Source organism: Fastidiosibacter lacustris (assembly GCF_003428155.1).
GTDB lineage: Bacteria > Pseudomonadota > Gammaproteobacteria > Francisellales > Francisellaceae > Caedibacter > Caedibacter lacustris.
This window is the reverse complement of sequence record NZ_QLIR01000009.1, coordinates 1-81,041: the sequence shown is the minus strand read 5'-3', so window position 1 is coordinate 81,041 and position 81,041 is coordinate 1. Positions and strand designations below refer to the sequence as shown.

The 81,041-nt window shown below is 35.8% G+C and carries 78 protein-coding genes and 2 tRNA genes; 54 read left to right on the top strand and 26 right to left on the bottom strand.

From position 1 onward, the window contains the following. Window positions 1-394 precede the first annotated feature (394 nt). From sdhC to mutY, 8 genes are all read left to right on the top strand, one after another. The gene (gene sdhC, locus DNJ77_RS05860) at window positions 395-784 is read left to right on the top strand and encodes a succinate dehydrogenase, cytochrome b556 subunit (protein ID WP_116964061.1); all 390 of its coding nucleotides are present in this window, start codon (window positions 395-397) and stop codon (window positions 782-784) included. After that, entirely contained in the window at window positions 772-1,113 is a 342-nt protein-coding gene (sdhD, locus tag DNJ77_RS05855; protein ID WP_116964060.1) for a succinate dehydrogenase, hydrophobic membrane anchor protein, read from the top strand. The genes sdhC and sdhD overlap by 13 nt, the downstream gene beginning before the upstream one ends. A gap of 12 nt (window positions 1,114-1,125) precedes the next feature. Beyond that, window positions 1,126-2,913 carry a succinate dehydrogenase flavoprotein subunit gene (gene sdhA / locus DNJ77_RS05850; protein ID WP_116964059.1) on the top strand — a complete coding sequence of 596 codons (1,788 nt, stop codon included), beginning with the start codon at window positions 1,126-1,128 and terminating at the stop codon, window positions 2,911-2,913. A 10-nt stretch (window positions 2,914-2,923) separates the two neighbouring features. Further along, entirely contained in the window at window positions 2,924-3,628 is a 705-nt protein-coding gene (locus tag DNJ77_RS05845; protein WP_116964058.1) for a succinate dehydrogenase iron-sulfur subunit, read from the top strand. A 68-nt stretch (window positions 3,629-3,696) separates the two neighbouring features. Further along, complete coding sequence (locus DNJ77_RS05840; RefSeq protein WP_116964057.1) at window positions 3,697-6,561, top strand: 2-oxoglutarate dehydrogenase E1 component; 2,865 nt, start codon at window positions 3,697-3,699, stop codon at window positions 6,559-6,561. A gap of 51 nt (window positions 6,562-6,612) precedes the next feature. Next, complete coding sequence (gene odhB / locus DNJ77_RS05835) at window positions 6,613-8,112, top strand: 2-oxoglutarate dehydrogenase complex dihydrolipoyllysine-residue succinyltransferase (protein ID WP_116964056.1); 1,500 nt, start codon at window positions 6,613-6,615, stop codon at window positions 8,110-8,112. A 253-nt stretch (window positions 8,113-8,365) separates the two neighbouring features. Continuing rightward, window positions 8,366-8,899: an adenine phosphoribosyltransferase gene (locus tag DNJ77_RS05830; protein ID WP_116964055.1), complete on the top strand. Its 534-nt coding sequence runs from the start codon at window positions 8,366-8,368 to the stop codon at window positions 8,897-8,899. Further along, window positions 8,892-9,935 carry an A/G-specific adenine glycosylase gene (mutY, locus tag DNJ77_RS05825; RefSeq protein WP_157966614.1) on the top strand — a complete coding sequence of 348 codons (1,044 nt, stop codon included), beginning with the start codon at window positions 8,892-8,894 and terminating at the stop codon, window positions 9,933-9,935. Before DNJ77_RS05830 ends, mutY begins: the two co-directional genes overlap by 8 nt. Here mutY and DNJ77_RS05820 read toward each other — a convergent pair. The 3 genes from DNJ77_RS05820 to DNJ77_RS05810 are packed head-to-tail and all read right to left on the bottom strand — an operon-like array spanning window position 9,901 to window position 13,812. Further along, the gene (locus DNJ77_RS05820) at window positions 9,901-10,488 is read right to left on the bottom strand and encodes an anthranilate synthase component II (RefSeq protein ID WP_116964053.1); all 588 of its coding nucleotides are present in this window, start codon (window positions 10,486-10,488) and stop codon (window positions 9,901-9,903) included. The two genes, mutY and DNJ77_RS05820, sit on opposite strands and share 35 nt — an antisense overlap. An 8-nt stretch (window positions 10,489-10,496) precedes the next feature. After that, on the bottom strand, window positions 10,497-12,326 hold the full coding sequence (locus DNJ77_RS05815) for a bifunctional chorismate-binding protein/class IV aminotransferase (RefSeq protein WP_116964052.1): 1,830 nt from the start codon (window positions 12,324-12,326) through the stop codon (window positions 10,497-10,499). Beyond that, window positions 12,295-13,812 (bottom strand): class I adenylate-forming enzyme family protein, encoded by a 1,518-nt coding sequence (locus DNJ77_RS05810; protein ID WP_116964051.1) that lies wholly within the window; start codon window positions 13,810-13,812, stop codon window positions 12,295-12,297. The genes DNJ77_RS05815 and DNJ77_RS05810 overlap by 32 nt, the downstream gene beginning before the upstream one ends. Before the next feature lie 478 nt (window positions 13,813-14,290). Between DNJ77_RS05810 and greA the strand changes: the two genes are divergently transcribed. Next, complete coding sequence (gene greA / locus DNJ77_RS05805; protein WP_116964050.1) at window positions 14,291-14,770, top strand: transcription elongation factor GreA; 480 nt, start codon at window positions 14,291-14,293, stop codon at window positions 14,768-14,770. Window positions 14,771-14,791: 21 nt separating this feature from the next. Beyond that, window positions 14,792-15,676: a DMT family transporter gene (locus DNJ77_RS05800; RefSeq protein ID WP_116964049.1), complete on the top strand. Its 885-nt coding sequence runs from the start codon at window positions 14,792-14,794 to the stop codon at window positions 15,674-15,676. A 122-nt stretch (window positions 15,677-15,798) separates the two neighbouring features. Here DNJ77_RS05800 and DNJ77_RS05795 read toward each other — a convergent pair whose 3' ends face one another. The 3 genes from DNJ77_RS05795 to DNJ77_RS05785 all read right to left on the bottom strand — a co-directional run bounded on the left by DNJ77_RS05795 (window position 15,799) and on the right by DNJ77_RS05785 (window position 17,576). Further along, entirely contained in the window at window positions 15,799-17,160 is a 1,362-nt protein-coding gene (locus DNJ77_RS05795; RefSeq protein WP_116964048.1) for an MBL fold metallo-hydrolase RNA specificity domain-containing protein, read from the bottom strand. A 257-nt stretch (window positions 17,161-17,417) separates the two neighbouring features. Beyond that, window positions 17,418-17,492, bottom strand: a tRNA-Gly gene (locus tag DNJ77_RS05790). A gap of 7 nt (window positions 17,493-17,499) precedes the next feature. Beyond that, window positions 17,500-17,576 (bottom strand) — tRNA-Arg (locus tag DNJ77_RS05785). Between the two features lie 290 nt (window positions 17,577-17,866). Between DNJ77_RS05785 and DNJ77_RS05780 the strand changes: the two genes are divergently transcribed. The 8 genes from DNJ77_RS05780 to DNJ77_RS05745 all read left to right on the top strand — a co-directional run bounded on the left by DNJ77_RS05780 (window position 17,867) and on the right by DNJ77_RS05745 (window position 21,646). Next, entirely contained in the window at window positions 17,867-18,214 is a 348-nt protein-coding gene (locus tag DNJ77_RS05780) for a hypothetical protein (protein ID WP_116964047.1), read from the top strand. Between the two features lie 165 nt (window positions 18,215-18,379). Then, complete coding sequence (hpf, locus tag DNJ77_RS05775; RefSeq protein ID WP_116964046.1) at window positions 18,380-18,736, top strand: ribosome hibernation-promoting factor, HPF/YfiA family; 357 nt, start codon at window positions 18,380-18,382, stop codon at window positions 18,734-18,736. A gap of 39 nt (window positions 18,737-18,775) precedes the next feature. Next, a complete protein-coding gene (locus tag DNJ77_RS05770; RefSeq protein WP_116964045.1) occupies window positions 18,776-19,237 on the top strand; it encodes a PTS sugar transporter subunit IIA in 462 nt (153 codons plus the stop codon). Beyond that, window positions 19,221-19,646, top strand: a complete 426-nt coding sequence (locus tag DNJ77_RS05765) for a phosphoenolpyruvate carboxykinase (ATP) (RefSeq protein ID WP_157966613.1) — start codon at window positions 19,221-19,223, stop codon at window positions 19,644-19,646. Before DNJ77_RS05770 ends, DNJ77_RS05765 begins: the two co-directional genes overlap by 17 nt. Before the next feature lie 58 nt (window positions 19,647-19,704). Then, on the top strand, window positions 19,705-20,571 hold the full coding sequence (gene rapZ, locus DNJ77_RS05760) for an RNase adapter RapZ (RefSeq protein WP_157966612.1): 867 nt from the start codon (window positions 19,705-19,707) through the stop codon (window positions 20,569-20,571). Next, window positions 20,568-20,969, top strand: coding sequence for a PTS sugar transporter subunit IIA (locus DNJ77_RS05755; protein WP_116964042.1), 402 nt, complete (start codon window positions 20,568-20,570; stop codon window positions 20,967-20,969). Before rapZ ends, DNJ77_RS05755 begins: the two co-directional genes overlap by 4 nt. After that, a complete protein-coding gene (locus DNJ77_RS05750; protein WP_116964041.1) occupies window positions 20,966-21,241 on the top strand; it encodes an HPr family phosphocarrier protein in 276 nt (91 codons plus the stop codon). The genes DNJ77_RS05755 and DNJ77_RS05750 overlap by 4 nt, the downstream gene beginning before the upstream one ends. 93 nt (window positions 21,242-21,334) lie before the next feature. Further along, a complete protein-coding gene (locus DNJ77_RS05745; RefSeq protein WP_116964040.1) occupies window positions 21,335-21,646 on the top strand; it encodes a hypothetical protein in 312 nt (103 codons plus the stop codon). 258 nt (window positions 21,647-21,904) lie between these two features. On the opposite strand, the gene DNJ77_RS05740 is transcribed toward DNJ77_RS05745, so the two are convergent. The 3 genes from DNJ77_RS05740 to rbsK form a co-directional block, all read right to left on the bottom strand. After that, complete coding sequence (locus DNJ77_RS05740) at window positions 21,905-22,366, bottom strand: polyhydroxyalkanoate synthesis regulator DNA-binding domain-containing protein (RefSeq protein ID WP_116964039.1); 462 nt, start codon at window positions 22,364-22,366, stop codon at window positions 21,905-21,907. 73 nt (window positions 22,367-22,439) lie between these two features. Beyond that, window positions 22,440-23,192 carry a Nif3-like dinuclear metal center hexameric protein gene (locus tag DNJ77_RS05735; protein WP_116964038.1) on the bottom strand — a complete coding sequence of 251 codons (753 nt, stop codon included), beginning with the start codon at window positions 23,190-23,192 and terminating at the stop codon, window positions 22,440-22,442. Window positions 23,193-23,197: 5 nt separating this feature from the next. Beyond that, a complete protein-coding gene (gene rbsK, locus DNJ77_RS05730) occupies window positions 23,198-24,103 on the bottom strand; it encodes a ribokinase (protein ID WP_116964037.1) in 906 nt (301 codons plus the stop codon). 126 nt (window positions 24,104-24,229) lie between these two features. On the opposite strand from rbsK, the gene trmL reads away from it, so the two are divergent. The 4 genes from trmL to pgi all read left to right on the top strand — a co-directional run bounded on the left by trmL (window position 24,230) and on the right by pgi (window position 29,118). Next, the gene (gene trmL / locus DNJ77_RS05725) at window positions 24,230-24,700 is read left to right on the top strand and encodes a tRNA (uridine(34)/cytosine(34)/5-carboxymethylaminomethyluridine(34)-2'-O)-methyltransferase TrmL (RefSeq protein ID WP_116964036.1); all 471 of its coding nucleotides are present in this window, start codon (window positions 24,230-24,232) and stop codon (window positions 24,698-24,700) included. A 532-nt stretch (window positions 24,701-25,232) separates the two neighbouring features. Further along, on the top strand, window positions 25,233-26,750 hold the full coding sequence (zwf, locus tag DNJ77_RS05720) for a glucose-6-phosphate dehydrogenase (protein ID WP_116964035.1): 1,518 nt from the start codon (window positions 25,233-25,235) through the stop codon (window positions 26,748-26,750). 21 nt (window positions 26,751-26,771) lie between these two features. Then, complete coding sequence (pgl, locus tag DNJ77_RS05715) at window positions 26,772-27,488, top strand: 6-phosphogluconolactonase (RefSeq protein ID WP_116964034.1); 717 nt, start codon at window positions 26,772-26,774, stop codon at window positions 27,486-27,488. A 4-nt stretch (window positions 27,489-27,492) separates the two neighbouring features. Further along, window positions 27,493-29,118 (top strand): glucose-6-phosphate isomerase, encoded by a 1,626-nt coding sequence (gene pgi, locus DNJ77_RS05710; RefSeq protein WP_116964065.1) that lies wholly within the window; start codon window positions 27,493-27,495, stop codon window positions 29,116-29,118. 13 nt (window positions 29,119-29,131) lie between these two features. On the opposite strand, the gene DNJ77_RS05705 is transcribed toward pgi, so the two are convergent. Further along, complete coding sequence (locus DNJ77_RS05705; protein WP_116964033.1) at window positions 29,132-29,848, bottom strand: Crp/Fnr family transcriptional regulator; 717 nt, start codon at window positions 29,846-29,848, stop codon at window positions 29,132-29,134. 219 nt (window positions 29,849-30,067) lie between these two features. Between DNJ77_RS05705 and DNJ77_RS05700 the strand changes: the two genes are divergently transcribed. From DNJ77_RS05700 to DNJ77_RS09935, 3 genes are read left to right on the top strand one after another with little or no spacing between them, the layout of a single operon-like run. Then, window positions 30,068-31,672, top strand: a complete 1,605-nt coding sequence (locus DNJ77_RS05700) for a cytochrome ubiquinol oxidase subunit I (RefSeq protein WP_116964032.1) — start codon at window positions 30,068-30,070, stop codon at window positions 31,670-31,672. A gap of 2 nt (window positions 31,673-31,674) precedes the next feature. Next, a complete protein-coding gene (gene cydB / locus DNJ77_RS05695; protein WP_116964031.1) occupies window positions 31,675-32,874 on the top strand; it encodes a cytochrome d ubiquinol oxidase subunit II in 1,200 nt (399 codons plus the stop codon). A 15-nt stretch (window positions 32,875-32,889) separates the two neighbouring features. Then, window positions 32,890-33,048: a hypothetical protein gene (locus DNJ77_RS09935; RefSeq protein ID WP_157966611.1), complete on the top strand. Its 159-nt coding sequence runs from the start codon at window positions 32,890-32,892 to the stop codon at window positions 33,046-33,048. An 81-nt stretch (window positions 33,049-33,129) separates the two neighbouring features. Here DNJ77_RS09935 and DNJ77_RS05690 read toward each other — a convergent pair whose 3' ends face one another. Then, a complete protein-coding gene (locus tag DNJ77_RS05690; RefSeq protein ID WP_116964030.1) occupies window positions 33,130-33,618 on the bottom strand; it encodes a hypothetical protein in 489 nt (162 codons plus the stop codon). A gap of 164 nt (window positions 33,619-33,782) precedes the next feature. On the opposite strand from DNJ77_RS05690, the gene DNJ77_RS05685 reads away from it, so the two are divergent. The 7 genes from DNJ77_RS05685 (at window position 33,783) to fba (ending at window position 43,608) form a co-directional block, all read left to right on the top strand. Then, window positions 33,783-34,874: an AI-2E family transporter gene (locus tag DNJ77_RS05685; RefSeq protein WP_116964029.1), complete on the top strand. Its 1,092-nt coding sequence runs from the start codon at window positions 33,783-33,785 to the stop codon at window positions 34,872-34,874. Further along, window positions 34,875-36,677: a single-stranded-DNA-specific exonuclease RecJ gene (locus DNJ77_RS05680; protein ID WP_420810618.1), complete on the top strand. Its 1,803-nt coding sequence runs from the start codon at window positions 34,875-34,877 to the stop codon at window positions 36,675-36,677. It begins immediately after the preceding gene. A 78-nt stretch (window positions 36,678-36,755) separates the two neighbouring features. Further along, window positions 36,756-38,780, top strand: coding sequence for a transketolase (gene tkt, locus DNJ77_RS05675; protein WP_420810619.1), 2,025 nt, complete (start codon window positions 36,756-36,758; stop codon window positions 38,778-38,780). 73 nt (window positions 38,781-38,853) lie between these two features. Continuing rightward, a complete protein-coding gene (gene gap / locus DNJ77_RS05670; RefSeq protein WP_116964027.1) occupies window positions 38,854-39,864 on the top strand; it encodes a type I glyceraldehyde-3-phosphate dehydrogenase in 1,011 nt (336 codons plus the stop codon). Between the two features lie 52 nt (window positions 39,865-39,916). Then, window positions 39,917-41,104 carry a phosphoglycerate kinase gene (locus tag DNJ77_RS05665; RefSeq protein WP_116964026.1) on the top strand — a complete coding sequence of 396 codons (1,188 nt, stop codon included), beginning with the start codon at window positions 39,917-39,919 and terminating at the stop codon, window positions 41,102-41,104. Continuing rightward, window positions 41,101-42,534: a pyruvate kinase gene (pyk, locus tag DNJ77_RS05660; RefSeq protein WP_116964025.1), complete on the top strand. Its 1,434-nt coding sequence runs from the start codon at window positions 41,101-41,103 to the stop codon at window positions 42,532-42,534. The genes DNJ77_RS05665 and pyk overlap by 4 nt, the downstream gene beginning before the upstream one ends. Before the next feature lie 9 nt (window positions 42,535-42,543). Continuing rightward, window positions 42,544-43,608: a class II fructose-bisphosphate aldolase gene (gene fba, locus DNJ77_RS05655; protein ID WP_116964024.1), complete on the top strand. Its 1,065-nt coding sequence runs from the start codon at window positions 42,544-42,546 to the stop codon at window positions 43,606-43,608. 138 nt (window positions 43,609-43,746) lie between these two features. Here fba and nagZ read toward each other — a convergent pair whose 3' ends face one another. Together nagZ and DNJ77_RS05645 are read right to left on the bottom strand one after the other, a co-directional pair. Continuing rightward, window positions 43,747-44,694: a beta-N-acetylhexosaminidase gene (gene nagZ / locus DNJ77_RS05650; RefSeq protein WP_116964023.1), complete on the bottom strand. Its 948-nt coding sequence runs from the start codon at window positions 44,692-44,694 to the stop codon at window positions 43,747-43,749. Window positions 44,695-44,697: 3 nt separating this feature from the next. Continuing rightward, window positions 44,698-45,231 (bottom strand): helix-turn-helix domain-containing protein, encoded by a 534-nt coding sequence (locus tag DNJ77_RS05645; RefSeq protein ID WP_116964022.1) that lies wholly within the window; start codon window positions 45,229-45,231, stop codon window positions 44,698-44,700. 289 nt (window positions 45,232-45,520) lie between these two features. On the opposite strand from DNJ77_RS05645, the gene DNJ77_RS05640 reads away from it, so the two are divergent. Next, window positions 45,521-45,832, top strand: coding sequence for a helix-turn-helix domain-containing protein (locus tag DNJ77_RS05640; protein ID WP_116964021.1), 312 nt, complete (start codon window positions 45,521-45,523; stop codon window positions 45,830-45,832). Between the two features lies 1 nt (window position 45,833). On the opposite strand, the gene DNJ77_RS05635 is transcribed toward DNJ77_RS05640, so the two are convergent. From DNJ77_RS05635 to DNJ77_RS05620, 4 genes are all read right to left on the bottom strand, one after another. Then, a complete protein-coding gene (locus DNJ77_RS05635; protein ID WP_116964020.1) occupies window positions 45,834-46,046 on the bottom strand; it encodes a hypothetical protein in 213 nt (70 codons plus the stop codon). 83 nt (window positions 46,047-46,129) lie between these two features. Beyond that, complete coding sequence (gene trmB, locus DNJ77_RS05630; RefSeq protein WP_116964019.1) at window positions 46,130-46,819, bottom strand: tRNA (guanosine(46)-N7)-methyltransferase TrmB; 690 nt, start codon at window positions 46,817-46,819, stop codon at window positions 46,130-46,132. A 186-nt stretch (window positions 46,820-47,005) separates the two neighbouring features. Continuing rightward, entirely contained in the window at window positions 47,006-48,517 is a 1,512-nt protein-coding gene (gene gshA, locus DNJ77_RS05625; protein WP_239986756.1) for a glutamate--cysteine ligase, read from the bottom strand. A 98-nt stretch (window positions 48,518-48,615) separates the two neighbouring features. Next, window positions 48,616-49,848: an MFS transporter gene (locus DNJ77_RS05620; RefSeq protein WP_116964017.1), complete on the bottom strand. Its 1,233-nt coding sequence runs from the start codon at window positions 49,846-49,848 to the stop codon at window positions 48,616-48,618. A 278-nt stretch (window positions 49,849-50,126) separates the two neighbouring features. On the opposite strand from DNJ77_RS05620, the gene DNJ77_RS05615 reads away from it, so the two are divergent. From DNJ77_RS05615 to rpmG, 6 genes are all read left to right on the top strand, one after another. Beyond that, window positions 50,127-50,786: a DedA family protein gene (locus DNJ77_RS05615; protein ID WP_116964016.1), complete on the top strand. Its 660-nt coding sequence runs from the start codon at window positions 50,127-50,129 to the stop codon at window positions 50,784-50,786. Between the two features lie 128 nt (window positions 50,787-50,914). Continuing rightward, window positions 50,915-52,027, top strand: coding sequence for a signal recognition particle-docking protein FtsY (gene ftsY / locus DNJ77_RS05610; RefSeq protein ID WP_116964015.1), 1,113 nt, complete (start codon window positions 50,915-50,917; stop codon window positions 52,025-52,027). 453 nt (window positions 52,028-52,480) lie between these two features. Beyond that, entirely contained in the window at window positions 52,481-53,143 is a 663-nt protein-coding gene (locus tag DNJ77_RS05605) for a hypothetical protein (RefSeq protein ID WP_116964014.1), read from the top strand. After that, complete coding sequence (locus DNJ77_RS05600; RefSeq protein WP_116964013.1) at window positions 53,143-53,379, top strand: hypothetical protein; 237 nt, start codon at window positions 53,143-53,145, stop codon at window positions 53,377-53,379. The genes DNJ77_RS05605 and DNJ77_RS05600 overlap by 1 nt, the downstream gene beginning before the upstream one ends. A gap of 231 nt (window positions 53,380-53,610) precedes the next feature. Beyond that, on the top strand, window positions 53,611-53,847 hold the full coding sequence (gene rpmB / locus DNJ77_RS05595) for a 50S ribosomal protein L28 (protein WP_116964012.1): 237 nt from the start codon (window positions 53,611-53,613) through the stop codon (window positions 53,845-53,847). 29 nt (window positions 53,848-53,876) lie between these two features. Next, on the top strand, window positions 53,877-54,032 hold the full coding sequence (rpmG, locus tag DNJ77_RS05590) for a 50S ribosomal protein L33 (RefSeq protein WP_116964011.1): 156 nt from the start codon (window positions 53,877-53,879) through the stop codon (window positions 54,030-54,032). 114 nt (window positions 54,033-54,146) lie between these two features. On the opposite strand, the gene DNJ77_RS05585 is transcribed toward rpmG, so the two are convergent. After that, complete coding sequence (locus DNJ77_RS05585) at window positions 54,147-54,434, bottom strand: helix-turn-helix domain-containing protein (protein WP_116964010.1); 288 nt, start codon at window positions 54,432-54,434, stop codon at window positions 54,147-54,149. A gap of 228 nt (window positions 54,435-54,662) precedes the next feature. Here DNJ77_RS05585 and DNJ77_RS05580 point away from each other — a divergent pair, with 228 nt between their 5' ends. Then, window positions 54,663-55,052: a hypothetical protein gene (locus DNJ77_RS05580; protein WP_116964009.1), complete on the top strand. Its 390-nt coding sequence runs from the start codon at window positions 54,663-54,665 to the stop codon at window positions 55,050-55,052. Window positions 55,053-55,063: 11 nt separating this feature from the next. Here DNJ77_RS05580 and rph read toward each other — a convergent pair whose 3' ends face one another. Continuing rightward, on the bottom strand, window positions 55,064-55,771 hold the full coding sequence (gene rph, locus DNJ77_RS05575) for a ribonuclease PH (protein ID WP_116964063.1): 708 nt from the start codon (window positions 55,769-55,771) through the stop codon (window positions 55,064-55,066). 184 nt (window positions 55,772-55,955) lie between these two features. On the opposite strand from rph, the gene holA reads away from it, so the two are divergent. Further along, on the top strand, window positions 55,956-56,945 hold the full coding sequence (holA, locus tag DNJ77_RS05570; protein WP_116964008.1) for a DNA polymerase III subunit delta: 990 nt from the start codon (window positions 55,956-55,958) through the stop codon (window positions 56,943-56,945). A gap of 30 nt (window positions 56,946-56,975) precedes the next feature. Here the strand turns inward: holA and ychF are convergent, their stop codons facing one another. From ychF to DNJ77_RS05555, 3 genes are all read right to left on the bottom strand, one after another. Next, a complete protein-coding gene (gene ychF / locus DNJ77_RS05565) occupies window positions 56,976-58,067 on the bottom strand; it encodes a redox-regulated ATPase YchF (RefSeq protein WP_116964007.1) in 1,092 nt (363 codons plus the stop codon). A gap of 39 nt (window positions 58,068-58,106) precedes the next feature. Next, window positions 58,107-58,682 (bottom strand): aminoacyl-tRNA hydrolase, encoded by a 576-nt coding sequence (gene pth / locus DNJ77_RS05560; protein ID WP_116964006.1) that lies wholly within the window; start codon window positions 58,680-58,682, stop codon window positions 58,107-58,109. A 128-nt stretch (window positions 58,683-58,810) separates the two neighbouring features. Then, the gene (locus tag DNJ77_RS05555; protein ID WP_116964005.1) at window positions 58,811-59,476 is read right to left on the bottom strand and encodes a phosphatase PAP2 family protein; all 666 of its coding nucleotides are present in this window, start codon (window positions 59,474-59,476) and stop codon (window positions 58,811-58,813) included. Between the two features lie 135 nt (window positions 59,477-59,611). On the opposite strand from DNJ77_RS05555, the gene ampD reads away from it, so the two are divergent. The 10 genes from ampD to DNJ77_RS05510 all read left to right on the top strand — a co-directional run bounded on the left by ampD (window position 59,612) and on the right by DNJ77_RS05510 (window position 74,768). Further along, window positions 59,612-60,187: a 1,6-anhydro-N-acetylmuramyl-L-alanine amidase AmpD gene (gene ampD, locus DNJ77_RS05550; RefSeq protein WP_420810617.1), complete on the top strand. Its 576-nt coding sequence runs from the start codon at window positions 59,612-59,614 to the stop codon at window positions 60,185-60,187. A 73-nt stretch (window positions 60,188-60,260) separates the two neighbouring features. Further along, window positions 60,261-62,432: an AMP-binding protein gene (locus tag DNJ77_RS05545; RefSeq protein ID WP_116964004.1), complete on the top strand. Its 2,172-nt coding sequence runs from the start codon at window positions 60,261-60,263 to the stop codon at window positions 62,430-62,432. A gap of 166 nt (window positions 62,433-62,598) precedes the next feature. Next, window positions 62,599-63,351: an orotidine-5'-phosphate decarboxylase gene (gene pyrF / locus DNJ77_RS05540; protein WP_116964003.1), complete on the top strand. Its 753-nt coding sequence runs from the start codon at window positions 62,599-62,601 to the stop codon at window positions 63,349-63,351. A gap of 302 nt (window positions 63,352-63,653) precedes the next feature. Continuing rightward, entirely contained in the window at window positions 63,654-64,904 is a 1,251-nt protein-coding gene (locus DNJ77_RS05535; RefSeq protein ID WP_116964002.1) for a scabin-related ADP-ribosyltransferase, read from the top strand. Window positions 64,905-65,003: 99 nt separating this feature from the next. Further along, window positions 65,004-67,172, top strand: a complete 2,169-nt coding sequence (locus tag DNJ77_RS05530; RefSeq protein WP_116964001.1) for a hypothetical protein — start codon at window positions 65,004-65,006, stop codon at window positions 67,170-67,172. A 53-nt stretch (window positions 67,173-67,225) separates the two neighbouring features. Further along, complete coding sequence (locus DNJ77_RS05525) at window positions 67,226-69,907, top strand: hypothetical protein (RefSeq protein ID WP_116964000.1); 2,682 nt, start codon at window positions 67,226-67,228, stop codon at window positions 69,905-69,907. Next, a complete protein-coding gene (locus tag DNJ77_RS05520) occupies window positions 69,904-72,246 on the top strand; it encodes an RHS repeat-associated core domain-containing protein (protein WP_116963999.1) in 2,343 nt (780 codons plus the stop codon). Before DNJ77_RS05525 ends, DNJ77_RS05520 begins: the two co-directional genes overlap by 4 nt. Window positions 72,247-72,252: 6 nt before the next feature. Beyond that, the gene (locus DNJ77_RS05515) at window positions 72,253-73,428 is read left to right on the top strand and encodes a polymorphic toxin-type HINT domain-containing protein (protein ID WP_116963998.1); all 1,176 of its coding nucleotides are present in this window, start codon (window positions 72,253-72,255) and stop codon (window positions 73,426-73,428) included. A gap of 44 nt (window positions 73,429-73,472) precedes the next feature. After that, the gene (locus DNJ77_RS10155; RefSeq protein ID WP_275667770.1) at window positions 73,473-73,604 is read left to right on the top strand and encodes a hypothetical protein; all 132 of its coding nucleotides are present in this window, start codon (window positions 73,473-73,475) and stop codon (window positions 73,602-73,604) included. Between the two features lie 6 nt (window positions 73,605-73,610). Continuing rightward, entirely contained in the window at window positions 73,611-74,768 is a 1,158-nt protein-coding gene (locus DNJ77_RS05510) for a polymorphic toxin-type HINT domain-containing protein (RefSeq protein WP_116963997.1), read from the top strand. On the opposite strand, the gene DNJ77_RS05505 is transcribed toward DNJ77_RS05510, so the two are convergent. Beyond that, a complete protein-coding gene (locus DNJ77_RS05505) occupies window positions 74,769-74,948 on the bottom strand; it encodes an IS66 family transposase (protein ID WP_338032301.1) in 180 nt (59 codons plus the stop codon). It lies immediately after the preceding gene. 462 nt (window positions 74,949-75,410) lie between these two features. Between DNJ77_RS05505 and DNJ77_RS05500 the strand changes: the two genes are divergently transcribed. Continuing rightward, the gene (locus DNJ77_RS05500; RefSeq protein ID WP_116963995.1) at window positions 75,411-76,097 is read left to right on the top strand and encodes a hypothetical protein; all 687 of its coding nucleotides are present in this window, start codon (window positions 75,411-75,413) and stop codon (window positions 76,095-76,097) included. A 35-nt stretch (window positions 76,098-76,132) separates the two neighbouring features. Continuing rightward, window positions 76,133-76,933, top strand: coding sequence for a ribonuclease T2 family protein (locus DNJ77_RS05495; protein WP_157966610.1), 801 nt, complete (start codon window positions 76,133-76,135; stop codon window positions 76,931-76,933). A 202-nt stretch (window positions 76,934-77,135) separates the two neighbouring features. Here DNJ77_RS05495 and DNJ77_RS05490 read toward each other — a convergent pair whose 3' ends face one another. Beyond that, window positions 77,136-77,588 carry an ATP-grasp domain-containing protein gene (locus DNJ77_RS05490; RefSeq protein WP_116963993.1) on the bottom strand — a complete coding sequence of 151 codons (453 nt, stop codon included), beginning with the start codon at window positions 77,586-77,588 and terminating at the stop codon, window positions 77,136-77,138. A 90-nt stretch (window positions 77,589-77,678) separates the two neighbouring features. Next, the gene (locus tag DNJ77_RS05485; protein ID WP_157966609.1) at window positions 77,679-78,023 is read right to left on the bottom strand and encodes a hypothetical protein; all 345 of its coding nucleotides are present in this window, start codon (window positions 78,021-78,023) and stop codon (window positions 77,679-77,681) included. Window positions 78,024-78,632: 609 nt separating this feature from the next. Here DNJ77_RS05485 and DNJ77_RS05480 point away from each other — a divergent pair. Further along, entirely contained in the window at window positions 78,633-79,997 is a 1,365-nt protein-coding gene (locus tag DNJ77_RS05480) for an L-serine ammonia-lyase (RefSeq protein ID WP_116963991.1), read from the top strand. On the opposite strand, the gene DNJ77_RS05475 is transcribed toward DNJ77_RS05480, so the two are convergent. Beyond that, on the bottom strand, window positions 79,978-80,754 hold the full coding sequence (locus DNJ77_RS05475; protein WP_116963990.1) for a TatD family hydrolase: 777 nt from the start codon (window positions 80,752-80,754) through the stop codon (window positions 79,978-79,980). The two genes, DNJ77_RS05480 and DNJ77_RS05475, sit on opposite strands and share 20 nt — an antisense overlap. Between the last annotated feature and the right edge of the window lie 287 nt (window positions 80,755-81,041).

Here is an 81,041-nt window from a genome sequence, read left to right as displayed (position 1 = left end):
GTTATCAAATTGAGCTAGCTAAAGCAAGCTTATTAAAACTTGCCGACAATGGTAAAAATAATGACAAAAGCGTTACTGACAATTCTGTAAATAGTTAAAATAGGGTATAAGGGGGTAGTTAAGTGTAGAATTAAAGCTTTTATTTTATCTTCATAGTTTTAAAGCGATTAATTTATTGTTCCTATTTGATGTAATATCAAAAAACCATCTTTAGTGTGCTGATTTAGGCTATACAATACACCATTTTTGTTTAGATGCGCGATTGAGTTTTCTTTTGTGTATGAGATTAATTTTATTTGCTTGCTTCTTCGCTGTGGCGCTTGATTTTATTTATGCTAGAATACACGATATTTTGTGATAACCACTTAGTTTTCTTGATATGCAGGAGATAAAAATGAAAGATCAAGGACCACGAAATATAGGACTTGGCTCAATTAAATCCTATTCTTTCCCTATTACGGCGATAAGCTCCATTTTACATCGTATTACAGGTGTGCTAATGGTTGTGTTATTGCCATTTTTATTGTGGGCATTTAGCTTGTCAATGAGATGTGGTGGAGATTTTTACTACGTTCAAAATCTATTGATCCATTCTCCTTGGAGTATTGTGGTATGGATTTTTTTGTCAGCTGTGTCTTACCACGTGATTGCGGGGATCCGTCATTTGATTATGGACCTAGGATTTGGTGAAGAAATGTGCTGTGCAAAAGTAACATCGATTATGGTACTTGTTTTAGGTTCGCTTGTAACAATTTTGTGGGGGATTTGGATATGGCTAATGTAACTTGTTGTACACGTTCAGGTTTAAAGGATTGGTTTTTACAACGTATTAGCGCGATTATTATCATGCTTTATGCAATTTTTATTGTAGTTGTTGTTTTATGCCTTTCAGGTGATGGTTCTTATCATACGTGGATGGCGATTTTCCAGAATACTTGGGTTAAAGTCTTTACATTACTTGCATTTTTAGCGCTGATTGCACATGCCTGGATTGGGATGTGGACAATCTTTACTGACTATGTAAAATGTGCTTGGTTTGCGGGTATTTTGCAAGTTGCAGCGATTGTAGGATATTTTACCTGCTTTATTTGGCTTATCTGTATTTTATTTTAAGGGGCATAAGTAATGAAAATAGCAGTACAACAATTTGATGCAATCGTTGTAGGTGCCGGAGGTGCTGGCATGCAAGCAGCGTTTCAATTATCACAATCTGGATTTAAAACCGCAGCGATATCAAAAGTATTTCCAACAAGATCGCATACGGTATCGGCTCAAGGCGGAATTGCCGCAGCTTTAGGAAACGTTGAATTTGATGATGATTTACCATCTGATGATTGGAAATGGCATACTTATGATACCGTTAAAGGTTCTGACTATATTGGTGATCAAGAAGCTATTGAGTTTATGTGTGAAAATGCGCCACAAGCTATTATCGAGCTTGAGCATATGGGGATGCCATTTTCACGTTTAGAAAATGGCAAGATTTACCAACGTGCCTTTGGTGGAATGTCGCGTAATTATAATGTGGGCAATATTGCAAAAAGAACCTGTGCGGCCTCTGATAGAACAGGGCATGCACTATTGCATACACTTTACCAAGGTAATTTAAAACATGAAACCAAGTTTTTTAATGAATGGTATGCGATTGATCTTGTTAAATCGTCTGAAAATGCGATAGCAGGTGTAATTGCGCTTAATATGGAAAATAGTGAAATTGTATTCTTCCAGTCTAAAGTGACGATTTTGGCAACAGGTGGTGCTGGGCGCATTTATGAATCAAGTACTAATGCTCACATCAATACGGGTGATGGGATTGGGATGGCACTTCGTGCTGGCTTCCCACTACAGGATATGGAGTTTTGGCAATTCCATCCAACGGGTATTGCAGGTGCCGGAGTTTTAGTAACTGAAGGCTGTCGTGGTGAAGGTGGAATTTTACGTAATAAAAATGGTGAGCGTTTTATGGAGCGTTATGCGCCTAATGCCAAGGATCTAGCATCGCGTGATGTAGTATCTCGTGCGTCTCAACAAGAAATTAATGAAGGTCGTGGTTTGAAATTCGCTGGTGTTGATTGCGTTAATTTAGATTTAACACATTTGGATGAAAATGTAATTAAAGAACGCTTGCCAGGCATTCGTGAATTGGCAATGACTTTTGCAGGCGTTGACCCATTAAAAGCACCCATTCCTGTTGTCCCGACTTGCCATTATATGATGGGTGGTATTCCGACCAACAAATATGGTCAGGCAATTACACAAAATAAAAATGGTGAGGATATTGTTATTGAAGGTTTATATGCAGTAGGTGAATGTGCATCTGTATCTGTGCATGGTGCAAACCGTTTGGGTTCAAACTCATTGCTTGATTTGGTTGTGTTTGGTCGAGCTGCTGGTATGCACGCGGAAGGAGTGTTGCGTGCAGGGATGCAGCAACGAGAGGTAACTGATAAAGCAATTGATACAGCGATAGCGCGTTATCAACGTTGGGAAAACAATAAAGGTGGTGAAAGTGTTGCTACTTTAAGAGCAGAGCTTCAAAAAGCAATGCAAATTGATTTCTCAGTATTCAGAACAGAACATCAAATGCAAGAAGGTTTAGAGCGTTTAAAATCATTGCGTGGGCGTGTACAAAAAGCATCTTTAGTGGATCATTCGCACGTTTTTAATACCGCTCGAATTGAAGCACTTGAACTGGATAATTTAATGGAAACTGCGATGGCAACGGCAGTGCTTGCATTACAGCGTAAAGAATCGCGTGGCGCACACTCGCGTGAAGACTATCCTAAGCGTGACGATGAGAGCTGGTTAAAACATAGCTTATATTTCCTAGAAGGGGATAGATTCTCTACACGTGATGTAAATATGCAGCCATTAAAATTAGACCCATTCCAACCAAAAGTCAGAAGCTACTAAGGAGATATCGGTGAAAGTTCAGTTTAAAGTTTATCGCTATAATCCTGAAGTGGATAAAAAACCTTACTATCAAGATTATACCGTTACAGTCGAAAATGAAGGTACAAAAGTTTTAACTGCTATTGAGCTGATTAAGCAGCAAGATCCAACGTTAGCGGTGCGTCGTTCTTGTCGTGAAGGCGTTTGTGGTTCAGATGGCATGAGTATTAATGGTAAAAACCGATTGGCTTGTATTACCTCAATTGGTGAATTAAGTCAGCCAATTAAGTTGCAGCCCTTACCTGGCTTACCTGTTATTCGTGACTTGATCGTTAATATGGATCAATTTTATAAGAACTATGAGAAGGTCAAACCTTATTTAATTCCAGTTGAAGGGGATAATCCTGTTAAAGAACGCTTACAGTCACCAGAAGATCGAGCTAAACTCGATGGACTATATGAGTGTATCTTATGTGCTTGTTGTACAACTTCTTGCCCATCTTTTTGGTGGAACCCTGATAAATTTATTGGACCATCTGGATTGTTACAGGCTTATCGTTTTGTGATTGATTCACGAGATGGTGCAACGAAAGAGCGCTTAGAAGCATTGCAAGATCCATTTAGTGTCTTTAGGTGTCGTACGATTATGAATTGTGTGAGTGTTTGTCCTAAAGGCTTAAATCCAACAAAAGCTATCGGTAAACTTAGATCAATGATGTTGAAAAATAGTTTATAAATTTAGTTGAGCGCTGAAATGAAGTAAGTGCTTTTTTATTTTGGTCAAAGAAGGTTAAGAGTAAAACTATGAGTGAAACACAAGACTCAATGTCTTTATGGTTGGAAAGTTCACAACTTTCAGGTAGTAGCAGTGCTTATCTAGATGCAATTTATGAAGACTATTTAAAAGATCCTAATTTAGTTGATAGCAGTTGGCGTCAATATTTTGATGGTATACGCAATAATCAACATGATGTATCGCATGCGCAGATTAGAGAAGATTTTATTGCGTTGAGCAAAAATCCATTTCGGTTTGCTGTTTCAACGCCACAAGGCATAATTGTCGACTCTAGCAATTATCCAGATGGTGGGGATAAAATTTCAGCCGTCATGGATTTGGTTTATATGTATCGTAGTGTTGGTCATAAGATTGCTAATCTTGATCCACTTGGCATTAAGTTACCTGAGGTTACACCAGAGCTTGACCTTGAATTTCATGGCTTAAATAAAGAGAATTTAAACGAAAGTTTTAACGTTGGGATTTTTTCTGATTATAAACCGATGTTGTTAAAAGACATTATCGCTAAACTTAAGCAAGTTTATGCCGATAGCGTTGGTTATGAATTTATGCACTTAAGCAACATGGCGGAAAAGATGTGGTTTCGTCAGCGGGTAGAAAAGGTAGCGCCAAATTTATCTAAAGAACGTAAAGAATGGCTTTTAGAGCGTTTAACAGCTGCTGAAGGATTAGAAAAATATCTTGGCATGAAATATGTTGGTCAAAAGCGCTTCTCACTTGAAGGTGGAGAGTCGATGATTCCTGCATTAAATGAGATTATCAATAAGGCAGGTGAGGCGAGTGTGGAAGAGGTAGGTATGGGAATGGCGCATCGTGGGCGCTTGAATGTACTTGTCAATATCATGGGTAAATCACCCGAAAATTTATTTAAAGAGTTTGAAGGTGAGCAAGATAAAAAATTCTTGTCAGGGGATGTAAAATATCACTTAGGCTTTGCTTCGTGGCATAAGACACCAAAAGAAACTGTGCGTTTAGCACTTGCCTTTAACCCATCACATTTAGAGACGGTTGATCCTGTTGTAGAAGGTGCTGTTAGAGCGAAACAAGATTGTTTTGAGCATGGTGAAGCACCTAGCAAAGTAGTTCCCATTTTAATTCATGGCGACTCTGCTTTCTGTGGTCAAGGAGTGATAATGGAAACTTTTTCTTTGTCACAAACAAGGTACTATGGAACCGGAGGTACTATTCATATTGTGATCAACAACCAAGTTGGTTTTACAACAGATAAAAAAGAAGATAATAGAAGTAGTTTATATTGTACTGATATTGCAAAAATGGTCGAAGCACCTGTGTTGCATGTTAATGCTGATGATCCTGAAGCAGTTGTTCGTGTAGCAGGGCTTGCTATGGATTATCGTATGATGTTTAACAAAGATATTGTGATTGATTTAGTGTGCTATCGTCGTCATGGTCACAATGAAGCCGATGAGCCGTCCGGTACGCAGCCAAAGATGTATAGTATCATTAAAAAGTTACCAACAACTCGTGCTATCTATGCTGAAAAGTTAGAAAAAGAAGGTGTAGTTTCTCAAGAACAAGCCGATGTAATGGCAAAAGCCTATAGAGATAAATTGCAAAATAAACAAGTTGTTGCCGATGTCATTACGACTCAACAACAACGCAGTACTAAGTGTATTGTAAATTGGCGTCCTTATCTTAATCAAAAATGGGATCAAAGGGTGGATACGCGTTTTGATAAGGAGAAGTTGATTGAATTGGCGAATAAACTCAATCATTTACCAGAAGGCTTAATCTTGCAGCCACAAGTAAAAAAGACAATTGAGGATCGAGTCAAAATGGCTGCTGGTGAAAGCACAGCAAATTGGGGATTCGCTGAAAATCTTGCCTATGCCACGTTGTTGGTAGAGGGTTATAGTATACGCTTATCAGGTGAGGATTGTGGACGTGGTACTTTCTCACATCGCCATGCTGTATTACATAACTATGATTATAATAATGTCAATTTACCTGATTACATACCGTTGCAGCACATTAACCCTGAAGTACAGTGTCATATTATTGATTCAGTACTATCTGAGTATGCGGTACTTGGTTTTGATTATGGCTATAGTTGTTCAGCACCAGAAAGTTTGGTAATTTGGGAAGCACAATTTGGTGATTTTGCCAATACGGCTCAGGTGGTGATTGATCAATTTATTGCGGCAGCAGAAGAAAAATGGGGTATTTTATCAGGACTTGTCATGTTATTACCACATGGTCAAGAAGGTCAAGGTGCGGAGCACTCATCTGCTAGACTAGAGCGTTTTTTACAGCTTTGTGCAAATGATAATATGCAAATTTGTGTGCCAACAACGCCTGCACAACTTTTTCATATGTTGCGTAGACAAATGCTAAGAGCTTATCGAAAACCACTTATTGTGATGTCACCTAAGAGTTTATTGCGCCATCCGCTTGTCTTTTCAAGTCTGGAAGATTTGGCAGATGGACATTTTTATAATGTGATTCATGAAACCGATGACATCAAAGCAGAAAAAATAACACGTGTGATTTTATGTTCTGGCAAAGTATATTATGATTTGTTATCTAAGCGTCGTGAAAAAGCGATTGAAGACATTGCTATTATTCGTATAGAACAACTTTACCCTTTCCCACAGCAAGATTTAGAGGCAGTGCTTGCTGCATATCAGCATGTTAGTGATATTGTTTGGGTACAAGAAGAGCCTGAAAATCAAGGTGCATGGTGGATGATTCAACATGAATTAAGAAGAGTGTTGGTCAAGGGGCAGAGCTTAAATTATGTTGGCAGAAAAGCAGCAGCAGCGCCTGCTGTTGGTTATCCAGCTTTGTTTCATATACAGCAGGATAAGCTGATTGGCAAAGCATTAAAACTTGATGAAAACAATAGTGCATAAGACAAGATTTTTATTTATAGATTTAGTAAAAAAGATAAAAGGGTAGAAAAAATGGCAGATATAAAAGTTCCTGTTTTTCCGGAGTCAATAGCAGAAGGTACTGTAGCAACTTGGCATAAAAAGCCAGGTGATCGTGTTGAAGAAGGTGATGTATTAGCTGAAATTGAAACCGATAAAGTCGTTATGGAAGTGCCAGCGATGAATGCAGGTATCATGGGGCAAGTGAAGAAGGGTGAAGGTGATAATGTTGTTTCTGAAGAAATCATTGGCACTATTTCCGAAAATGAAACACAACAAATGTCAACAGTAAAAGAACCTTCAATTGCAAAAGGAAATACAGCTTCAGCAGCAAGTACTCAACTGAAAGGTACTACTGAAATTATTCATGCTCCCACTTTTCCAGAATCAATAGCAGAAGGTACTGTAGCAACTTGGCATAAAAAGCCAGGTGATCGTGTTGAAGAAGGTGAAACAATTGTTGAAATTGAAACGGATAAAGTAATGATGGAAGTCCCTGCTTCTGCATCAGGTGTGTTAACTAAAAGGTTAAAAGCAGAGGGTGATGCAGTATTAAGTGCTGAAGCAGTTGCAGAGATTACAGCAGGTAGCGTTTCATCGAATGTAAGTTCTGCTTTAGTGGTAGATCAACAATCTGCTAACGTACAGCAAACCAACGATAATTTATCGCCCTCAGTACGCCGTGCGGTTAAGGTAAATGATGTTGATTTGGCAAATGTACAAGGTAGTGGTAAAAATGGTCGTATTACCAAGCAAGACGTAATCAATGTACCAGTATCAAAACCATTACAAGCTTCTATATCTTCTTTACCTTCAATTGAATTTACATCTGATCGACCTGATAAACGTGTACGGATGACTCGTCTTCGTCAAACGATTGCTAAACGTTTGGTTGATGTGCAGCATAGTAATGCAATTTTAACGACGTTTAATGAAGTAGATATGAAACCAGTGATGGATTTAAGGTCACAATACAAGGATTTGTTTCTAAAAACACATGATGCCAAGCTTGGATTTATGTCATTTTTCTTGAAAGCAGCAACGGAAGCTTTAAAGCGTTTTCCTGAGGTTAATGCTTCTATTGATGGCAGTGATATCGTTTACCATGGTTATTTTGATATTGGTGTCGCTGTCGGTTCAGAGCGCGGCTTGGTTGTTCCTGTTATTCGCAATACCAATCAGAAGTCTTTTGCTAAGATTGAAACCGAAATTGTTGAAAAAGCGATTAAAGCACGTGATGGTAAGCTTTCGTTAGAAGAAATGCAAGGAGGAACTTTCACTATTACCAATGGTGGCACCTATGGTTCAATGCTATCGACGCCAATTATCAATGCGCCACAAAGTGCGATTTTAGGTATGCATAATATTGTTGAGCGACCAGTTGTTATCAATGGTGAAATCGTTATCCGTCCTATTATGTATTTAGCACTTTCCTATGACCATAGGATTATTGATGGTAGTGTATCTGTTAAATTCTTAAAAACAATCAAAGAGTTGATCGAAGATCCAGCAAGGATGTTACTAGAAATCTAATTATTCACATTTAATGGAGCCTAGTATTAATTTTTCGATTGCGTCATCTACCAATCTATATCAAACTTACGCTTAAATGCGATTTCTAATCTAGCAAATTCCCCATACTATAAATGTGGGTTCATTTAAGTTTAACGTAGTATTTAATCAAAAGAACGATTTTACGGTAAGTTCTAAGAATGGTTCGCTAGAAAGTCATTGATCATCATGATACTATTAGTAACAATTTTTATTTGTAATAAATTCCTGATTCATGAGTGTGCAAATTTTACAATCGTTGATCCAATCTGTGCCAAACTTTCCAAAACCTGGGATTTTGTTTCGTGATATTACTCCCTTATTAGCTGATCCGAAAGGGTTACGTTTAACTGCTAAGCTTATGGCTGACCGTATAGAAAATTTACCTCATAGACCTACGCTAATTGCGGGACCTGAAAGCCGAGGCTTTATCTTTGGAGTGGGGTTAGCAAAGTATCTATCGATTGGTTTTATACCTATTCGTAAACAAGGTAAGTTGCCAAGAGCAGTGTATAAGTGTCAATATGAGCTTGAATATGGCTTTGACACACTTGAAGTGCATCAAGATGCTTTTAATAAAGAGGATCAAGTGTTACTAGTTGATGATTTATTGGCAACAGGAGGTACGGCTTCTGCTTGTGTTGAGTTGGTGAACAAAGCAGGTGCAAATGTTTTAGGTTCTATATTTGTTATTGAGCTATTGGGTTTAAATGGGCGAGCTAAAATGCCTAAAGATATTGCAGTTGAGTCACTTATTCAGTATGACTAATGAAATTAATGTTCACTTTAATATTTCTTATTATCAAAAATCACTCCTTACCTGGTATCAAAAATATGGTCGTCATAACCTTCCCTGGCAAGGAGATTTTAGCCCTTATCACGTTTGGTTATCTGAAATTATGCTTCAGCAAACCCAAGTTAAAACAGTTATTCCTTATTTTTTAAAATTTATTGAGGTTTTTCCCGATATTATAACACTTGCTAATGAGCAACAAGATAAGGTTATGCAGTATTGGGCAGGACTTGGTTACTATGCCAGAGCAAGGAATTTGCATAAGGCTGCACAAATCATGCGTGATTTCCATCAAGGGAAGCTACCACACGATGTAGATACATTAATGGCATTACCAGGGATTGGTCGTTCAACGGCACATGCGATATTATCAATCGCTTTTAGCAAGCCCACTCCAATTCTAGATGGAAACGTTAAGCGCGTGTTTGCAAGGCTATTTCAACTTGGCGTACATCCAAATGACAAAAGTATGGAAAGGTATTTATGGCAATTGGCAAATAAACTCATGCCAATAGAAAATACTCAAGCTTATACGCAAGTGCAAATGGATTTTGGTGCTGCACTTTGTACTAGAACAAGACCAAAATGTATTCAATGCCCATTAAATGATATGTGCCTGGCTTACAATAACCAAGTTGTTAAGAATTATCCTGTTAAAAAGCCACAAAAAGTAAAACCTGTAAGGTCTAAGCGTTTTTATTTGTATTGTTATCAAGATGAGTTGTTACTCATTAAAAAACCAAATAAAGGGATATGGGGAGGACTTTATGTATTGCCCGATGAAGATTTATATTTGGGAGAATATACCCATATGCTATGCCAAGATCAAAGGCATATCTTTACCCATTTTGAATTAAATTATGATATTAAAGTTCATGCGGTAAATGAAAAGACTTGTATAAATCATCAGGGCATTTGGGTGCATAAAAACGCAATTAAGCAGTATGCGCTACCGGCACCATTGGCAAGACATTTAATTATTTCTGATCAAAAGGGATATGATGAATGCTAAGAAAGTTTTGTAACAGCTTTAAACCGTATTCGGTCAGATATGCTTCAGGGTGGTATTGAATGCCATAAATTGGGTAAGACTTATGACAAAACGCCATAAGCTCATGATCTTGACTATAAGCAATGCCTTTGAGTGTGTGTGGTAAACTATTATGTGCAACGATAAGGGAATGATAGCGTGTAACCAATATTTTATTAGGTAGATTTCTATAGAGTTCATCGTTATCATGCGTAATTTCAGAGCATTGCCCGTGCATAATTTGTTTGGCGTGAATGACTTTAGCGCCAAAGTATTGAGCAAGAAGTTGATGCCCCAAACATACACCTAACAAAGGTATTTTCAAATTGATTGCTTCACGGATAATTGGGTATAAATGTAACAATTCATTAGGGTGACCAGGTCCTGGTCCAATCACAATGTATTTAAATGAGTTGATTTTAAATTTGGATGAAACTTCGTCTGTTTTGATATGCCTAATTTCTTGTCTAAGACGTTTAAAATAGTCCATTAGGATGTGTGAAAACGAATCGTAGTGATCAATAAACAATAACATATTAAACCTTACTTTTTGTGAGTATTAAGTAATATTGGTAGTTTGGTTTGCGCTAAAGTTACCGGTATTTTGCCGCGTATATCGTTAATTAAATAAATGGCCGTTGCTGTTGTTAGCTCATCTGGCGTTATGGATCGCTCAATAACACCATTATTAATAATCTTAGAGCGTGCGATACCAGGTAGTAAACCATCACTAAGCGATGGTGTAAAAAGTGTATGATTGATCTCAACAATAATGTTGTAAAAGCGAGCTTCTGTGATGTGACCTTTTTCATTTATGTAAATGAGCTCAGCAGCTTCTGCCCCATTTAAATATTTATTGTGCATAGTTTCATAAAAACCACGCGTACTTTTATCAGTGGTTTTATGTAACCATAATGGATGAGAGGATTCAATTTTTTCAGGGCAAATATAGATTGTTATAGCCGTGTTTTCGGTAGGTATGGTAATAGTTTGATGGCTAATTTTATAACCACCTTTATAATCTACTTCTACTCTTATCTTATAGGTTTTATTATTTTGATTTTTTAAATATTGTAAGGCATAGTTTAAAAGGTCAGATTCAATATCCATTGGGTTGAGGGTAAAGTGTAAGCACTGTGCTGAATATATAAGCCTTTGTAAATGTAAGTCTAAAGAAGTAAAGCCTTTTCTATCATACAACAGGGTTTCAATTAAGTTAAAGCTAGGTTGATAGCAGCGTTTTAAAAAGGTAAGTTTTGTAAGCATTTCTTGCCACTCGTCATCACAAGTAGATTGAATAGTAAAGCCACCACCTACGCCACATTCAAAGAGGTTATTTGGTTTTTGGCTTAAAGTACGAATCGCAACGTTAAAACACATATCATTATTTGGTAGGATATAACCAATACAACCAGTGTAAAGATTGCGAGCAGGTTCTAAATTTTTGATGAATTCCATTGTACGCTTTTTAGGAGCCCCAGTAATAGAGCCGCAAGGAAATAAGTTTTTCAGGATGTGAGAAAATGAAGTTTCAGGTGCAAGTTTTGCGGATAAGGTAGAGGTCATTTGATAAACGCTTTTATAAGTTTCAATATCAAAGGCATCAATGACCTCGATACTTCCTGTTTCACAAAAACGAGCTAAATCATTGCGAAGCAAATCAATAATGATTAAATTCTCTGCTTTATTTTTAGAGTCATTTTTTAAGAATGTATAGGAATTTTGATCTAACACGGGATCATCAAAACGAGCAGATGTGCCTTTCATTGGCTTAACTGTTATGAGGTTAGCTGTTTTTTTAAAAAATAATTCAGGTGAAAAAGATAAAACAGTCACAGGTGAAAAAGGTAAAAAAGCACTATATTGAACGGGTTGTTGTGCCTTTAATTGTTGATAAAGTTCAAAAACAGAAAGAGGACTTCTAAGCTGTACACGTTTGGTATAATTAATCTGATAACTTTCACCATCTAAGAGCGCTTTTTGAATGACTGCAAAGTCTTTCATGTATTGCTTATAAGATAAACAATCGTGAATCATATCAATTGCAGGAAATACTGAATATGTACTTTGCTTTTGAGATGATTGAAGTTGGCAATTTTTAAAAGCTACAAAATGTATTAAAGTGGTACAAAATGAAGCATCTTGGTCTTGCATAGATGTAAAGTCAGAATTGAGGTAGTAAGCTGCCTCATAACTGACATACCCAACAAGATATAAGCCTTGCTGCTGTAGGGACTCTAATTGATCCAATGCACTTTTGATGTTTATAGGGGTAATACATGAGATTTCATCAACGGGGCTGTCAAAGTAGAAGCTTGGCTTGCTTGAATCAAGTGTATTTTCAAGGCAGGCAAATTTTGGTAGTTGTTTCATTATTGATGTCTCGTACAAGGCGATAGCGATCGATTTTTCCGGTGATATTGATAGGTAGTTGTGAATAGTAAAAGAGTTTATCAATATGCTTGTATTGTGCAAGGTATTGGCTTAGAAATTGATTGACTTGTTCTAGCGTTAATATGGTATTTTCTTTTAAAACCAGGCAAGCGCAGATAAGCTCCCCCCAAATAGCGTTTTTCTGACCCACAACAGCGGCCTGCTTGATTTGAGGTATTTGATAGAGATAATGTTCTAACTCAAGTGGTGCAATATTCGAGCCGCCTTTGATAATAATATCTTTTATTCGACCAAGAAAATAAAGGTTATGTTCATTATCTACATAGCCATAATCTCCCGTGGGGAGCCATACTCCTTGATGAGAGATAGGCTGTATTGGTGTTTGAATATAAATCTCTCCAATTGGGAAAGGTGTATTTTTAAGCTCTAAAGGGTAAGCTTGCTGAGATTTAAGTGATTGAATTTTTATTTTTACGTCATCAAAAAGTTTAATTTTATTATGTTCATTCGTCTTGCTAATGTTTTGAGCATAACCATAGACTTCAGTCATTCCTAAGCCATTTAATAAAGGTTGATCAAATGTGTCTTTTACCAGTTGAAAGAGCATTGGATTGGGTTGATCGCCTGCAACGCTAAGGTGTCTTAAATGGTGATTGGTTAAGCTTTTCTGTTTGACTTGTTGACATAGTTGGTAATACATTGTAGGTAGTAGCGCTAAAGCCGATACTTCATAGTGTTTGATGTAGTGAAGTGCGGTTTTCGCATTAAAGCTTGGTGCCAAAATCATACTGTTACCAAGTGCTATATTTGGTAATAGTTGATAAGAAAAAGCATATGCGTGGTTAAATGATAGGTGTACCAGTGACAAATCACCTTTTTTAAGCCCATAATCAAATTGGCGTTGGTAGGCATAAGCTAAGATTTGTGAGGTGTAATGACCATGAAAATTATAATGTCCTCCTGTGCCTGAGCTTATGTGATAGGTAATACCTTCTTTTTTGTGTTGGATTGGGTTTACTGCTCTTTTTGTAGTTGGAGTGCCAGTAATTGTGTTTAAAAAATTCATTGGTGCATCAACGACATAGAGTTTAATACGTTCAGTTTGGCAATATGCGGTCAGGACATCTGAGTTTTGTTGCGATTCAATGATTAGTAAATTTGGTTTAGCACGTTTAACTAGTCCAAGAAGTTCATTTGAAATAAAGCGAGGATTAACTGGGAAGCATTCAATTGCATTTAACCAAGAAGCCAAAAATAATCCAACTGAAAAAGGTGAATTGCTAATTGAAAACATAAGCCTATGGCAGTTTTGTTGTATTAGCCAATTACTTATTTTAAGTGCATTATCATGCAGCATTTGATAGCGATAAGCTTCATTATTGTAGATAAAGGCATAGTGGTTTCCAATACGTTGTAAGTAGTCAAAAAAATGCTCAATACACTGTATTTCAGACTGTTCTAACATATACTCTTCCCAAAAGGGTATGGTTGGCGCTATTTTAAGTGAAAGTATAGGTAGTGACAATGTTACTTAATAATATTTATGACTATTTTGCTTTTCGTAACAGATCTCTTACGAATCATGTTTAAGTCTGTCTAATAAGTTATGCATAGCTAAATGAGATACGAGATATTTATATATTCAAAATTAGAATTGTTGTATCTAGGCAAAGAAAATTGCAAAAAAGCATAGCTTAGGTATAATCGTTGGTCTAGTAATATAAATGCCTGATGTTTTACATTGGGCGTTTTTATTTTGCTTTTCGTAATATACCATTTGCAAACCACTCCCTATGAAAGTCCGCTTTCATTTGCAATAACGACCAACTTTTGTGGTCATGGAAGTGTAAAGTGTATACTGGCAAGATGAGAAAGTTTAAAAATAGGTTGTGATAGATATTAAGTAGCGTTATGACAATTAAAATTAAGTATAAGGAAGCGTAATGTCTAAAAGAATTCCAATGACAGTAAATGGCGAAGCCGCTTTGAAACTTGAACTACAAAATTTAAAAGGTGTGCAAAGGCCAAATGTAATTGCAGCAATTGCTGAGGCACGTGAGCATGGTGATTTGAAAGAAAATGCCGAGTACCATGCTGCACGGGAACAACAAAGCTTTATTGAGGGGCGAATTCAAGAATTAGAAGCTAAGCTCAGTAATGCCCAAGTGATTGATGTTTTGAAGATGAATAATACAGGTAAAGTGATATTTGGTGCTACGGTAACCTTATTAAATCTTGAAAATGATGTAGAAACCACTTATCAAATTGTTGGCGAAGACGAAGCAGACATCAGACAAAATAAAATTTCCTTTAGTTCGCCACTTGCCAGGGCACTTATTGGTAAGGTAGAAGGTGATGAGGCAAACGTGACAACTCCAGCTGGCATGGTTGAGTACGAAATCCTTGCTGTTGAGTACCGCTAATCGTCAAAGCTTTTAAAAATTATGAATTATCTACTCTTATTCTTTATTGGGTTAATTTGGGGGGCACAATTTGTACTAATTGATTTTTCTTTATCAATTTATACTCCCGAACAGTTGGCATTGTTTAGAACACTCTATGCTGCCTTATTTTTAATTGTTTTTTGTGTGCTGACAAAACGAAAACGTCATACTCGATCCATGATAGTTTGGCTTAAGGTGATTGTGATTGGTGTGCTGGAAATCGTTATTCCTTTTACCTTAGTAATGTGGGGACAACAGTTTGTTTCTGGAAGTATGGCGTCTATTTTAATGGGAACAATTCCATTTTTTACGATTATCTTGATCCTCCTCACAGGAATCGAGCGTGCAACGGCGACTAAATTCATAGCCATGATGGTTGGGTTTATAGGTCTTATAGTATTATTTATTCCGGATTTAATCAAATATGGTATGTCTTTAGCAATATTGCCTGAGCTTGCAATTTTAGTGGGTGCTTTATCTTTTGCTAGTGCACTTATCATCATTAGGAGTCTGTCACATGAAGATTCCTTTTTACTTTCAAGAGATGCGTTTTTTATCGGCACGATAATCATGTTTGCGATCAACTTAGGCAATGGTTCCCTTAATCAATTGAGTTTTTCATTTTACCCATTTATTGCTTCATTGTTGTTAGGTATTTTTTGTTCTGGGATTGTTTATGTGTTGTATGTTAGTCTAATCAAGCGAGCAGGTGTAGGTTTTTGTTCTTTGTCAAACTATCTTGTTCCATTGTTTGGCAGTATCTTAGGGGTGATTATTATGAATGATCATATTACTTTGAATATGATATTGGCGTGTGTACTTATTTTGCTGTCAATTACGATTGAACCACTTATTCGGTTTTGGTGCGGAAAAATAAGGTGTTAGTGTTTCATTCCTTAAATGCGTCATGATCGATAATCAAATATAGTAATTGATATGTCTTTTGATTGTTATTTAACTAGTTTTATTAGGAGTGATGTAAGGAATCGAGCATTAGTATGTGGATATTACTTTATTTCATATTCATCTAAGTAATCAGGAATGATACAGTTCCAGTTAAGTTTGGATTCAATTGTTCGTTTAAGTGCTTCTGCTGCAAAACTTTCACCATGTGTGATGAAAGTCTTTTTAGGTGCCTGATTAGTGTGACTCAACCAGTGCAACATTTCTATATAATCGACGTGTGCAGACATGTTAGAAATACTGTGAATTTTAGCACGTACTGGGATAACTTCGTTAAAAATTTTAGTGTTACCATGACCAGATTCAATGATTTGTCCACGTGTACCAGGAGCTTGGAAACCGGTTAGTAAAATGGCATTTTTAGCATCGGGGGCATAGTATTTTATATGATGTAATACTCGACCTCCGTTGACCATTCCGCCAGCTGAAATAATGATTTTAGACCCTTTACTGCGATTTATTTCCTTTGATTCATCCGGGGTTGGTGTGTAGATAACCATATTAGCAATATTTTGGCATATATCAGGGCTTAATCTATGTTCATGTGTAAAGTGACACAAAAGATTGGTAGAGTAAATACCCATTGGGCTATCAAGGTAAATAGGTATATCAGGGATTTGTTTACTGTTTTTTAACATATACAAATAATAGAGCACGCTTTGTATTCGCCCAACTGCAAAAGCAGGAATCACGATTACACCTTCATTAGCTATAGTATCATTAATAATCTTGCTTAATTCTGTTTGAGGATCAATTTTTTTATGCTCACGATTACCATAAGTTGATTCAATAATAAGATAGTCAATATTATTTGGTGGTAATTTTGGTGGGTACATTATAGGATCATTATCACGTCCTAAATCACCACTAAATATAATTCTTTGACCATGCAGTCGTAACTCTAGAAATGCTGCACCTAAAATATGACCAGCAGGATGCCAAGTAACGTGTACATGTTTGTTTAAGACAATATCCTGTGCAAACGGTATCACTTTAAAATGGTTAAGTGTCTTATATGCTTCTACAACGTTGTAAAGAGGTAAGGCTGGAGAATGTTTTGATAAGTGATATTTATTAGCAAAAGTAGCTTCTTCTTCTTGTAAATGTGCACTATCAGGCAATAAAATTTTGCACAGCTCGTAGCTTGCTTCTGTTGCATATATTTTTCCTTTAAAGCCATTTTTGACCAACAATGGCAAATATCCCGAGTGATCAATATGAGCATGAGTTAATAAAACACTATCAATTTCTTTAGGATTTACTGGTAAAGGATTCCAGTTTCTTCTTCGTAGATCATGGTTACCTTGAAATAATCCACAGTCGATCAAATAGCGATTAGTATCAACTGTTACTAAGTATTTAGATCCTGTTACGGTTTTGGCTGCTCCTAAGAACTTTATTTTCATATGTGACACTTTATTGATTGTTTTTATCAATTAAAGTATAGATTGTATGATATGTCTATAAAAGCCTTATAGGTAGGCAGAAATTAAAAATGCTTATTGAGAATGATTTTTAGAGGTATTCTTTACAAAGAAGTTCTCAGTGGTTTTTGTCATAAAACATTCATGTCTAAGCTTCTGTTTGATATCCCAGTTTTTAAACTTCCCACTATCAGTAGTGAGCTGTATAGATAGGTATATTTTTTGAATTATGTTAAAAATGGAGCGGGAAACGAGGTTCGAACTCGCGACCCCAACCTTGGCAAGGTTGTGCTCTACCACTGAGCTATTCCCGCTTGAAAATGGCGCACCCGGAAGGATTCGAACCTCCGACCGCCTGGTTCGTAGCCAGGTACTCTATCCAACTGAGCTACGGGTGCGTAGAGTGTTTTCAAGGACCTTGAAAACGAAGTGAATAATAGAGCTTTGTTGACTTGCTGTCAACGACAAAATAGGAATAAAATGGAAAATAAAGAAAAAAATCAAGAGTGGTTTCAGAGTGATCAATATTGTTTAAAGTGGAGTATATCGTTTGCACATTTATCAATATTTCCACATTAAACATCTTGTGTTGTCGGTAGAGAGATTATTGCTGTATAAAAGATTTTTCGTTAGTATAGGCAACGAGTTTATTTATTTTGGTTTCCTTAAAATACAATATGTGTGAATTATGAAAAAAATAATTGTTCTTTTGTGGGCTAGTGTGTTGTTATCCAATATTGGTTTTACTAATGATAAAAAAGATAAACAACAGCAAGAAACAAAAGTTGTACACAGTTGTTCTGCGCAAACAAGTCATTGTGAGTTTAATAGCAATTGGGAATTGTTTAAACAGGATGTTTTGGATGTAGTTCATTCAGGGAAGCAAGTCACAAAGGATGTCCTAAATCAAACAGGAGAGTATACACAAAAAACTTGGCAGAAAGTAAAAGATGTTACTGCTGAATGTTGGGAAAACACTAAAGAAGTAGCACAACAAGGTGATGATTATTTTAGAATAAATCAAAATAAGGAGTAAAAATAAAGGATCTTGATGTTCAAAAAAATAAAGGAATGCCACTAAAGAAATAATCAGTAATTTTGTGCTGAACTTGCTGGTAATTATCGCAAATAAGGGCTATCTTTTAAGTACTAGAATTTTACAACCCCACGAGAAAGTGGCTACATAATGGAGGACTGCACTATGCAAATTCAAATTACTGGTCGTCATTTAGAAATTACCCCATCTTTAAAACGATATGTAGAGGACAAGCTAAGTAAGCTAAATAATCATTTTGATAATATTATTGCAGTAAGAGTGATTCTTTCAGTTGAGAAAGGTAAGCAGATGGCAGAAGCTGTAATTAATGTGCCAGGGAATGAGTTTGTGGCGAAGTCGGATTCACAGGATATGTATGCAACTGTTGATATGTTACAAGATAAACTAGATGCACAAGTCAGAAAGCATAAGCAAAAATTAAAAGAGCATCGTGCTGAGCGTCCAGAAGCTGAAGCTTTAATAGAGTCTAACGAAGCAGTAGATGTTGATGAAGAACGCTGATAGAATACTGACTCTTTATAATAAATAAACTCAAAATATATGAATTTTTTATCTGCCTTTATTTCTCCTTCACGCATAATCAATAAAGCAAGTTTACAAAGCCAAAAACGTATTTTTGAAGTTTTAAGCCAATTGTTACAAGATGAAGAACTAAATATCAGTTCAGACTTACTTTATCAAAAACTGTTTGAACGTGAGCGCATTGGCAGTACTGCAATTGGGAAAGGTGTGGTGGTTCCGCATTGTCGAGTTGATGGCTTGACGATAACCCGTTTGGCCGTACTAACATTAAACGAATCAATTGAGTATGACACAGCTGAACAAAAAGTAGGTGTCTTCATTGCAGTGATTTTCCCTAAAAATGTAAGTGATGTACATATTCAATTTATAGCTGAACTCGTTAAATTTTTAAAGTCTCCAGGTGTGCTTGATAGTATTCACGCAGCAAGCTCGAATGAAGAGCTTTATCAAATATTTTTTAAAGATGAACAAAAAACTTGAGTACTGGCATGCAAATTTAGTTGCAAATATGAATAAACTTGGTTTGCTGATTATTGGCGAGTCTAATATCGGTAAATCTAGTTTTAGTCATTATTTGGTTACAAATTATGGTTTTTCATTAGTAGCAGACGATTTGGTTGTAGTGGAAAAAATAGAGACAATCTGGCTTGGTTCTTTATATAATAGGGCTTATCAGGGGAAACTTCACATTCATGATAAAGGATTTTGTATAGTCAAACAAACTCAAGCATCAGCATATATCACACATGTAGTATATTTATATGAAAAGCAGCAACTAGAGACCTACATAAAACGCGCCAATTTATTGGCGTGTGATGTCATTGATATTGATGTATATAAAAAAAGTTGGCAGATGTGTTACCAAGAATTGCAAAATTTATTAGGGTAGAGATAAAAGATTTGCTAAACTGACGAGATTAAAAATAAGAACAATGGTTATAAATTGCGTGAGTAGTACACCTAAGTCGGTTGTGCTTTTAGCTGGCGTTTCTGGTGCTGGTAAATCAACAGTATTAAGTATTTTAGAGGATCAGGGTTTTTTTTGTATTGAAAACCTACCTTATTTTTTATTAGATCAGACACTTTTCCATCTTCTTAATACCGAGCAATATAATAAAAATATTGTTATATCATTAGCACCACATTCATTTTTAGAATCAGAGATTTTTATAGTTGATGATTTAAAGAAAAAATATCATTTTAATTTGGCATGCTGGTATATTACGGCAGATCGTAATGTATTGATTAAGCGTTATGATGAAACGCGTCGCCGTCATCCTTTTTCGGTGCAAGGGATGACACTGGAAAAAGCAATAGATTTAGAGTTAAGCGCATTAGAGTCGTATGCTTACGCTTCTGATTATACCTTGGATACAACGAGTTTATCGCAACAACAGCTACGGGAGTTGTTGCAAAAAAAACTACTTAACCAAGGAGAACCAATTACACAAATAAAGTTGTTTTCATTTGGTTTTAAACACGGCATGCCACAAAAGGCAGATTACCTATTTGATGTTAGAAGCTTAATTAATCCTTATTGGAATAAGAAGTTACGTTTATTGACAGGAAAGGATCAAGAGGTTATCAAATACCTAGAATCTCAACCACTAGTACATGAAATGATTAGAGATATTAGTCTCTTTATAACAAAATGGTGTGGCTTACAACAAAAGCAGGGTAAAAGCTATATTGATATAGGCATTGGTTGCACAGGAGGACAGCATCGTTCTGTTTATGTTGCAGAAGCATTGTATAAAAAATTAAGCACAAGTTTTGAAGACTTACTTATTTGGCATAGGGAATTAGACAAATGATTGGTATTGTACTGATTACCCACGGCAGTATCGGTAAGGCGATGCTTGATGTTGCAACACGTTTGGTGCAAATTCAACAAGGATATGTGCAGGTTGTTTCATCTTGTTCGTTTGATCAACCTGAATTATTGGAGCGTGTGGAAGAATCTTTTAAGAGTATGCCAGAAGCAAATGGTTTTTTGGTACTAACCGATCTTTTTGGTGCGACTCCAACGAATGTAACACAATCTTTCATGTGTGCTTATAACTTATCTGTTATTACAGGGTTGAATATGCCTATGTTATTAAAAGCCTTAACTTATCATAAGCAAGAGATTGCATTGGATGATTTGGCACAAAGAGTTTATGATGCGTCTAAAGCTTGTATTGTACTTGAAGAAGGTAAAAGAAAAATATGAAAGAAGTTGAGTTAGTGATTATTAATCAACTTGGTTTGCATGCGCGTGCTGCTTCTAAACTTGTAAATTTGGCACTTAGATTCAGCAGTGACGTTTATATGGAAGTTGTTAAAACAGGTGTAAAAGTAAATTGTAAGAGTATAATGGGCTTGATGATGTTAGGAGCATCATGCGGTACATCAATTATAATAAGTGCTGAAGGAGAAGATGCACAAGAAGCACTAGATAGTATTCGAACGCTCATTCAAGATCGTTTTGGAGAAGAAAGTTAAAACTATGTTTATCTTAAGCTTGTCTTAAGTTTGCATTTTTAGAATGCGCATCACGTTAAGAATTTATAAACTTAGACGAAAGAGGAATATGTCATGGCGAATCAATACACTGGAAGTTTTGAACACATTATTCAACAAAAATATGGCTGTAGTGCAGAGGAAGTTTTACAGCGTTGTGCTGTCGAAGGGATGACCTATCAAGAAGCTGAAAAAATGTTGGGTTTTAAGCATGGAACAATTCGTAAATGGGCGAACCGCTTTAATATTAAGCTTAAGTCTGGGATAGCTGAAAAAAGTGTTAAACGTGACAACTTCATGAAGATGTTTAAACAAAAAAGCATAAATAAATATAACGTGTTAAGTCGATGCTGGGGTGTTAAGCGTAAAGTACTTATTAATGCCTAGCCTAAACTTAGTTTAATTAACCGCTATGAGCTAAGCAAAGCGAATGCGGGACTCTAAAAACCAGGAGCAGGAAGTGTTTAAAAAAGTATATACTATGTATAGATCAGCATAAAAGCAGTAATCGTTAGTAGTAATAATCCAAGAAGATATGGGTAATATGTGTTTTGTAATTAATAGTTTCTCAGAAAGTTTTTTGCGATTAACCGCAAATTGAAGCAATTATAAATAATTACAATGAGTAAGTATGTATTTGGAATATTACTTTTTGGTACTTTTTAAGTTTTCCCAAGACTTTTGCCAGCGGCTGATATTTTCTCTGGCAATCGTATTAAAATAATCACTAGGATTCATCTGTTTGCTGGATTTTTTTATTAAGTCTTCTTGGGCATTAGTTTGGCTTAAATAAAGGTCAAGTGTTTTGTTAAAGCATAACACCAAAGTATTTTGCATCTCTGTCCCATAAGACTTAATTACATGTGCTAGGAATTCATTACTAAACATTTGTCTTGGACTCTTTTCTTCCAAATCATTAATGATTTGCATGAGCACCCCACGTGTGATATCTTTTCCTGTCTTATTATCAACCACAACGACATTTTCATGCTCTATAATCAATTTATGGACGCCTTCAGCTGTAATATAACAGCTGCCTTTTGTATCGTATAAACGTCTATTAGGATATTTCTTAATAAGCCTAATGTTATCTTTTTCGCTTCCCATAATGAGCTTACGTTGTTCAAGTTAGGTGTAAGCAGTCTATCACAAAAAAAATAAGTTAGGGATAACAACAGTATTAAACTGGGTTATCAATATCAACAAAATAATGTTCTAAAGAAAATTCTTGTGCTAAATATTGACCTAGTGTTGCAATTCCATAACGCTCGGTCGCGTGATGTCCTGCTGCAATGTAAGTCATACCAAGTTCCCGTGCAATAAGTGTTGTACGCTCTGAAATTTCACCTGAAATATAGACATCTGCTCCTGCATGATAAGCCTGTTCAATAAGGTCTTGAGCTCCTCCAGTACAAATGGCAACTTTGTGGATGTGCAGGTTTTGATTACCAACGACAAGTGGCTTTCGCATAAGTGTAGATTCGATTTTGTCGATTAAAGCATTTAACGTCAACTTTGTTTCACACATTAAACCATAGTTAGGTATAGTATTTGTATTGAATTCACCAACAATACAAAGATCTAGACGCTTAGCCAGTTGAACGTTATTACCCAAGTTAGGATGTACATCTAGTGGTAAATGATAGCCAAAAAGGTTAATATTATGCTGAATAATTGCTTTAATGCGTTGATATTTGATGCCAGTAATCGTTGGATTTTCAGCTTTCCAAAAATAACCATGATGAACCAATATGGCATCTGCTTTTTTAGCGATGGCAGCATGAATGAGCTCAAGACTTGCACTAACACCTGTGACGATAATATTAATATTTTTTTTACCTTCTATTTGTAGACCATTTGGACAGTAATCTTTAATTGATTGTATATTTAATAGTGTGTCAATGTAGCGTTCAAATTTTTTGTTATTGACCATTGTAATTAACCTTGTAATGCTTCAATTTCATGGGGATATGGGATGGAGCTTTGCGCACCTAGTTTCGTAACCGATAAAGCGGAGGCTTTATTAGCATATTTAATAGCGGAGATGATGTCATTACTGTTGCATAACGTTTTAGCAAGTGCACCATTAAAAGTATCACCTGCAGCGGTTGTATCAATAGCATTAACTTGAAGTGTTGGAACTAGCACTTCATTTTTACCATCGTAGAAAAATGCACCTTGATGACCCATTGTAATAATAACGTTTTTTATGCCACGTTGATGAAGAATTTTAGAAGCCGTCAATGCGGAAGATAGATCACAAACCCGGATACCTGTTAAGAGTTCAGCTTCTATTTCATTTGGTGTGATGATGTCAATAAATGGGTAAAGTTCATCAGGTAAAACATAGGCAGGAGCAGGATTTAGAATGAATAAGCATTTGTGTTTATAGGCAAGTTTAGCAGCTGCAACAATAGTTGAGAGTGGTATTTCTAGTTGAGTTAGGACAACTTTTGCATGTAAAAACTGATCCTCTATAGCAGCAATATCACAAGGTGTAAGAAACGCATTAGAGCCAGGAGCAACAACAATTGAATTTTGTCCGTTGGATGCAACACAAACCATGGCAATGCCTGATGCACTTTGTGGACGTTTAATATGTTGAATGTTAATACTATCTTGAGCGTACTTTTTTAACAGTGCTTCGCCAAAACTGTCTTGACCAATACTAGCAATAAAACATACTTTTCCACCCAAGCGTGCAGCTGCAACTGCTTGGTTAGCACCTTTCCCGCCTGATGCTGTTAAAAACTTTCCTCCAAGTAATGTTTCACCTGGTCTAGGAAGATGTTCAACTTGAATAATTAAATCTGTATTGGCACTACCAATCACCATGATTGTCATTGTGCTTATCCTTCATGAGTCCTTATAAAAATTTCACATATCGTATCAAAAAATGCTTGTATCCACACTCCTTATCCTGATTAAAACGCATAGAATAGAAAAAGCATAGTTTTGTTAAGGAAAAAGATGATTCATATTGCTTTATATGAGCCTGAGATTCCCCCTAATACGGGAAATATTATCCGTTTATGTGCCAATACAGGTGCAAGGTTACACTTGATTGAACCGTTTGGCTTTGAGTTAGAAGACAAAAAGTTACGCCGTGCGGGATTGGATTACCATGAATTTGCAGAGGTCGCACGCTATCAAAACTTTGAGGATTTTGTTATCAAGAATAGCCATAAGAGAATTTGGGCATGTACGACTAAAGCCAAGCAATATTATCATCAAGTACAATTTCAAGATGAAGATGTTTTATTGTTAGGACCTGAAAGTAGAGGATTGCCAGCTTACATACTTAAAGCGTTAGAGTATAGGCAAATTAAGCTCCCTATGCTAAAAAACAGCAGAAGCCTAAACTTATCAAATGCAGCAGCAGTTATGTTGTTTGAAGCATGGCGTCAATTGGATTTCCTAGGGAATTTGAGTGAAGAGTAATTTAATTCTTGCAAAAGAGTTGGTGCTAAGGAAGTGCTATTGATTGCATGCTATAGGAGAAGGTAGTTGAAAAAGCCTTTTTTTATGCGCCACAATGCTGAGAGTAAGCAATGCCATTAGCTTTGAAATCTTATTTTAAGTTTTTCAAATGCTTATCCTTACAGTTAAAACATCCACCTGAAGCCCCTTAGCGTTCGTGGTTAATTGATTGTGCTTTACCCTGATAACAAATAAACTATTCATCAGCTGTTTGAAGTGTTTTTTTCATGTTACGTAAATCAGAAAAAATAACGCCTCAAGCAGTATTTTATAATTTTCTCTTCGTGTACAGAGATTTTAGTTATTATTTAAACAACAGTATACTAAGCGATCTATTCTATTGAGCATGAAACCGCTTAGAAATAAAGGTTTTTTGCAGCTACTGTCCTGTGGTATGAAAATTAAACAATTAATTGTTGCGATTAAATCGTGAACTTGGTAATAAAAAATGGTATAACTATCGGCGTTTCACGATTAACTACAGAGATGCTTAATGCAACATAAGTTAGCAAATGGAATTATTGTCATTTTTGGTGCATCAGGTGATTTAACGGCGCGTAAGCTTATACCTGCCATTTTTCATCTATACCAACATAAGAGTTTAACTAAAAATAATATCGTATTGGGGGTTTCACGATCAGCGTTTAACGATGAACAATTTCGTCAAAAAATGTGTGAGGCTTTGCTAACTGAATATCCAGACGATCAGAAAAGTATTAATAAATTTTTAAATCAAATTTATTACCAGTCGATAGATGTTTATACAGATGAAGGATATACATTATTAAATAAGCGTTTAAAGGCGCTGCTTAAAAGCCATAAGCTTGACAATAACTTACTTTTCTACTTGTCAACGCCACCTAGTTTGTATTATCAAATTCCTTCACACTTAGCCAAGTTGGGCTTAAATGATGAAACAGATGGTTATAAGCGAATCATCATTGAAAAACCATTTGGCATAGATGAAAAAAGTGCATGCGCATTAAATGCACATTTGCTACAGCACTACAAAGAATCTCAGTTATTTAGAATTGATCACTACCTTGGCAAGGAAACAGTGCAGAACTTATTAGTTTTTCGTTTTGCTAATTCAATTTTTGAACCTTTGTGGAATGCAGCTCACATTGATAATGTGCAGATCTATGCCAATGAGTCGATTGGGCTTGGTTCAAGAGCGGGATATTATGACCAAAATGGCGCTATTCGTGACATGATTCAAAATCATCTATTACAACTTTTGGGTATTGTCGCAATGGAAGCTCCTGCTAAAATGGATGCGTATTCTATTCGTAATGAAACGTTAAAAGTATTTCAATCTATTCGTCGCTTTAGAACAGCTGAAGACATAAAACAAAACGTGGTGATTGCTCAGTATCAAGAAGGTTGCGTTCAAGGTGTGATTAAAGGTTCGTACCGTGATGAACAAGCGGTAGCAAAAGATTCAACTACTGAAACTTATGCTGCAATTCGCTTTTTTATTGATAACTGGCGCTGGCATAATGTGCCATTTTATGTGCGTACTGGTAAACGTTTAAATCAGCGCGTTTCTGAGGTTGTGATTAATTTCAAACCGACACCTCACCCTTTTTTCTCTCAAGTACAGAAAATAACAAAATTTAAGAATCAGTTGGTTATTCGTATTCAGCCTGATGAAGGAATTAAGCTTAGTTTTGCGGCAAAAGAACCAGGTAGTGGCTTTAAAACTCATGAGGTGGATATGGGTTTTTATTATTCTGATTTTGCTCAAAAAGCATTGCCAACTGCTTATGAGCGTTTAATTCTAGATGCTTTACAAGGAGATAATACTTTATTTGCACGTAATGATGCAGTTGAGGCCTGCTGGAATATTATCGATCCAATCATTCAATACATTCATAAGCATGGTAAGAGTATATTAAATTTTTATCCAAGTGGTTCATTTGGTCCAGTTGAATCTGACAAAATGTTAGCCGAGTTAGACCACATTTGGCGTAATCCATCATCAAACTTTAAGCAAAACTCAAAAGCTTAAGTAAGGGGGGTAAAATAGAGAATGTCATACATTATATATCAAGAGAAAGAAGATATTGCCTATGCTATGCTGACAAAACTTGTTAGCTTATCGCATTCAAGACAAGATGAGGTTCATATTGCACTTTCTGGAGGCAGTACGCCTAAAGCTATATTTGAGCTTATTGCAAAAAGTGACAAAATGATTGAAATTAAGTGGGAGAAGTTACATTTTTGGTGGTGTGATGAGCGCTGTGTCGCATTTGAAGATAAAGAGAGTAATTTTGGTGAAGCAGATCGTATGCTGTTTCAGCAGGTAAAGATCCCAAGAGAAAATTTGCATCCTATGCAAGGTGATATTTCACCAGAGCAAGCCACCCTAAACTATGTACAAAGCATCAAAAAATACGTGCCTAAGTATAATGATATTCCGCAATTTGATTGGATCTGGTTAGGTATGGGTGAAGATGGGCACACGGCTTCTTTATTTGTCAATGGTGTGTCATTGTCTTCCGATAAGTGGGTGGAAATAGCAATGCACCCAACGACAAAGCAGTATCGCGTGACGTTAACATTAAAAATCATAAATTATGCGAAGGTCATTGATTTTCTGGTAACAGGGGAGTCTAAAGCAAATATGCTAAAGAAAGTTTTTGATCAGGAGAATGTATCGATAGCTTATCCAGCAAAGGTTGTTAAACCAATTGAAGGTAAACTAGTTTGGCATCTTGATCAACCTGCTGCAAATGAGTTGGAGTAAAGCGATGAATCAAGAAATTACAAATAAATTACAGCATTTATTAGAAACAAAATATAAGCATTTAGCAATAAAAGGTCTTTTTGATGAAGATAGTCAACGTTTTAATCGCTATCACTTAAAGCATGGAAATTTATTCCTTGATTATTCCAAAAATAGGATCAATGAAGAAATATTAGAGTGTTTATTTGCTTTGGCGGAAAATGCACAGGTTGCAGTAATGCGTGATGCAATGTTTAAAGGGAGTAAAATCAACACCAGTGAAAATCGAGCCGTTTTACATACAGCTTTGCGTGATTTTTCTCAAGATTCAATTTTGGTTGATGGTAAGAACGTTAAATTAGAAATTGAAGTTGAGCGTAAAAAAGTACAAAAATTGGTTAAAGATGTGCACGATGGTCATTGGCGAGGCTTTACAGATAAAAAAATTACTGATGTAGTTAATATCGGTATTGGTGGTTCTGATTTGGGACCAAAAATGATAGTAAGGGCGTTAAAACCTTATCATCAAAACAAAACACGTGTGCATTTTGTTTCGAATGTCGATGCTGATTCGATTTTAAGCGTGTTAAACCGCATCCATCCTGAGACGACCTTATTTATTGTTGCCTCTAAATCGTTTACCACTCAAGAGACATTAATGAATGCAGAAACTGCACGTAAATGGTTGCTTGATCATTACCAAACGTCAAAGGCTGTAGCTAAACACTTTGTTGCCATCTCAAGTGCTCAAGATAAAGTTGAGCAGTTTGGCATTGAGTTACAAAATTGCTTTGCTATGTGGGATTGGGTAGGGGGAAGATATTCACTATGGTCATCTATTGGTATGGCAATTGCATTTGCCATTGGTTTTAATCACTTTGAGGATTTATTGAAAGGTGCTTATGTCATGGATAAACATTTTAAAACAGCACCTTTAACAGAGAATATGCCAGTTATTTTGGCGCTTATTGCCATTCTATATAGTAATTTTTATCATACTCAATCACAGGCGATTTTAGCTTATGATGATCGGCTGTGTTATTTAGTGGACTATCTACAACAAGCAGATATGGAAAGTAATGGTAAATCTTGCAAAAAAAATGGAAAGCTTAGTCACAATCAAACAGGTGTTGTACTGTGGGGTGGTGTAGGTACTAATGGTCAACATGCCTTTCATCAGTTGTTACATCAAGGTAATGTTACAGTGCCAGCGGACTTTATTGCCGTTAAGAAAAGCTATCATACACTACAAAATCATCAACAAGTGCTATTGGCAAATTGTTTTGCTCAATCGCAAGCTCTTATGCAAGGTCAAAGCTTAGAACAAGTTAAAAATGAACTTAAAAAAAGTGGGATAAGTGAAAATGAAATCTCAAGCTTAGCGTCACAAAAGGTTATTGCTGGTAATAAACCCAGTAATACTATTTTAATAGATGAGCTTACTCCGCAGGCTTTAGGTCAATTAATTGCTTTATATGAGCATAAAATTTTCGTTCAAGGTGTAATTTGGGGGATTAATAGTTTTGATCAATGGGGTGTGGAGCTAGGTAAAGCACTTGGTAAGTCAATTTTGGAAAGCTTACAAAAAGGATATTTATCTCATCCAAGCTATGATAGCTCAACAAGAGGCTTGTTGAAGCAGTTTCAGTAATTTATAAAGTGGATTATGTTGTTGCGATAGACTTTAAGCGTTCAAAGTCAAGAATGGTAATTTCTTTGTGCTTAGTACTTAAAATCGTGTTGTTAGTCAGAGATTTAAATGCACGGGAGATCGTCTCAATACTCAAGTTAAGATGATTTGCAATTTCTAAATATTTCATAGGTAGCATAAATGATTTGTTAGAGTAACCACAGCGCTTTTGATGATTTGCTAGTTTATAAATAAAGCTAGCTAATTTTACGTAGGCTTCTTGAGTGGTATCTAAAGAGTTAATAGCAAGGTTAAGTTTTTTACTTATTAATTGTAAAAAATCTAGGATAACAATAGGTTTTTGTGGCAATGCTTGGATGAGGCTGTAATAGTCAAAAGCACAAATTGCGCTATCTTCAAGAGCAATAGCAGTAAGAGTATGTGCTGAACTTTCAATTGCATCAAAACCAAGGGCATCGCCTTGTAAACAAAAATCAACAATATAGTCGTTCTGATTCACAAGCTTAAAACTGCCTGTGCGTATGATAAATATAGCAGTGATTTTATCTTGTGTTTTATATAACGATTGCCCTTTTTTTATGTGGCATATATTTGTTTGTACTTTAATAAAATTAAGAGTGTCTATAGGATTGACATGAAAGAGGTGACAGAGCTTATGACAATCACAAAAATGACATGTTTTTGGACGTGGCGACTGTTTAGTACATGAGGCTTTTTTTTGTGTTGTCATATGTGAGTGCTATCAGGTGTATTTAAAGGCTGATAAATTATACCTGTTTTTTTATAAGAAAGTTGATTTAAATCAATAAACATAACAGCTTGATAATGTGATTTTGGTTTTGCTATTTAGCCTTAAAGCACCAAGCGTTAAAATAAATCCCCAGTGATTTTGTAATTTGATTTCTAACAAAACACTTTATTTTGTTCAATCACATGAAGGGTTATATAGATGATACCAAGTCTACTATCAGTGGAGCTTGCTCGTTGGCAATTTGCCTTCGTTGCTTGTTTTCACTTTATTTTTGTGCCATTAACGTTAGGGCTAACTTGGATTATTTTCACGATGGAGCTCATGTACGTTATGACAGGTAAGCAAGTTTATAAGGATATGACTAAATTCTGGGGCAAGCTCCTTGGTATTAATTTTGCAGTAGGTGTCCTTTCTGGCTTGACTATGGAGTTTTCTTTTGGTTTAAACTGGGCGTACTATTCACAATTTGTTGGTGATATTTTTGGAACCCCTCTTGCAATTGAAGGCTTGGTTGCTTTTATGTTGGAGTCAACTTTTGTAGGAATGTTTTTCCTTGGTTGGAACAAACTTTCTAAAAAGCAGCATTTAGCCGTTACTTTTTGCTTAGCATTTGGTTCTAACTTGTCTGCTTTATTGATCTTAGTTGCCAATGGTTTTATGCAGGTGCCAGCAGGAGGTGAATTTGTATGGCAAACCATGCGTATGGAAACAACGCATTTATGGGATCTATTCATTAATCCAATTGCTCAAATTGGCTTTGCTCATACAGTGATTGCCGGTTATATCACTTCATCTGTTTTTGTGATTGGTATTAGTTCATTTTATTTATTGCGTAAAAAGGATGTTGGTTTCGCTAAAAGATCGATGGGAATTGGTTTGGGCTTTGGTTTAGTTGCATCTTTAATGGTCATGGTAATGGGTGATGAGCAAGGGATTCTAGCTTATAAGTATCAACCGATGAAATTGGCTGCAATCGAGGCAGAATGGGGAACACAAACGCCACCTGCTAATTTTAATGTGATTGCTTTTCCTAGTCAGTCTGAGCAAAAAAATGATTTTTCTATTCAAATTCCTAAATTGCTAGGATTACTTGCAACACACTCATTTGATCAGAAAATATATGGTGTAAATACGCTTTTATATGACGGTTATGTCGATGTGGTGACAGGTAAAGAAATCCCAGCAGTAACAACACGAATTGCTAATGGTGCTAAAGCCTATGAAGCAATGATGAAAATGCGTGCTGGGAAGTCCAGTTCACAGGATCAAGAGATCTACAATCAGTACCACCAGGATTTAGGCTATGGGATGTTGCTGCAACGCTATTTACCTGTAGGCGAGTCACTTACTTCTGCAACATCTGAGCAAATCAATGCTGCTGCCTTGGATTCAGTACCTAATGTCGCAGCGATTTTCTGGACATTTAGAATCATGGTTAGCATTGGTGTATTTATGTTCTTGGTCATTATTGTAGGGCTTGTGTTACTTTTTAGAAAAACATTATGGGAAAAACGCTGGCTCTTAAGAACCATGCTGTATATGATTCCATTGCCTTGGATTGCCTGTTTATGTGGTTGGATTGTAACTGAACACGGTCGTCAACCTTGGACGGTATATGAGATGTTGCCAACAACAGTGAGCTCTTCAATGATTAATGGTTGGGATATTTTGTTTACCTTGGTGGTATTTTGTTTGTTCTACGCATTATTGTTTGCAGTTGAGATGTATTTAATGATCAAATTTGCACGCTTAGGACCTAGCGGCTCGTTCCAAAACTCACAAGAACATAAACGGGGGAACTAATCATGATGGATTTATATAGTATTGTTCAGTTGTTAAGCTGGTTAGCTGTGGGTTTGGTTATGTTCTTAGCAGCAGCCACAATCTGTTTTGACTTTGGTGCAGGAATTTTAGCACGTTTTGTAGGGAAGAATGACAATGAGAAACGTGTTATTATCAATATTGTGGCACCCACGTGGGATGGCAATCAGGTTTGGTTGATTACCGCAGGAGCAGGGCTTTTTGCCATTTGGCCGCGAGTATATGCAGGATCCTTTTCCGGTATGTATCTAGGTGTACTTGTTGTCCTTTGGGCATTATTCTTGCGACCAGTGGCGTTTGAATATCGCCATAAAATTGAAAATATTAAGTGGGCAAACTTTTGGGATTGGATGTTGTGCTTAGGTAGTCTGATTCCTATTTTGATTATTGGTGTTGCGATTGGTAATTTATTCCTTGGGTTACCTTTTCAATTTGATCCGCAAACTTTACGCTTTTACTATGGTGCAAGCAAAGATCTATTACAAGAGCCAGCCTTTATTTCACTATTTGGTTTATTAAAACCCTTTGCATTATTTATTGGTATTTTTGCAGTTGTCATGTCAATTATGCATGGAGCTTCCTATTGTGCCATGCGTACTTCAGGTGCATTGTATGATCGTTTTGTTAAAATTCAAAAAATCAGTGCGTGGTTATTTCTTATATTGTTTGCCTTAGGTGGTGTTTGGCTTATTTTTATACCTGGCTTTCATTGGCAATTAAACCATGACCTTAGCACTTACTCACAAGCGATTGAGCATCCATTAACAGGAGGTATAGTCACCATCAATCAAGGTGGTTGGTGGGTAAATTATGGTAACCATTTATGGATGCTAATCGCTCCCGTACTTGGTTTTGTTGGTGCAATTATGGTGTTTAGTTTTGCAGAAAAATCAAAAGCAGGTTTGGCATTCACAGGTAGTGTTATTGCATGTTTTGGTGTGGTATTCACACTAGGCTTTAGTTTGTTTCCATTTATTATGCCATCAAGTATTGAGCCTTCGCAAAGCATGGTCTTGTGGAACGCCAGTAGCTCATTGGTATCATTGATTGGTATTTTAATTGTTGCTGTCATTACGTTGCCAATTATCTTTATCTATACAACATTTGTTTACAAGAAAATGTGGGGCAGAGGTGTGAAGTTAACACCACAAGAAGTACAACAGCGTTCACACGAGTTATATTAAATTAAGGAGAATGTAATGAAATCAATATTATGGATTATTGCCATTATTGCGCTTGTCTTATCTTATGTGTTTGAGACATTTTATATTCTATGGCTAATAACGGCATTTATGGCGGTAGCTGCAGGTTGTTGTGTTGCGAGTTTTGTGGATAAAAAACTTTTAGATGAAGAATAAGTATTTAACATTAGCAGTCATTATTTAAAGTATTGCTTTATAAGGAATAGGAACATAGTCGAATCAAGGAGTGGGAAATATCTATTGCTCAGCCGAATCTGTTGTAGTGGTTTTCAGAATGATTTTTCTAACTTGGACTATTTTGACCCAATAGATAATATAAATAATAACACCTGTAATAGCAGTAAAGGGGAAAGTCATTGGGATAAGTGACACAATCGGTAAAATAACAAGGATAAGCCCTAAAATAAAAAGCGTGTCACCCCTTAATTTTATTTCCATTTCTTGATATTTTTTTAAGGCGTTGCCAACACCAAATGGCAAAACAATCCATTGAAATATATAACCAACAATGGGAATGAAAAGCATCCAGGCAAGCCAAGGGGGACTGATCTTTTTATCGCTAGGTATTGCTTTTAGTAGCTTATACACACTAAAAGAAAAGGCGATAGAAAAAATATAAAAGATAATAACCATAATCACAAGAGCGATACTGATTCCCAAAAGTGACTGTGGGTCGGAAGTTGCTGTGCTTTGAATACTGATATTGGTAATTGTTTCCTGACTCATATTTGCTCCATAATTATGTATCTATTAATCTATTACGTTGGCAAGTATGGCAAAGCCTAATTAATTTTAAAACCTTTGATAGCATAAAAATGCTATTTATTTGTAAGCGTAAGCAAACTACTATAGAATCTTAAGGCAAAAAAACAAACTGACTGAGTAATAAATTGATTAAATATTTAAGACAGTGGTATCAGAAAAAATTTGACAGTAATGAACCTGCTGTATTTATTGTGGTAACGTTTATAGCCGTGCTTATTATTAACTTCTTTGGTGGTTTATTGGCTCCAATTTTAGCTGGTGTGGTGATCGCATATTTATTAGAGGCTGTTGTGTCATTGTTATCAAGGCGCTTAAAGGTGAACCGTAGTATTGCTGTGTACCTTGTCTTTTTAGCATTTATTTCAGTTGTTATTGCAATATTATTATTTGTGCTACCTGCTTTGATGCACCAAGCAGGACAGTTTCTGCAAAGTATTCCTGAGCAAATCAACAACTTGCATGCAAGCTTGTTAAAGCTATCACAAAAATATCCTAATATCATTACGTCTGAGCAGATTAAAGAGGGAATCAGTGCGATATCTAATATCAAATTTGATAAAATTGCAGGAATAAGTCAATATTTAATTAAATTTTCATTGGTGTCGCTGTCGAGTATTTTCGCGTGGCTAGTATATTTGTTTATCGTGCCATTATTAGCTTTTTTCTTTTTAAAGGACAAAGAACGCATTGCCAGGTGGTTTGTAAATATGTTACCAAATGAGCGAGGTGCTTTAGAGGAGGTATGGGCAGATGTTCGACCTCAATTGGGTAACTACGTTAAGGGGAAAACGATTGAATGTTTGATTGTAACCCTTGCAACCTATATCGGTTTTATCATGTTTGGTCTTAACTATGCATTGCTACTGGCGATTTTAGTAGGGCTGTCAGTTTTTATTCCTTATATTGGCATGGTTATTGTTACGATTCCTATAGTTTTAATTGGATTAAGCCAGTTTGGTTTTACCTCTCAGTTTTTCTATATGTTGTTGGTGTATTTAATTATCCAAGGTTTGGATGGTAATTTATTGGTGCCATTATTATTCTCAGAGGCCTTAAGTTTACATCCAGTTGCGGTTATTGCTTCTGTACTTGTTTTTGGTGGTATATGGGGATTTTGGGGACTCTTTTTTGCTATACCATTAGCAGCACTTATCAACTCAGGAGTTAAGATGTGGACAAGGCGTAATATCAATAACCGTAAGCCAAAGGAGGCTTAAGTGAGTGAAATCGTTGATATTCTTAAAATTCAGCGTCCAAAGGTTAAGATTGAACTTAGAGCATTTCATCGTCAAGTTTTTAAAACTTTAATTGAAAACAAAGTTGATGCCTTTATTGCAGGAATTATAGCAAGGCGTATTGAAGATCCTGAATATGCTCTTAAACTCGTTAAACTTAAACTTGCGTTTCTTACGCCTCCTTATTTGTTAAAGGATGCAACTAAGGCAGCAAAACGCATTATTGAAGCGCTTGAAAAAGAGGAAATTATTGGACTTGAAACCGATCATGATTGTGATGGTCAAACCTCTCATGCGATTTTACATGAAGCTTTGACTAAGTTATTTAATCATCCAGAGGATAAAATTCGTTCCTATATTGGTCATAGAATGCAAGAAGGCTATGGTTTGTCGGATGCTTTAGCACAAAGGATATTAAACGACGATAATAGTCCAAGTTTGGTGATCACAGCTGATAATGGTTCAACAGATGAATCACGTATTGCATTATTAAAATCACACAATATTGATGTGATTGTTACAGATCACCATAGTATTCCTGAAGAAGGAGTGCCTAAAAGTGCCTATGCGGTATTAAATCCTACTCAAGAAGGTTGTGAATACAAAGATCCTTATATTGCCGGCTGCATGGTTGCATGGTTATTAATGGCAGAGGTCAGAAGATTAATGCTTTTTACAGACAAAAAAATCAACACCGATTATCAATTAAGCGATTTATTAGATTTTGTTGCAGTTGGAACAATTGCCGATTGTGTATCAATGGCAAAAAGCATAAATAATAGAGTTGTTGCATATTATGGTATGTGTAAAATTTCGAGTTTACAGCGTAGTTGTTGGAAAAGTTTTAGCAATTATTTTCATCATAAGGTCGATAGTGAGTTTTTAGGTTTTATGATTGCGCCTTTGCTTAACAGTGATGGACGCATTTCGGATGCCTTAAGCTCGGTGAGCTTCTTGTTATCTAAAGAGCATGAAAAAACATATGAATGGGTCGACTTTTTACAGCAACAAAACCAAAAGCGTAAGGACATTCAAAAGCAAATAACACATTTGGCTATGATTGAAGCTTCAAAACAACATCAACAAGGACAAAGTAGTATTTGTGTTTACTTGAAGGACGGACATGCTGGTGTGCATGGTATTTCGGCCAGTCGTATCAAGGATACATTCGGTTTGCCAACAATCTTGTTTTCTCCAAAACTAGGTGAAGATGAAATCATTACTGGTTCTGCCCGTAGCATTGATGGTCTAAATATCAAAAATGTATTAGATCAAATCGCCCAGAATTCGCATGAGATTTTAATTAAATATGGTGGACATACAGGAGCAGCAGGTTTGACGATCTATAAAAACAAACTTGTTGATTTTTGTATGTTATTTGATGCTTGTTGCCAAAGTCAAATTGAGCATAATAAAATATCAATTGGACCAATTATTTATTGTGACGGTGAGTTAAGTGCTGAGGACTTTAATCTTAATCAAGTTGACAAGTTTGCTTATCTTGAGCCATATGGGCGTGAGTTTGAAGCACCTATCTTTTATAATAAAGCCGAGATTGTAGCGCTTAAAATGGTAGGGCAGGAAGCACAACACATGCAGTTGATGCTAAAAATTGAGGATAAAGTCTTAAGGAGTATTTGGTTTTTTGCTACAGAATATAAAAATACCCATATGTTTGCGGTAGGCAGTAAAGTGCAAGTGGCTTACCGCTTAACAAAAGAGCATTTTAATGGTCAAAGCTATTTGAACTTAAAAGTCGAATATTTGGATTTGCTATATGACTAAAAGATTACTTACAATCACCACTGCATTTAGCAAACAGTTGTGATAAACTTCTTCACGCCAACATTTTCAACTTTTGGGATGCAGATGAATTCAAACTCAACTCTTGCAAACGCTATTCGTTTTTTATCAATTGATGCTGTACAAAAAGCTAAATCTGGTCATCCTGGTATGCCGATGGGGATGGCAGATATCGCAACTATTTTGTGGCGAAAATATCTAAAATATAATCCTAAGAATCCAAGTTGGTATAATCGCGATCGATTTGTTCTATCCAATGGTCATGGCTCGATGCTATTGTATTCTTTATTACATTTAACAGGTTATGATTTATCGATTGATGAATTAAAAAACTTCAGACAACTTCACTCTAAAACGCCAGGACACCCAGAATACAGTTATGCGCCAGGCGTCGAAACAACTACTGGACCATTAGGGCAAGGTTTTGCTAATGCCGTTGGTATGGCTTTAGCAGAAAAACTTTTAGCACAAACATACAACAAACAAGATCATGAAATTATAGATCATTACACTTATGTATTTTTAGGTGATGGTTGTTTAATGGAAGGTTTATCACATGAAGCCAGTTCTTTGGCAGGAACCTTGCAATTAGGTAAGCTTATTGCTTTTTGGGACAATAATAATATTTCAATTGATGGTGATGTTAACGGTTGGTTTACTGAAGATGTCGCCATGCGTTATGAAGCTTATGGTTGGCAGGTAATTCGTCATGTTAATGGTCATGATTTTGATGCTATTGATAAAGCAATTGCCTTGGCTCAAAGAGAAACAAATAAACCAACGTTGATTTGCTGTAAGACACAAATTGGACATGGTGCGCCAAATAAAGCTGGTAGTCATCATGTGCATGGTGCACCACTAGGTGAGGATGAAATAGCTAATACGCGTAAAGCGCTTAACTGGTCATATGCTCCTTTTGAGATTCCAGCTGATATTTATGCGGATTGGAATATGTGTGAAGAAGGTCAAGCACAGGAAGCAAAATGGCAGACTCAATGTCAAGCGTATAAAGCTTTATATCCACAAGAATTTCTTCAGTTGAGCTTGCGTTTATCACGGGATTTACCGCAAGGGTTTGTAGAGAAGATAGGTGACTATTTAAATAAACTTTTCAACAATAGACCTATGGTGGCAACGCGTAAAGCTTCGCAGATGGCGTTAGAACAAATCTGCTTAATGTTGCCTGATATGTTTGGTGGTTCTGCTGATTTAACTGGCTCAAACTTAACAAATTGGTCAGGAAGTAAGTGGGTAAATGATCATTCTGTTAAAGGCGCCAACTATTTATCGTATGGAGTGCGTGAGTTTGGCATGGTAGCGATGATGAACGGTATGTCACTGTATGGTGGATTTAGACCTTATGGTGGTACATTCTTAGTATTTACAGATTATGCCAGAAATGCGATTCGCATGAGTGCAATTATGAAGCAACCGGTTATTTATGTAATGACACATGATTCAATTGGTTTGGGTGAAGATGGTCCAACCCATCAACCTATTGAACATCTACCCAGTTTAAGAGTGATGCCAAACTTGAATGTATGGCGTCCTGCTGATGTTATTGAAACTACAATTGCTTGGCAATGTGCTATTGAAGAAACTAACACGCCATCATTACTAGCATTATCTCGTCAAAACTTACCAACCGTTGTAAGTGATAAAAATCAGTTTAATTTGATTAAAAAGGGTGGATACTTGCTAAAAGAAAATGTGCAAGCCGAGATTACATTGATGGCTACAGGTTCAGAAGTGAGCATTATGCTAGAGACCGCAAATTTATTAGACCAAGAAGGGATAAAAGCTAATGTAGTGTCTATGCCATGTGTTGAGAAATTTACGCTGCAATCTGAGTACTATCGAAACAGCGTCATTAAACAGAATCTTCCAGTGCTTGTCATGGAAGCAGCACAAGGTGATTTATGGTATCGTTTATTACCAAAAGCAGGAGGGGATGTGATTGGTTTAAATCACTTTGGCGAATCAGCACCTGCCGAAAAACTCTATCAAGAATTTGGTTTAACTGCACAACATGCCCAGCAAAAAGCAAAAGCATTATTACGAAAAGCAATTATTGAAAACGTTTAGCTGGCAGCCTTAGTCTTCGTTTCAACAAGATGATAGCAAGGTTGATATTAAAATAATAAAGGAGAAATAAGAAATGGCAATTAAAATTGCAATTAATGGTTATGGTCGTATTGGTCGTTGTGTACTACGTGCTATTTATGAAGCAGGTTTAAGCGATCAATTTAAAGTCGTCGCAATTAATGATTTAGGAAGCCCTGATATCAATGTTCACCTAACGAAATACGACACAACACATGGTCGTTTTAGTGCTAATGTTGCTCTTGAAAACAATGAAATGGTGATCAATCACGATCGCATTAAAATTTTGGCTGAGCGTAATCCTGTCAATCTCCCTTGGAAAGCATTGGATATTGATGTGGTGTTTGAGTGTACGGGTCTTTTTACCTCAAAGGAGAAGTGTCAGCCACATTTACAAGCAGGTGCAAAAAAGGTTGTGATTTCAGCACCAGGTGGTAGTGATGTTGATGCAACAATTGTCTATGGCGTTAATCAGCATGTTTTAACATCAAATATGACCGTTATTTCTAATGCATCTTGTACAACAAATTGTTTAGCACCGATTGCGAAATCATTAAATGATACTGTTGGTATTGCAGAAGGTTTAATGACAACCATTCACGCTTATACCAATGATCAGTGTATTGTTGATAGCTATCATTCAGATGTGCATCGTGCACGTGCAGCGGCACATAACATGATTCCAACAAAAACAGGTGCAGCTGCTGCGGTTGGCTTGGTTTTGCCTGAACTTAAAGGTCGCTTAGATGGTTTTGCGATGCGAGTACCAACGATTAATGTGTCCGTTGTTGATTTAACCTTTACAGCTAAAAAGCACACAAGTGTGGGAGAAGTCAACCAGATTTTAAAAACAGCTTCAGAAAAGAGCTTAAAAGGGATATTGGCATATAATACTGATCCACTTGTTTCTATGGATTTTAATCATAATCCATATCCTTCTATTTTTGATGCAACACAGACACGTGTAATTGGTAATTTGGTAAAAGTATTGTCTTGGTATGACAATGAATGGGGCTTCTCAAACCAAATGCTAAGAACAACAAAAGCATGGGTTAATGCGAAATAATTAGTAACGAAGAGGCGTGATAAACGCCTTTTTGTGTAACGAAGGAATAAATATGAACTTTTTATCGATTACAGATGTGTCATTAAAGAACAAAAAAGTCTTGATGAGAGTGGACTTCAACGTTCCTGTTAAGGATGGAAAAGTAACGAGTTTTGTACGTATTGATGCAGCACTTAAGACGATTGAATATGCACTAAAGGAAGGTGCAGCTGTTATTTTAATGTCACACTTAGGTCGCCCTGTTGAAGGGGAGTATAACGATGAGTTTTCATTGCTCCCTATAGCGAAATGTTTAACAGAAAAACTCAACCGGTCGGTTGAGCTTGTGAAAGACTATTTAAATGGCGTACAAGTTCAGCCTGGTCAAGTAATAATGTGTGAAAATGTACGTTTTAACAAAGGTGAAAATAAATCAGATGAAGGATTATCGCAAAAGTTAGCAAAATTATGTGATGTGTTTGTAATGGATGCCTTTGCAACGGCGCATCGCGCGCAAGCATCAACTTATGGTGTGGCAAAATATGCACCAGTTGCTTGTGCAGGGTTACTGTTAACAGAAGAGTTAAATGCACTTAAAGCTACATTAAAAGATCCGAAAAAACCACTACTTGCAATTGTCGGTGGTTCCAAGGTTTCAACCAAGTTGACTGTACTTGAAAATCTTATTGACCAAGTCGATCAACTTATTGTGGGTGGCGGAATTGCCAATACTTTTTTGGTAGCAGCTGGTTTTAATGTTGGTAATTCTTTAATTGAAGCAGATTTGATTGATACGGCTCGTAGTTTACTTGAGAAAGCTAAACAAAAAGGTGCCGATATTCCACTTCCTATCGATGTTAGAGTTGCTTGCACCTTTGATGAGAAAGCAAAAGTAGAAATTAAAACTGTTGAATCAATTGAGCCAAATGACATAATTTTAGATATTGGTCCGATGACTGAGAATAAACTCTCTCAAATAATTTCCAATGCAAATACTATTTTATGGAATGGTCCAGTTGGGGTATTTGAGTTTGATAATTTTGCTAAAGGCACTCAAGCGATTGCCAATGCAATTGCTCAATCAAAGGCATTTTCAGTGGCTGGAGGCGGGGATACTATTGCAGCAATTGAGAAATTTAATATTAAAAATGATATTTCTTATATTTCAACTGCTGGAGGTGCTTTCCTTGAGTTTATTGAAGGAAAAATCTTACCTGGTGTTGAAGTGTTATGTGAACGTGCACAAGAGGTAAAAGTATGAGAAGAACAAAAATCTTAGCAACGATTGGACCTGCCAGTGAGTCAAAAGAAATGCTAAGTAAAATGGTGGACGCGGGATTAAATGCGGTACGTTGCAATTTCTCACATGGTAGCGCAGATGATCATCGTAAACGTGTGCAATTGATTCGTGAAGTGGCTAAAGAAAAAGGGATACATATTGGAATTCTAGCAGATTTGCAAGGTCCTAAAATTCGTGTAGCTAAGTTCAAAGATAGTAAAATTACACTTAAAACAGGTGATAATTTTGTGCTTGATGCTGAAATGGATAAAACGCAAGGTGATGAAAAAGCTGTTGGTATTGATTATAAAGAGCTACCAAATGATGTTAAAAAGGGAGATATTTTACTTTTAGACGATGGCAAAATTGTGTTGACTGTTGTTAAGGTAGAAAGTGCTAAAGTGCATTGCAAAGTTACAGTAGGTGGTAAGCTATCTAACAATAAAGGGATTAATAAAAAGGGTGGTGGTTTAACTGCCCCTGCTTTAACGGAAAAGGATAAAGAAGATATTAAAACCGCAGCAGCACTTGAAGTGGACTATATTGCTGTATCCTTTCCAAGAGATGCTAAAGACATGGAGTACGCACGTAAGCTCCTGACTGAGGCAGGTAGTGAAGCAGCTATTGTTGCTAAAATTGAACGTACTGAAGCGGTAAAAAATATAGAGGAAATTATTAAAGCTTCTGATGCAATTATGGTGGCAAGAGGGGATTTGGCAGTTGAAATTGGGGATGAGAACGTTCCTGCTGTACAAAAAATGATTATCCGCTTAACGCGTGAATTGGATAAGGTGGTGATTACAGCAACACAAATGATGGAGTCGATGATTACAAGTTCAACACCTACACGTGCCGAAGTATCTGATGTTGCCAATGCCGTATTAGATGGTACGGATGTGGTGATGCTCTCGGCAGAGTCTGCTACAGGTGAATATCCAGTTGAAACAGTTGCAGCAATGTCACGTGTTTGCAAAGCTGCTGAGAACAGTAATTTAGTCCACATTGTCTCTAAAGATAACGTTGCACGTCACCATAATCGTGTTGATGAGGCTGTTGCTAACGCTGCTGTATATTTAGCTAATAATGTTGATGCTAAAGCAATTATTTCATTGACAGAGTCAGGTTCAACAGCGCTTTGGATGTCACGCATTAACACTCATTTGCCGATTTATGGTTTATCACGTAATCGGGCAACTTTAGGTAAAATGACGCTTTATCGTGGTGTGATTCCAATTGAGTTTGATTCAACTCGGATGGCGCGCTTCTATGTTAATCGTGAAGCTTCTCTTGAGTTAGAAAAACGTGGTATTGTCAAGCAAGGTGAGTGGATGGTTCTCACCAGTGGTGATCATATGGGTGTTCATGGTGGGACCAACAAAATCAAAGTAATTCAAGCTGGAAACGTAGTGTAAGGAATAAAAATGGCATTAGTATCGTTACGTCAACTATTAGATCATGCAGCGGAACATAGTTATGGCATCCCTGCATTTAATGTAAATAATCTAGAACAAATTCGTGCTGTGATGGAGGCTGCAAACAAGGTGAAAGCGCCTGTTATTTTGCAAGCCTCAGCAGGAGCAAGAAAATACGCTGGAGCCCCATTTATTCGCCATTTAGTATTAGCGGCAATTGAAGAGTATCCATATATTCCAATTTGTATGCACCAAGATCATGGAACTTCTCCTGATGTATGTCAGCGTTCTATTCAATTAGGTTTTTCATCAGTGATGATGGATGGGTCATTAAAATCAGATGGCAAGACACCTGCTAGTTATGATTACAATGTTGATGTCACTAAGCGTACAGTCGAAATGGCACATGCTTGTGGTGTATCTGTAGAAGGGGAATTAGGTTGTTTAGGTTCATTAGAAACAGGGCAAGCAGGTGAAGAAGATGGTGTGGGTGCAGAAGGTATACTTTCTCATGATCAGTTATTAACTGATCCAGAGGAAGCTGCAGAATTTGTTAAAGCAACCAAAGTAGACGCGTTGGCAATTGCGATTGGCACAAGTCATGGTGCATATAAGTTTACTAAGCCGCCTACAGGTGATGTATTAGCTATTGCAAGGGTGAAAGAGATTCATGCACGTATTCCAGATACACACCTTGTTATGCATGGTTCGTCTTCTGTGCCGCAAGATTGGTTACAAGTCATTAACGAGTTTGGTGGAGAGATGGGTGAAACTTATGGCGTTCCTGTGTCTGAAATTGTTGAAGCGATTAAATATGGTGTGCGAAAGGTTAATATTGACACTGATTTACGTATGGCTGCAACTGGGGCGATTCGTCGTTTTATGGCGACTCATCGCGCTGAATTTGATCCACGTAAATATAATTTAGTAGCAAAAGATGCAATGCGTGATATTTGTCAAGCGCGTTATGAGGCTTTCGGGGCCGCCGGGATGGCCGATAAAATTAAACCTATTTCACTTGAAAATATGTATCAAAAGTACCAATCAGGTGTACTAGGTCCGCGTATTAAATAACATAAGCATCAACTAAAAATACTCAAATTAGCGTTAGTAGTTTTGCACTTTTTAAAAGTAAAAAACTTTAAACTGCTTCAAAATACTCCTTATTCGTAACGGATGAAGTTACTTAGGATTTGAGTTGATTTCTTAAATCTATAAAAGTGCAGACTTAAAGCGTTGCCAACGGCTATTAAAAAGTGAGTTTTGTTTAAATATTCGCTCATTGAAATAGTCTAATGTATGATCGATTTCAGCAAACTCATTACATAAGAGTGCAACGTCTCCACCTGCGTTAAAAAAGGCTTTGCATGAGTCTAGCTGAGTTGCTGTTAGACTTGATGCCGCAAACATTCCAAAATCATCGCTAAATATAATGCCATCAAATTGCAATCTACCGCGAAGGTAGTCCGTTAACCAAAAGTAAGACATAGAGGCAATTTGGGTATCAACGTTAGGGTAATGAAGATGACCAACCATTATACTGTCTGCTTTTTTGTGATCAATAAGCTTAATAAAGGGATAAAGATCAGTATTTTCAATGTCAATTAAGTTACGCATGTCTACGACTATCTCAAAGTGAGAGTCAGCTATAAGGCTACCATGACCTGGAAAGTGTTTTAATACAGAAGTTAACTTATATTGATGCATTAAATTGATGTATTGAGTAGCCAGTGTTACAACTTGCTGTGGATCGTTAGAAAATGCACGTTTATTGATAACTCTACTTTGTGGATGATAAAGGTCAACGATGGGAGTAAAACTGTAATCTACACCATGTGATTTTAGCTCTAGAGCAAGCGTTGCAACATGTTCTTTTATGCTCTTAGGACAATTACTTTGGCTTAAGTCATATAGAGAAGGCAGTTCTGTGAAGCCATCCGTTCTGAATCTTTGGACACGACCACCTTCTTGATCTGCACTAATGAGTAAGTCATGGCGTACATTTTTAATACTTCTGGTAAGTGCTTTTAGTTGGGTACTATCAATGAAATTGCGTGTAAATAGAATCACCCCAACAACGTGAGGATTTTTTAGGCGCACCATATCAGCCGCATTTAAGGTGAGTCCTTCAATTCCGATGATAAACCGTGGGTAAAACATGTGCTATGGATTGCTGTTGATTGCCGTATTATCACTAGCGTGATCATTGTTAGTCGTTTGAGTGAGTTCATCCGATTGAGTCGATTGGTCGGTAGTTAGATTTGCAGTGACTTTTTGTTGCTGTGCTGTTGTGGTGGGTGATGGTAAAGTAATAACGCTTTGCTTTAAGGCGTTTGCCTTTTCTTGTAAGTATAAGCCGTATACAGTATAAGCTAAAAAACCAATTAAAATTAAAATGGCTAGTCGATTAATGTAGTCAAAAACTTTCATTTTTCCTCTGCTTGAGTGCTTATAATCTAGGTAGTCAATATAATTTAAGATATTGATGATTTTTCTTTCCTGCATACCTAAGCACTCGGCATATTTTCGGTAGTAGTTTTTTAAGGATTGAGTTGGTAAATTTAGGCTGAATAAGTCTTCGCTATCTTCAAGCATATGAATCGTTTGTGCGGTAAAACTCATCTTAGTGGCAATGACTTCTACTGTAAGTTTTTGCTTTTCGCGTAGTTGTTTGAGTTGTTGCTGAAAGCTGTACATTAAGCTTTATTCATATTTTAGAGCGTTAATGTAATGAAGTATAATCAACTGGTTTAGTTGCATCAATGCTTTTATACCTGATGTTTTATTTATATACTCTCGTAAAAAATAATAATGACCTGTTCTCTCACTGAAGCAAGGATCCTAATTTAATTAAAAACATTGTAATTTTTAGAGTTTAAGTAAAGTTTTTGGTTATGATGCTATTGTTATTAGATGTTAAATCAATTAATCTTTAGCTGGATATTAACCAACAGCATAAAGAATGTTTCAATATAGGGGGGAACGTATGGCTGCTACAATGCATTATAAATTGAAACCGGACGATCAATCTGCGAGAACTTTTCCATTGCGTGAGGTGGTACGTAAACGCGTACAACATTACTATAGAATGGTAAGTCAAGAAGGTTTAAGACCAGAAGAAGTTTATAAACTCATTATGGAAGAAACCGAGTGTCCAATGATTGAAGCAACGATGGATTTCACAGGTCACAACCAAAGTCGTTCCGCAAGAATTCTAGGACTTAATCGCGGAACTTTTCGTAAAAAGCTAGAACAATATAACATACTTAATGAAAAGGCTGATGCGCCCTTAAAATAGACTACTCGTGATCAATAACTCTACCTTTTTGTGCATTTTCAGAAAAGGTAGAGTTTTCTTTAAGTGCTTGTTGTCTTTTAAAAATATCACGAATGCGCTTTTTAGCAATTAATCCATAAATGACAAAGCATATTCCTAAAAAAACAAACAATGGTAACAGCAAAATGCAGATGGTGATAAGAAACACAAGGTGAGCAAGGGTTAATTTTTTCATTTAAAGCTGATTTTATCTTGATTGGATGGGTTAAACTATATACAAACAAGTTGCTTTTAACTAGAGTTTATACCATAAAAATATTACTTCTTATGTACAACAATATCCCAGACATTATGCTTAAGTGCTTGACCACGCTTTTCGAACTTGGTGATTGGTCGTGAATTAGGTCGTGTTGCAAAACCATTGTGATCATTTTTAAGCTCATTATCTTTTGTAAAAAGTTCAAGCACCTCATCTGCATATTGTTGCCAGTCGGTGGCAAAATGAATAAAACCATCTGTTTTTAATTTTCGAACTAAAAGTTTGATAAAATCAGCGTTGACTAAACGTCGCTTGTGATGGCGTTTCTTATGCCATGGGTCAGGAAAGAAAATTTGGACACCTGTTAGGCTATTATCAGCAATCATTTTATGAAGTACCTCTACCGCGTCATGCTGCATGATACGGAGGTTAGAAAGGTTGTTGCTATGGATATGATCAAGTATATTACCAACGCCTGGTTCATGAACTTCTATACCAAGGAAATTGGTAGTTGGTATCTCTTTAGCCATTTTTACTAAGCTGTCACCCATCCCAAAACCAATTTCAAGCACAAGCGCTTGAGATGTGGCATAGTACTGATTAAAATCTGTGACTAAGTCACAAAAATTGATTTTATAGGATGTAGCATATTCATTAAGTGCGTACTGTTGGCGAGTGGTTGTACGACCTGCACGTTTGACAAAGCTTTTGATCGTGCGCATGTGTTTGATGGGTGTATTGTCAGTCATGTAATCAAAGTGTTTTGTTTTACTAAAAAATCGTATAGTAAAGTTTGGCGTCAAAAAGTGCAACCTAATCAAGAGTGAATTGGAATCTATTTGGAAGGAGTGTATTTAAAACGATTCTATGTTTGCTTTACAAGCTTATTATTAGAGATAATACGAAGTAGGAGTCATGACAGGAAAAAATTAAAATTAATTTGGAGTGGTAGTACAATCTGCCGAACGATAGTAATGGTCAATATAAGTATCTAGATCGCAGCAATCAGCTTGTTCAAGTTCTAACTGTTTTTGAATAGAATCTTGTGCTTGATCATGAAATGCTTTTTTCTCTATTTCGTTTAGTTGAATGGACTTTAAATTTTGAGTATGGGTTTGTGATAAATCTAAAATAGTACCCAAATAATCTGTTTCTCTAAACTTCATTACTTGAGCGGATGGCGTTTTATTACTATCTTCAATTTTTCCCAACTGGGTAGCAACTGCTTGCTCATAATCATTACCCATTTGTTGAGCAATTTTGGCAATCAGCTCCAATTGCCTTATTCCCATTTCTTTGAGTAAGGTAGTATTGTTGTGAGTATCTGTAAGTGTAAGATTTGGATAACGACCTTTTTCAACCACTTGGTTGAAATTGTATTTATTACGAACAATTTCACTTTGAGCATAGTGCTTAGTTGGTTGCATTAGGCAGGTTAACAATAGCGCCTCAATGAAGTGAGCTGTTGGTTTATCAATTCCAAGCGAATTAAAAGGGTTCACATCCAGTACACGTACTTCTAAATAACGAACGCCGCGATTCAATAATGCACATGCTGGACGCTCACAACGCTTGACAATTTGTTTTGGACGAATGGCGTTATAGTATTCATTTTCAATTTGTAAAATGCTGGTATTGAGTTGTTGGCGGAGATGATTTTGATCATAAAGACCGATTTTTTCAAAGTCAGGATAAGTTTGTTTAGTTGCGCCTATTAAGTCATAAACATAGTCTTTAAGGTTATTGTATGAAATAAACAAATTTTTCTGTGCATTGCTTTGATACCCAAGGTTACTCATTCTTAAGCTTGTTGTATATTCCCCAATATAAAAATCTTTATTGAGTTCTTGTAGGTAATTGGGCTTATTCTTAACAGATGTTTTTGCACAAATGGGTGAGCTACCAAATAAATAAGGTAATAGCCACATAAAGTCAAAATAATGATTAATCGCAGAAAAATACAGCTGATCATGGCTAAGTTTTCTTTGTGCGGAGAGCTCAGTAAGTAAATCAAGGTCATAGGAAAAATTATAATGAACACCAGAAATGGTTTGCATGATTTTACCATAGCGCTTGGCAAGCCCTCGTCGATAGACTTCTTTCATTTTTCCTGAATTTGAAGTACCAAAGTTGGCTATGTGGATCTTATTTTCTGTCATTATAAGTGGCATGCTGGTACTAAGCAAAAGCTCATCTTCGGGTAAGTTCTGAGTGCAAAAAGCAGAAATACTTTGCAAGCGATTGAGTGTTTTATCAATGCTATCAAAAGGCTCGGTGATCAGCTCTAATAAACTTTCAGCAAAATCAACGGTGATATTAGAGTGAGTGAGTTTTGAACCTAGAGACTTTGGGTGAGGTGATAGTGCTATTGCCCCATTTTTTAAAATGCGCAAGCCTTCGCGTTCAATGCCACGCTTGTGGACATAACCATTTAAGTTTAAAGTCATTTTTATGCTGTTGTTATAATCGTATTCTTTGCAGTGTACGAAAAAATACTGCTGCTGACTAGCCCTACTCTATGCTAACAGAGTAAGAAAGTTGCGTTTTACGTTTTTGAATTTTGGATATTGTTAATCAATGCTAAACCAATTGCACCAAGTCCAAGCAATACCATCATAAGCACACTCAACCCATAAACAGGATGGATGTGGACTAAAGTTAAGGCAACAAGAGGAGCAGCCCCACTTAAACCGTTACCAATACTATAGGCAAATGCACATCCTGTAGTTCTCCATTCACTATCAAAAGCTTCGGCAAAAAGAGGAGATATAGCACCTTGGATGGCAGTCATAAAGAGTGTAAAAACAGTCAAAGCAAGAAATACCCACATTGGTTCGTTAGTTTGAATAAGGTAAATCATGGGAATGACGCTTATAAAAAACAAGGTTGCCGTGGTATAGAATAGTTGCTTAGCACCAATCCTATCAGCAAACTGCCCAAACATTGGATAAAGCAAACAAGCAAAAATTAAAGAGAAGCTATTAATTAAGAAAGCAGTCTGTTCAGATACATTAAGCTCAGTAGTTTGATAATTAAGTAAATAGGTAAAAACAATGTAATAAAGTGATGCTGCCATAGTGGTAAGTAAAGTTACTGCAATGATGGCTTTGTATTGTTGCACTAACCACACAAAAACATTTTGCTTATGCTTTTTTTTGTGTACATCTGGATAACTTTCATGTCTGTTGAGAAAGAGGTAAATTAAGAACAAGAGCCCGCTTAGTGCAAAAGGGACACGCCAAATAAATTGAGCTTCTTGGTGTGAGAATAAACTTGAAGAGACAAAACCTACAACAGAAGCGAGAAGAAAGCCTAAGGAGGAAATCGAAAAAACCAATCCTACAGCAAATCCTTTATCAGCATGATGATCTTTTACCGATAAGGAAATAAGTCCTGGAAATTGACCACCAACTGATAGACCTTGAATAATACGCAAAGTTACAAGAAAAATGGGCGCCAAGATACCAATCGTTTGATAGTCTGGTAAAAGTGCGACAATAAAAGTTGAAATACCCATGGCGATCACACATAAGTTAATCATCATCTTTGGGTGATAGCGATCACTTAGCCATCCTACTAATAATCCACCCACTGGACGTGCAACAGAGCCAAGAAAAAAAGTGGCAAAGGTTAACAATAAACTCACATATGGATTTTGGCTAGGGAAAAAATCTTTTGCAATATAGACAGAAAAGTAGATATAAAGTGAGAAGTCGTACCATTCGATGATATTACCAAAGGACAATCGCGCAAAACTGACCAGCGATGGTTTTTTCATTTTAAAATGTAAGTTTGGTATGTCCAATGCTTTACAAGGGTGACATAGATTATTTGAAAATCCAAGAATAATGTTTGATTTATTTGGATCGGAACGAAAAATCTGTTTTAACGTTGGGTACCCATCATGAATTATTGTGTTGTGTTTAGTTAGCGAAGTAGTTTTTAGTGGTGTTGATTTTATAGATTGACCTCAGTTTAAGAGTTTTTATAGCTGCCGTAGCAATCTATCGTTATAATGCAGCGATTACTAATAAAGAAATGGCACAATAGCTGTTAATGGATACTATACATTACTTAATCGATTTTGTATTAAACCTAAACGCTCATATGAATATCCTAGTCAATAGTTTTGGTTTATGGACATATGCTTTATTGTTTTTAATTATATTTTGTGAAACGGGACTTGTTATCATGCCATTTTTACCTGGAGATTCACTTTTATTTGCAATTGGTATCATCACTGCCACTACAAGTCTTAATGTTCATTTAATGGTGTTTGTGCTTGCTTTTGCTGCTATTCTTGGTGACAATCTCAACTACTGGATAGGACATTTATTTGGTGAAAAGTTATTTAAGCCAGATGCTAAAATTTTAAAGACTTCACATTTAGAGAAAACCCATCAATTCTTTGAAAAATATGGTGCTAAAGCCATTATTATTGCCCGTTTTGTCCCTATAATACGCACATTTACCCCCTTTGCTGCGGGGATGGGAGAGATGCCTTATCGTCGTTTTATTATATTAAGTGTTATTGCTGCTTTTATTTGGGTTGGTTCTATTACTTATTTGGGCTATTTCTTTAGTAATATCCCATTTATGCAAGAGAATTTCAGCTACCTTGTTGTTATAATCATTTTAGTTTCTATCACACCTCTAATTATTGAAATTATTAAAAAAAGATGCATACTAAAAAAACAAGGTAAAGAGAAAAGTTAATCTATAATCATCGCAATTAATCACCAAAACCAACGTTCTGAACAACCTAGAAAAAGGGGTAAATTACTTGAAAAGCACCGATTGATCATGCAGAATTCTCCTAGTTTAAATTTATATTTGATTTCACCATGAACTTATTTAGTCGATTCAAACGTAATCATCACGAAAAAATTAAACGATCTGAAACTTCTTTACTCTCTTCTGATCAACAACAAAAAGAAGACTCGGTTGACACCCTTGATACGGTAAACAAGTATACTATTACTGAAATTTCTACTCTTCCAGAAGAAACAACTTCAGCTCCAAGCAACGCCGAAAAGCGTGGTCTGCTCTCACGTTTAAAAGAGGGGCTTAAAAAGACACGTGTCAAACTTGGTAGCGGTATAGGCGATTTATTACTGGGAAAGAAAATCATTGATGATGATTTAATTGATAATATAGAAATGCAGCTTTTAACTGCTGATGTTGGTATTGAAGCAACTCAAGAAATTATCGAAACCGTGCGTAGCAAAGTCAACCGTAATGAGTTACAAACGATGGAAGCTCTTACCGAGCTATTAAAAGAAAAGTTAAGAGAAATTCTAATACTATCGGAAAGATCACTTGTCATTGATAGTCGACATAAGCCTTACGTCATTCTAATGATTGGAATTAATGGAGCTGGTAAAACAACCACAATTGGTAAATTGGCCAAGCGATTCCAAAACGAAGGCAAATCGGTGATGCTTGCAGCAGGTGATACATTTAGAGCTGCTGCGGTAGAGCAACTCCAAGTATGGGGTGATCGCAATAATATTGCTGTGATTGCCCAACATACAGGTGCTGATAGTGCTTCTGTTATTTATGACGCTGTACAAGCTGCTAAATCACGCCATATTGATATTGTAATTGCTGATACTGCTGGGCGGTTACATAATAAAGGTAACTTGATGGAAGAGCTTAAAAAAGTAGCACGCGTAATGAAAAAGTTAGATGATGACGCTCCTCATGAAGTCATGCTTGTACTGGACTCAGGCACAGGTCAAAATGCAATTATGCAAGCACAAGAATTCAACAAAACCATTCCAGTAACAGGTATTGCTCTAACGAAAATGGATGGTACTGCCAAGGGTGGAGTGATCTTTGCAATTGCTAAAAAGCTTGGCTTACCCATTCGTTTCATTGGCATCGGCGAGAAAATTGATGATCTTCGCATCTTCAATGCAAATGACTTTATTGATGCACTCTTTAGCAAAGATTAGACTCTGTGAGTACATGGATTTGCTCATTTTGCAATCGGTTAAATATTTATAAAAATCATAGACCTTTAAATGTTGGACCCTGAAACCTGGAATTTAAGTGATGAAGAAGTGATCCAATAAATCACATAATTTTATGGTAACATAGAGGATTTAAAACTAGACCTGTTGGTGTGGTGGAGAAAAACCTATATCAATAGCCTTTTTTTTGAAATGTAGTCCCTCAACGCACGTATCTTAACACTGGTCCTAATTACTAGAAAAATTTGAACGATGCACAACAAAAGTTATTTTTTTGAACTATGAAGCATCTGAAAATAATCCTGAATTTCGTTTGCTATTACAGATGCAAGGCACTCAGTTGCTGAATAATTACACTTTAATACATTGTTCAGCTATACATTGAGATAAATATCATTTAGCCTGTGTTGACTTTTGTTCATCCTGGAACATCTGATGAGAATAAAACTCCCTGTATTGTCACGGGTTTGTGGCATCTTGTTTATCCTCCTATCGATATCAACTTTTACGACTTATGGTGCTGATCGCACACATATTGATTGGCTCTCATCAGGCTTTCCTAAGCAAATTACAGACCAGGTAACGGGTTTAAAACTTCAATTTAATTATGATCGGCATGAACGTCCCTATCGTATTGTCAGCAGCGATGGTGAAACCAAGAGAACCTGGCAATATACCTATAGTGCCACCGTCAGAGGTGGCAAGGCAATGGCAAAGGTGGCATTGCCAAGGGTGATTAAGGACAAGGCAGTTGCAAAGAAGGTAAGTAGTGGTGCTGAAAACGTAAACGCGCAATCAGCTCTTAGAGCGAAATTATCTGGACTAGAGAAAGCACAGCAAAATGCAGCTAGAGTCAGAGAGATGCCTGATGGAAGAATTAGATATTACGAGGCGGAACGTGCTGCACGTAATCCAGGACCGACACGAGGTTCATCCTATGTAACGGAATATAATCCGGCTAATGGGAATGTTAAATCATGGAATGAAGCATATGATCAAGCCGGAAATGTGAATCGCGTTCATCCTAAAATGATAAATGGTCAAACGATTAATTCTCAGCATTATCCACCCACCGCACGAGAGCTAGGATTGCAGTAATGAAAATAAGTAAAGCTAAGTTTGGAAAAATGCTAGCGAATAAGCTGCAAGAGACAACTGATGTGGTTGCTTTATCAAGGTGGTCATATGCAATATTTTTAGATTGTCAACGAGAAGTAGAGCCAAATCTGCGTGATCTCCTTTTGGATCTGATAAGAATGGAGGATGCACCTGAGTTTGAGTATTCTGTTGAAGAACTTAGGAAGCTTGCCCAGGATTTACAAAATAAGCGATAAAGGTCTTATGTGTAAAAGTTTAGACTTGACTTTGGACAATCGAAGAAAATATCTTTAGCATATTTATTGTAAGGTATTGCCGATAGTGCTAAAATGCGCGCGGAATTGTCACGAGTTCAGCAGCTTAACTAAATTCTGATTGACTTTGCATCGGTTTTTTTGCTATAAAGCTGTCCTTTGAGAATTTAATAATCATAGCTACTTAAATTATAAAAATTGATTGGAGGTAACATGTCTAGAGTTTGTATGGTTACAGGCAAGCGCCCAATGACTGGCAACAACGTATCACATGCACAAAACAAAACAAAACGCCGCTTTCTGCCAAATTTGCATAATCATCGTTTTTGGGTTGAAAGCGAAAACCGCTATATCCGTCTACGTGTTAGCTCAAAAGGTATGCGTATTATCGATAAGAAAGGAATCGATTTTGTATTAGCTGATCTACGTGCACGTAAGGTTAAATTTTAATTGCATTAACACTTTAGGAGTCATTCATTATGCGTGATAAAATCAAACTTGTTTCAAGTGCAGGTACAGGTCATTTCTATACTACAACCAAAAATAAGCGTACCATGCCGAACAAGATGGAAATTAAAAAATACGATCCTGTTGTACGTCAACACGTTATCTATAAAGAAGCAAAAATCAAGTAAGTATACTTTTTTAGATATAAGCTCTCGCATAGGCGGGATTTTTATTTCTCTATTTATACCACCACAAATAAAAAAGGCTACCACTGTAGCCTATTACACATCACAAAGGAACCTTTATAGCATACCGTAGTGAGCTAGTTTCTTACGGAAGGTACCACGGTTAATACCGAGAATCTTGGCAGCACGACTTTGATTACCACCAGTGTATTCCATTGTTGCTTCAATCAAAGGCAGCTCAACTTCAGCCATTACTAATTCATAAACGTTTTCAGGTCTTGAGCCCTGTGCAACCATGTTTTTATAGTAGGTCGCAATAACCTCTTTAATATGATCACGAAGCGGTAGTTCTTGATGCACTTCTACTACTTTATGTGCATCACCGTAATGCATCGTCGTTGGCATATTTTTTTCCTCTTAAATTTTTGTGGTTTTACATCAACAGAAACTCACTATCACAATACGTTTTGAGCACTGTTTTTATTGATCTTACGAATCAACTGTGTATTATAAGGACAGCATGATTTAAAAGCAAGCGCAATCACGCTTACAATCATGCGTGACGCACAAAATAAGACCAGATGATTTTTAAGATTATCTATTCATTACCAATAAACAAAAAGAATTAAATTCATGACTGATACACCGATTAGAAAAACTTTATCGCTAAAGAGAAAAAAAATAGCTGAAGGTAACAATACTAAGCAACACAGCTCATCTACAAACAATAATAATTACCAACATCGCAAACCATTGCAATACAATCAAGAGCAAAACGAAAGCTTTAACAAAGCTGAAGGCAAAATGCAACAAGGTACTGACTATATTAAGCTTCTTGCTAACAAGGATCCTATTCTTGAAGATTTACAACAAAAAAGAGCAGCGCTGTTGACTCAAATAAACATACTTGAACAGCGTCTTATTTTTATATCTAGTGAACCTTTGCAAGCAGCATGTAATGAGCTAAAGCAGCAAGATACTAAGATTTTATGTAAGATTAACGATTACCTTATTTCTAAATAAACGTATCAAATTTATCTGGTTTTTTCGAATATTTCCTTAATACCTTTTTTGGCTAAGCTTAGCATTTGCTGGAAATCCTCATCAGAAAAAGGAATTCCTTCAGCTGTACCTTGAATTTCAATGATGCCACCATTATGCGTCATTACGATATTCATGTCGGTGTCAGCTGCTGAATCTTCGGCATAATCTAAATCTAACACGACTGAGCCTTGGTAGATACCTACGGAAACAGCAGCTACACTTGCTTGAAGAGGGTGAGCTTCCTCTGTTATCAATCCATTTTTTTGCATATAACAAATAGCGTCTTGAATTGCTAAACTCGCCCCTGTTATTGCTGCTGTTCTTGTGCCACCATCTGCTTGCAACACATCACAATCCACCTTTATTGTATAACCTGGAACTTGGCTTAAATCTACCGTGGCTCTTAATGCTCTACCAATTAGACGCTGAATTTCTTGTGTTCTTCCAGATTGCTTGCCCTTTGTAGCTTCTCTATCCATCCGTGAGTGTGTAGAGCGTGGCAACATTCCATATTCTGCTGTTAACCATCCTTGGTTAGTATCTTTTAAAAATTTTGGCACTTCCTTCAAAACTGAAGCAGTACATAGTACTTTTGTATCGCCAAAGCTTATCAAAACAGAACCTTCTGCATGCTTGGTAAAGCCATGAATAATTGTTAACTCACGCATTTGATCTACTTTTCGTTGACTTGGACGCATATTGATTCCTGTTTTTTTTACAATAAGTGCACAGTATATCTGACTCACCCCGTATTTTGCAGCTTTTATTACTCATTACAACTCATTTTAAGCCTTAAGTAAATATCACAAAACCCTTTGTGGCAGCTATGTAAGCTTTGCTATACTAACGCTAGTTTTTAGCTTGCATATTAATAAACATCTTATGAAAGTAACCTATATAGAAGCCATACAAGTCATTCATAAAAAGGACTTCCCGTGCTACGTTATTACAGGCAAAGAGCCATTCCAAAAAAATAAATTGGTTGACTTGATTAATCAAAAATATAAAGCACAGCAGTTTGAAATTTTACGCACACAGATCACCAATCAGCAATATGATTTTCTTCAACTCAACTACAATACATTTAGCCTATTTGCTGAACAAAGACTCTTACAGTTGCATATTAGTAAAGCGCCTGACAAGAATGCAAAGAAGCTACTTACTGAGTGTGTAAATAGCGTGCCACAAAACGATCGCTATTTACTCGTGTTTGAAGACTTAAACAGTGCTCAACAAAAAACAAAATGGTTTCAAACTATCATTCAGAATGCGCTCTATGTACAGATCTGGCCTGTTAGTATTAATGAAGCTATGACATTAATTAAACTTGAACTTACTTCACTTAAAACACCTATTAAACTTACTCAAGATGCCCTTATGCTGTTAGCACAAAAAACAGAGGGCAATTTATTTGCTGCTAGTCAAATTATCAGCCTGTTACAAGATCAGCCTGAAAAAAGCTTTGATCAGTACACTCTTTCTCAATACTTAAGCAATGCTATGAGTTATGATGTATTTGATCTATCTCAAAGTATCGTTGAACAAAATATCAACCGCTCGCTTACGATTCTACAATACTTATTCAAAGAACGTATCGAGACTGCTATCATTTTATGGGCCATTGTAAAGGAAGTTCGAATCTGGCTTAAGCTCTCAACGCAAACACCACAACAGCAACAAAGCACTTTTGTCACGAATAATATTTGGCGTGACAAACAAATTGCCTATCAGCGCTTAATTAAAAAGTTTCACCCAAACCAATATAGCCAATTGTTAAACAAATGCTTTATGATTGATTTAATGATCAAAGGTATAGAGTCTGGGAACGTTGAAAAAGAGCTAAATGAACTAATTTGTCAGCTTCATCATTAAATATACTCACCTTAGTGGCAATCAAAATTACTAAACATTAAACCTAAAGTGGATTACATCACCATCTTGAACGATATATTCCTTTCCTTCTAAGCGTGCTTTTCCTGCATCTTTAGCACCTTTTTCGCCGCTATATTGAATGTAATCATTAAAACTAATGACTTCTGCACGAATAAAACCACGTTCAAAATCAGTGTGAATTTTACCCGCAGCTTGTGGCGCAGTTGCTCCAACAGGAATGGTCCAAGCACGAACTTCTTTGACTCCTGCTGTGAAGTAAGTTTGAAGCTTAAGAAGTTTATAACCAGCACGAATGACACGATTAAGCCCAGGTTCATTTAATCCAAGATCGGCAAGAAACTCAAGTTTTTCTTCATCATTAAGTTCAGTGATGTCCGACTCAATCGCAGCACATACTGCCACAACATCAGCATTATCTGTTGTAGCAAATTCAATGACTTTATCTAGAAAAGGATTATCCTTAAAACCTGTTTCATCAACGTTGGCAATATACAGTGTTGGTTTATTTGTCAACAGTGGTGTTTGCTTAATCCATAGTTGTTGTTCATCATTAAAGTGAAAGCTGCGCGCTGGCTTTTCTGCTTCTAAATGCGCTTTTAGCGTTTGATAAAATTCAAGCTGAAGTTTAGCTTCTTTGTTAGCACTTTTGGCAAGTTTTTGTATGCGAAGGATCACTTTATCAAGTGTTTCAAGATCAGCTAATAAAAGCTCAGTGTTAATAGTTTGAATATCATCAATTGGATCAACTTTGCCTGCGATGTGTACAACATCGTTATTATGAAAGCAACGCACGACATGCGCGATAGCATCAGTTTCACGAATATTGGCTAAGAATTTATTTCCCAATCCTTCTCCTTTAGATGCGCCTGCTACAAGACCTGCAATATCGACAAATTCCATTGTGGCTGGTAATACACGTTGAGGATTGACAATATCAGATAATTGTTTCAAACGTACATCTGGTACAAAGACAATACCGATATTGGGTTCAATTGTACAAAAAGGGTAGTTCTCAGCTTGAATGCCTGCTTTAGTTAATGCATTAAAAAGAGTTGACTTGCCTACATTGGGTAAGCCAACGATTCCACATTTAAAACCCATAATGAATCCTTAAATTTTCTATTTTATTTCATTACATTTTTATTTTTGATGAAGCTGATTCATCACCGCTTGATAGTTCCCGTGTATTATATCCTCTAGATGGGATATCGCACGTTTAATGCTATCGTCGATTGCAATCTTGTCTTCCAAACAAGGTTTGCTTAACACATAACCAATCACTTTACTTTTATCACCAGGATGGTTGATGCCAATGCGCAGTCGATAGTAATCACGAGTGCCAAGAGCTGCATCAATATCTTTTAAACCATTATGCCCACCATGCCCACCTCCTTTTTTTAACCTAAGTTGTCCACAAGGAAGATCAAGCTCATCGTGAGCAACAAGAATTTCCTCAGCATCAATTTTATAAAATTGAGCAAGCTTAGACACGGCAAGTCCGCTTTTATTCATATAAGTATGAGGATAGAGAAGCCAGAGTTTATCGTTTGCAATATAGCTTTGAGCAATTGCCCCATGAAATTTGCTATCAAAAGAAAGTGTAGTATTAAGCTTACGTGCTATAGATTCGACAAACCATTCACCTGCATTGTGGCGTGTGCCCTCATATTGTGCACCGATGTTACCAAGACCAACTATCAGTTTAATTTTAGACATTCAGACAATTTATTTTCCAACAACGTAATTGGGCTTGGAGTATATACTCATCACAAATTATTTTACAGATTTTTTCGCGTTGCATTCTCAGTAAGTAGCTTACCATTTATGCATAAATGCTAATAACCCTATCTTACCAGTCCATCGTAATTATGTATTCCAACAGCAAAGAAAATGATTTGCTTTGCCCACAAAAAGCTAAACAAACCAATATATGCAGCACCAATGACATCGCTTAAATAGTGTTGACCACTCACTATTCGACTAATCGAAATAAGGATAGCAAGGATGATGAATATAAAAGTAAGCTTTTTGTTTTGCAAAAAGTAACTAAGCCCTAAAAAGCCTGCGAAAGCAAGTGAGGTATGACCCGATGGAAAGCTATTAAAGAGACGTTTGTGTGAGAACCCATGAAAACCATACAAACCATCTTGTAAAAATAACTCGGGTCGATAGCGTGCAACAAGGATTTTTACGACCAAAGTTGTGACAATCGCAATGAATAATGTTAATGTCCATATCATTAGGCGTTGATTAAGTTTGCGACGAACGTATTGCCAAATGCAAATAAGAAAAAGCACAAAAAACAAACTCGCCCAATTATTGGGGGCAAATAAGGTCGAGATAAATTTAGAAAGTTTGGTGAATACAAGGACTTGGTTTATGTGGTTATTGATATTTAGTATGAATAATCGATCAAGATAAAGATAGCAAAGTATACAGATTATGAACGTGATAATGCCAACATAAAGTGTGTTTTTAATTAATGGTTTAAAGTTATCTAGTTTTTTCATTTAAATTATTATGTCAAATTTTTAGGTAAAGAAAGAGTAGACATTTTTAATGGTTGAAGAAAGTGATTATTGCGGGTTTTTGCTTGCTTAGTTATTATTTGTGATGCGTGCATAAACTCGAGAAAATATTTAGTTATGGCAATGACAGGCTTAAAATTAACAGCTGATGGTTGGATTAATATTGCCACCAAGTATCATTCCCCCAATTATAACGATAGACCTGAAAATACGACTATTAGTCTTTTGGTCATCCACTGTATTTCTTTGCCAGAAGGGTGTTATGATAATGATAACGTAGAGTATTTCTTCCTAAATAAATTGGATTGCAGCCAAAACTCAAGTTTTCAAACCTTGCAAAATATGCGCGTATCTAGTCATTTTTATATTAAAAGAGATGGGGAGATCTTACAATTCGTATCAATAAATAAACGCGCATGGCATGCGGGGTTAAGCGAGTACAAAGGGCAAACTAATTGTAATGATTTTTCTATCGGTATAGAATTGCAAGGTACAGATAAAACGAGTTTTACAGATGAGCAATATCAAAGTATTGCTAGTTTAAGTAAAGCCTTGATTTATGTTTATCCGCAAATTAAAGGCAACGTTGTCGGTCACCAAGATATTGCACCAAATAGAAAAACGGATCCAGGAGTTGGCTTTGATTGGCGGCGTTTTATGACCAGTGTTTTAGATCCTGAAAATGATAATTAGACTTTTGTAAACAAATTTTTTACTATACAGTTCTTCGCATAATGATAAGAAATCTGCAGAGAAGGTTGCAATTATGGCATTCATGTTAACATTCATTATTATAAGTTTCTTGATTATTTTAGGTTCTTTATTCATTTGGTCAAATAAGACGTTGATTGTTGTGATGCAGTTAAAAGAGCGCCAACGTTATATGTGTAATTTTTATCATGTGAACTATGTGCCTAACTTTAAGCCAGCAGTAGTGATTAGTAATAATGTGAACTTATTTCTGGCTGTGCTGTTACGTAAAATTGCTAAACAGCCTGTAACTGTGGTGATGGAATGTCATAACCCACCTGGCAGATTGATCGATTATTTACTTAAGCATTCAGGTGTTAAAATTTTATCTCAAGCCTTTATAAGCTCATGGACAGGAGAAGGTATACTCCTTGCACATCAAGATTTATATGATAAAGTCATCAAGCTTAATAATGAGATTATTCCTATGCAAGTCTGTGGTTTCGAATGTATCAAATACACACGTGGTAGAAACGTTCCACAATGGTTACATCTGAGTTTTTTTGAACCTATTAGCATTTCTCTATCTAACAAAGCACTTAAAGATCTGTTAGCAGAAAAAAATATTTACGCCTGGGAGCGCTATGTTTCACTTATGCCATCTATTCCGGAAGTATGGATAAAGCAAGCAAAAGCAAGAAAAGGTAAAAAAGTGATTGTCGATTCCACGGGCGTTGAACTGAGTTCTGAGCGCTTATTGGTCGCGACTTTAGCATTGTCTAAACTGATGGAGCCTAGATTAAGAGAGCAAGAGCGTATTGGTATTTGTTTGCCACCGAGTGTCGGTGGGGCAATGGCTATGATGTGTGCTTTTGTTTTGGGTAAAACGATTGTTAATTTAAATTATACTGCCTCAACAAGTGCATTGGATGCAGCTATTTCAGAATCTAATATTAAAACCATTGTTACTTCAGGACGTTTCATTGAGCAATTGAAGAAGAAAGGTTTTTATTTAGAAGAAGTTTTTAGTCAGTGTCACATTATTTTGTTAGAAGACATGCGTCAGCAATTGGATAAATTTACGTTATTAAAGACTTTGCTACATGTGAAACTCTCTTCAGCAGAGCATTTGATTGCGCATTATGTAACACGCGTTTCAACAGATCATACGGCTGCGATTTTATTTAGTAGTGGCAGTGAGGGGAAACCAAAAGGAGTAGTGTTAAGTCATAAGAATATTCTGGGGAATGTGAAGCAGTCGATGATTATTTTAGGCGCAAAGTCAAACGATTCAATTTTAAGTATTTTGCCGATTTTTCATGCTTTTGGTATGACGGCTACGACAATATTACCTTTAATTGAAGGTGTTTTTATGATTTGCCACCCAGATCCTACTGATGCGGCTATGTTAGGCACATTAGCAGAAAAATATAAACCTACAATTTTATGTGGGACATCAACTTTCTTTAGAATTTATGCTCGTGCCAGACAACTTACTGCGGAACAGTTTTCATCTTTAAACTTTGTTGTTGCAGGTGCTGAGAAGCTTTTACCAGAAGTAAGAAGTATGTTTGAGAAAAAATTTGGCAAGATTATTTATGAAGGTTATGGCACAACTGAGTTAAGTCCTGTTGCATCTGTCAATCAGCCAGATGAAGGTGGGATAATTCGTAATAAGGTTGGTACTGTTGGAAATGCAGTACCAGGTGGGCGATTTATGATTATTGATCCAGAGTCAAAAGAAGAGTTACCAGCTTTGGAGGCAGGTATGATTACCTTTGGTGGTGTGAATGTAATGGAAGGTTATCTACATAACTCAGAAAAAACTACAGAAGTGATTTTTAAACGAAATCGCATCCGTTGGTATCAAACAGGTGATAAGGGTATGCTTGATGAGGATGGATATTTAACAATTTTAGATCGTTATTCACGCTTTGCTAAATTAGGTGGGGAAATGGTCAGCTTGTCAGCTGTAGAAAATGAAATTATAAAACTTATTGGTATTGACGATGAAAAAAATGAGATTTTAGCGGTGGCAACTCCAGATCAAAAAAAAGGTGAGTGTGTGTCACTTCTATATACAATGGACATTAAAGCAGAAGATCTGAAACAAAAAGTAAATAACTCAAGAATGAATAATCTACTTAAACCACAAAATTACTTTAAAGTCGAAAGTATCCCAAAACTTGGCTCTGGAAAAACAGATTTCGCAGCAGCTAAAAATCAGGTGTTAGAACTTCTACGTTAGTGACAAGTGCATAATTCGAATATTTTAACCTTAGTGCAAATCATGGATGGGGTTGTTATTTCCAAAAGTTTTCACGATAATATTTTAAAAAACTATTAAATATTAAAGGTTTTTTAATAGGATTGTGATATAGTCCAAGCTCAAATCAAGGTAAGGCTTTAATACCATGCGTTTATCTTTTTCTAAATCTATTCATCCTGTGAGTCAAAAATTAGCAGATATTGTAATTCGTAAAAAAACCAACCTTGCACTATCAGTGGATATGACAGATAGTAAAAGTTTACTTCATTTAGTAGAACAAACAGCAGATCACATTGCGGTTTTAAAAACACATATCGATATCATTTCAGATTTTACACCTAAACTTACCCAAATATTGCGGAAACTTGCCGATGAAGCTGGTTTTTTAATATTCGAGGATCGTAAGTTCGCGGATATTGGTCATACGGTTTGTCATCAAGTTAAAGATGGTATCTATCATATTGCCCAGTGGGCAGACATTATCAATGCACACTTATTGCCAGGTGTAGGCATAATAGAGGGGCTCAAAAAGGGATGCCAAGGTCGCGACATAGGGCTCTTATTATTAGCACAGATGAGTAGCAATCGTAATTTGTTCAGTGATGCCTATACCGCTAAAACGGTTGAAATTGCAGAACGAAATAAAGATTTTATAATGGGTTTCATTGCTCAGCAAAAGCTTAGTCAAGATAATGATTTAGTTACGATGACACCAGGAGTGAGTTTTTCAAGTTTAGAAGATGATCTAGGTCAAAACTATCATACTCCTCAATATGTAATTAAGGAAAAAAAATCAGATATTATTATTGTAGGTCGTGGCATATATGGTGCACAGAATCCAAAACAAGCAGCTATTGAATATCAACAACAAGCCTGGCAGTTTTTAAATAATATATAGCTCCAAAAAAGCAGATTAGGCTATTGTAAATAGAGCAACTTATTGTTTTGTCGATGATTTTTTTAAAAAAGTTTATCCAACGTTAAATGCTAGTAATATAACCAAAAATTATACACACTAAGGGCCGTACTATTTTCATTTAGATTACTGGTTGCTTTTTTTGTTTCCTTATGGGTATTGAATTTAGTAATTATAGGAGTTATTATTTAGCCATAAGCATTAGAAAGTAGATGTCTCATAAAATAAATGAAAATTTTCACTTTTTCATTATATCTGCGGTTTAAAATGAATTACTACGTTTAATGAAAATCTTAAATTTTGCAAAATGTCATAAAAATTATTTATACATCGGGATCCAGTTAATCATTAAAAAGTTAATTGTAAATATTATGGGGTTAATCAGTTTATTGAGTATTAGCTACGCCTTAAATTTAAATTCACCAAGCTATGATTTAGAATCAATCACACCTGAAACATGGCAACAAGTAAATTTAAGCTATTCAGATATCATTAATGGAAAGAAATATCCAGCTGAAATTAAGTTATTACGCCCAATTACTTGGTTAAAAGAGCAGGGTATGGATAAATTAGGAAATCAAGTGAATTTATCGATTCCTGAATTTGGTGTTGATAGGGTTGAGGTAAAAGTAACAGAAATAAACCCTACAAGTATAGATACCTCAAGTCTTGATTGGCAAAAACAAAACTCAAGACCTGTTATCAGCACTTTTAAGCGTTATGCAGAAGATGTAAGGACTTATAAGTTTAAAGATGATCAAGGTAATATCGAAAAAATCAATGCAACGCCTAATCATCCATTTTATGTAAAAAATAAAGGTAAGTTTATTGAGATTGATAAGGTTCTCTCTAGTGACAAATTAGTGCGTCAATTGGGTAAAGCGGTTAGTTTGGTTTGTCCTGTAGGTAAAACGGTTAGTTGCGGTGAGCAGTATAATAAAGACGGAAAACCTGTTGTTGTTTATAATATGGAGGTCTATAGGGAGCATGTTTATTTTGCAGGGGAAGGTAGCGTCTTAGTTCATAATGTTTGTGGTGAACTAATGTCAGATGGTGAAAGAGGTTTTTTTGCTCAAGAAATATTGAAATCCAAATATTACAATGATCATATTGGATACAGAAATTTAGTAAGCCAAGCGGAAAAAAGAATACGAGAAGTCACAAAAAAATATACCTCACCAAAGTATATTTATCGTTTAGATGATAGACCGCCAAGTGATATATTTAAGGAAGGCTTTATAGCTAGAGATAAAAATAGTAACGTCAGTTTAAATGATTACGTTGCTGATGGGAAAGCCGCATCAAAATATGTATCAACAACATCGAATAGCAATTATATAGTTGATTCATTTAAAGCAAGAAATCCTGGATCAAATTCATATTTATATAAAATAAAAAATGATCATCAAGGTATTTATATTCCTTATTCAAAGGAGGTCAATATTGAAAACAGGTTGGCTTATATTAGCCAGAGTGAATATACCTATATTAATCAGATTCCGTCAAATATAATTGTAAGCGCTGCACGAATATAGATTTTTTAAAAAAGTAGACTTCCATTTTGACCCTAAATGGAAGTCTGAAATTTATTGGGTCTAAAAACAATAATTGAACTATATAAAATGGGAGTATATATGAAGTTAAATAAGATGTTTTTAACATTTTCCGCTATTTTGTCTGTTAATCTTGTTGTTGCAGATATTAGGGAAAATAATCTCAGAGATAAGCAAGAGATAGTTTATTCAAGTATTGCAGTGGATATGGAAAAAAATAGAATTTTCCCGCAGCAAGTTTTCTCAACGAAAAATGGTATTATTTTAGCTTCAATAGGGAATGAATTTTATAGGAAAGATAATAGCGAAAAATGGCAAAAAATTGGTAGCATTAAATTAAATCAAGATGAAAAAATTATTGATATTATTTACGATAATAGTGCAGGTAGTAATTTATCTTTGGTTTTAACAGATAAAGGTCAATTATTTGGTTCAAATCAAGATCCTAATAATCTTACTTTAATAAGAAGTGGTATTAAAAAAGTAGCTTTAATTGATGATCATATTATATTACTGAGAGATAACATGTTACTGAGTTGGAATACTTATTCAATTAAGAGAGATTTAATTGAGTTGAATAAGAGATTTGCAGTTGATGCCATTGATGCTTATATTAGACGTAACTCTGTTATTTCCATTACTAGCTTTAAGCTCCCTATCAGTGGCAGTGATTCCTATATCGGGCGGAGGCATAATATTAAGGACGGTAGTGTTCTAGGTGAACTTCCTTTAGGTTACTTCATGTATGACCTGTCGGCTAGTCTGGATTTCGTGGCTTACAATAATGATGTTTATGCATTGAGAAATTATGATGGACTTCTTGTTAAAATCTCTGGAAATGGAAATTTTAAAATAATATATAAGTTTGGCTTTCCCATTACTAAAGGGAGAATTGATTTGCAAGTAATAAGTAGTGAAAATGGGAATCTCAAGGAGAAACTTGTTATTCAGACTGACAATAAATACTATATTTATGATATTGAAGAAAACAATATGACACCTATAAATTTAATAAACACTGATGAAATTATAGATTCTGCAATGGACGCTGATGGTTCTATTACTTATATTACAGGTGTTAAAGAAAGTGTTAAAGAAAAGAAAATATTTGAGGCATTTAATAAAGCAAATTACCCATGTTTTATATTTAATGATATCACACACTTACCAATAAGTATTAATACTAAACTTAGGTGTTCAACAGATGTTAGGCTAAGCCCATCATTCAATCTTAATGATACAAGGGTATATGCCAATGGCGTTAATCAATTTCCTTTAACTTTAAGCTATCAAGTTAAGAAACTAAGTGACGTGCAACTACTTCCACCTGGACACTCAAATCTTGTCAATACAAACAATTTATACATAAAAAATGAATTCAACAATACAGTACCACTTAATATGGTTAATCCATTTGAAGGCGCAAAAACAAGTCCTGCATATAGTTTGATGCGAAATGATTTTAATTTAGGTGTATATAATCCCTCTGTCAGAAGTGAGAGTAATAGCGGAGCCAATTTTTTTGCTAATACAGGTGAAAAGCAATTCTATTTTATGGTTCCAGACTCAAATTATATTAACACTAACCAAAAGTATTCATTATGTACTAAACAACCTGAACAAGATAGAAACTTTAATACATGTGCAAGTCAGGTGGATATAACAGCGATACTACCATTGAAAATTCACAGTATGGGTAAGAGTTTTGTACATGAGCCTGGTAGCTCAAATATCTATAAGCCGTCTTATTCTGTGTATGAATTTAAACCAGACAACGGTGTTCAACTATATAAAGTGCTTAATAAAACTTTCGGAAATCACTCACATGAATTTCAAGCAGATTGGAAGAATCCAAGCCTTTTAAACTCTGGGTATAACTCAAGTGATACGAGCGGTTGGCTTACAAGAGTTGGGAATGCAACACTAACGATTCCAAGTTCAAAGGTTGGTGGAAGTCCTTATGTTTATCTTGGTAATTATGGTGATCATAATATTAACGTTTCAGATGGGATCACAGTAACGCTTGATACAACTAATGGTTATGACGGTAGTGATACTTCGCCTATTAAAAATAAAAGTGATTATCTCGTTTGGGTTGGAGTTAGCAGGATAACCCCTAAGTGTTTTCCTTTCATTTGTTTTCCAAACGCTCATATGACAGTAGATAATGTTAGAGTCGATTTACAAGATATGTATGGCAATATCACAAGAGATGTTCTTTTAAATAACGGCGAAGAATTAAGAATTTAATTCTCAAATATAGCGTCATAAATTTATTTCTAATCAATAAGGGGGAAGAGTAAATGTATTCTTCATTAAAAAAGCGTATTACTTTATTTGGCTTTATTATTTTTTTCAACGAAGTAAATGCAGATAATTTCATCGCTACAAAAAACTCTGATTTATCAGCTGTTTCTACAGAAGATACATCAGAAATACTTAACAAAAAAGCAATACAGCTTAATGAAAGTGTAGAAAAAAAGGATTTTTTAAGGGGAAATGGAGCGGATAATAATATTGAGTCAAGTGCATTTAATTTTGGTGGGTTTTTAAGTGCTAAGGTTGACCAAAGGACTTTAAGTTTAGGGGTATCTGTTCAAGTTGCCCAAATTCTTTCTCATAATTTAAATGGTCCGCAGATGAAAATTATGCTTTCGTATAACCATAATTCTAATTTAGACTCTTATCAGGTAGGTAGAGGTTGGGGATTTAATTTAACTCATTATGATGCAAACAGCCAGTATTTATCCTTATCAAGAGGGGGAAGATACTTTATTGAGGATATTGCAGACCCACAATTAAAATACTACAAACTAAAAGACATTAGAGTTAATTATTGTCCAGACGAGGAGAGTAATGCTTTGCTCTCTATTCAATATAAAGATGGACTGACTGAATATTTGGATCAGTATGGACGTGTTTTTAAAATTACGAATGAGCGTGGTGATCAAGTTTTTATTAAGTATGTTAATGAATCTTTATTAATTGATCAGATTTGGGCAGAGGATCAAGAGTCTGGAGTTGTTTTCAATTACGAGGGAGGAAATGTAAGAATCACCAGTAAAGGGTTATCTGGAAAGGATCAAGAAATTCGGTTAATTAAAAATAATGGGACATTAAGTTCTGTTATTCTTCCGGATAAGAAAAGCATAATAACATATGACTATGACTACAATGGTCTTCTATCTCAAATAACCTACCCAACAGGTCTTAAAGAAAATTTCGATTATGAGCTTTTGTCACAAAATTATGGACAATGGTCTGTTTATTATGTATCCCGTCATAAAGTTATCCCTGGTTTTAAGCAAGAAAATATAGTTACAGAATATAAGCCTTTATCTGATGAGAATTATTTAGGCGAAAGATACACAGTACCTTCAAAAGGTGTTGATCCAATGTATGAGCAACACAGTAGTTATCAATATATAACTGAGAAAAAGACAGATTATACAAAGGAAAGGTATACCTACAATAAATTTCATTTACTGGACAGCAAAGAAATTTATACCCTCAATAATGTTGATAATACAGTGCAGGAAGAGAACTATATTTACGAATTCACTTTAGAGAGTTCATTTGATGAGTTACCTGATACCTATAATTTTCCGAGCAAAACGATCACACGTTTTTATAATTTAGAAAATAACAAAAGTAAGAATGCAGATGCCTATCGCGAATTAATAACAAAATCAAGCTATGATGAATATGGGAATATTATCAGTACAACAGACGCGCTTGGCGTAACCAAAACTATTAGCTATTGTTCACCGGATGGTAGTACAAATGGATGTCCAAAAGACAATAGCGGTTTTGTTCGTTTCCCCAAAGAAGAAGTCATTAAATCTTCCAGTAATGTTAGCGGCACTGCTGTTTCACCGCAAATAAAGCAATATCATTATCAAAAGCTCAATAACACAAACTTGATTGTGCCAACAAAAACGCTTTATGGCTATTTGGGTCAATCTGGAAAAGCTAGCTTTTTTCATCAGGAAGAAAATAACTATTTTGAAGACCGTAGTCAGGCTGATCATTTTGCGCTGATTAAAAATATTAGTTTACAAAACTTAGCTATAACGAGAGATAGCCAAAATGAGCAACTAGCGCAAATCAATACAGGCTTTAGTTATGAATTTAAAAATAACCAAATAGTAACAACTACTTACCCTAAAATAAACCTAAAGCAAGCTGCAGCAGTTGCTCAGAAAAAGAAAGTCATAAAAGACAAATATACTAGTTTGCCGGTTATTACTGAAGATGCAATGGGCAATAAAAGCTATAGATATTACGATGATTTAAGCAGAATAGTTGAAGAAGTCTATGGTCTTGGTACAGAACATGAGATTCGAACGAAATATGAATATATATTAAATAATCATGAAATAGCCATGATTACCACAGACCCTAATGGTTATCAGGTTAAATCGACTTATGACATGCTTGGAAGAATTATAGGTAAATATCGTCAAGCGCTTGACATAGATGGAAATGCTATTGCTGGAAAGTTTGAAAAGTTAACTGAAAATACTTATGACAGTGCTGGCAGACTTGTCCAAGTTAAACATTACGATACAGATGTTTTCAACGATGAAGTGGAAAATATTGTTAAGCTAGACTATGACATATTAGGAAGACAGCAACGTATAATTGATTCTGATGGAGCAATTACTTATACAATCTATGACGACGTTAAAAACATTAAACGGGAATGGAAAGAGGGGAAAAAAGGGGATAAATCTCCTGTTAGAGAAACTTTACTAAACCAAGACAATCAACCAATAGTTTTGAGATTATTGCGTCAAGATGGCTCTGTATATCATGAAGTACATAATACTTACGATGCTCTAGGGCGTTTAATAACAACAGTAAATGAAAATGGCTCCCAAACAAATTTTATATATAACCCAAAAGGGGAGTTAATTTCTAAAGAACTAGATAATGGAACTTCAATAAATTACTTTTATGATTTACTATCCAAATTAGTGTGATAACAGATAAAAAAGAAGAATTTGTTTTAGGTCGACATTATTATGATGAACTAGGACAATTGAAGTGGGAAACTAATACCGATAACAATAAGTCATATTTTAACTACGATGTCATGGGTAACGTTATTGAGCATATTAATAAATATGGAGCGAGCCTCAGATCTGAGATTGATCCAGTAACACAGCTGAAGAGTAAAAGTTTTATTGAAAATGATGATGAGTACACCGTGCAGTACAGATATGATCCGAAAACAGCGACATTAGTCAATATGACAGATGCTAATGGGAATTACCATTATGTTTATAATGCTGATGGTTCTTTAAAGCATGAACGCTACCGGTATGGATCAGAGTTAGAGCATGAATCTCAATACATGTATAGCAGATCAGGAAAGCTCAGTTCATTTATTGATTTTCAAGGAAATACTACTCGCTATCACTACACTAATATGGGTAGGATATCAAGTATTGACTATAAAGAAGCAGGTAATAGTGACTATGACCTTAATTATGTGCGTTACCAGTATGACAACCTAGGTCGTGTAATAGAGAAAAGCATCAAGAGTAAGATTACAACTAAATTCTATTACGACCATGATACAGGTGTGTTAAATACCCAAGAGGATTATGTTGATGGGAGCTTGGTAAATAAACTTGAGTATGAGTATCGCGAAAATAAAAATTTAGCTAGAGACGATGGTGCTAGTTTACTTAGCGGCAATATCTCTAAGCGCACAAGAACCGATGAGCAAGGGAATATCGCCATAGAAAGCTATGACTATGATCTCATGAATAACCTTAAAAGCTATCGCTGCCAAGGTGTATTATGCCCTAGGGATTCTCTCAAGAATGTTATTACCAAGCAGGTATATACTTTCGATAGTTTTAATAATATTAGAACTATTACAACAAATTACATTGATAAGCATGATAATTTAGAAAAAAATAACGTAACAACCTATTACTATGATTCCGCCAATCCTGTCAAGCTACTAAGGTATACCAACTCAGTTTCAGAATATGGAAATTCTAGAACGTTAGAATATGATAAGGCAGGAGCGATAACTTTAGATGATTATGGGAATGTACTTACGTATGATAAATTAGGGAGAACAAAAAGTTTTATAGCTTTTGGTGAGAGCTCAGGTCAAAAAACAACCTATGGCTATAATGGTTATAATCAAATGGTTTGGCAAGAAGTGCCTAAACAGGAAAAGTTATTTTTATACTATATTGGCAATCAACTAAAGCATGAATCTCAAGATGGAGAATGGCTAACTTATCTTTCAGATGGGCAGAGCAAAATAGGACAGATAAAGCAGACGAATAATAGTAAAAACATAACGGGCTTATCCTTTTATTTAAAAGATATGAACCAAAGTGTTTTATATGATATTCAACCATCTTTAACTAATGGACAATTTAAATTGGTAAGTCAAAAAACTTATAGTCCTTATGGGATAGCAACTGATCTTTTGCAAACAGAAAGCACTGATATTGAAAGTCTTTTATTGCATAACATGTCTATTGGTTACAATGGTCAAAGAACCGATGCAATAACAGAGTATCAGTTTTTAGGAAACGGTTATAGAGCCTATAATCCCGCACTTAAAAGATTTATGTCGTATGATAGTATGTCTCCTTTTGAAGCAGGAGGTACTAATGGTTATTTATATGGTGCTAACAATCCCATTATGTACCAGGATCCAAGTGGACATTTTATTGTATCACTTTTAACAAGCATTATTGTTGGCGCTATCGTTGGTACTGTAGCAAATACCGTAATTACAGGAGCACTTACTGACTGGAATGGTGAAGCGATGTCTCAAGCAGCATGGAAGGGAGCTATTTTAGGGGCTGTAGGTGGTGCTATCAGTGGTGGTTTTAGTGCAGCCGCAGCAGTAGGGATTATTGGAAGTGCAGCAGCAGGAGTTACTTCCTCTGTGGCGGATATTGCTATAACAGGTGCGATAGGATTTGGCTTGGATGTGGCAACTGGATCAAACCCCTCTGATGCTTTAAGAGGGCTGGGCATAGGGCTTGGTATTGGTGCGTTAACTGCTGGTATCGGTTATGGTGTAGGTAAGATACTCAAGGCTGCCAAACCTCAAAGAGCATGCTTTACGGAGGGGACATTGGTATTGGTATGGGACGATGAGTCTGTGGCAATACATAAAGAGATACAAGATATTAATCTTGGGGATTTTGTGATTACTAGTTATGAAACTGATCAAGAAGTAGGTGATAATAATGCACTTCAAAGTGCAGAAGAAGATGATTCTAATAATGATGTCTTGATAATTGATGAAAACGAAGAAAATAATTTAAAGGTGGCATAATTGTTTATGAAAATCATTATTAGTATTTTAGCGTTTTTAAGTATAGCGTATGGCAAAAACTTAACTTTACCAAGCTATGATTTAGAATTAATCACACCAGAAACGTGGCAGCAAGTGACGCTAAACTATAACGATATAATTGACGGTAAAGAATATCCTGCTGAGATTAAACTTCTACGTCCGATTGAGTGGTTAAAAGCAAATGGCATTGATGAGGTGGGTAACAAAGCTTTATTTTCATTACCAGAGTTTGGGGTTGATTCAGTTGAAGTAAATGTAACAGAAATAAACGCTACAAATATAGACACCTCAAACATTGATTGGCAAAAGCAGAGTTCAAGACCAGTTATAACAACTTTTAAGCGTTATGCAGAAGATGTTAGAACATACAGCTTTAAAGATGAGCAAGGCAATATTGAAAAAATTAATGTAACGCCTAACCATCCATTTTATGTAAAAAGCAAAGCTGATTTTGTTGAAATTGATAAGATTTCAGTTAGTGATAAGTTAGTAAGTCAAACTGGCAAGCAAGTTAAATTGGTTTGTCCAGTTGGCCAAGAAAGTAGTTGTGGTCAGCGATATAATAAATATTTTGAGCCCATTGAGGTTTATAATTTAGAGGTGTACCATGAGCATGTTTATTTTGTTGGGCACAAACAACTTTTAGTACATAATACTTGCCTAAGATTAAAAGATCTTGCAGCAAGGAAGTTATTGTCATCAAATCTAAATACGGCAATTAGAGTTGATACAAGAACAATAGAGGAAATATCTTCAGCTGGGGGCTTTAAGACTCAAGTGTTTGCAAATGAACCACGCAGCATACACCCAGATCATGTTTTGATGAATGCTATTTCAGCAGTTGAAGGCAGTGGTTATGAAGGTGCTATGAGGGCATATCGTGGTTTTTCAGGGAATGCCAATGCTTTAGCGCCAAAAGCGGCTATTAACGTTTATGAGATAAATATGAAAGGGTTTTCTTTTCTAAGGTTTGACAATTTTTCTTTAGAGCAGTTAAAAAGTATGGGAGCTCCATTAGATGCCCATATAACTGGAGAAATTCAGTTATATGGGCCTATAACTGTCGACCGTATTAGGCATATTGGAAAATTGGGTGGAAGTAACTTTATTGAAAGATTTATTAACAAACAAAAACTAAAGAGTCACAGCAATTCTCACTGAGTTTTGCAAATAAAGAGACACAAGATATCAATCTCGGGGATTTTGTGATTACTAGTTATGAAACTGATCAAGAAGTAGGTGATAATAATACACTTCAAAGTGCAGAAGAAGATGATTCTAATAATGATGTCTTGATAATTGATGAAAACGAAGAAAATGATCTAAAGGCGGCATAATCAACTATGAAGATTATTCTTTTTACTTTAACTTTCTTAAGTATATCTTATGGTAGAAACTTGCCTTTGCCTAGTTACGATTTTGAGCCAATCACGCCTAAAACATGGCAGAAAGTTGAGCTTAAGTATTCAGATATTATTAATGGTAAAGAGTATCCTGCTGAGATTAAAATGCTGCGTCCGATTGACTGGTTAAGAGCAAACAGCCTTGATAAGATAGAAAGTGATGTTAACTTGTCTATTCCTGAATTTGGAGTTGAAAATGTACAAGTCACAGTAACAGCAATTCAATTTATCAAATTAGATATTTCTGGTATTGATTGGTCAATAGATAGAAAAAGACCCGTAATCAGTCTATTTAAACGCTATGCAGAAGATGTTAGGATTTATACGTTTAAAGACGATTTAGGGAACATTGAGCAAATCAACGCGACACCAAACCATCCTTTTTATATAAAGAATAAAGGTGCATTTGTTGAAATTGATAAAGTCTTAGCAAGTGATGAGTTGTTGAGTCAAACTGGCAAGCAAGTTAAATTGGTTTGTCCAGTTGGTCAAAATAGTAGTTGTGGTAAACCTTATAATAAAAGTAGCGAACCTATCATTGTCTACAATTTAGAAGTTTATAGGGAGCATATTTATTTTGTAGGCGATCTTGATGTTCTTGTGCATAACAAAAGAGATTTAGTTCATGAGTCTCGTTTTATAAATAAAAGAGCTTATGAAGACCAAAAATCAATAGGTAAAATTTCTTATACTACAGAAAAAGGAAGTAAATATTCATATCATAAAAATAAATTTAAACGTGAAATGAGTAAATATATAGTGATTGAAAATGGTTATACAGGAAAAATAATATCTAGTAATAAAGCAATAATTAGCTCATTTGATTATGACGCAATGAATTATTTTTTAGATGTTGTTGAGAAAGCAAACTCAATAAATATGGGGGACAGTGCTTCTGAGGCATATATAAGTGCAGAAAGTTATTTTAATAGGTTTTTATACCATGGAAATGGTGTGTATGATCGAATATATAGTTTTATGAACAAAGATTACTATATTCGGCATGATTCTTTAATGAGTACAAAAGGATTTAATGTCATAGATTATATAGGAGATAAAACACCTCCCGCTACACATGTTGGTCATAGGATTTGTTGATTAGCAATTATGTGAGGATTTTTGTGGTTGTGTTCTTTCACTCACGACAGCAACGGTTGTCTCATCGGCTTGGATATATGGCAAAAGCTTCATCTGCTCAAACACTTCATCCACAACAGGTTGTACTTTTTCGCCTAACTCAGCAAGCCAGCGACACATGCTGTTGCGTGGCAGGTCAATTTCAAGCTGTTTTCAGATTTGCTCCTGGCGATACAGGGGTAAGTGATGGCAAAACTTAGCTTGAACAATATACCCATCGTAAATCATTTTACCGAGTTTGGGATGTGAAAATTGTCGTTAATCCTTGAGCTTAAACTTGCTGAAATTTCAGGCAAATCATCGTCAAAAAACGACTTGATTCTTGCCTAGCCCCTATGGCATTTGCAACAGAAATGGTTGATAAACTAACTTTACCCGATAGAGTAAGTATTATGTATGAAAACTTTAATTTTATTCCTGAGATTTAGATATAGCATATTTGCTGAGGTTACTATAGCAGGGACGACTAAATTAAGCTTTGCAAATATAGCAACTTATTGCTTTACTTTTGATTGTCTTGTTGAGACCTGTTTATGGATAATAGTAAAATAGTTTGTGACGGACATGTCAATTTGATCGTATTACGTTAAGGAGTGAAGTCAAATGAATGATCAACAAACAATAAAATCAAGAGTTCTTGATTTGAAAACCTATATGATGCACGCTGGATTGACAGCTTGCATGGTTATAACGTTCGGGATGGTGCAAAAAGCGTACTCAATACCAAGCCAGAGTCAACCTAATGCTTCATTAGAACAAGTTGCTCCAAAAGTTGTACTTAATTCGTCAGAAAAATGTTCATCTCAATTAAAGACATTAAGTTCAATTACAGTCTCTGAGGTTGAAGATGCACAACAAGCATGGGGTAATGGTATTGTTGCGATAGGTAAAGCCTATCTCGATAAAGGAGATTATCAACAAGTTGCCAAAAATATAATTAATAAACTATACGCCTATAATTATGAAAACGGTGTGGTAATGTTCAAGCCAACTAAAGCAAGAGAATCACTTTTTAGAAAAACCAAAGAATCTGCCTTGTCATATTTTGTTGGTAATAATGCAAAATTTAAAGAAGATAAAGGTTTTGCTTTGGAACCATGGACAAAAGTAGAGTTCCATAATAGTGAAATGTATTTCCATGGCGATATGGCAATTGCAATGGGAACCTATGACTTTACTGATACAAAGAGTAAAACTACGACGGTGGAGTATACATTTGCTTATGTCAAAGATCCAAGTGGGCAATTAAAAATTGTGCTTCACCATTCATCTGTTCCATATGGCAGTTAAAAAATTAACAATACAATAGTAATTGACTTTAGTCATTGACTTTTTGCCCAACTCCGGGTACTGATATTATAGTGAAATTCACACCTTTAGGAACAATTCCCATGTTTAAGCGTGTACTCCTTTTATTATTTTTTAGTATCTCATCCCCTATATTTGCTGACGATTCTTGGGAAGTCAGCGTAAAAAACGCGCCTAGCGGATTATTTGATTTTAATGTCTACGCTGTCACATGGCAGCCAACATTTTGTAAACTTTATAGATCATTTAGCTGTAATTGCAAGAATGAATTCAAAGTTCATGGGATATGGCCCTATTATGCAACACCTTACCATATAAAAAGCAATACTCACATTAGAAATTATCATCCTTCATATTGTTTTAAGTCAAAAGGGTGCCCTGCTTTAGAGCAATGCGCCATCGATCCAACAATACTAAAAATGATCAAAAACAACGAAAATCTATTTTCTTTATATCCAAACAACGATCAATTATTTAGCAAAGAATGGGAAAAGCACGGTACGTGTTCTGGACTTACCCAGATTGAATACTTTGAGCAGGCATTAAAGTATAAAGAAAAGATATTTCCTTATCTTTACAAATTGGTTACTTTTTTTAATTTATCTTTGCCAATTAATGATCAAGAAGTTGACATTGCTGAAATTCGCGCGTTTCTTCCACAAAGTGTAGGTTTACGGTGTGCTCAATTTGATAACAGGAGTTATCTTTATGAAGTTCATTTTTTTATAGACAGAAAAGGAGAAACGTTTGCAGAAACAAATACTCAAATAGGTGAAGAATGCCCAGATAAAGTTATTATACCCCACACTCTAATTTAGAAATTTAAATATTTAACGCTATGTCTTGTATCTGTATCGGTTTGAGTTTTTTGGAGTATTTAGTTTAGTGTCGTGCGTTTCATTTCATACGCGCCATTTCAATCGTGCTAGCAACTCATCATAATTTTCACCCTCTACTAAGAGTTTAGATGCCCCGTCAACAGAGGATGTGGCTGCATTAACCCTAGCTTGATTGTCATACTTAACCACCCATGTCGGTAAAGCGATTGTTAAATCTTCTCTCAACAAAGGAGTATGCGTAGTCTGCAAACACCATCCTGTATAATTGCGGGTCCTTTTCAGCTTTCATGATTAATTTATCTCGAAAATACATTGCCTGCTCTACAGTTAAGCCAGGCAGTCGAAGTTTGTCTCGAGCATGGGCAGCTGGTAATAGATCTTGCTCGGATATACTTACCAAGTGACTGATAGGATAACGATTATTAAGAAGACTTATCATGGAAGGTAGATAGTTCTCGCTATCTCTCAGTTCTATTAGATGAAGCTCCTTGACTAAAGAGCAAGGTGGTAGACTATGTGAACGTATGGAATAAAAACAGAATAAATTATAATCTACAAGAGAGTTTATCAACTGGTTTTTTCGCGTAATCAACTCAAAACCTGCTCTAGATACGACAACAACATTATCTTTCATTTTTCTCACCTCCTAGAACGTTTTCTGACCTTATGCCAAATTTTAGAAATACCATGCAACCTAGAATTCCAGTTAGCGTAACCGTTGTGTTTAAATACCCATTATCTGAAAACCAAATTGTTCAACGATTACTGAATTTATATAATTTGCAATTGCAACCGAGCCTGCTGAGAAAAGAGACAACCAACCAAATGATGTGCCAAGGCTGTTTGCATTGATTTTTGTGATAAGGTAATCAATCCTGTTAACCATTCCAACTTCAGCAATTGTAAATGCAATGATGCCTATCAGTACTAGAATATATTTTATTGTAAGACTTAAAGTATCATTAATCGCCATAGCCATGAGTAAACAAAACAATGCTTGAAACGAAAAAAGTACATAAAAGTTCAAGTTATGTGCATATCTTTTCCAGAAAAGCTGATAACTGATCATGAGGGTAGCATTTACAGTGAAGACCACCAACACCATGAAACTGCCAGAAATTTTATGCAAAAAGATTGGCAGCAAATACTCTACATGTGAATAAATCGCTGAAAAACCCATTTGCAGAAGAATAATTGGGTAGACCTGTTTATTTTTCAGAAAAGAGAAAAGACTCCCTAAAAAACTTACATTTTCTCTTTTTTTCCTGATTTCCTCTTTTATACCAAAAAAATAAAAAAAGAACGGTTGTATAAATCATAATACTTATTAAACCTAGTGTCGTAATGCTAAAGCTCAATAACAAAAGTCCAATAAGCGGACCAATCGCTGTTCCGGCATTAAATAATGCGTTGCGTAATGAAATGACGTCTTTTAAATTGCGATCGTTATCAGTGTACTGAGAATAAAGAAAAGACCTAACTGCTGGATTAAACGTAGCACTCTTGGCTTATTAAATTCAAGTATGTATCTACTTTATCTACTACCAGCATAAATATGTCAGTATTAAATTTTAATAAGGTAGTTCTAACTTTGTTGAAAATCATTTTACTTCTGCCGGATGGTGATTTATCGTAAACTCGTTTGCAAACCTGTATATGATGTGGAATATAAAAGTTTATGAATATCAGTATCTTTGATTTGTTTTCAATTGGTGTTGGTCCATCTTCATCTCATACTGTGGGACCGATGCGTGCGACTTTTCGTTTTTTACAAAAAAATCACCTTTATTTAGAGAAAACAACACGTTTTTGTATTGAGCTTTTTGGTTCATTGGCATTGACTGGTAAAGGACACAAAACCGATTATGCTTGTGTACTGGGAGCAGCAGGTTTTGAACCACATACTATTGATATTGATAAGGCAGCTTTGCACTATTTTGAAATATTAAAAAATAAACGTATAAAATTGTTGGATGAAAAAGAAATAAACTTTGATTATGAAAAAGATTTTGTCTTTCACTATGATCAAGCTTTGCCAGAACATGCCAATGGGATGTTGTTTACGCTGTTTGATGATAAAGGTAAGGTGTTAGTAACACGTAAATATTTTTCAGTGGGTGGGGGGTTTATTCTAGATGAAAATGAAATGCAAGCTCAAAGCGATCCCGCACCAGTGGATGCACATCGAGTCCCTTATCCATTTTCCACTGCGCATCAATTACTGGAATTATGTCATAAGCATCATATGAATATTGCTGAATTGATGATGGCAAATGAGTGTTCATTACGACCAAAAGTAGAAGTAGAAGAAGGTATACTTAAAATTTGGCAAGTTATGGATCAATCGATTGATAAAGGTTTAGCTACGGATGGAGAACTACCAGGAGGGCTAGCCGTGAAGCGTCGAGCATATAAGTTGAAAAAGCGTTTAGAGAGTGGTCGCCTGGATATTCAAGATTTAAATTGGCTTAATGTGTTTGCCATTGCTGTGAATGAAGAAAATGCAGCTGGAGGCAAGGTTGTAACTGCACCAACTAATGGTGCTGCTGGTATCATTCCCGCAGTATTAAAACATCATATTTTAAGTTACCCATTTACGACTAAAAAAGACATTATTGATTACTTACTCACAACGGCAGCAGTTGGTATTTTGTTTAAAAAAGGTGCCTCTATTTCAGCAGCAGAAGTGGGTTGTCAGGGAGAGGTAGGTGTCGCTTGTTCAATGGCAGCGGCAGGTCTTTGTGCACTATTAGGTGGTACGGTGCTACAAGTCGAAAATGCAGCAGAAATGGGCATGGAGCATAATTTAGGACTAACTTGTGATCCAATTGGTGGGCTTGTACAAATTCCTTGTATTGAGCGCAATGCAATGGGAGCTGTGCAAGCGGTAAATGCTGCAAAACTTTCATTGTTAGGTGATGGAGAACATCACGTAAGCTTAGATAAAGTCATTCAAACTATGAAAGAAACTGGAAAAGATATGTCAACTAAATATAAAGAAACATCGTTAGGAGGGTTGGCAGTTAATTTACCGGCGTGTTAGTTTTAGGTGTTATTATATTGTCTAGGTTGGATTGTAAAGTGGTTTTAAGTCGTTTAGGTGTTTGTTGAAGAATGTTGGTGACTAAATCAAAGGTTTTTAAAATTGAAAGTGGGGTGTTAATAGCATTTTCAGCATCAGGTAAAGGCATATCAGGTGAATCGCTTTCAAGTAAAATATGGCTAGCACCAATACGTCGAATGACTTGACTGAGTTTGCTGTTTGGGTAATGCAAAATACTGCCAATACCAAGTTTAAAGCCTAAATCACAATAAGTTTTAGCAATATTATAACTTCCAGAAAAAGCGTGAATAATCCCACCAAACATAAAATGATCAGCTTTTAAGGTTTCAATGATTTCATTATGCGCCTTAGCACTATGAATAATGATGGGTTTCTTAAGTGTTTTGGCTACTAAAAGCTGCTGTTTAAAATAAAATTGCTGCCCTTCAAAATTATCTAAAAAGCGTTTATCTAAGCCGATTTCACCGATGAGCTTAATATTATTTATTGTGATCCAGTGGTGTAATTTATCAATATGATGTGGTCTATGATTTTGTAAAAAACAAGGGTGTAGACCAAGTGCTGGAGTGATAAATGGATGATGAACACTTAAAGCAATCACCTTGTGCCAATTATGGAACTGTACAGCAGGATTGATGAAATGTGAAATGCCAGAAGCTAGGCAATTAGATATAAGATCATCTTGCATATGATCAAAACAGGTAAAGTCTAAATGGCAATGGCTATCTGTAAGCATGTTATTTTTTTGACTAAAGTGGAATAATCACAAATTGTAACAAGTATGTAGTTATTAAACTACCTAAATATTTATCTTCTTGCAGGAAGAATTAATTAGTATCAAAATGTATTTGAAAGTAGATAAATGTTTATATTATAATGCCGCCCGTGCAACCTGCACAAAATTATAGGACATATAAGGGAATTAATAAGGCATATTAAGTATGAGAGGAAAATATTGTATGAAACACACTCAGGCAAAAACATTTAAATATAGCACACTAGGTCTTGCATTATTACTGACTG

Excerpts from the sequence above, each read along its gene's own strand:
- odhB (WP_116964056.1), top strand. The coding sequence starts at position 6,613 with ATGGCAGATATAAAAGTTCCTGTTTTTCCGGAGTCAATAGCAGAAGGT.
- DNJ77_RS05475 (WP_116963990.1), bottom strand. The coding sequence starts at position 80,754 with ATGCTTACAGATAGCCATTGCCATTTAGACTTTACCTGTTTTGATCAT.
- DNJ77_RS05705 (WP_116964033.1), bottom strand. The coding sequence starts at position 29,848 with ATGACAACACAAAAAAAAGCCTCATGTACTAAACAGTCGCCACGTCCA.
- holA (WP_116964008.1), top strand. The coding sequence starts at position 55,956 with ATGAAAGTAACCTATATAGAAGCCATACAAGTCATTCATAAAAAGGAC.
- DNJ77_RS05645 (WP_116964022.1), bottom strand. The coding sequence starts at position 45,231 with ATGTACAGCTTTCAGCAACAACTCAAACAACTACGCGAAAAGCAAAAA.
- pgi (WP_116964065.1), top strand. The coding sequence starts at position 27,493 with ATGAATCAAGAAATTACAAATAAATTACAGCATTTATTAGAAACAAAA.
- DNJ77_RS05810 (WP_116964051.1), bottom strand. The coding sequence starts at position 13,812 with ATGTTAGAACAGTCTGAAATACAGTGTATTGAGCATTTTTTTGACTAC.
- hpf (WP_116964046.1), top strand. The coding sequence starts at position 18,380 with ATGCAAATTCAAATTACTGGTCGTCATTTAGAAATTACCCCATCTTTA.
- DNJ77_RS05490 (WP_116963993.1), bottom strand. The coding sequence starts at position 77,588 with ATGAAAGATAATGTTGTTGTCGTATCTAGAGCAGGTTTTGAGTTGATT.
- rpmB (WP_116964012.1), top strand. The coding sequence starts at position 53,611 with ATGTCTAGAGTTTGTATGGTTACAGGCAAGCGCCCAATGACTGGCAAC.
- DNJ77_RS09935 (WP_157966611.1), top strand. The coding sequence starts at position 32,890 with ATGAAATCAATATTATGGATTATTGCCATTATTGCGCTTGTCTTATCT.
- DNJ77_RS05480 (WP_116963991.1), top strand. The coding sequence starts at position 78,633 with ATGAATATCAGTATCTTTGATTTGTTTTCAATTGGTGTTGGTCCATCT.
- DNJ77_RS05530 (WP_116964001.1), top strand. The coding sequence starts at position 65,004 with ATGAAGTTAAATAAGATGTTTTTAACATTTTCCGCTATTTTGTCTGTT.
- pth (WP_116964006.1), bottom strand. The coding sequence starts at position 58,682 with ATGTCTAAAATTAAACTGATAGTTGGTCTTGGTAACATCGGTGCACAA.
- fba (WP_116964024.1), top strand. The coding sequence starts at position 42,544 with ATGGCATTAGTATCGTTACGTCAACTATTAGATCATGCAGCGGAACAT.
- DNJ77_RS05690 (WP_116964030.1), bottom strand. The coding sequence starts at position 33,618 with ATGAGTCAGGAAACAATTACCAATATCAGTATTCAAAGCACAGCAACT.
- gap (WP_116964027.1), top strand. The coding sequence starts at position 38,854 with ATGGCAATTAAAATTGCAATTAATGGTTATGGTCGTATTGGTCGTTGT.
- DNJ77_RS05555 (WP_116964005.1), bottom strand. The coding sequence starts at position 59,476 with ATGAAAAAACTAGATAACTTTAAACCATTAATTAAAAACACACTTTAT.
- pyrF (WP_116964003.1), top strand. The coding sequence starts at position 62,599 with ATGCGTTTATCTTTTTCTAAATCTATTCATCCTGTGAGTCAAAAATTA.
- DNJ77_RS05640 (WP_116964021.1), top strand. The coding sequence starts at position 45,521 with ATGGCTGCTACAATGCATTATAAATTGAAACCGGACGATCAATCTGCG.
- trmB (WP_116964019.1), bottom strand. The coding sequence starts at position 46,819 with ATGACTGACAATACACCCATCAAACACATGCGCACGATCAAAAGCTTT.
- pyk (WP_116964025.1), top strand. The coding sequence starts at position 41,101 with ATGAGAAGAACAAAAATCTTAGCAACGATTGGACCTGCCAGTGAGTCA.
- cydB (WP_116964031.1), top strand. The coding sequence starts at position 31,675 with ATGATGGATTTATATAGTATTGTTCAGTTGTTAAGCTGGTTAGCTGTG.
- DNJ77_RS05620 (WP_116964017.1), bottom strand. The coding sequence starts at position 49,848 with ATGAAAAAACCATCGCTGGTCAGTTTTGCGCGATTGTCCTTTGGTAAT.
- DNJ77_RS05635 (WP_116964020.1), bottom strand. The coding sequence starts at position 46,046 with ATGAAAAAATTAACCCTTGCTCACCTTGTGTTTCTTATCACCATCTGC.
- sdhD (WP_116964060.1), top strand. The coding sequence starts at position 772 with ATGGCTAATGTAACTTGTTGTACACGTTCAGGTTTAAAGGATTGGTTT.
- mutY (WP_157966614.1), top strand. The coding sequence starts at position 8,892 with ATGACTAATGAAATTAATGTTCACTTTAATATTTCTTATTATCAAAAA.
- DNJ77_RS05800 (WP_116964049.1), top strand. The coding sequence starts at position 14,792 with ATGAATTATCTACTCTTATTCTTTATTGGGTTAATTTGGGGGGCACAA.
- DNJ77_RS05750 (WP_116964041.1), top strand. The coding sequence starts at position 20,966 with ATGAAAGAAGTTGAGTTAGTGATTATTAATCAACTTGGTTTGCATGCG.
- DNJ77_RS05795 (WP_116964048.1), bottom strand. The coding sequence starts at position 17,160 with ATGAAAATAAAGTTCTTAGGAGCAGCCAAAACCGTAACAGGATCTAAA.
- sdhC (WP_116964061.1), top strand. The coding sequence starts at position 395 with ATGAAAGATCAAGGACCACGAAATATAGGACTTGGCTCAATTAAATCC.
- DNJ77_RS05815 (WP_116964052.1), bottom strand. The coding sequence starts at position 12,326 with ATGAAACAACTACCAAAATTTGCCTGCCTTGAAAATACACTTGATTCA.
- DNJ77_RS05535 (WP_116964002.1), top strand. The coding sequence starts at position 63,654 with ATGAAAATCTTAAATTTTGCAAAATGTCATAAAAATTATTTATACATC.
- DNJ77_RS05545 (WP_116964004.1), top strand. The coding sequence starts at position 60,261 with ATGGCATTCATGTTAACATTCATTATTATAAGTTTCTTGATTATTTTA.
- DNJ77_RS05745 (WP_116964040.1), top strand. The coding sequence starts at position 21,335 with ATGGCGAATCAATACACTGGAAGTTTTGAACACATTATTCAACAAAAA.
- ftsY (WP_116964015.1), top strand. The coding sequence starts at position 50,915 with ATGAACTTATTTAGTCGATTCAAACGTAATCATCACGAAAAAATTAAA.
- DNJ77_RS05755 (WP_116964042.1), top strand. The coding sequence starts at position 20,568 with ATGATTGGTATTGTACTGATTACCCACGGCAGTATCGGTAAGGCGATG.
- DNJ77_RS05485 (WP_157966609.1), bottom strand. The coding sequence starts at position 78,023 with ATGATCAGTTATCAGCTTTTCTGGAAAAGATATGCACATAACTTGAAC.
- DNJ77_RS05580 (WP_116964009.1), top strand. The coding sequence starts at position 54,663 with ATGACTGATACACCGATTAGAAAAACTTTATCGCTAAAGAGAAAAAAA.
- DNJ77_RS05780 (WP_116964047.1), top strand. The coding sequence starts at position 17,867 with ATGAAAAAAATAATTGTTCTTTTGTGGGCTAGTGTGTTGTTATCCAAT.
- DNJ77_RS05820 (WP_116964053.1), bottom strand. The coding sequence starts at position 10,488 with ATGTTATTGTTTATTGATCACTACGATTCGTTTTCACACATCCTAATG.
- zwf (WP_116964035.1), top strand. The coding sequence starts at position 25,233 with ATGCAACATAAGTTAGCAAATGGAATTATTGTCATTTTTGGTGCATCA.
- DNJ77_RS05605 (WP_116964014.1), top strand. The coding sequence starts at position 52,481 with ATGAGAATAAAACTCCCTGTATTGTCACGGGTTTGTGGCATCTTGTTT.
- nagZ (WP_116964023.1), bottom strand. The coding sequence starts at position 44,694 with ATGTTTTACCCACGGTTTATCATCGGAATTGAAGGACTCACCTTAAAT.
- rph (WP_116964063.1), bottom strand. The coding sequence starts at position 55,771 with ATGCGTCCAAGTCAACGAAAAGTAGATCAAATGCGTGAGTTAACAATT.
- DNJ77_RS05770 (WP_116964045.1), top strand. The coding sequence starts at position 18,776 with ATGAATTTTTTATCTGCCTTTATTTCTCCTTCACGCATAATCAATAAA.
- ychF (WP_116964007.1), bottom strand. The coding sequence starts at position 58,067 with ATGGGTTTTAAATGTGGAATCGTTGGCTTACCCAATGTAGGCAAGTCA.
- DNJ77_RS05600 (WP_116964013.1), top strand. The coding sequence starts at position 53,143 with ATGAAAATAAGTAAAGCTAAGTTTGGAAAAATGCTAGCGAATAAGCTG.
- DNJ77_RS05615 (WP_116964016.1), top strand. The coding sequence starts at position 50,127 with ATGGATACTATACATTACTTAATCGATTTTGTATTAAACCTAAACGCT.
- DNJ77_RS05830 (WP_116964055.1), top strand. The coding sequence starts at position 8,366 with ATGAGTGTGCAAATTTTACAATCGTTGATCCAATCTGTGCCAAACTTT.
- ampD (WP_420810617.1), top strand. The coding sequence starts at position 59,612 with ATGGCAATGACAGGCTTAAAATTAACAGCTGATGGTTGGATTAATATT.
- DNJ77_RS05585 (WP_116964010.1), bottom strand. The coding sequence starts at position 54,434 with ATGCCAACGACGATGCATTACGGTGATGCACATAAAGTAGTAGAAGTG.
- trmL (WP_116964036.1), top strand. The coding sequence starts at position 24,230 with ATGATTCATATTGCTTTATATGAGCCTGAGATTCCCCCTAATACGGGA.
- DNJ77_RS05525 (WP_116964000.1), top strand. The coding sequence starts at position 67,226 with ATGTATTCTTCATTAAAAAAGCGTATTACTTTATTTGGCTTTATTATT.
- DNJ77_RS05665 (WP_116964026.1), top strand. The coding sequence starts at position 39,917 with ATGAACTTTTTATCGATTACAGATGTGTCATTAAAGAACAAAAAAGTC.
- rpmG (WP_116964011.1), top strand. The coding sequence starts at position 53,877 with ATGCGTGATAAAATCAAACTTGTTTCAAGTGCAGGTACAGGTCATTTC.
- DNJ77_RS05510 (WP_116963997.1), top strand. The coding sequence starts at position 73,611 with ATGAAGATTATTCTTTTTACTTTAACTTTCTTAAGTATATCTTATGGT.
- gshA (WP_239986756.1), bottom strand. The coding sequence starts at position 48,517 with ATGACTTTAAACTTAAATGGTTATGTCCACAAGCGTGGCATTGAACGC.
- pgl (WP_116964034.1), top strand. The coding sequence starts at position 26,772 with ATGTCATACATTATATATCAAGAGAAAGAAGATATTGCCTATGCTATG.
- DNJ77_RS05735 (WP_116964038.1), bottom strand. The coding sequence starts at position 23,192 with ATGGTCAATAACAAAAAATTTGAACGCTACATTGACACACTATTAAAT.
- greA (WP_116964050.1), top strand. The coding sequence starts at position 14,291 with ATGTCTAAAAGAATTCCAATGACAGTAAATGGCGAAGCCGCTTTGAAA.
- DNJ77_RS05515 (WP_116963998.1), top strand. The coding sequence starts at position 72,253 with ATGAAAATCATTATTAGTATTTTAGCGTTTTTAAGTATAGCGTATGGC.
- DNJ77_RS05840 (WP_116964057.1), top strand. The coding sequence starts at position 3,697 with ATGAGTGAAACACAAGACTCAATGTCTTTATGGTTGGAAAGTTCACAA.
- DNJ77_RS05700 (WP_116964032.1), top strand. The coding sequence starts at position 30,068 with ATGATACCAAGTCTACTATCAGTGGAGCTTGCTCGTTGGCAATTTGCC.
- DNJ77_RS05765 (WP_157966613.1), top strand. The coding sequence starts at position 19,221 with ATGAACAAAAAACTTGAGTACTGGCATGCAAATTTAGTTGCAAATATG.
- tkt (WP_420810619.1), top strand. The coding sequence starts at position 36,756 with ATGCAGATGAATTCAAACTCAACTCTTGCAAACGCTATTCGTTTTTTA.
- sdhA (WP_116964059.1), top strand. The coding sequence starts at position 1,126 with ATGAAAATAGCAGTACAACAATTTGATGCAATCGTTGTAGGTGCCGGA.
- rbsK (WP_116964037.1), bottom strand. The coding sequence starts at position 24,103 with ATGACAATCATGGTGATTGGTAGTGCCAATACAGATTTAATTATTCAA.
- DNJ77_RS05500 (WP_116963995.1), top strand. The coding sequence starts at position 75,411 with ATGAATGATCAACAAACAATAAAATCAAGAGTTCTTGATTTGAAAACC.
- DNJ77_RS05740 (WP_116964039.1), bottom strand. The coding sequence starts at position 22,366 with ATGGGAAGCGAAAAAGATAACATTAGGCTTATTAAGAAATATCCTAAT.